Here is a 115,343-nt window from a genome sequence, read left to right as displayed (position 1 = left end):
GTCTTGTTGAATCAGGAGTAATCGGATCTTTAGCAGAATTAATAATAAACGCTACAGAAGGACATATAGTAGCTACTACAATGATAATACTATGGTTATCAGCTATAATTTCAGCATTCCTTGATAATATACCTTTCGTTGCTACACTTATACCACTTATTTTAACTATGCAGGCTAACGGAATAGATGTAACACCATTATGGTGGGCTACTTCTTTAGGTGCTTGTCTTGGTGGGAATGGATCACTTATAGGTGCATCTGCCAACGTTGTATTAGCAGGAGTTAGTGAAAAACATGGTCATCCAATATCTTTTGGTTACTTCTTAAAGATAGGATTCCCTTTAATGATATTATCAGTAGCTATATCAACTGTATATCTACTTATAATTTTCTAATAATATATAGTATTTTATTATTGTGAAAATCTTAATTATTGTTATATAATATTATTAAAGGAGTAGTGATTTATATGGATTTAAATACTTTTGAAGCCGATTCAATTGAGCTTCTACTTAGACAACTTGGAGCAACAGAAATAAAAAAAGTTAGAGGAATTCTTTATTTCATCGAATTTGATATAGACGAAGATCTTCAAGTTTCATACTGTTACAACATAAATAAAAAAGGAAAATATTTCTTACAGAGAATTAATCCTTACCCAATATCAGAAGGTGTATTCGAAACAGAAATAGAAGTAGTTACTTTTATAACTAAAGATTTAAAGAAATTTAAAAATGCTAAAAATAGTAGCAACTTTAAAAAGTTCTTAGAAATAACTAATAAAGTCAATAAAATGACTGATACAATAGAATATCTTTTCTTAAACTATAATGTAGAAGGCGAAGATATGGATACTCTAAACAGAGAATTAGATGACATCAGCACAACTGTTGATGCTATCGAAACAAATGCAAAAGAATTATAAAAAATTAACCCTCCAGCTTAAACTGGAGGGCTTTTTTATTATCTAAAATATTTTATTTTTTATTTATTATCTTAGTGATGGTGTAAACAAGTTTTGTTTATATCAAATAGTATTAATTTACCATCTTTTATTAGATCTAAATTACCTTTTACATTAAGTAGTGAATTTCCCTGATATACGCTTATTCCTGCTTCACCTAACTTCATCATAGCACCTTTTCCTATTCCCGCTACAACTGCTACATCCACTACAGCACCATTAAGAGCTTTTACTGGGTTACACTGACCTTCTGGGTGTTTACCTGTTTCTGGGTCTAAATGTCCGTTTTCAACGGCTTCAAATTCACCAGTTTCTGTATCGCATACTATAAATATTGGTGCAGTACCAAAATGTCCATATAATACACTATCTAATCCTTTATCTTCTTTTACTGGGAAACATATTTTCATATTTATTTTTCTCCTTTTTATATATTTTTCTATTTATTTCATTAATTTATCATATCAAAATTAATAAAATATGTAAATTTATTATTTATATTTTTATGCATAAACTAATCTGTTTAATTAGTGTCTATCGCTAGTAAAAATTATATCAAAATATTGACTAGTAGCAAGGCAATTATTTGATTATTCTGACTATATGTATTTTCTAATTACTTTTCACTTATTTTTTACTTTATAAGTATATATTTTTTCAATTAATATTTCAATCAATATATTATTTAATAAATTTGCTTAAATAAGTAACTGCACTAAGTCCAGCAACCTGTCCTTCTCCTGCTGCCTTCATAAACTGATATGGCTTACCTGTACAATCTCCTGCAGCAAAACATCCAGCTATATTAGTACTCATATCTCTATTTACTTTTATATGTGCTCCTTCTATTTCAAGACCTGGAACTAAAACCCCAGGTGAAACACTGTCTTTAAGTATGAATACACCGTCTACATCTATCTCTCTATCTTTTAAGACTAGTTTGTTTACATGAGTATCCCCTTCTATTTTAACTGCTTTGCTAGATATAACCTCAATATTTTCACTTATATCTCCGGCACCTGCAGTTTTTTCCATATCGTATACTGGAATGTAGTAAGTTTTTTCTGCTATTTCATCTATATAATTTGCTTCTTCTTCTGCATCTGGTGTATGTCCTATTATAGCTACTGTTTTGCCTTTATAAAGAGGTGCATCGCAAGTAGCACAATAACCTACTCCTCTTCCTAAAAACTTCTCTTCACCTTCTATAGCTCTTGAAAATTCTACACCTGTACCAAGTATAACACTAGTTGCCTCAAACATTTCCTGTCCAGACATTAATGCAAAATAATCTCCCATTGCGTATACATTATTTATCTTTTTATTTACTATCTCTATATCCATATCGTCCAGATGTTTTTTAAAGCTTTCCATAAGCTCAATTCCTGTTACATTAGAAAAACCTAAATAGTTATCGACAATTGGAGCCTTAACTAATTTATTACTTAAATTTTTTGATCCAAATACAATTATATTTTTATTTCTTATTTTTGCATTTATCGCAGCTGAAAGAGCTGCTGGGCCACTTCCTATTATCGCTATATCGTATCTCATTTTTATCACCCTTTTTTCTCAAAACCAAACCATTTATTCTTTATTTATATTTTTTATTTGTAGAATTTTTTATCTTTATAGAATTAAAGATAAGTATCATTCCAATTAAATTTAAAAGGAAATCACTTATCTTTATTTTCTCTAATGGTTATTTTTTATGTTTATTTTAGTTAATTACATTATTTATTATAGACTTGCTTTTATTTTGCTTATTAGTCTATCTTTAGGCATGAATCCTACTATCTGATCTACAGGTTTTCCATCTTTGAATACTATCATAGTTGGAACTGAAGATACTCCAAACTGCTGAGCTATTTCTAAACTTTCGTCTATATCTAATTTGTAGAAGTTTGCTTCTTCTTTCATATCTTCTCCTGCTTCTGCAAATACAGGTGCTAACATCTTACAAGGTCCACACCAAGTAGCGAAGAAATCTACTACTGCTACTCCACTTCCATTTTCTACTTTATCTCTAAATTCTGCTGTATTTATAACTTTTGCCATTTTTCTTTCCTCCAAATTTTTTATTAATATTTTTTATTTGTATTTATCTTATTTGATTTACATTATCTATAATACCCCCTTTTTATAGGTTCTAACATTTTTCTTACAAATATTTTATTTATTTCTAATATATTATAAAAATATATAAAAATAGCTACTAACTAAAAGTTATACCTCTAGCTAGTAGCTACAATTTGCTTTTATATTCTCTTTTATTTTATGCTCTTACATTTTTACCTATTTTTATGAAGAAACTGCTTCCTTTTCCATACTCAGATGTTACACCTATCTCAACACCTATATTTTTTGCAGTAACATCTGCTATTGAAAGGCCTATTCCAGAACCATCTATATCCTTATTTCTAACATTATCACTTCTGAAAAATCTATCAAACAGATTTGGTAAATCCTCTTTTGAAATACCTATTCCAGAGTCATTCACAGAAATAATTAATTTATCTTTATCATCTTCATCTTCCCTTACAACCACTCCAATAGAATCTCCAGATTTTGTATATTTAAATGCATTGTCGATAAATATCCTTAAAATCTGTTTAAACTTATTCTTATCAGTATAAACCTCTGTATTTTCTGTCAAAATATCACAAGAAAATTCTTTATCCTGATACTCTGCTATATCGAAGTAATCCTCAGTTATCTCATCTATAAGAGTTTTTAAATCTAAATTTTCTTTATTTAGCTGCACGATTCCATCTTCTTTAGTAAGCGAAAGTAAATCATTTACCATTTTTTTAAGCCTTCTGGTTTCTTTCATAGCTATTGCGACAGTTTCTGCCTCATCTCCTATTGTACTTTCTGGTTTTTTTAAAAGTGACTCTAATTTTGATGAAACTATTGTTATCGGTGTTCTAAGCTCATGAGATGCATCCTGAATAAATTTTGCTTGATTTTTCCAAGCTGTCTCTATAGGAATAAGAGCTTTTTTTGTAAGGTAAAGCGAAATCATATATATAAAAATCAAAGAAATTATACCTAAAAATAGTATAATCGAAATAAGCTTAGAAATTGAAAACATCTCTGAATCTATATTTCTTATGATTTGTATATGATAATCTCCTACAGTTATGTTTAATTCTTTGAAAAAATGTCCATTTTCTCTATATTTAGTAAATACTTGGTCTGTATCACTTTTTCTCTCTGGAAGAATTTTATCAAAGTAATCATTTTCTGTGTAATATTTTATTCTTCCATTTTCATATATATAAACCATGTCCTTTGGATCCAAGAGCTTAATAGGCTCGTATTCGCTATTGTCTAATTGAGTTACAATATGTTTAAACTCCTGACCAATTTCTTTGTCTATATTGCTATAAGTAATATATCTAAAATATACCATTGTAAAAGCCAATAGCATACATAAAAAGCACATAACGACAAGCATATTAATCTTTAAAAGCTTGTTCTTCGTCTTTGCAAAAACATCCTTATTTATCTTCATCTAATATATAACCTACTTTTCTCTTTGTTTTTATATATTTATCATATCCGAATTTGCTAAGTTTTTTTCTCAGATTACTTACATAAACCTCAACAATTTCTATTGTAGCATCTGAGTCTATTCCCCATATTCTGTCGTAAATCTGCTCTTTAAGTAGTATAGCTCCTCTGTTCATTACAAAGTATTCTAAAAGATTGTATTGTTTGTTTTGTAGAGTTATCTCTTCATCTCCTATAAATACTCTCTTTTCTGATGTATCTATGTACATATCTTTAAATTGAAGTCCTGTTTTTTCTGTTAGTTTTCCATTTGTTCTAAGTATTGCATATACCCTAGCAACTAATTCCTCCATATAAAATGGCTTTGTAAGATAGTCATTAGCTCCTGTTTGGAATGCCTCAACCTTGTCATCTAATGCCTCTTTTGCTGTAAGTATTAATACAGGTGTATCTATACCTTTGTTTCTGGCATTTTTTAGTATTTCCATTCCGTTCATACCAGGAAGCATAAGATCTAGTACCACTAGGTCGTATATTCCCTGCTCTATCATGTATAGAGCTTCTTCTCCATCCTCGCATCCCTCAACATCAAAATGCTTAGATAATTCTTCCATTATACTGTCTAAAAGAGTTTTATTGTCCTCTACTGCAAGAATTTTCATAATTTCTCCTCCTTTAGTTATTTAAAATATTTATATACCTTACTCTTATTTAATATTTAGATTTATTATTTGTCAATTTTATTTACATAATAATATTATGTTAATACTTCTATCAATATTTTAGAATAAATTTCTGTGTTCTCTTAAGAAGTCTTTTATTATCTGTGTAAGTACCTCATTTTTCTTGAATCCACAGTTGCTACAAAGCACATCAAAATCTTCCCAAGTCTGTCTGTCTATGTTTAAATAAGCCTTTTTAGTATCTTTTAAATCTGTTTCTTCAATTACAACATCCTTATTTTTAGAATCCTCTTCTGTAGCTGCATTGTAGCTTATTGTATCTTTAACACTTAAATACCAATCGTAAACCTCACAAAGCTTATCCATATCCTCTTGAGTAATATTTATTTTTCTATCCTTTTTAGGAGCAGTTCTCTTTTTTGTAGTTGTAGATTTTGCTTCTTTATTTTTAGTTGTAGCACTTTTACTTGATGAAGCATTACTTTTATTTGTAGAAGCAGTGCTTTTGCTTGATGATGTACTACTTTTAGTTGATTCTTTCTTAACTGTAGTTTTCTTTTCCTCTTTATTATTCGTACTACTAGATTTTCTTCTTGTAGTTTTTTTCTCTTCTTTAGGAGCAGTTTCTTCTATTTCAGCTAGAGATGCAAATGAAACCTGCTGCTCCTTTTCATCTATTTTTTTCTTTCTTGCCATGTTTCTCCCTCTTTCAAATTCTTTTTTATTATAAATTTCATTCCTTTATTATAACTTTACTATTTATACTATTTCTATTTTTTATAATTTTACTTTCTATAATTTTACAGCTTTTCTTTTCATACTTTTTAAAATTTCCTTGTCCTCTTTGCTAACTCTAAGGGATTCTCTTGTCTTTTGTAAAGCCTTATTATATGTAAAATCATCTAGTTTACAATTATTAAAATAATCCATTGTTTTATCTCTAAATTTTACAAAACACATAGATAATATCCATGCAACAGCCATTTTATAATAGTATTCATCGTCTTTTACTGTATCACAAATATTAAAAATTTCATCTAAATACTCTTCAGATAGATAATAGTCCATAAGCATAACGATAGAAAATCTTTTTCTCCATGGATTTTTAGATTTTAAATTATCAATTATAAATGTATGCATTCTGTCCATATTTTTCTTAGTTATTTTAAGAGATGAGCAGAAAGTATCATTTACCGACCAAGAGTCTACTCTTCCTATAAAATCATCTACATAGTCAATAAACTCCTCTATATCACAGTTTTTAACATTTCCTATTACAAGTCCTCTAATAAATTCTTCTTCTATATATCCATTATCATTTTTATAAGATACTTCTAGAAATTTTCTCCAATCTCCTTTTGAAATTTCTGCCGCCTTTTTTCTAAGATCAGGAATTCTTATTCCAATAATTTTTTCTTTGCCTGGATTTAAATTTAAAGTAAAATCTCTGTATTTTTCATCTGCTTTATTTTTTAATTCTTTAATAAGTACGTTATAAGTTTCTTTATCCCAAATCACTTCGCCCATTATTTTTCTCCTTTGGCCATCCTCTATACTTTAGAGTATTTTTAGATTTAAATACTTTTAAATTATTAAAATTTTATTATATATTTCATTATAAATTATCTATATGTATTTATTGTGTATTTTAGTATATACACATTATAACATTCTAAATTTATCGCCACAATGTAATTAGTTATATCTCTAACGTATTTATTAATATATAAAATAATACAATACTAATACCTAAAACTATATAAAAAAACTACGTACCCTAAAAGAGTACGTAGCTTTTCAATATATCCATTAATTTATGGGGGTGAGAACTATCTTATACTTAATGCTTCACTCATTACACATCTTCTGATTCTGCAGAAAGATTTAGCTGAAGTTATACCTTCTCCTGTTGGTCCAGCTATTGTGAATGTAGTGTGTCCTTCTCCGCCTACACCTATTCCTGCGTATGAAGGTGCATTTTTTACGAATATTGTTGCTTCTAATTTTTTAGCCATTTTTGTAAGTTTATCAACATTTTTAGAATGCATTATAGCAGTGTGTCTGTTTCCTGCTTCTGCTTCGTATGCCCAATCTATTGCTGTATCTACATCAGATACACTTACTATTGGAAGTATTGGCATTAACATTTCTTCTGTAACTAGGTGATGGTCTTTATTTGTTCTTGCTATTACAAGTTTTACATCATCATCTACATTTATTCCTACTAATGCAAGTAATTCTTTTGCTGATTTACCTACTAGGCTTGGATTTGGTTTTCCATTTTCTTTAGATACAGCTTTATCTAACTGTTCTAAAACTTCTGGAGAAGTTATTTCGTATGCTCCATTTTTCTTCATGTAGTATATTAACTGATCTACTACTGATTCAACTGCAAATACTTCTTTTTCAGCTATACATGGAACATTGTTGTCAAAGCTTGCTCCTGATACTATATCTTTTGCTGCTTTTTCTATATCAGCTGTTTCATCTACAACTACTGGTGGGTTTCCTGCTCCTGCTCCTATAGCTTTTTTACCTGCAGAAAGTACCTGTTTTACTATTGCTGGTCCACCAGTTGCAACTAATAATCTAACTTTTGGACTTTCCATCATTATTTTACTGTTTTCTATTGATGGTTCTTTTACCATTGTTATTAAGTTTCTTGGTGCTCCAGCTTCTTCTAAAGCTTTATTCATCATTTTTACAAGTTTTATAGATACTTTTTTAGCTCTTGGATGAGGACTGAATACTACTGTATTTCCTCCAGCTATCATAGATATTGAGTTGTTTATTAATGTTTCTGTAGGGTTAGTAGTTGGTGTTATAGATCCTATTACTCCAAATGGACAATATTCTTCTATAGTAAGTCCATCTTCTCCTGTTATAGCTCTTGTTTTTAAGTCTTCTGTACCTGGAGTATTTTCAGCAGCTACTCTATTTTTGATTATTTTATCTTCTACTCTACCTATTTTTGTTTCTTCAACAGCATCATAAGATATCATTTCTAAATTTTCTTTTTTTAGAATTTCAGCTCTTATAGCATCTACAAATTTATCTCTCTGCTGAACAGAGCATTCAAAAAGTTCTTTCTGAGCTTTTTCACTTGCATCTATTGCTTCTACCATGCTATCAAATACACCGTATCCGTATTCTTCCTTAGAAGAAACTTCTACACCTTCTACTTTTATTTCTTCTAGTACCTGTTTTATCATTTCCTGTATTAAATCTAATTCCATTTTCATTCCTCCATTACTTACAGTTAAGCGCTATCCCATATGGTGTTACTAAAAGTGCTTTTTCTGCTTTGATACATTCTACACCTGTTACTTTATTGAAAGTTTCTTCAAAATCATCAAATAGACTTGCTCCTCCAACTACATAAACAGTATCTGTTGGATGATCTTTTAAAAAGCCTTTTACTATTGTAGACATTTTTTCTACTACTGGCACTACTATTGAATATATATCAGATTGATGAGATCTATCTTTTTTCATTTTTTCAGCCTCTGCTTTGTCTACTCCATAATAACCTGCAACAGCAAGTGTCATGTGTGTTCCTCCAGTAGGCTCATCTGCAGTAAATATTACCTCACCATTTTCTAATACACTTATACCAGTTGTACCACCGCCTATATCAACTACTGCTCCATCTTTTATTCCGATTACTGTGGCTGCTGCTGTAGGCTCGTCAACTATGTTAGTTACCTCGAATCCTGCTCCTTCAACTACACTCACGAAACCTTTAGCATTTTTTACAAGTATTCCTGGTGGTATTGCAGTAGCTGCATTGATAAGCTCAGTCCCAAGTCTTTCTTCTAATTCGGCCTTCATTTTCTTTAAGTTCTGTATTGCTCTAACATAGTCAACAACGATTCCGTCTTTTACAACTTTAGATTCATTAACTATCCCAGCTACAGGTTTGCCATCTGCATCTACAACCGCTATAACTATATTTGCAGTCCCTAAATCCACACCACATCTAAGTGGTAATTTATATTCAGCTGTTTTTTCTGATTTTATCAATTCGTCTAATTCATCAAGAATACTGTTTTTATACATAACTACCTCCAGTAACCTACTTTTTAAGTATTGCTATATCATTATTTTTTATGAACGCTGAGTTAGCTTCGTCCATATCTAAGTGCATTTCTAATTTATATTTATCAGAAACTCTAACTAGTACATTAGAAAGAAGCGCCTTTCTAGGTCCCATAAGCTGCACATCTACTAAATCTCCATCTTTTACATCCATTCTTCTTGCATCTTCTGGAGTCATATGTATATGTCTTAATGCAACTATTGTTCCACATTCTAATGTTACTGATCCTTCTGGCCCTATTATTTCTATGCCAGGAGTTCCTTCTAATTGTCCAGATTCTTTTATCATAGGTTTTACTCCTAATCTAAATGAATCTGTTACAGATATTTCTACCTGTGATTTATCTCTAAATGGCCCTAAAATTCTAACCTTTTTAAATTCTCCTTTTGGCCCTTTTATTGTAACAACTTCATTCGCCGCAAACTGTCCTGGCTGTTTAAGGTCTACTTTTTTAGTAAGCACAGTATTTTTCCCGAAAAGAATTTCATAGTGCTCTCTTGACAGATGGACATGTCTATTTGAAACACCGATTGGGATCTTATATGCTTCTAAATCATTTAATTTTTCCACTACTCTCTTGCATATTAAGTTTATTAATTCTTCCTGTTTCATGGTATCCCTCGTTTTCATCGTATTTTTTAACAGTTCTCATACTGTCTTAATTCAGAATTTTCATTCTATTTACTATTCTAAAATCACAATACTCTAATATACAATTCCCTTTTGTTAGAATATTAGATTTATAAGCGCTACTGATATCATTATTACTGTAGCAGGTGGGTCTATGTAAGTATCCCCATTTGTATTTATTATGTTTCCTGCAAAATGCCAAGCAACAGCATTTATAGCACCAACTAAAACTGCTACAAGTATATTACCTGATAATACATAAGCAAGTGCTGATGGGAAAGATATGTGATGTGTTATTGGTATTCCAAATCCAGCCTGTAAGAATATAAGTGATGCTGCACTTATACCGAAGCATACTACTGGATAAGATGCCATAGCTTCAGGAGATATTCCTAAGCTGTTCATAACATATCCAACTGCACCTATTACTAAACCAAATGCAGCTCCAAGTATTAAATCAACAAACACTCCTGATTCAGCTTTAGGTATCCAGTCTCTTTTTTCTTTTAATGAACCTACAGGTCCTGTTTTTCCTATTATTAATCTACATAACATTAATGTACAGAACACTGAAGCTCCTGGTGCATCAGTCTGAAGGAATGATAATTTTGTTGTAAATAGTGTGTAGAATAAGAATCCTACTACAGCAAAAGCTCCTCCAGATAAAAGTGTTGGTATATCTTTTGTTGTATAAAGTGGTGTTAATACATCACCTGATGATTCAACTTTATGTCTTTTTAAAGCTGCTACTGCTGTTGCTGCAGCTGCACCAGTAAATGCTATATGCGGTCCCCAGAATACACCAAATGTTATACTACCTACTGATAATTCTGGAATCCCTGCCATAGCTATAAGACCACCTGCTATAGCAAGTATACCGGTTATTATAAATGCTGGAATCGCTCCAAAAGCTGCTCCTATCACTCCACCACCAAAGGCTGCAATTAATAAATTTAAGTCCATATTGATCTCCTTATTTAGCGACTATGAACCTTACACATTTCTATATTCAGAAATCGTCATACCTTCGTACTTTTTAAAAACTTTGCAGAAATAGCTAAATTCGTTATAACCAACTTCAAAAGATATTTCTGCACCACTTTTTTCGGTCATACATAAGTATTCTTTCGCAAGATTTATTTTCTTTAAATGTATATAATTCATTATCGTCATGTTTAATTCTTTTTTGAAAATTCTACTTAAATAACCCTGGCTTATATTACAGTCTTTTACTATGTCTTTTAAAGAAATGTCTTCACCTATTTTATCATCTATATATTTAAATACATTCTTTAAAATAGCATATTTAGATGAGCTAATCTCAGCAAAAATGTAGTCCATTATTTTAAATATCCATATTGAAAGCATTCTCTTATCAAGTACAGCCTTATCAGATATACTAAACTTATTCTTAATTTCTTCAAAGTCATAATCTCTTTCATGAAATACTGAAATAAAAACTTTATCAGATATTTCTTTAAGAACTGTTCTTAAATCCGCTTCTTTACTTATTTCATATATTTCATCGACTAATTCATCGATTATTTCGTATGCCTTCATAAAATCTTTTTCGTTTATAGTATCGAAAATTCTTTTAGCTAAGCTGTTTTCCTTGTTTCCTTTATCTTCTCTATGATTATTTAAAATTTCTACTATTATCTCTGGATTAACTGGCTTAACAAAATACCGTTTTATTTTGCTATTAATAGCCGATTTAGCCATTTCAAAACTTTGGTAGCTACTGACAATGTATATGTTTGCTTTTGGATTTATTGAAAGGATTTCCCTTGTTGCGTCTATTCCATTCATTACAGGCATCATTATATCCATAAAAATTATATCAACCTGATTGTTTTTACAGATTTCAACTGCTTCTCTTCCATTTTTAGCAATATAATCTACTTGAAAACCATCTACAGATGAAATGATTTTCGTCATAGATATTCTCATTAATTCATCATCATCTACTACAAGTATTTTATACATAATCAAAACCTTCATCAAAGTTTATAGGGTATTTAATGTATACCTTTGTTCCCTCTCCTTTGATCCTTTCAGTGTTTATTCTATACTCTGTGCCAAATGTATCAGTCATAAACTTTTGAACATCTACAATAGATTTTACGATTTCATTTCCTTCATGATTTCCACCGTAAATCTTGTAAACATTTTCCAGTTCTGTTATAGCTTGTCCAGTTCCATTATCTTCTATTAAAATTTCTATATCCTTGCCTACTTTTGATATGCTTATATTTATCATAAGGTCGATATCTTCAGTATTTAAAGTATAATAGATTCCTGCATATACAAATGGCAATATCAAAGAATACGGTATATTTATATCCAATACATCTTTTTCAAATTTTATATTATAATCAAGTCTATCTGAATATCTAATCTTATTAAGCTGTATAAATTTTTCGACCTTTCTTATTTCATCCCTAATAGTTTTATTTCCGTCAAGATCTAATCCACTTTCTATAAAATCTAAATATCTTAGCACTGCTCCATTAGTTTTTGAAGCATCTTCTATAACTGCAAGATTTGATATCATATTAAAAGTATTTCTCATAAAGAACAGATTATTATCTCTTTTTAAGGTATCTACCTTTTCTTTTAATGCGTTGTTTTGATACTCTAGTCTCTTTATCTTATCCTCAAGTTCATTGATTCTAGTTAAATTCTTTTTCTGATTATGTCCAGAAATAAGCTCTTGTTTTGTTAATTGGTTTATTATAAGCTCTACAAGTTTAGCTATTGATACGATTTCTTTATATGAATATATCTTTAAATCGCTAATATCTACATCTTTTGTCTTTTCAGCTCTTATTTCTGTATCTGGTATATTTGCTCCACCAGGAATCATATTCTTACTAAGTCTCATAACTGAATCTGGAGCATCTAGGCATCTTACCTGCCCACCGATAAATCCACCTAAATATTTATCATTAATTATTATAGGTATAGCAACCTCTAAAAGACCACATGGACAAAAGTATATGCTAGTCTGTTTTGTTGTAGCTGCTATTATTGAACCCGATGCATCCGATAACTTGCACAAAGTCCGCTTATTTTTGTCTGTTCTCATTTTTCTACAGAAGTTTGAAAACTTAGTTGGTTCTGATACTGGCTCTCCTCTGTAATCAACAGTTACAAAAGCAAGCCCTGTAACATCAGAAATTATCTTTTGTATCTCATCTAAGTTCTTTCTTCCAAATATAGATATAATATCAAAATTATCTTCTTTTCCTTCCAGATATTTTTCATTTATTGAAATATTTACAGATTTACTATTAGTAGTCATAACGGTCTCCTTTTTTATACCAATAAAAAAATCTTATAGATTATCTAACTATTGGTAATTTTATTATCTTATTATAACTTAATAGATTTTCTCTAGTATTTCAAGTATATCTTTATCCTTGATATTTTTTGGATTTCCTGGAAGACATCTATCATTCATAGCATTTGCTGTCATTACAAATTTTTCAAGTCCCCATTTGCTTAAGTCGATATTTCCACATTGAGAAATATTCTTAGGAAGATTCATTTCTTCCATAATATTTTTTATAAATAACTTTAGTTTATATATTGCATCACAATCGCAATCATTTTTTTCTGCAAGTCCAATTTTTCTAGAGTACTCAGCATATTTTTCTTTCGTTTTAGGATCTTCCGAGTTAAAATCTATTACCTCACAAAGCAGTATTGCATTTGCTAAACCATGAGCTATATGGTATACGCCTCCAAGCTGATGTGCTATAGAATGATTTACACCTAAGCCAGCAATATTAAATGCATTTCCTGCTAAGTTTGATGCCATGTGCATTTTTTCTTTTGCTAATTTATCTCCAGCATTTTTATATGCTGAAAGTAAATACTTAACTACTAATTCTCCTGATTTTTCTGCAAGTGCATCTGAAAAATCATTAGCTCCTTTTGCAACGTATGCTTCTAAAGAATGTGTAAGTACATCCATTCCTGTATTTGCAACTATTGCTGGAGGAAGAGATTCTGTAGTTTTTGGATCAAGTATAGCCACAGTTGGAAGAATTTCATCTGATATAAGTGCATGTTTTACACTACTCTGCTCATCTGTTACAACTGCAACATTTGTAACTTCTGATCCTGTTCCACTTGTTGTCGGAATTGCTATAAATTCTAAATCTTTTTTTAATTTACCTGCCTGTTTTAAGAAATAAATTGTTCCTTTAGCAGTATCTATAGCTGATCCTCCACCAAATCCAATTAAATATTCAGCGTCTATCTGTATCATTTTTGCCATTGCTTTTGATACAACACTTAGAGGAGGATCTGGTTTTATATCGTCAAATACTTCTACCGTATTTGTTTCGTCTAAATTGTCTAGAACCATGTTTATCATTTTATTTTTTACTAAAAATCCATCTGACATAACTAATACCTTTGAATTTTTTATACTTCTCAAAGATTCCATAGCTCCTTCGCCAGAATAAATTTTTGTAGTCTGACTTATTATATTCATAATTGTCTTCCTCGATTTACGCTATCTATTTCTATAATATTGTCAAAGTATCAACTGTTACACATCTTCTTTTTCTTGAAAAGTCTCTAGCTGTAACAGCTCCTTCTCCTGTTATATTTGCTATAGTGAAGCTTGTTCCACCTACTCCACATATTCCTATTCCATCAAGTGAGCAACCATTTTTTATAAATATACTAGTTTTCATCACTCTTTCTGCAAGTCTTAGTCTATCCATTCTATTTGAATGAATTCCTGATGTATGTCTGCATCCCTGCTCTACTTCAGCGGCTATTTCTAGTGCTTCATCAAAATCTTTTGCTCTTACTATGCTAACTAAAGGCATTAATAATTCTTCAGTTACGAAAGGATGAATTTTAACAGTTTCTACAGCTATCAATTTATAGCTTCTATCTGTTTCTATTCCTGCATCTCTTAAAATAACATCTGCATCTTTTCCACCGTATAGTTTGTTAGGTTTCATATCTTCTGTTAGTAAAAGTTTTGAAAGTTTTAACATTGTAGCTATATCCCTTACATAGAATACACCGTTTTTCTTTAACTCTTTTTCTAACTTCTGAGCAACTTCATCTACTACTATTATGTTCTTTTCTGTTATACACATTATATTGTTATCAAATGAAGCTCCTCTAGTTATGCAGTCAGCTGCTCTTTTTATATCGGCAGTTTCATCTACTATAAATGTAGGATTTGCAGGACCTGCTGCTATTACTTTTTTCCCACAAGATATAGCACTTCTTGCATTATCTGAACCACCTGTAGATACTACTAAATCTACATCCGGATGATTCATTATTTCTCTTATATATGCAAGTTTACATTCATCTAGTGTAACTACTACATTTTCTATACCTGTAAGGTCAGAAATTATAGTGTTTATTATGTTTGTTAAGAATTTTGATACATTCATAGCTCTAGGATGAGGGCAGTTTATAACTGTGTTTCCTGCTGCTAAAAGAGCTATTGTATTATTTATCATAGTTTCACATGGGTTTGTACTAGGCTGTATTGCACAAGCTATTCCGTATGGAGTATATTCAAATAATGTAAATCCTCCGTCCCCATGTCTTATTTCGCTCATTAGAATCTCTGTGCCTGGAGTTTCCTCTATAGCCAATTTTATCTTTAATTTCTTGTCTTCTAAGTTTCCCATGCAAGTTTCTTTTAGTGACATTTCTGCTAATAGATCAATATAATCTACGAGTTTTCTTCTGATTTCTCTTATTACTTCCTCTTTATCTCTTAGACTCAGTTTAGAGTATAATTTAAAGGAGCTCGTTGCAGCATATATCGCATCATTTACATTGGAAAATACGCCTTTTTGATTATTCATAATATCTCCTTTATACGACTACATCATCTATTATTCCTATAATAGCTAAGTCTATAGTCGCTCTTTTTCTTTCTTCTTCTACTCTGACAGAAGATCCTGACCCTACTAATACATACTCTCCTATACCAGCTCCAACAAAATCTGCAGCAACCTCTTCAGGCCCTTCTTTTTTTAGTGCTGAATTTACAGGCTGAACTATCATAAGCTTTGAGCCCATTAGAGTATCATTTTTTTTAGTTGCAACTACATTTCCTACTACCTTTGCTATATACATCAGAAACCTCCTGTTTTATTACTTATTTATTACTATTGTTATTTTCGTTTGTCACCTTGTTTGTTGTTGTTTTTCTTCTTCTATTTGAACTTGATTGAGACTTTGTTTCTTTTACTTCTTCTTTTATCTGTTCATTTTCTACTTTTTTATCTTCTTTAGCTTCAGTCTTAACTTCTTCTTTAGTTTCTTTAACTTCCGCTTTTGCTTCTACAGTTTTTTCTACCTTTTCTATAGGTTTTTCAACATTTTCAGAAGCTTTTTCTACTACTTCTTCAACCTTAGGCTCTTCTTTGATTTCTTCTTTTTTAGGTTCTGGCTTTACCTCTTCTTTAATAGGAGCCTCTTGTTTTACTTCTGCTTTTTTTACGTTTGTTGCTTTAGCCTTAGCTTCTTCTTTTACTTCTTCTTTTTTAGGTTCTTCCTTTTTTTCTTCTTCTCTAAAAGAAAGAATTCTTTTTTCTAAATCCATATTAGGTCTAGCTATTACATTAGATGCAACATAAGCACCTGACTGTAAGGCTAAGCTTTTTCCTGCTGATATAGCTGCTTTAACTGCACCAACATCTCCAAATATTTTTACAGTAACATATCCAAATCCTTTTGTTATTTCAAGGTCATTTATTTCTATATTAGCTGTTTTTGCCATAGCATCAGCGACAACAATAGCTGATGATAATCCTACAACTTCAATAGTTCCTAGAGATTTACCCAATTACATCACCGCCCTTATGTCGTCTATCATTTCTATATTAAATTCAAGAATTTCTCTATAATATGCTAGTATTCTCTGTTTATATTTTTCAGGCTCTTTTCCTGTCAACTTTTCTATTCCAAACTTCATAAAATAAATTTTAGCACCTTCTTCAAAACAACGTCTTACAACCTTTGTTGTCGCTGTTTTATCAGTACAAGATGCTATATCTATTATGTCATTTCTTGAAATCACTGGAAATACTACCATTTCATTATCAGACTCTACTTTAAACTCTTTAACTGTTAAAATATCATAGCCTAATTTTAATTCTTGAGCTTTCGTTCTAAATTCATCAACTTTATCTCCAAGGATAAGTATTTTCACATTTTTATTAAGTTTTTTTAATTCTTCAAAAAAAAGATAATATCTATTATCCCATTCTTCATTTACTGCTATGTAAATTTTTTTCTCTTCTTTTAGTGATAAAAGCTGTTGTTCTGAAGATATTTTTTCCTGTTCGATAAGTACTTGTCTGATTATCTTTCTTAATATCGCGTTAAAATCTTTTTCACTTACTGACATTTTATCCTCCAATTATAAGAAAATCCATCTCCGCACAGGGCGGAGATGATCTTCTTACTTTTAGATTATTTGATTTTCTTCAAATTTTTTATTATTCGAAGTGTGGTATTATTCTTTCTGTATCAGTGTGAGGTCTTGGTATTACGTGAGTAGATACTACTTCACCTATAGCTCTTGCAGAAGCTGCACCAGCGTCTACTGCTGCTTTAACTGCACCAACATCTCCTCTTACCATTACTGTTACTAATCCTGATCCTATTTTTTCGTATCCTACTAGGTTAACGTTAGCAGCTTTTACCATAGCATCTGCTGCTTCTATTGCTCCTACTAGTCCTTTAGTTTCAACCATTCCTAATGCATCTGAGTTCATAATTTACCTCCATAAATTTATCTTTTTTCTTTATATTTAAATCTTATTCTCTTTTCTCTTAATTCTTATATATATGGTACTGTGCTTGATTCAGGATGTGCTCCTAAAGCTCCTAATAATTTTATACCAACTTCTCTTGCAGCCTGAACTGCCTGTCTAACTGCTCCAGAGTCTCCTGTGAATGTTAATATAACTTCGTTTGAGAAACTTGTTCCTTTTGCTGGAGAGCTGTATGCAACAACATCTACGTTAGCTGCTTTAACTGCTGTATCTGCAAGTACTGTTCCTATAGCTGCTGGCCCTGCACAAACCATACCGAATGATTTTCCAAGAGGAGTTCCAAAAGCTTTTTCTAAACAGTAGCTTGCTCTTGCTGTATACTGGAATTCTAAGTGTCCAGCTTCATTTCCGTAAACATCTCCAAAGTATTTTGGAAGAGATTCTAAAGCTATTTCTACTGCTCTTCTAGCATCAGAAACATCTTCAGCTCCTATGTATATAAGTGAGCCATGTCCTGCTCCACCTTTTGTATCTCTAGGTAATTCAACAGATATTACTTCAGTATTTGTTGCTTTAACAGCATCATCAACTGCCATTATCTGTGGTCCAGCGCCAGTTCTTCCGCCTATTATACCTATTGATCTAAATTTTCCAAGTCCCATAGCTTCTGTAAGAAGTGGGTCAACACTTGCTATAACAAGACCTATTGTATCTCCTTCAGATACTCCTACGAATTCAGTAACGCTTTCTGCGCAACAATGTTTTTTAGGTTCACATTTTTCTTCGCAAGTATTAGCATTTAATCCTAATTCTTCAGAAACCTGGCCCATTACTTTTTCTAATAATTCTTTATCCATGTTTGCCTCCCGTTATCCACCGATTTTACATTCTAAACCGTAGCTTTCTACAATTTTTTTATATTTTTCAAGTTCTTCATCTTTTACTTTTGGAACACCTTTAAGTTCGTATTCTCTTCCTAATAATTCGTACTTACCTTCTCCATAGTTGTGATATCCTAGAAGATGTAACTCTCTTACATTTGGAAGTGAGCCTGCAAATTGGGCAATCTTTGTGATTTCCTCTTCATTTGCATTGAACCCAGGTATAACTGGTACTCTTATAATCGTATGGGTAATTTCCTGTATAAGCTTAGCTGCTTTCATAATTTTTTCATTGTCTACACCAGTAAACTTTTTATGAGGCTCTGAGCTTATACTCTTTATATCAAGTAGAACTAAATCTATATATGGAACCACATCTCTTATCACATCTTCATTTACAAATCCTTCCGTTTCTATGGCTGTATGCCATCCTTTTGCTTTACAAGCTTTGAAGATTTCCTTTGCAAATGCAGGCTGAGTAAGTGCTTCACCACCTGATAATGTAACACCTCCATTAGATCTGTAGTATTGGATGTCATCTTTTTTAACTTCCTTGATTACTTCCTCTACTGTCATCTCCTTACCCTTCATAGATAATGCTCCAGAAGGGCAAACAAGAGCACATTCACCACATAGTGTACATTTTGTTCTATCTACCCAATATTTATTTTTAGGATCTATAGCCTTTGCCTTGCATGCTGATATACACCGTCCACATTCAATGCAAAGGCCTTTTCTATATAATAGATCCGGTTTGTACGACTGAGATTCAGGGTTTGAACACCACTTACATCTCAACGGACAACCTTTTAGGAAGACGATTGTTCTGATACCAGGTCCATCGTGAATTGAGTATCTCTGTATATCGAATACCACACCTTTGGCACTGTAATTAACAGATTCCATATAATCTAACTCCCTTTAATTATTTCAATTTATATTTTCTAAAATCTATTTCTATCTTTAATAAAATTTTTATTACATATTATGTTCTGTTCTGTTTATTATATCGTCCTGAACTTCTTTAGCTAGAGTAACGAAATGAGCACTGTATCCTGCAACCCTAACTATTAAGTCCTGATGATCTTCAGGATGTTCCTGAGCTTCTATTAATGTTTCTTTATCTACAACGTTAAACTGAACATGGCTTCCTTTGTGGTCAAAGAAACTCTTAACTATTGATACGAAGTTTTTAAGTCCCTGTTCACCTGCAACAGCTGCTGGAGTGAATTTCTGGTTGTAAAGTGTACCATTTGATGCCTGAGCATGGTCAAGTTTAGCAACTGAGTTTGATGCAGCTGTTGGTCCATGAGTATCAACACCCTGTCTTGGAGAAACACCATCTGCTAGAGGTTCATGAGCTAATCTACCATCTGGTAATGCAAGAACGTCTTTACCAAATAATACGTTTGCTGAAACTGGGTATATACCAGCCTGGAACTGTCCACCTCTTGGGTTAGTGTATTTATCTACTTCGTTGCAGTAGATTTTTCCACATCTTCTTGCAAATTCATCAACTTCTTCTATATCATTACCGAAGCTGTCTGTATTCTGAAGTATTTTTCTTATTGTAGTGAATCTACCTGTTGATTCTCCACAGCAAGTTCCAGTTTTGCAAGCTGAAGTGCTTATTTTTTCAGTTAATTTATTTTCTAAAGTAGCCATATCTATTGAACCTGTGCTAGCTAATATTTTCTTAACTGCTTCATATATTTCAGCTTCTGATAAGCTAGCTCCTTCTATTGAAGGTTCTTTGCATCCTGGAGTTATACAATCAGATGCACCGAAGTTAGATTCTAAAGCTTCTTTTAATTCTTTTAATGTTATTTTCTTATCTTCAAATACATGTTTCTGTATAGCGTATAAAGAGTCACCTGAGTCAGCTACACCGAATGCCTGAGGTCCTGTGAAGTTGTATATAGCTCCACCTTCCTGAGCAGTTTTACCAACTTTTATACAATCATCAACCATTGCTGACATGAATGGTAGTGGTGCTCTTTCCATATGAGCGTAGTCAACAGCATTGTCTGCTTCAGCTAGACGTCTTACAAAGTATTCCATCTGTTTCTGATATGCAGCGAATATTTTTTCTATGCTATCTAATTCTTCTAATTCACCAGTTACTGGTCCAAGCTGTTTTCCATTGCATCTACCATTGTTTAAAGTTATTTCAAGAACTTTTGCTATGTTGAAGAATGCAGCATCATGCCATCCTTCTGTTCTGTGTCCAGCCTGTGGTTCAACACAACCTATTATGCAGTAATCTCTAGCATCTTTTAAAGCTACTCCTCTTGCTACTAGTGCAAGTATTATAACTTCGTCATTGTAGAATGCTGGAACACCGTATCCTAATCTTGAAACTTCACAAGCTCTGTATAAGAATTCTAGTGGAGAGTTCTGATGTACACGAACTGAGAATGAAGGAGCTGGTAATTTAACATGTGCAACTGCTTCCATACACATATAAGAAACTTCATTTGTTGCATCTTTTCCTTCTTCGTCCTGTCCACCAACACAAAGGTTCTGGAATACTGCGTATCCTGCAAATGCCTGTGCTGAAACTTCATCTCTAGTTTTGTTTATATCGTTTAATTTAACCCATATACAGTCTATTAATTCCTGAGCGAATTCTCTGCTTATGTTGTCATTTTTTAAGTATGGGTACATATACTGGTCAAATCTACCTGGAGATATTGAATGTCCGTTTGATTCGATCTGTACCATTATCTGTATGAACCAGAATGACTGACAAGCTTCATAGAAGTTTCTTGCACCATATTCTGGAACTCTATCACAGTTTTCAGCTATCTGAACTAATTCAGCTTTTCTAACTGGATTAGATTCTACTGCTGCTAATTCTCTTGCTTTATCAGCATATCTATGAGCAAATTTTATTGCTGCATTGTAAGATATTATAACTGCATTGTAGAACTGACGTCTTTTTATTGTTTCTGGATCGTCTGGATCTAACTGGTTCATAGCAGCTATAGTTTCTTCTAATACTCCTCTGAATCCTTTTTTAAGTATTTTGCCGTAGTCAACATTAACGTGACCAACTCCACCGTAGAAGTAGTTACCTACTGTAAATACTCCATTTGCTATACAATCTTTTGTTTCAGGAGACATGTAAGAATCTGCTAATGAACTAGTAGTTTTTCCATCCCAATATTTGAATGCTTCGTGTAATTCACCCTGAACTTTTTCAGATATTTCAAATGGGTCAGCCATTCTGTTGTGCATTGTTTTGAATTCTTTTTCAACCCAGTCATAAGAGAATTCTGGACATATTTCAGTAGATCTTGGGTTTATTGTTATTGACCCAACTATTAATTCGTTATCTCTTATTGTTACTGGTAATTCGTTGAATATTTTTTCAACTGCTTTTGCTCTTCTTATAACTGTTGGAAGACCTTCAGTTTCTTTGTAAGATTCTGTTACTAAACAAGCTCTTTCTGATTCAACCTGAGGAACTGCATCGATTATAACCTGTCTTAATTTTTCAATTCTCTCAGTTGGTTTGCTAAAACCTTTTTCTAACATAAGTGAACCTCCTAAAATTAAATAAATTTATTAAAGAATAATTTATATTAACAGACAAATATAAAAAGGATTCTTAATTTGTCGTTATTTCTAAACACATCTTTCAACATATACTTTATCAATTTTTTGACAGGTCTAGTTAATACAATACAACCTCCGTTATTGTAATATTAAAATCAAAATAAAAACTTAACACTTAGATAAGCGTTTTCCTAATTAATCGTCTTATTTTGTTAATATATTCATAAGTTTTATTTATTTTATATATATTTTCAACTTATATACCTTCTTTTTTTAATATTTTTATATTTTTATTTAATAGGTTTGAATTTTTCAATTTTATCAATTTGTAAAATTTTACCCTATTATATGTACTGTGCAAACTTTATCCCCCTTTTAATTGATTTGGATTTTACATTTAAAATATAATTATCTTGTATATTTATACTTACTTAAAAGGAGGGATTTTTAGTGGATTTTTCTGTAGGAATACTAGAGTTCCCACACGTAGCTGAAGGATATAAGAATATAGACTATATAATGAAGCATTTTTCTATATCAACCTTAAAACTTCATAGAATTTGTCCTGGTAGATTGCTTTTTATTTTTTCAGCAGATACATCGGATGTAGTAAATATAATGAAAGAATATAAAGATAATAAAAGAAAAATTCTATATAGCTCTGTAACAGGAATAAGTGAAAAATGTATAGAGGCTTTATCTTCAAGAAATAAGGTCGATGATTTTTCTGATTTGGGAATTGTAGAGGTAAAAAACTGTGTAAATACAATAAAAGTAGCAGATTTGATTTTAAAGACCTCATCTTCAGAAATATTAAAAATAGATATGGGACTTGGATTATTTGGAAAAGGACTTGTGTTCTTTATAGGCTCTATATCAAATATAAAGGCTGCAATAGATACTATTAATGATAATTTTTCAAAAGAAGAAATAGTTTCTACTGAAATAATCTCAAATCCAGTAGATGATTTTAAAAAATTATTTTGCTACTAATATATAGAAAGGAGATTCCATGAAAACTATTGATGAAATAATGAAGGAAGTTCACTCTCTTTGGAGACAGGGACGAGAAAAAGAAATGGCTCCTCTATTAGAAGAAGCTATAAATCTTTGCAAGCTTCAAAACAATAATCTTAAACTAATCGAATTATTAAATGAATACGGTGGTTGTTTAAGAAATCTTGGAGAATTTGATAAGGCTATATCAGCTATAAAAGAATCTATAGAAGTATATGAAAAATCAAATCTTTCCAATGAAATAGCTTATGCTACTTCTATTATGAATCTCGCAAACATCTATAGAGAGAAAAAAGATTACTTTAATGCCGAAAAATATTTCAATATTTCAAAATCTATATTTGATAAATTGGGAGATAAATCTTATTCTTATGTCGGCCTTTTAAATAATTTCTCTCTTCTTTATAAAGAGATTGGAGATTATTCTTCAGCAGAAAAGATGCAGCTTGAGTCGATAAGAATTTTAGAAAAGAATTCAAAAATGAATGTCCCACTTGCTATAAGCTACAACAACCTTTACGAAATTCAAAAATTAGCAAAATCTAATAACTCTAGCATAGAAAATTTAAGAAAAGCGGAACAGATTTTACTTAAAGAAACTGGTACAAATCATCCTCTTTATGCATCTGTGCTAAACAATATGGCTGATTATGAGTTTTCTAATAAAAATTATAATGAAGCTCTTTCACTTTACAAAAAGGCTCTTGAGATTGTTAGAACTTGCTACGGTGAAAAAAGTGAAGCATTCTTATCAGTATCTAAAAATATAGATTTTGTAGATGACTTTATAAAAACATTATCTATAAAAGAACCTAGCTGTTCTGATTTAGAAAATAATTTTGAAACAAAGAAAAGTGATTATATCACTTCAAACGGAATTGATTATATTAAATCAGAGGAAATTGATTATAAAAATTCTAATTCTAAAAGATTGACTGGACTTGAAAGAGCTGAAATAGTCACAAAATATACATCTGAATTTATAAAAGTCAAATACCCAGACCTATACTCTAGAATCTGCCTTGCATTGGTTGGTGTAGGCTCTGAATGTTTGGGATTTGACGACGAAATATCAGAAGATCACGACTTTTCATCTCGATGTCAGCTATTTTTAGATGATTCTGATTACAAAACTTATAAATCAGACCTTGAATCATCATTAAAAATCTTCTGCAAAGATTTAGAATCTCTAACATCTAATTTAAAAGATGTAAACATTGAAATAATGCCAATATCTAACTTCTATAAATACTATACACTTTTTGAAAACGGACCTAAAACAGAATCCGAATACAGAAAAGTTCCTATGGATTTGCTTTGTGTAGCTACAAACGGAAAAGTATTTTTAGATAATTTAGGGAAATTCTCTGAGATAAGAAATAGATTATTAAACTTCTATCCAGAAGATATTAGACTAAAGAAAATAGCATTTCAGTTGAATAAAATGGCTCAATCTGGGCAGTACAACTACAGCCGAATGATTAAAAGAGGAGATACTGTAGCAGCTAATATTGCTCAAGGTGAGTTTGTTAAACACTATTTAGAGTTTGTTCATTTATTAAATAAAAAATATATTCCATTTTATAAATGGTCTTATAGAAGTGCTTGCTCTCTTGAAATTTTAGGAAACTTTACTAAGGATAATTTAAAAAAACTTTCTGAAGCATCTATATATGAAAAAGAGTCTATAATAGAAGAAATTTGCTTAACTGTTGTAAATACTCTTAATGAATTAGGTCTTAGCCACTCAAAAATAGACTTTTTAACATATCAAGCTGAGGAAGTAAGAAAGAATATTTTAAATCCATCACTTCGAAATGAAGACAGTTGGATTGAATAAATATATTTTATAAAAGAAAGGAGTTGATAATTTTGAATAAGGAAATATTAATAACCGATGTTGTATCAAATGAATGGGAGATGTTTACAAATACAAATAATATTGGACGGAGATCTAGTTGCCAAGACCAAAAGGGAAACTTCATCGCCTCTAGAGCTGCATATTGGAATATGTTTGATGAGCAAGTTCTTTCATCTTATCTAAAAGATTTATCAAATGCTAAATCTAATAAAATAAACCTAGCTGCTCAAAAATACGGCTACATGATGGAAAGTACTGATCCAGATTATTTTAAAACTATAAAACACCTACTTGTACCAGTTAGTGATAAAAAGCTTAAACTTGTGGATTCTATAATGCTTATATATATGAAATGGGAAGAATCTTTAATTTCTAGCTCTTTGGATAATAAAAATAGAGTCCTTTATAAACAGTACGATTCAAAATACAACACATCAGTAGAAACATATATGAGAGGTGAGCTTACTTCATATTCTGAGGAAACACTTTCTCTTATATTGGCTCAGTTCTTAAAAAATGTTTCTGATGGAGAAAATCCTGTTAAAAATTATCTTCTTACATTAAAAAATTACGAAGAAGGTAGCAAAAGTAGAAGTTGTAGTAAAAATTCTACTTGCTCTGTAGAAAACTCAAATTCTCATGATAAATCATGCAATGATAATTGTAAAAGCACAGAAAGTTGTAAAAACACAGGGAATGGATTTAATTCTAACCTAGCAGCTCATTACTCTAATGGCGATTGTAACAAAAAAAATACTTCTACTTGCAATGTCGAATCTTCAAGTTGTAACGTTGGAAGTTCAGATGAGATATTAAAGAATGTTTCAGCCTCAAAATCTGCTTCTTTGAAGAGAATTTTCTCCTTAAACTTAGATTTAGCTGAGAGATTAGCTGATATTGCAGTTAAAGTTGCTAATAGTATTGATTTAGATGTTGTTATTACAGTTGTCGATGCATCTTCAAACCTTATACTTTTCAAAAGAATGGATAATTCTCTTCTTTGCAGTATAGAGATTTCTCAGGCTAAGGCAAAAACTGCTGTTGAGTTTAAGGCAGATACGTTGTATTTATCTAACAACGAATCTCTTAAGACACTTAATAATTTCTCTAATGGTTCTACAAACTACTGCTTCTTAGGTGGTGGTGTTCCTGTAAAATCATTATGTGGAAAAATTATCGGTGGTTTAGGAATAAGCGGTGGCTCTGTTGAACAGGACTGCCTTGTAGCTGAAAAGACATTAAAAATATTTGAAAATAGCTTAAAATAATTTATCTTTTAAAATCAATTTAAAATAAACAAACAAAAAACGGATAAGAGTAAATTTTTCTCTTATCCGCTTTATATTTATGCTTATGTTTTTATATTTATTTTATATTTATGTTTATATTTTTACTTTATTTATGTCGTATTTGATTAATCTCCTACTCCAAAGTCAGTATTATTATAAAGAACTTCTATATTTGGATTATCATCTAAATACTTAAATGTCTCACAATACCATTTTACAAGCTCCTCATCTCTCTTAACAGGAGTCGTATTATTTACAAATACGTTTATAGTTCCTCTTTCAAAGTAGTTTTCTACTATTTCGATGTCTCTTTTAATCATTTCCTTAGTCTGACCTTTCATACCAACAAGTAGACAAGGTGAATTGAAATATTTTCTAACATCTTCATAAGTCTTGAAATTAGCACATTTGTTAAGGTATCCATTTCTAAATTCATTGTCAAATGTTTCAACACCTATTTTGAATTTTACCTCTACTCCTTTAAAGAATTCCTTCATTTCCTCTAGTCTGTTTTTATAGCACCAATGACTCTCAAACCAAAGAGTTTTTATATTTTTTTCTAATACTATTTCTCTTATTTTTTCTAGAGTTTTTTTAGGAATTTCAAAGCAGCTACCAGAGTTTATAACCTCTAATACCCCAAATTCTCCTGTTATATTTTCAAGAACTTCAAAGTTTGTTTCGTTCATTTCTTCTTCGTTCTGTGAGTTGTCATCTATATAATCGCAGAAAAGACATTTTCCCCATACACAAGGAAATGCTTTAAGCAATACTATTTCTCTAGGATTTTTTTCAGTTATTTTACTGTATCTATCCATTATTTCTTCCTCCGTCTGGACTTCTCCTTATCTTTTTGAAAAGGAAGCCACAAATTTTTTAGGCATTGCATTTAGACCTAAGCTCACTAGCGCAACTGCTGTAAACTTGTCTGCATAGTCAGTAACTATCTGAACTAAGAATGCTGCCATTACTTTATTCATACCTATTCCACTTAGGAACTGTAATATATATGAAGATCCTGATGATGTTATACCGTCAAATAATACAACTGTTATTATTGCACTAACTATTGATGTAGGAACTGCGAATAATAGAACACCTAGAGGAGTTTTCATCCCTTTTAGAAGTCCTCTTTCTGCAACTATTCCTGCTAGTAAACCTGTTGATATCTGAACCGGAGCATAGTATAAAGAGTACACATCAAATGTTCCACTTATTAAACTTCCGCAAACCCCTGTCATCACAGCGTATTTAGGTCCAAGTAATATTGCAACCATTATTGTCCCTATTGAATCCATATATATAGGTAATCTAAGTGTTAATGCTATAAAAGCACCGATTATATTTAAAGCTATACCAAATGCCATAAGTGTAAGTGTTTTTGTATTAAATTCTTTTTTCTTTTCCATTATAAATTTCCTCCCATTGCTTCAATTAATTCCTCATTTCCAGGGAATATTCTGTTCATAAACATTTTCATAGTTTTTTCTGAGTCTACTTCAGTTAGTACTAAAGCATTTTTTTCTTTTTTATAGAAGTCGAATTCGTCTACTATTGTCATTCCAATAGCTTTTCCTACTTCCTCTACTTCAACAAAATACTCTTTTCCGCTACAAATACTCTTATCTATGAAATAAGCAATTGCAAGAGGATCGTTTATAACGCATCCTATGATTCCCTCCTGATTCCAGTGGAAATCTATATAAAATCTTGTTATTTCTTTTATAAATTTGTACATTTTTTCGTTGCCTAGTCTGCTCATAAGCTCTAGTCTATTTGGTGTTAATACAATTTCTCTTGTAACATCAAGGCCTATCATCTGAACTTTTACGGGCATATTTTTGTAGACATAGTCTGCTGCATGTGGGTCAACCCAGTAGTTAAACTCTGCAACTGGTGAGCAATTTCCATTAGATTTGAAATTTCCTCCCATTGTAACAAATTCGTCTATGTTCGCAAAAGCTTCTTTGTCCACCTGTAGTGCTTTTGCTATATTTGTAAGTGGTGCAAGTGCTATTATTGACACATTTTCTTTGTTTTTAAGCGTGTCTACTATAAACTGTACTCCACCTTCTTTAGGCTCAACACCTTCTACATCTGAGTAGTTGTTTTCACCTAGTCCATCCTCTCCGTGAGTGTCCTGTGCTGTAACAAGCTCTCTCACTAGAGGTAATTCTTCACCAATGTATACTGGTATGTCTGTTCTTTCGCATATTTCCAGTACTTTGATTGCATTTTTTGCACCCATTTTTGCGGGTACATTTCCACTGCATACTGTTATTCCCAGAATTTCTAATTCTTCAGATTTTATCGCAAGCATTAGAGCTAATGCGTCGTCGATTCCTGGGTCGCAGTCGATTATTACTTTTCTTCTTTCCATTTTATATCCCTCCTTTTATTATTGCAAAGGAGAACTATACGACTTTTTTGCAACAAAAAAAGCCATATCAAAGGATACAACTTTATATACTGCCACTATATAAGATCCTTAGTTTTTTATACTTGGAGTTCTCGAACAAGTCCCAACATGTCTTGTATTTTAAGAGATGTTGGATTTTAAAGGTTTTATATTGTTTTTGCTGAAAATCTGTGTTTTGATTTTCAACGTACTTTATTTATTATATAATTTTTGATTTATTTTTTCAAGATTCTTTGAGAATACATTTTTTTATATTTTTGTTATAATGAAATTATAATAATTATAAAGGAGGCAAAAAATGAAAGATATTTATCCAGATATACCAACAGAAAATCCTTTTGAAAAAGATTTTTTTAAAAGAGAAAAAATAGCTAAAAATTTTTTAGGTATTTTTGATAATTTTTCAGAAAATGGTTTTGTTCTTGCAATAGATTCTGAATGGGGTACAGGAAAAACAACTTTTGTTAAAATGTGGGAAACTTTATTAAAAACAAAAGAATATAGTAACAAATATTATCCTATTTACTATAATGCTTGGGAAAACGACTTTTTATCAAATCCTTTTTTATCATTGTTTTCCGAAATATCTGAGTTTGAAAATTTAGATTCTCAATTTAATGATTTTATAAAAAATAATTTTAATGCTTTATCGAAATCAATAATTAATTCATTTAATATAAATATTCCTGACCTCAAGACAAGTGATTTTTTGAACAATATAAGAAATCAAAAGAATATCGTTTCTAAATTTAAAAAAATTTTATTCGATATTTCAGAAAATAAAAAAATAATATTTTTTATTGATGAATTAGATAGATGTCGTCCTAATTTTGCAATAGAACTTCTAGAAACAATAAAACATTTCTTTTCAGTTAAAAATATAATATTTGTAATTGTATTAGATAAATCCCAATTATCTAACTCTATAAAAGTTATTTATGGAGAAAATATTGATACAGATTCATATTTGAGGCGATTTTTTGATTTAGTTTATAAATTACCACCTCCAAGTATAGAATTTTATTTTTATAATATAACACATGATTTATTTTTTTATAATAATAATTCAGATATAAAATCTAAATTCCCTTTATTACAGTATTTTTTATATGTAATTATAGATTCTCCTTTTTATGGATTTTCATTAAGAGATTTAGATAAATTAAAAATACGTTTAGTTTTAATTTATAATAACTTACCAACATCTTTTACAAATATTATAGAAAATATTTGCGTTAATTTTTTAATTGCTTTTCTTTTATGTTTATCAATCAAAGATGATTCTTTATTTAAAAAAATTTTATTTGGATCTTATGATACTAGCGAACTGCACAACATTCTATCAAAATATATTGAATGTTTAAATTTTGATAAAGAACCTCTTTATGTAAATAATTTACTTTCTTCAGTTAAAGGATTTGGATATGCTAAAAACTTAGCAGACATTATATATCAATTTTTATCATTTTTCTTAAAATCTAATATAAATATATTAAATAATAATCTTTCTGCTAATTATATCGAATTTAAATATCAAAATTCTCTTTCTTATTTTGATGCTCCATCATTTGATATATCAAAGATATTATTTTCAGAAAATAGTATACTTGATATATTTAGTTTTACTTCTAATTTTGAACTTTAATATTTTAACAAAAAAAGATTTCATTATAATATTATAATGAAATCTTTTTTTAATTACATTTTATCTACAATTATTTTAGATGCTTTTTTAATATATTTAAATTTATTATTTTTCTCAAATCTATCTTTTATTATACTTTTATCAATACCTAATTCCATTAAAATTAATATTTGGACTATATAATTCAAGTATTTACCTATATAAAATATTGAATCTGTATCATTTAATAATTCGCTAGTTTCCTTTCTATCATAATGAGTATAATAATTTCTCGTATTACAAATTCTTTTTATAATTTCATCTATATTATCGTCTGTTAATAAATTAAATAAAAAATCACATTCTTTTAATAAATCTTTTAATCTATGCTTTAAACAAGGTTCTCCTTTTTTATTATATGATTTATCATCTTCTTTTATTTTTTTTGCATGTTCATTTCTAAATCTTCTTGAATATACTTCTAAAGCCTGAGTAATTCTTAAGAATGAAACTTCATCAAAGAATTTATCCTCTCCTAATCTTATAAAGTTACTTACTACTGGTATTAATTCCTCTTTCTTTTTAATCCAATTATCTATAATAGATTCAAATTTATCTTTTATATCAATATACCTTATCAATATATCTTTTTTTCTAATTTCATTGTTATTTTTTCTTATCATATTAGTAAAAATATCAGTTTCTAAAGATTCTTCTTTTAAAAATATTCTTTCAATTTTTATATTTTCACCAATGAGTATCGTTAGAATATTAGAAAAATCGTTCGCATACTCTAATGCATCATCAAGATCACACTTGTTAGTAAAATCAAACTTAACAAATGAATCATAGTCAATTCCAAATTTAGTTTCATGATATTTTTTCTTTACATTAAATAATATATTCATTTTATAATTTTTACAGTTTATCTCTACTTTAGGAAAATCCTTAAATTTTATTTCAGAAATTTCATTGTTATTATATTTTAATTCATCTATAATTCCTAAATACAATATCCAAGAAGATAAACAAGAATATTTTATATTTATACTATCAAATTTCAAATCTTCTTTTTCAAAATATTTTCCTATTATTACAGTTTCACAGTCATACTCAGCTAAAGTTGGCTTACCACTTCCAAACGATAAGTAATTTACACTTGCATTTAATATAGTTACTTCTCTTCCATCAAGTAAGCGTCCTTCTATAAATTTAATTTCATCGTCTAATCTCTCTAAATTTCTTTTCAATTCTGATTCAATATATAATATCCATTTTTCCTCATTTCTTCTTAATTCACCTATTACTATTTCTTCAGAACCATCTATTCGCCATCTTCCTATATAACTCTCCATAATTTATCCTCCTATAAAATCTTTTAATAAAATAAGGAGCTTTTTAGCTCCTTATTTTATTTATTAACATATCTATATATCACACTTGCCAAATGATGAATCATAAAACTCTTCAAGTTCCTATCTCTCAACATATTCATAGCAAAACCAGAATTCTTTTTCTTAATAGAGAAAAATGCCTTGTTGAAATATCTATCTTCAAAAACTTTCTCCCAATCTTCAAAACTATTCGCTTTTGCTATATCTACTATATCTGGATCATTTTTAAGTTCATCTTCACACTCATTAAGAGCTATTCTATCATCTTCTGTCAAATCTTTTCCGTATATCTCATTCACTTTTTTAATTATATCGTCCAAATACTCTTCCTGCTTTTCAGATACACTAGATCCATCTCTTTCAGATAAACCTCTAAGCTCTCCCTCTCCACTATGAAGAGAAATATCCTCGCCTGTTACATCATCTTTTCCCATTTTTTTAATTTTATAATAGTCTAGTGTCAACATATCATCTAAATCTAATCTCTCAGAGTGTTTTTTAGGAAGCTTCTTAATAAGTGCTGATAAATAAGTCCGTAATCTCAAGAAGTTTAAATTTTTCATAGGGTATACTTGAATCAAGAAATTATACATACTCACAAATTTTCTACTCTTTTTCTTGAATCCATCTGCTTCCTCTTCATTTTCTTCTTCAAGCTCACAGTATTTATAAACCCCTGAATCAATAATATTATTCATCATAATATCCTGTTCTGAACTTCTATTATCTGTATAATAAAGGTCTGCAAACTTATTTACATCAGTTTCATCAAATATTCCGTATTCTCTAAGCTGCCAGAATAATTCTACTATCAAATTAGTATCTGTAACCTCATCAATATTAGTCATCTCAAAATATGGCTTATATGCTTCCTGTATATCCTCAACACTATTCTGGAAATCTAATATAAATGTTCTCTTATTTGGATAAGTTCTATTCAATCTCGATAAAGTCTGAACAGTTTTAACACCATCTAATTTTTTATCAACATACATTGCACAAAGCTTTGGTTGGTCAAATCCTGTCTGATACTTATCCGCAACAATTAAAATTTTAAACTCATCTCTATCAAAAATACTTGGTAAATTTGACTCATTTATATCTTTTGCAGCATCTGAGTTCATACCAACTTCTGTATATTCTACATCATCATCATTTACTGTTCCAGAGAAAGCTACCAAAGCCTTAAAATCATAACCTTTTTCCTTTATATATTGATCTACAGCTAATTTATACCTAACTGCATGAAGTCTACTAGATGTAACTATCATAGCCTTTGCTTTTCCACCAATCCACATAGACCTATTTTCTGCAAAATCATCTACAATAGTTTCTACTTTTTTTCTTATATTATAATCATTCAAGTTTACAAATCTTCCAACAGCTTTTTTACCTTCAGATTTATCTAACTCTGGATTATCCGCTATGCTCTTACCTACTTTATAATATACTTTTGCTGTCATAAAATTCTTTAAAACATCTAGTATAAATCCTTCTTCTATAGCCTGTTTCATAGAATATAGATGGAACTCGTGTGGTTTTCCATCAGCTCCAATTCTGCCAAATACTTGCATAGTTTTATTCTTTGGAGTTGCTGTAAATGCGAAAAAGCTAATTTTATCAGTATTGGTTCTTTTTTCTATAAGCTCAGTCATTTTGTCTAAGCTACTTTTTTCTTTGCGCTCCTCTTCCTCAGAAATTTTTTCTGCTTCCTCCAAACTTTTCCCCGCTAAAGTTTCCTTAAGTGCATTCATATTTTCTCCAGAAGTAGAAGAATGAGCCTCATCTATGATTACAGCATATTTTCTTTTTTCTAAAGAATCTATTTTTTCAAGTGCATACTTAAACTTCTGAATAGTTGTTATTATTATTTTACTTCTATTCATTATTGCTTCAGCTAAGTCCGATGAATTCTTGTTATCATCTATTTTTACAACCAAACCATGTTTATGCTCTAATTGATAAACCGCATCTTGTAGCTGCTTATCAAGAACCTTTCTATCTGTTACTACGATTACCGAATCAAAAATAGCTTCATTATTTTCATCGTGTAAACTCGATAATCTGTGCGCAGTCCAAGCTATTGTATTAGTCTTGCCACTACCAGCACTGTGCTGAATCAAATAATTTTTTCCTACTTTATTTTTTTTCACATCTTCTACAATTTTTCTAACCGCATCTAACTGATGAAATCTAGGAAAAATTGCTTTATTCTGTTTATATTTTTCTATAAAGTAGAATCTTTTTAATATATCAAGTAAACTATCTTTAGCTAAAATATCTTCCCATAGGTATGATGTTTTTAACTTACCTTCAATTTCTGGATTCCCTTTTCCCCTGTTGTTCCCTCTATTAAAAGGTAAGAAAAATGTACTATTTCCCTTTAACCGTGTTGTCATGTATACCTCATCTGTATCTAAAGCAAAATATACCAACACCCTTCTATTAAATTTAAACATTTCTTCTTTAGGATCTCTATCTTTTTTAAACTGTTCAATAGCATTGAATACATTTTGACCTGTAAATTGATTTTTTAGCTCCATAGCTATTACAGGAAATCCATTCAAAGAAATCACCATATCTAAAGTATTATTATGCTTTGGACTATATTTTAGCTGTCTAGTTACTTTAAATATATTTTGTGTGTATTTTTCGTAATCTGATTTATTATCTGTTGTATTAGGTTTATTGAAAAATAGCTCAAATTTGCCATTCATCATACAATCTTCGTAGCCATTTCTCAATACATCTATTAATCCTCTTCTATCTATATCACTATTTAAACCATTTATAAATTCTTTTTTCCAGTTATTCCCTCTATTTAGTTTAAATTCGTCTATTTTTTCCTTTTGAGTATTTTCTAAAAATCTAAATAAATCATCTAAAAACAGATTATTTTGTAAATCAAATTCGCTTGAATTGCCTTTTTCGTAGTCTGATGAAAGTAGCGACATTTCTATAAGTTCTTCAAATTCTTTTTCTTTCGGCAACATAATAATCATCCCCTTCCTTTTAGTTTATTGATTGATTTTAATTTAGTATTTCCTGTATAATTTATTCGTTATATGTATATAATAACATAATTAATGAGTTTATTTGTATGATTTCCGTTTTAAATTAATCTTTATTGATAAATTTAAAGCTGGATAAATTTTGAATTCATCCAGCTTATTTTTTAGTCTAATATTTCTATTTTTCCAGTAACTGCTTCACTGATTAAAGCTTGTTTTGCTTCTTTTAATTTTTCTATTTGATATTTTAATTTATCAATTGATAAATTAATTCCACCTACTTTTAATTCTAAAGCATTATATGTTTCAACTTGTTCATTGTAACTTGGTAAAGCTACAGAAAGGTTATTTAGTAAGTTTTGAGACAATGATGCTCTTGTTACCAAATTCATTTCCTTTACAAAGAATTTCCTATTTAACTCACATCTGAAATAATATTTTGAGAATCCTTTATATAAAATATTTGTATTATTAGGTCTAAATCTTATTAAAAATCCGGCAAATGTTGCATTTTCTATTGTGTTCATACATGTTGAAGCAAAGCCTATTTCCTCAACAGTTTCAGAGGTTCTTGTAAATAGTACATCCCCTTCTTTTACTGAGTAAATTCTTCTATCATCTTCTGTTGAATTTACTAATCCTTCTATCTCTACTGGCAACTCTATATTTTTATATGCATTGCTATAGCTTACAAACGGATAACCATATCCAAATTCATCACTACTTTTACTTATTCCATTTTGCATCTTTCCTAAAAATCTAAGTCTTTTAATTTTCCAATCTTTTGGAATTTTTCCTATCCACTCTACTCCGCTATCTTTCATTTCAAAGTCATCTCTTTTAACTATCTCGAAATCTTCCCCATTTTTAACTACTTTAACTTTTCCTGTAACAACTTCACTTATAAGACTTTTCTTAGCTTCTTCTAATTTTTCTATTAATTTTTCTTTTTTAGAAATTATATTATTAAAATAAGAAGTTTTTTCATCAAGAAAATTAGCTATTTTATTCTGTATATTTATATTTTTAGATAACGAAACTTTATAATCTACTAAATCATCTATATTAAATCCTGGCTGAGCTGATTTTTGATATGCAGTTATTTCCATTTGTTTTAGAAATGATTTGCTTTGAAAATAATATGCTACATACTTATAATTAATTCTATTATGATCAACGGTAACTTTTCCAACTGAGGATGTTGTATTTGCTTCTTTTATATTTTCTGGTATTATGGCTGTTTTTCCTATAGTTGCTCCCGTTTTTGCTATTAAAATATCTTTCGGTCTTAAAATACTTTTTTTATTTTCTTCATTTACTATTTTGCTTATATAAACCATACCTTTAAAATCCAATTCATTTCCCCAAGTTAAATTTTGCACTCTAATATAAGGAATTCCCTCATTTTGATACATTTCAGGTTTTATAGAACCATGATCTCCATCTCCTATTGGATAATATTCATTTTTATTAGTAAGATATTTAACGGGTATTACTTCCCAATCCTTAGGAATTTTACCTATCCACTCAACTCCACTATCCTTCATTTCTTCATCAGATCTATATCTATATTTCATTAGCTCAACACCTTCTTTATCTCGCAGGCTATCTCTATCTCAAGTTCTTCCACTTCTTTCATTATTTCACTAAAAGGTCTAAGCTCCTCGTATTTATAGAAATGTCTAGTAAACGGAATCTCATAACCGATATTATCTAAGCTACTTTCATCTATATAGGCATCGCTTACGTGTGGTTTTACTTCTCTATCAAAATATTCCCAAACATCTTCTTTTAAAGGTATTGTTTCTGTATCTCTTAAACTTGAATTACTTTCTATATTTCCTTTAGAATCTCTGCATATCTCTGCATCATCGCTATTTACTCCAATCACTCCTACAATTCCCTTTATTACAGTAGCTGAGACAGTTGCATCTTTTTCTTTTAATCTTTTCTTTAATTCTTTAACAAATTTATCTCTACTTAGATAAATTTCTCCACCTACAAAACTTTCAAGTACTTCTATTACTTTTTTCTGTTTCTCTAACCCTTCTTTTTCCTCAACTTCTTTTATTGCCGCATCCTTTTTCTTAGATACTGCTAAATTTTTAAATGTAGTCACATCTTTTACACTTTCTATATTTTCTTCATTTACTTCAAATTTTAATTTAAGAGGTCTTTCTATCGTTACTTTTCTGTATCCAAATTCTTCATTATCGAATATTTTACAGTTTTCACTTTCTTCAAATTTGCTGTAAATTTCTTTTATTTCTTTTATTTGCTCTGGAAGTATTTCTTTTCTCTTATTTCCTAAGCTTTTTCTCATAAGGCTGTAGTATTCTGTAGCGTTCACTAGCTGAATTTTACCTTTTCTTTTTTCTTCTTTTCTATTTGTTATAACCCATATATATGTTGCTATCCCTGTATTGTAGAACATATCTGTCGGTAGTGCAATTATTCCTTCTAATAAATCATTTTCTATTATGTATTTTCTTATATTACTTTCTCCGCTTCCTGCATCACCAGTAAATAATGGAGAGCCATTGAATATTATAGCTATTCTACTTCCTTCTTCATCATCGTACATTTTACTAATCATATTCTGTAAGAATAGTAAAGAGCCATCGCTAACTCTAGGAGTTCCCGCACCAAATCTTCCTTCAAATCCTTTACTCGCTTCGTCTTTTACTTTTTTCTCTTCATCTTTCCAAGTAACACCAAATGGTGGATTTGATATTAAGAATCTCATCTTTTCATTTTTAAATTTATCTTCAGTTAGTGTATTTCCTAGTCTTATATTGTCTGGATTTTGCCCTTTCATAAGCATATCTGCCTGACATATCGCAAAAGATTCATCTAATATTTCCTGACCATAAACATCAACTATAGCATTAGGATTTATTTTTTCTATATATTCTTCTCCTATAGAAAGCATTCCACCTGTTCCACAACAGAAATCTGCTATTGATATTCTTTTTCCTTTTTCTGATAACAAGTGTTCTTTTCCTTCAAAAAGCATCTCCATACAAAGCCTTATAACCTCTCTCGGAGTATACTGCTCTCCTGCTGCTGAATTTTCAGTAAATCTTCTTAGTATTTCTTCATATATGTATCCCATTTTATTATTAGATACTGCATCTATATGTAAATCAACATCTCCCATTTTTTTTACTATTGCATATAATTTATCTTTTTTACTAAGAAATTCTATTTCATCTTTAAATTTAAATTTCCCTATTATACTTCTTACATTTTCAGAAAATCCGTTTATATATTCCTTTAAATTTGATTCTATATTTTCTGAATCATCTAATAGTTTCTTCCAAGTAAAGTTGCTAGTATTATAAAACGGAAAATCAATTTCATAGTTTTCTTTTAAATCATCTAGTATTATTCCTTCTCTTTCCTCTTTATCTTCTATTACTTCATAACTTTCGCAGACTTCTTTTATTACTTCTCTGTTATATTTTTCTAATAGACAGTCAAATCTTCTCAAAACTATCATAGGAATCATTACTTTTCTGTAATCTTCTTCTTTGTACGTTCCTCTTAAACTTTCGGCTATGTTCCATAAAAATGCAACATGATTAAAATTTTCAGTGCTCATTGTCAATTCCCCTTTTTAAAAAAATTAATCCTACAACATAGTTTATCATTAATTTATTCTAAAATAAACTATGTTGTAAGTAATTATATTTTCACTTATTTAAAAGTTTATTTTATAGTACATCAAACGCGTCCATTATTCCCATACTTTTGTATAGTTCTAGTGTAGATTCTTTTGATTTTTCTTCTATTTCTTTAATTTTATTTTTTAGCATATCCTGCTCTTCATCGTATTTTTCTACTATTTTGTTCTGTTCTTCTAAATCCTTTAATATTATAGGCAACGTTTTCAAATCTTTTGTATTTATTGTTACTACAGCGGTACCTGCTTGTATATCTGATATAAGGTACTGACCTAGTGGACTTTCTAAGAAATATTTTACATACTCAGGATTATTATTTGATTTTAATCTTACACCTATAAAGTTCTGAGATATTAATATTTCCTCGTTATGCTTTGGTATAATACATATTTTTATACTAGTTCCTTTATTTGATATTAATATATCTCCTTCTTTTACTTTATATGCTTCTGTTCTGGCATTATTTTTTATAGAGTATCTTTTTAGAGAATCTATGTTTATTTTACCATCATTCACATCAGATAAATTTATTATCTTATATTCTCCCTCATTATTTTCTTCTATATTTTTGCCTGTTACGTTTATTCCTCTGTAAAAATCAGCTATCTCTTCTAATTTAGTACTTTTATTATTTACATTTTCTATTTTACTTTTGCTAAATTTAATTTTACCTAATATTTCATTGTCCATTTCTCTAACTTTAACTATGCTGCTAGCTAATATATTTCCATTTTCTAATTCTTCTAAATTTAATATTTCACTTATCTGATCCACTTCTTTTTTATTTCTATATATATCTACTATTTCTTCTATTTCAACATCTGTAAGTATTTTTTGGAATCTTTCTGATTTATACATTGATGTAGCATTTATGAATAGAACTTTATTTTTTAAGTTTTTATCTTTATTTTTATTTATAACCAATATGTTTACAGGAACTTTTGTGTTTTTTAATACTCCTGAAAGTGAAATAACAGCTTCAATAATATCCTGTCTTATTATATTTTTTCTTATTTCTTCTTCCCTACCACCTCTGAATAATGCACCAGATGGAAGTATAAACACACCTTTTTCCTCTAGTAATTCTATTCCCTCCGATACAAATAACCATTCCGCACTTGATACAGGTGGTTTTCCATATCTAAAAAGATTGTTTTTGTCAGCTTCTATTTCTAATTTATCCGCTCTCCAGTCCATTCCCATTGGTGGATTCATCATTATATTAGTAAATTTTTTTAGTTTACCATTTTCTATAAATTTAGGCTCTGTTAGACTATTTCCAACTTCTACCTTTGCATCGTCAATTCCCATCATAGATAATCTTATTTTGCAAATTTCAGCAAAGTCTCTATTTATATCTTGGCAGAAGATTTTCACTTCATCGCCTTTTTTATCGGCATAATCTTTAATCTCTCCTGCTATTGAACCTGAACCACAAGTTAAGTCTGCAAAGCTTCCACCATTAGGGTCTATTATAGCTACTCCAAGTTTTGATATATAGCTTGGTGTTACTGTTGAATATACTGTTGTCTTATTGTTTAAATTTATTAATTCGTCAACTGCAAATTTCCATTCTTCTTTTGAGATATGTAGTTCATCTATTTTAGAGAACATACTGCATAATGTTTCACTTTTTATTTCTAAAAATAGTCTGCTATTTGTAAAAAATGCTTTAGATATTCCTTTTTTATCTTCTATTTCTTCAAGTATTTTTTCTATTTCTACCTTATCACCTAAACTTTTTAAAACTCTTTCTGAATATCCATTGTAGCTTATTAATGCTGACATTAAACAGATTTTTTGTTTATCCTCTTCTCTGAATAATTTATAGTTACTTTCTAATACTAATGCTATTTCTGATATATTTTTGTTCATTTATAATACCTCCAGATTTTTATTTTGTTAGTAATTGCCTTACTAACTTTTCTTTAATTACATTCTACAACTTTTTAAGTTATAAGTCAACAACTATTTTTTAGTAATTCGATTACTATATTTTAATATTAATTTTATTCCTTGTTTTTATAATTAAGATTATTTATTATCCATCGCTTGAAGATAAATTTACACAGAAAAGGACTTTTGAATTGCAATCGGTCATCTTTTTGCATTGCATAACAAAGAAATCGAACTCGACAATGCAACTTGATTGCCTGGAGAGGAGATTCTTTGTTATGCAATGCATTAAAAAAGAGACCTTTGCAATTCAAAAGTCTCTTTTCTCTTTAATTAACTAAAATTCTATTCCTAAAATATCAAGTGCATCCTCTACACACTCTATCTCAAGAGGGAATGCTGGTCCCTTTTCTCCGTCAATATCAGTGCCTAAATCATCATCACACTTAATTGTTACCTTCTTAGTCTTGAAATACAATATTTCGTTATCAGTTTCAAAGTCTAAATGTTCCCCTTTTAACACACCTATCAAAACAGGAATAATCTTAGGAATTGGCATACCTTTGAATATTATAACATCCAAATATCCATCATCTACCTCAGCCTTATACGCTAAATGTATATTTCCTGCTGTTTTACCATTAAAAACAAGCATTAAATACATATTCCCAGAATAACTAGATTCTTCAGATTCCACATCTATATAGAATTCCCTCATAGATCTAGCCTCTTCTATTCCTTTTATATAGTATGTAATTCTACCAAAAGAGTTTTTAATATCATTGTTTATCTTTTGAGATACATCTGTAAACATACCTGCACTAGCTACATTCACAAAATATCTGTTATTAACTTTACCTAAATCTATTTTTCTAGGTTTAGAAGCTATAATTTTTTTAACAGCCTCCTCTGGATCATGTTCTAAACAAAGAGCATTTGCAAAATCATTCGCTGTCCCTGAAGGAATTATTCCAACTGGAATATCTATGTTTTTTCTCTTTAGCTCATTTACCAATAAATCTATCGTTCCGTCTCCACCGCAGAATACAACATGGTCGTAGCTATTGTCTAAATCTTCAAGGCATGCCCCTGCTGGTATATCATAATCTAATCTATATGGGATTACTGTATATCCATTTTTTTGATAGATTCTTATTATATCATCTAATCTAGCAGCAAGTTTCTTCTCTCCGGAGTTTGGATTGTATATAAATTTTACCTTTTTCATTTTTTCCACTCAGATACATTAATATCCTAAGCTTTCGTTAAGGAATATTACATGTATTCTGCCTTTCTGAACAGGTCTTTTTATAGTAACATAATTTGCACAAATTCTTTCAGGGCTTGAACAGTTTGCACACATTCCTGTAGTTGCACAAGGAGTTTTTCTATTTAATCTCTTTGTATTTGCTGGAGCTGCTATAGATTTTACTCTTGCAATAGCTTCTTCTTCATTTTTAACTATTTTATTAGCCCCTGCTATTACTATAACCTTATCAGGACCATATATCATAGCAGCAACTCTATTTCCATTTCCGTCTACGTTATAAAGTTCGCCTTCTTCTGTTATAGCATTTGTACTTGCGAAGTAAGCATCTGCAAAGAATGATTTTCTATATATTTCTGTTATATCATCTTTGCTAAGTCCTGCTTCATATCTATCTAGGAATTTATATCTTCCTTCTCTTAAATAGTCTATTATACCTGTTTCAAATAAAGTCATAGAACCCCCACAAGAAACAACAGCATCTTTATCTACTATTTTTTCTATAGTTTCTATAAGTTCTTCTTTATTTTTTACAAAGTATCCATTCATATTATTTTCTTCAAGAGCTTTTATTGTTTTTTCTATTCTTTTTTCATTTAACCATTCTACATTCTTATCCACTTCAAACACTTCCTCTTAACAAAATTTTTGATTCATATATATAATATCATATTTGTCAGAAAATTACTGAATTTTATCTTCATAAATTTTCATTATTTTATTAAAAGAGTCTTCCACTTTGTTTATATCTTCAGAGCTAAAACTTCCATCCATACCTAATTTTATATCATCTTCTATTGTATTTAATACTTCATTCATACCATCTAAAGCTGTAGGCACTTTTGTAGCTTCTTTTTCCATTTTTTCTTTTAACTCAGGATCTTCACCAGTTTCCGCAAATTCATCGTATTTATACTCTAAATACTGCTTTATTTCCTTTTCATCTATACTATTTAACTCATCTCTTTTTTCGTTTACTTCTTTAATTATTGATTCTAATTCTGATTTAGACATTTTCCAATTACTTTCTTTTATAGGTGTTATAAAGTCATTGTACCATTCTATCTCAGATTCCAATCTTAAATCTGTAAATGTATCATTTGTTTCTGTTATTGTTTTTATTCTTTCTTCTGTAAGTGCTTCTGATTCATTATTTTCCTTCTCTTTGTTTCCACAACCCGATAACACTAGTGCCATCATCGCAAAAACTAATAATATTCTTTTCATTGTAGCACTCCCTTCTAAATTTTATTATCTTAAAACTTCTACAACTTCACCATTTAATGAGAATGATCTAGGCTGAGTTATTTTAACATTTACTAATTTACCAACTAAATTCTCTTCTTCACTATCAAAGTTTACAGTTTTGTTCTGTCTAGTTTTTCCAGTGTATCTGTTTTTATCCTTAGCACTTTTTCCTTCTACTAGTACTTCAACAATTTTATCCTGATAGCTGTAGTTTATATCGTTTACTATTCTATTTACATGTTCTAATACTTCATCAAATCTTCTGTGTTTTTCATCTTCTGGAATCTGGTCTTCCATTTTAGCTGCAGGAGTTCCTTCTCTCTTAGAATAAATAAATGTAAATGCTGAATCATATTTAGTTTCTTCAATTACATCTATAGTATCCTGAACATCTTCAAGTGTTTCTCCTGGGAATCCAACCATTATATCTGTACTGAATGCTATATCAGGTATCTCTTTTCTAACTTTTCTTACTATATTAAGATAATCTTCTTTAGAGTAATGTCTATTCATTTTCTTTAAAAGACTTGTGCTTCCACACTGAACTGGCAAGTGCAGGAATTCACATATTTTGTCACAATCTCTCATTGCATATATAACCTCATCAGATAAATCTTTTGGATGAGATGTCATAAATCTTATTCTTTCTAATCCTTCTATTTTGTTGACTTCTCTTAGAAGCTCAGCAAATGTCATAGGATTTTCTAATGTTTTTCCATATGAGTTTACATTCTGACCAAGTAGAGTAACTTCTTTTGTTCCATGAGCCACTAAATCTTTTATCTCGTCTAATATATCCTGAGGCTCTCTACTTCTTTCTCTACCTCTTGTGTAAGGAACTATGCAGTATGTACAGAAGTTGTTGCATCCGTACATTATATTTACAAATGCTTTTAATTCGAATTTCCTGTTGCTGCTTAATCCTTCTATTACTTCCCCATCTGTATCCCAAACTTCTACTATATTTTTTCCAGTCGTTATCTGTTTGTACATAAGTTCTGGGAATCTGTATAGGTTGTGTGTTCCAAACATTAGGTTTACGTGTTTGTGATTTTTTTTGATTTCTTCTACAACATGAGGCTGCTGCATCATACATCCACAAAGAGCTATTTTTACATCTGGATTTTTTCTTTTTGTAAATTTTAGCTGTCCTAAGTTTCCATATACTTTCATTTCCGCATTTTCTCTTACCGCACAAGTGTTGTATATTATTAGGTCTGCTTTGTATATTTGTTCAGTTTTTTCGTATCCCATTCTTTCAAGCATGTATGCTAGTTCTTCTGAGTCGTGTTCATTCATCTGACACCCGAATGTACATAACCCCATGACAGGGCGGCGACCTTTCTCTTTTGCCCATTTATCATTTAAATCTCTGACTTTATCCATATAAGTTTCCTGTACTTCTAACTTATGTGGGTCCATTACTTTCTGTCTTGGTTTCTTTACTTCTTTGTTTATGTTAATTGTTTCCATTTTTTTCTCCTTTTCTATTTATAACTATCCTTTTTATTTTATCATATAAAAAAAATAGGGTATAGTCCCTATTTTTTTCTATAAATTGAATGTAATATCATTCACATCTACATGAGTTATATTTATAAAATCCAATGCTTCTATATTATTTTCTATATCTTCCTCGTATACATTAAAATATGCATTTATATATGATGTTACTTCGCCTATATTTCCGTCTTGATAAATAAATTCTTCATCATCATTGTAATAACATGATTCATATTCAGGATTCTTCAAAATTTTAGTATATTCAATTTTGTTAGATACCCTTAATAAAATTACTCCTTCTTTGGGATTAAAGAAATCTATATCTATCTTTTCTTTTTTACTATCATCAACAGAATCTAAAATTATATTTGCTTCATAAGGTAAATTTTCATCAAATGTAACAAATATATCTTCAGCAGTATTTTTTATATAAGCTTTTATATTTACTTTTCTCATTATCATACTCTCAATATTGATATTATGTATATTTTCTTCTAACTCCCGAAGTTTATTTTCAATTTTCTCATCTTGTATCCGTTTTTTTATATATTCATCTTTTATTTTAAGATCGTCTATTTTTTTGTATAAAGTTATATTTCTACTATTATTTTTTAAATTGACAAAATCTTTTTCATTTTCTGTAATAAATATTATAGAATCTTCTTCTTCTAGCTTATCATAAAATTTAAAAATAGAATATAAAATAATTGCATCTCTAAATGAATCTTTACTATTATTAAATGGTGGTTTCTCTAATACTAAATCTTTCATTATTTCTTTTATATACTCACCATCCTCTCTATATTCTATTATACTTATTCCTTTATTTTTTAGTATCATATCTAATTTCTTTTCATACTTTAAATATAAGTCTTCTCTATATATTTTTTTCAACTCTTTATCTTCTAAAAAATGCAATGTTTTATTACATTTTATTATTTCATTATATTTTTTTAAAATAGGTTTAACTTCATCTAGATATTTTTTTATAATCTCGTCTTTTATGATTTCTGGAATACAAATTTCAATTTCATCAAATCTGTTTAAACTTGCTAACTCTACTAATTCCCTTTCAAAAAAATAATCCTTTTTTGATACAACTATATTGGTATCAAAAATAATGTATTTCATAAATATTCACATCCTTTCTATATTGAATTATACCATAAATACAAAAAAGAGGAGAACACTGCTGCTCTCCCCTTCCCTGTTATAATATATAGATATGAGAAATTTTTTTAATTTAAACACTATATAATGGATTTGCTACCACTATATATAGATTTATTATTTTTTAGATTATTTTATCTCTTATATTTGTACATATTGCAACTATAATAATTTAGCTGCATTTTTGAATGTCTGGAATCTATTCGCATCTTCTGCTTTACCGCCTATCTGAACAACTTCTTTTGCTTTCAGACCACTTATTTTGAAGTCAGATTCCTTCATCATAGGGCACTTATGCTTCTGAGCTACAACAATAGCTGCAAATACATCTGCATCCCCATGATATAATACGATTTTATCAACCATATCCTCACCTCCTTTCTCATCTACTTTTATTCCAAGATGCTTAAGGATCCCTTGAGCAATCTCTTTACCATTACGTTTTCTTTCTGCTAATGTATCAGCTATCTCTACATCTTTCTTATTATCAAGGAAGCATATTTCAACTATATTAGCTGGCATATTAGTTCTTCTTATAACTGCATAGTAGTCAGTTTTTCCAGACTTATTAAGTCTTTTATACTCTTTTACTTCAGTCTGTCCCATATCGACCTTCATCTCTTTTGCAATTTTATGTGCCATCTGTAGACCGTTCCCCTCAGCCTTTGAGTAAATTACTTCTCCTCTATCTCCACCACCGCTATTATGGTGAATAGATACAAAATAATCACATCCATTCTGATTAGCTATTTCACATCTTCTTTCAAGGCTTAAAAACTTGTCTGTAGTTCTCGTCATTACTACTTTTACTCCATATCTTTGAAGTTCATCTCTACACGAAAGAGCTGTATCAAGGTTATATGTTTTTTCAACGTGTTTTCCTGTTACTGCTCCACTATCTGAGCCACCATGTCCAGGGTCTATACATACTTTATATGCCATTATTTATTCACCTTCTTAGTATCTTTTATTCCAGGAGTATTTGGATTAACAAATATTCCTACAACTGCTAATACTGCACTTCCTAGCATATATGGGTTCTTTAAAACTTCCATTATTGCATCTTTTAATGCTCCCCATGTAGTTAATGTAGTTGCATCTATTCCTAATGTAGTTCCAACTACACCAACTATTCCAAGCCAAAACCAAATATTTTTGAATCTATTTTTATCCATAATTTTCCTCCTTAATACTCAACTATAAGTTCATCTCTGCCTTCTAATAAAAGACCTGCATCTACATCTGATTTATATTGTAATAATTTTTCATTATCGAACATCTTGCTATAAAGATTTCTACCTGCTTCTATTCCATCTGTATTTGCTCTATCTAATACTTCATCTATTATTTTCTGTACTATTAATATGCTCATCTATTCCACCTCATTTAATATTTCTATAACCTTATCTACCTTAGCTTTTAACTCTAAATATAATTCTTTATAGTTTTCACTCTCTTCATCTGAATGATCATTACGCACTCCAATTATAATTTCCTCTAATCTTCGTGCTAAATCTACAACTTTATCTCCCCAATCTTTTTTACTACACCATTTCATTCCAATGCTCCAAATATCTTTTTTGCCATTACAGTATCTCCAATCTGCACTATCATCTTTTTCTAAATACTGCTTGCCTATTCTGTGTGCTGCATAATTGATACATTCCTCTTTACTATCGAAATATCTACCATACTGAGATGTTCCTTTTAACGAATCCCTAGCATCTACACCAAACAAGTTATTTTTACGGACTGCCAAATCAGACAGTCCATAACTTGACTCTAAGCAAGCAATAGCTAGTAATATCAGTGCATTTACATTGTAATCATCTTGAGCTTTTAAAAAGTATTCTCCTAAGCCAACAAGACCATTATCTTTTTTTAATTTATTTACTGCTACTTCAAGCTCATCAGCTGATGCATCTGTATGTATTGTTATATTATCTGAATTAAATAGCACTCTATCACCTCTAACATTTTTTTCTGCAATCTTTACAGTTTGTTTTTATTTCCTCAACATCTCTAAGTAATGTTTTTATTTTTTCGTCGTGCGCTGCTATTTTTTCTTTTATCAAGTTTCTAGCCTTTACACTATCTTCTAACTTAGTATCTAACTTAGTTAATAGCTCTTCATGATGCTTTAACATTGTTATTATTACCGCATTGCTTTCTCCTTTGTCCTGTGCTTCTTTTAAAGCTTTCCTATATCCAGCATAAATACCAACAACACCTGTTAATATACTAAGAAGAATATTTATATCTATTAGCTCCACAAACATCACCTCCTAAAAAATTTTAAAAAGGGGCATAAAAAAAGAGCCCCTTTTAGCTCTCTGGAATATAAATCAATCTTCCACCAACTGTTGCACTTGTAGCTTCATTTCTTAAACAGAATACTCCAGCAGTCGGAATTTCTATTTTTAAAGTAGAATCTACTTTTAAATCTTTATATGATCCTCCATAAGTAAATGAACTGCCAGCTTTTATATTTGTAGAATCTGAATATAGAGTAGTATAATAAACACTTCTATCTTCATTATAAATATCCATATTAGCAAATTCTTTTGCTATAAATCCTAATTTAGAATCAGCATGAACCTTAACGATATACTGATTTCCATTAGAAAATGCAACATTATCAAATTTCTCATACCCTTCTCCAGTATCATTGAATATATCATTTTTAGATATAGAAATTGAATTTATACCATTTGAAGTAGATGCAAATATACCATCAACTAATGTTGCAGTATTTCCCCATAAGTTTTCAATACCTAAGAATTTCATTGCCTTATTCTTATCATATGTATATCCGTATGTCATTCCAAATTTATCTAGTTGACCTGTATTTAATAGTGCTGTATTTCCTACATTTCCATATCCAATACCATTCGTCCACTGACAATTAAGATATGGATACATTATTAACTGTAGTGCTTCTAATAATAAAGCTGAATAATAGTTAAATGAATTATATCCTTTACCTCTTTCCTGACACTTAGCTCTAAAATTAGTTAAAGTCATATTTGTTATAGGTTTCTTTCCGCTCTGGCTTCTTATTTTTCCAGTAGCATCTTGTGATGCTTCATATGCAGCTATATAAATATTATTTACTTCTTTTGTTCCAACTGTATGAGCAGGACATATATATTTTTCATTTATTTTTCTATTAGAGATTTTAACTTCATACTCTTCAAAATTAACTTTTTCTACACATATGTATAACTTAGGAAATTCAATCATTACATCAATATCATCTGTAATGTTGCTTCCATTTATATATTTAGAAAAATCTTCTTTTTCTATGTATTCAACTATTTTCCCATCTTTAAGAGCAACAGGTCTTATCAATGAGTATGGATAAATCCATTCATAGTCTCCATTATTCATTGTATAATAATGCTCCACTTTATCTACATATTCGATTCTAGTCTTTGGTTTATCCTCTTCAAGTTCTGGTATCGTCATAGGAGTATCTTCTGTTACTAAAGTATCTCCATTTTTATCCATTTCAACAATGCCTTCATTAAGTTCTTCTAATGTCTGTGGTATATCTTTATTGTTAGATCCTTCTACAGTGCCTTCATCTAATTCTGGAATAGTCATAGGAATTTCTTCAATTGGAACTTCTATTGCTTCCTTTACTATTCTTGTATGCTCTATTCTTTGTGGTTGTTCTATATTAGTAGAATCTTCTATTAAAGTTACTGCTTGCTCTGCAAATCTTACTGTTTCGTTTACTCTTACTCCAAATACCTTAGATTCTGGATTAGGTGGAATATAAACTAATCTCGAATTTACTTTAATATTCATATCTTTTTTTGTATTTAAACTCAAATTAAAGATACCAGCATTATTCCAATATAATTTATCATTCTCACCTTTCATGGCTACACTATTTGCTTCAACCCTAAATGTGTCACAGTAATATTCAGGAACTCCAAACTTATTTACACCTATAGTTCCACTTGGTAAAAATAATGTGTCTCTAAATCCAAATACATTCGCTATCTTGTTTGGAGTACTAATATAATTAGTTTTACTAACAACTGAATTTTTTACCTTTATGCAATTTTCATTTATTCCATATGGTTTAAATAAATCATTTTTCATATTTATAATCCAATTTCCATAATCATCTGTACATAATCCCGATAACCATGTAGCTGTATTACCATATAGATTTTCTATTCCTAAAAATTTAATTGGTTCCTTATCAGCTCCATTATCATCAGTAATTTGGCCAGAATCATCTTTTATGTACTCTAGTTTTTTTCCATAGACCATACCTTTATTATCACAACTTCCAGTATTTTTTATATCAAAAGCATTCCCATGCCCTAAAACTGATTGCGAATCTGTATTTTTATATGCAGTTAAATAAAGTATTTGTATTGCTAAATCAGAGAAATAATTGTACTGATGATATCCTTCACCATTTCTAGTACAATATTCTTCCCCCTCTTCAAATGTAACCTTACTTGGAGTTTGTCCACTAACACTTCTCATCTTTTTATCTATCAAACTTCCTTCATAAGCTCCTACATAAATATAGTCACTCTCGTAATCTCCGCTTGTATGAGCTGGACAATCCCAATAATCACTATATCTCCACCGTGATATATCTATACGAATATGACTATCATCTATTCTTTCTGTATTCCAATAAAATTTTGGTATCTCAATCATTACATCAACATCTTCTGTAACTGGAGTCTCATCTTCATATTTTGTATAATCATTAGGATTTATATATTTAACAACCTCTCCATTTTTTAATCCACATGGTCTTGTACTATTAAATGGATAAATATTTTCCCAACCACCATAAGATGTATGTGTTGCAACTGGAATATCTACAGAATCATTTGCATAGGTACATCTTGTACTAGGGTTTGGGTCTGTTTCATCTATTATCACACTATAAATAGGATATTTTTCTGTTTTAACTGCTAGAGTTTTAGAATAAACTTCATACCCATTATTATTATTATTATTAATTTTAATTTGAACACCATATTCGATTTCTGGTTCTAAGTTAGCTACAGTTAATTCAAAGTGTCCGTTACCAACTTTTCCATCAGCTCCAAGCTCTTTTCCATTAAGTACTAGATTATGGGTACAATCTGTTTCTGCACCTCTTACATCATAGCTTACAAAAAAACAAGTTTTTCCAACCTCATCAACTTGGAAATTTATTATTTCACCATAACTACTTCCTCCACCGACACCACTCATGCCTATAATTCCAGCCATTTAATCACCTCTTACAATAACAATAATATTAATGTCTATTTCTGGCTTTATGCCATATGCTATTAGTTTTATTAATCCTTCACTTTGTTCTCCGCATATAATCTGTGCTCTTCCAAATGCATTTAATTCTTCTTTTGTCATCAAAGGATCTATAGAATTAGTAATTTCCCAGTTCTTATTTGCATCCATTCCTTCTATGCTAATTTCATAGCTATAAGGAGCTGTATCACCAACCCAATTTACTGCTTGTAATACTACTTGCTGCTTAGTTGATTTATCAGATTTATTAGATTTTATAGAATTTATATCACTATTATGTTTTTCTAGTTTTGTTTTATCTTCCTTAGACATTCGTCCATCTGAAGAAGTTGTTGCTAATGGAATATCATCAACTGTTATAGATACTCCATCTTTACCAGGGTCACCTTTATCCCCTTTAGGTCCTTGAACACCCTGGATACCTTGGTCACCTTTAGGTCCTTGTGGTCCAACTGCACCAGTATCTCCCTTATCACCTTTGAGACCAGTATCTCCTTTTTCTCCTTTATCACCTTTTAAACCTTGTGGTCCTTGAATACCTTGCTCTCCTTGTGGTCCTTCAAATCCTCCTGTATTTAGCCATCCATTTTCAGACCAAACATACAAGTCTTTACCTACTACATAAGCATCTCCGAATTGATTTCCATCTGGTGGTAAAGCTGATTCATTTTCTACTTTATCTATTATTTTTATAGTATTTCCATCTTTACCAGGGTCACCTTTATCACCCTTAGGTCCTTGTTCTCCAGTATCTCCTTTAAGACCTGTATCACCCTTTGCTCCAGTTTCACCTTTATCACCCTTAGGTCCTTGTTCTCCAGTATCTCCTTTAAGACCTGTATCACCCTTTGCTCCAGTTTCACCTTTGTCACCCTTAGGTCCTTGAACACCTTGTATTCCTTGGTCACCCTTGTCACCTTTTTCTCCAGGAATCCCCTGAATACCTTGCTCTCCAGTATCTCCCTTTGGTCCTTGTAGTTTTCCAAAGTTTTCAAACTTACTGCCAGTCCATATCCATACATCTTTTGTATCTTGAGCTTGGTATGCATCATTTTGTTGTGCTGTAGGTGGTAGAGATGTAGATGTATCAACTTGTCCTTTAAATATTAGAGAAGTCCCTGGGTCACCTTTGAATTGTTCTGGGTTAGCTATCCATTCTTCTACTACTTCATTATTAGCTATCCTCTTATTCTCATTTTCTATCCTCTTATTTTCATTAGTAATTCTCTCTTCTTCTCTATCTATCGTACCTTTTACAAGTTCATATTTAGAGTCAAAGTTAGTTTTTTTCTCTGTAATATCAGTCTGAATATCAGTTACATTCGATTCTATTTCACTCATATTGTTCAAACCTTCTGTAACTGCTGCATTGATATTATTTAATCCCTCTGTAGATTTTTGTTCTATATTACTTAATCCACTTTCTACAGCTTGATTAATATCATTTAAACCTTCTTGACTAACTGATTTTAACTCATTCATCTTCTCCTCATAATGAAGTGAAAACTCGTGAACTTTATCATAATCGATAAATAGCTCTCCATTATCAGTTTCTCTTTCTAGCAGAGATCTATTTACATCTCTTTTAAATACCGCTGAAAGAAGTGTTTCTTTAGCTTCTTTATCGAAGAGAGCAAACTGTACATCTACAGTCTGATTTTTTCTAAATACCTCATTTGGAACTATAAACTTATACTTACCACCATCTAAAAAAGCACCCTTTGATTCATAGATACCTTTTCCATCCTCTTCTCTTATAAGAAGCCTTATATCTATAGTTTCATCATTGAGTGCTAGTCCATCATCAGTTATAACTGTAGCTATAAATCCTCTTGTATTTACATCTCCAGTCATTCCTATAAATCCTTTTTCAATTTCTTTTTCTGTAAATCTTATAGTTATATTATTTTTACCGAAATTATAGAGCATTCGTTGAACCATCTCCTTTCAGTTTTTCAATTTCTTCTTTTAAAGATTTATTCTCTTTTTCTAATAAATCTAATTTATTTATAATCTTTTCTAATGCTAAAGATTGAGTTTCTGTTATAAAATTCGTGTCTTGAAATACTATCTCTGGATTATCATCAGCAATTTGATATGCATCAGAAAATTGATTTGCTGTTTCTGAAAGCATCATCCTATCTTCACTTTCGATTTTTGAAAGGTAAATTTCTTTTGAGTTTGTAGAAAAATTCTTAAAGAAATCATATGAAATATCTTTTTTCTCTTCTTGCAGTTTATTTGGAAGACTAAATTCACCTATATTTAAACTTCTTCCGTAATACTTTCTAGCATAAAAGCTATCAAAATAACGGTTAGAAGAACTTTTCCCACATGTAAGAGCATTCCCTGGAGTATTCTTAGGAATTAAACTTAAATCTGTAATTTGCAATTCTTCATATGTTGTGTTTAAGTTGAACACAGCATCACCATTATAATAATATCTAAATCCTCCATCAAAAACTAATATGTAGGTGTACTGGTCTTTTTTTAACCTTATACCTTCATTATTAACATCTATACTCATTGAATTTACATCTCCAGCAGTTTTACCCCTTTCTAAAACTATTCTGTTATTTGCTCCAGGATATAACATATCAGTAGTTATAGCTCCAGCTTCTATCTCACTACTTTTTATTTTAGGACAAGTTACATTTCCACTTCCATCTACAATAAACTGCCTACCAGGTTTATTCCCAAGTGTTAATCTTCCGTCTGTATCTAAATGGAATGTAACATCTGGAGACCAATATCCAACCAATCCACTTAAGTATCGTCCACCTGATTGTACTACATTATTACCAAAAAATACTCCTCTGTTAGAACTTCCTACATACATTCTAGGAGTTAAAATATAATCTCCATTTATAGTAGTTGTTGATTGATTCCAATCATGCCACCATTGTGGAAGAGTTGCATCTGTTCCAGGTTCTCCCGGCTCTCCTGGTGGACCTTGTTCACCTTTTAATTCTTCTTTTAACTCTTGTGTCATATTATCTTTTCCCAAAGATTGAGAGCCAAATATAAGAGATTCACCATCAAATTTAAGTTTAAAATCTTCAGCATTGTTTCCAATAATAAACTCGCCAGTTTCAAGATTCCATTTAACTTTACCACCTTTTAATACTCCAGCTACTATTGTGTCAGCTACAAATCCATCACCAGTACCGAATGTAGTCCATCTCCAACTACCATCAGCTTTTTTACTATTTGCTATAGCTATCTTACCAGCACCCATATAAATTACTTTACTAGGATTCTGATTTATAGGTTTATCAAACGAATAGTACCCTGCAGGAAGATTCCATTCATTATCAACTTTTAACTCATAGTTGTATCCATCATCATTGTAGTAGCTCTGTTCTAACCCTTCTTGAAGTAATTTTAAAAAGTCCTCATCAGTTTGATGGGACTTATCCATAAAATCATTCAGAGCATCATTAATTTTATCTAATCTATCTTTATAATCTTTATTTTTCTTTTCTGCTGATGTTGGAATATAATCACCTAAAGATATTTTAGTTAAGCTATCATCTAGTAGATTTCTTTCGATTTGAAATACTCTAGCAGTATAATATAATCCTATATCTTTTCTGATTATATTAACTGAATCACCTAAATTAGTAGTACCTATTCTATTTACTTCTGTAGTTAGCTCTACTTTAGGTCTAGCTGCATCAACTAATTCTGCATAAGTAAGTTTTAAAAGCTCCTCTTTATTATCGCAATCACTAAATTCTGTAATTCTAATTCTAGGACTTCCATCAGAATATCCATATAAAGCAGTTGCTTCTTTTAACTCAACATACTCTTGTCCTAAAGGTTTGTCTACAGGATCACCATTTTCTTTTTTCCATTCAACATCTTTAAAATCTATTCTTCTACCATATCCTCCAGTAGATTCTCCAGATTCATCTGTTTTCTCTTCACCTTTCCCTCTACCTATAAGAGCTGTGTAGATATTACTCTTAATTTCTTCAGCTTTTATATCTATAGCATTACTACCATAGACTAACCTTCTGCCTGTATCTTCTCCCATCTCGTCATAAAGGTCTACATATCTTCCTATAATCTTCTGACCATTAAATGCGATTCTATAATCTATCTCTACATTCCAAACACTTAAAAAATCAGATAGAGCATCTAGTCTTGATTTATCATACCAATTAGTAGACCCCTTATTTTCAGTGAATACTTTTCCAACTTCCCAACGTGTACCAGCTAATATAGTTCCAAGAGCATCACTTGCACTTAAATTGTTTGGTCTCTTGTCTCTTATATATCCATTAGCTTTCAATTCGTCGAATAGAATATGGATGCCTTTTATACTACTAGAATTTTGTAATATATTGTTAGTTATTCTATACATTAGAAACTTTTCTTTATTCTGATAATCAAAGTGTCCTATATACTCAGCATTAGATATGTCAGAGTATTTTACAGATGCTAAATCAACATCTATAGTCATTATATTGTTTAATTTTTCTGTTGATATAGCTGTTTCAATCTGTTCCCTAGGTATTATCTTTATAAGATTTTCATTTTTATCAAACAAATAAAGCATCCTATAGTCTCCTTTCTCTGAATTTTATAGTACAAGAGTCTGATGAAGAACCTACTACTACAATCTCATCATCAAAATTCATTGTAAAATCTTCAAAATCACTAAGTAGATTGAGCATATTTAAATTATTTCTTCGGTTATAAACTACATTACTATTTTTAATATCAACTAGTATATTATCTCCATTTTTAAATCTTCCATTTAAGATAATACTTTTTCCATTAGTTGTATTTGTAATTTTTACAATATCACAATCTCCTTTTAAATCTACTTCTATAGAATCTGGTATAGTTTCATGTAAAAATAGATATGGGAAATTAGTCTTTCTATCAAATTTAATAGAATATATATCACTATATTTAAAAGGATCTAAACACACAATATCAAATTTACTGTATATCCAATTAGTAGTATCGTTTATTTCTTTAAATTCAGACACTACTCCAAAATAATGGAATTTTTCATCATTTACTACTATGTCAAGATTATCTCCTTCTAATATCTTGTTCAGCTTCTCAAAACTTTTTATGAGAGCCTTATTATCTTTTGCTTTTATCCAATACTCGACTGTTAGCTTTCTTGTTTTGTATCTATTGGAACTCATAAAGCCACCATTATCAGTGCCCTCAGTTATATTTACTTTCTTATGAGCTACTGTTCTACCAAATACATTAAGAGTATTGAAACCCTCTATTGCATCATCTAAGCATATTCCATTTACATATAATTTAAGAGGGTAGCCTTTACTCTCTTTTTCTAAAAAAGATACTTCTTCTTTCATATTTGCCACCCTCCTATATTCCATATTCTTCTATAAGCTCTATCTCTGTATCCTGAGCTCTAGTTATATCTTTTACAAATCCTTTGAATTTTCTATTTCCAAATCTAAAGTTTATATACATTGGTTGTGGAGTAGTATCTTCACTCATTATATTATCTGTACCAGGATTAAACTTCTGATAATTCATCGCACCACTATAGTCTATATCAGATACTGATGCTATAGCTGGCTCTATTCCTATACCAGTCATTTCTCTAACTGCACTTTTTAAACTATCTATATTAGCGGTAATACCTACAGCCATACCACTTGGAATGAATCTACCAACTTCTTGTGCCATAACCTTAGAAGGAGAATGTATTCCAAGAAATTTCTTAGCTGCATTTAATGCACTTTTAGCTACATTTGCAGCTGCATTAATTACTGCACTCGCTCCAGATTTTATACCATTCGCTATACCATTTACGATATTTCTACCAACACTTGCAAACCGTCCAACCATGTTACTTATAGCACTCTTGGCTTGATTCATTATATTTACCATAGTGCTTTTTACATTGTTCATTCCTGTTTTAACAGCATTTTTTATAGCATTTAATATATTAGTGAATGTTGATTTTATTCCATTAAGTATACTAGTTATACTACTTTTAATACTGTTCCAAATTGATGTAGTAGTTGATTTTACATTGTTCCATATATTTGAAATAACTGTTTTGATTGCATTAAATACACTTGTTGCAACAGATTTTAGTCCATTCCACATACTAGTTAATCCACTTTTCAAGTTGTTCCATGTGTTTATTGTAATTGTTTTTACATTATTCCATATATTTGAAATAACTGTTTTGATATTATTAAATATATTAGTAGCAGTTGATTTTAAATTGTTCCATACATTTGTAATAGTTGTTTTTATACTATTCCAAATTTGTATCGTAGACCGTTTAATACTATTCCAAGCTATTTTAATGTTTTGCCACAATTCAAGAGCTTTCCGTTTAATAGTATCCCAATTAGCATATAAAAGTGCTCCTATAGCTATAACAGCACCTATTACCGCTATAACTTTTACAAATACTAGAGCCATTGCTCCTACTGTTGTTCCTAGTACTCCAGCTACAACTGTCGCTGATGCAAATCCAGTCATCAACTGACCAACAACCATTAGTACTGGTCCAAGTACTAACATTAAGCCACCTATAGCACCAGCTACACCCAATATACCAGCCATAAGCTGAGGATGTTCATTAGCAAAGTTTCCAACTGCTTCAACTATCTCATTCATTTTCTGTATAAATGGTTCCAAATATGGAAGCAATTTTTCACCTATTGCCCCTGCTGTTTCCATTATTTTTTCTTTTAATAATTTCATCTGCATACCGAAAGACTGAGCTTCCTGTTTAGCTAGTCCTTGAGCTGAACTAGACTGTCTAACTATCTCATTGTAAACTGCCATCATCTTTTCATTATCTGATAACTGATTCCAAGATTTTCCTAACCCTTTGACAAACTCACTATTTTCAAGTGACCGTGCTGATACATTTATCCCGAAGGCATCTAAGGCTTCATAGTTACCCATTAAACCACTCTTAAATCTATCCATAGCTTCATCAAATGGCATATCAGTTATTGCTGCTAGATCCGCAACAAGATTCATACTTTCAGCAGATAATCTTGAAGTTTCTTGAGTAGTCATACCCATATTTTTATAATATGTAGCTATGCTTGTAGCAGAATTTTTATACTGTTGCTCTGTAAGTCCTATAGAGTTAGCGTGCCGACTTTCACTCGTTATAGTCTTTTGTATAGCAGTATCCAAGTTATTATATAAGAACTGCTGACCTGCTACCTCAGCCGACCATTTAGAACCTGCCATAACCATAGCACCAACTGCTCCTGTTACCGCAACTCCAGCTTTAGATAATGTCTTACCCATATCAGTAAATCTATCTCCCCAACGCCGAGCAGATGATGCAGTACCTTCTCCTTTTTTATCTAAATCTTCTAAACTATCAGCTACTTCATTTATAGTTTCACTAAATCCATCAGCTAATGCAGATATTTTTACTTTTATATCACCTAACGAACTCAGAAGTATTACCTCCTTCCTTCATATATCTGTCTAACCCAATCCTTTGAGCCATTCTTTTCAATTTCTTCAATTTCAGCAAATTGTTGTTTTACTTTACTAATATTCACTTTTTTATTCTTAGTTTTTTTCCATAAAGGAATAGGCTTCTTGCCTTTCTTTCTATTTGCATTTGCATAAGCATTAAAGAATGCATTAGCCATTAACTGAGTATCTAATACTTTCTTATCCTCCCAAGCTTTCATAGCAAATATTCTTTCCCTTATCGTTAAAGCTTCAAAATCTCGCTTAGTGTAACCAAAATTGACGATAAAAAAAGCAAGTGCCTTATCCTCAGAATATTCACTTGCTTCATCATCTTCTATTTTGTTTTCATCTTTACCAAGATATTCAAATTCAACTAAGCGTTTCGGAATAAAAAAGCACAGTCCTCAGAGATTTTATTGACGCACTCTCTAAAACATTCTAATAATCCTCTTTCTTGTATAAACTTTTCAGCCATTTCTGAACCAGTTTTGCTTGATACTTTATTTCCATGCTCATTCCAAAGAGCCATTCCTATCATCATTTTTAATCTAGTTAGAGTAGGAACACTCTGTATCATATCTACTATAGACATTCCTACTGTATTTTCTAACTGTTCAACAGTTTTCATATCATATCTTAATTCGTATATTCTACCTTCAATTTCAAACATTCTATGCCATTCCTCCTTCTCCAGGCATTGCTGGAGCTTCTTCTGATTTAGTTAAGTCTGTAAGCTTGCCACAACCTTCTAATGTCATCTCAAATGTCATAGAATCATCATATGGAGCTTCTAAGTTAAATTCTTTTATTAATGCCAATCCTCCAAATAAAGGTTTCTTTCTCTTGTTATCTACTATCTTGCAACAAACATACTCATCCTCTTCATATGCCTGTGCTAGTAGCTGATGCGATTCTAAAGTAGGAGAATACATCCCATCAGATTCTATTGACCAATCTTTAGGTCCTGCTGCTTTAGTCTTCCATCCTCCATCTATTGTTTTAGAATTTATTTCTATTATCTCTTTTTCTCTATTCAAAGTTAGAGACTGCTGTCCGTCTATCGCTAGTAACTTATCCCCCGTAGCATTAAATATACATAAAAGAATATCTTTACCAGCTATTGCATTAGTAGCCTGAGTTGTAACATCACAGTATAATTTATCTTCAAATTCTTTTAATGCTGCCATTTTTTCCTCCTAAATTTTACATTTAAATCCATAACAGATATTAAATGAATATTCTAGTATTGCTCTTTTTTCAAATGTTTCTGTTTCTGTAATTATCTGAACTATTCCCTCTTCAACTTGGTTTACTAAATTATATTCGCTAGGCAACTCAATATCTTCTGTAAGAGCCTCCTCGACCTTGTTTATTACATCATAAATTTTTGTGGAAGAATCCCCTTCAGCAAAACAGTGAATATAAAACATAAACTTTTCGATAAACATAGTTTTTGTGGAAGAATCTTCTTTGCCCACACATTGCAAAGATAAAAAAGGAGCTTTGACATCTTCTGGTACAACATCATAAGCTCTTAAATCTGTTTTCTCTTCAAGTTTATTCTTTATCGCTTCATGGAGATCTATTAGGTTTATTTTCTTTATCATTTTGCTAATCTCCGCATTGCTTCTTCACAATCTTTTTTGAAAATTTTAGCTTGTGCTTCTGCATTAGGTTTTAGATATGGATTTGCTGGATGGAACTTTCCATTACACAATCTATGACCATATTCAACGTATGGAGCATACTCTTTATTAAAACCAAATATACCTTCTAAATCTCCATTCATTCTTTGGTAAGCTGATTTTTTTAATTCACTTGTATCTTCTGGTGTAAGTTGTTCACTTCTATTTTTCATATCAGCAAGAGATTTTACAATGCAACTTCTTATCATAGGTCGATACTTTACAAGTCCTTTTATTTTAGCTTGTACATCCCCGACACCATTCACATCTATACTGAATTTTGCCATATTCCCCACTCCTCTATTACAGCAACTCTAAACCTTCCATAATCCTCTTCTTTAACTACCTTGTACATAGTATCTTCAATCTGTATTGCTTTATTACTTAAAGACACTTTGTTTGGAGTAATTAACTTTCTAGAAGAATTAGTTAAGTCCCTTCCGTAAATATTTACATCTTCGGAAGTCCACCGAGTTAACCTAGCTTTTATATTTCTTTCTAGTTCAGTTTTTTTAATTTCATTACCAAGTCTATCCGTTGTATCTGCTAATATTCTTAACAGTTTACACTCAATCCATTTCATAGAAATCTCACTACTTTCTTCTGCGTGACATCTTCTTTTTTCTTTCTCTCTAAATATGCACTAAATTCACTGTCATATTCCTCTAATAAGTCAGATACGAAACTAGTCTGCATTGTATCAGCACTTTCAGATTCAATACCTTCATAATAGATTCTTCTATATGCCTTTACAACTACCTCAACACATATTGACTCGAATATAGAAGGGAGCTCATCAGCTCCCAATCTTAAACATATTCTATCTGTTGCAGTAGTTATAAGCTCATTCAAAAGAGTATCGTCTTGTTCCTCTGGAAGTCGGACTTTTATCCTATCGAGTAAACCCAATTAAATCACCTCTTAAGCTTTTGCAGCTGCAGCAGCTTCTGTTATAGTAGCTTTAACTATACCATCTAGCCTTTCAGCAAATAATACTGTCGCTGATGCAGTTACTGTTTCAGCTGTTAGTCTCTGTTTATTTACATCATGAGTAACTCCTATTATTCCAGTTTCATCTGTAGTAAAATCAAATGCTTTAGCTATTTCACTTCCTGCCATATTAGCCTGAGCTAAACATAAGTTATCTGATGCTGTTGCATATAATGTTTTAGCTGGTACTGATGTAGACATTATAGCAACATCTACTCCTAGGAAGTTTTCGACATATCTAAGACCGAATGCAGTCTGAACTGTTATCTGTGCAGTTGCTAAATAATCAGCTACATCAGTTGGATTGACGAATGCTATAGTTGTAACGTCATCATCTTCAAATTTACCAGCAACTCCTCCCCAAGCTTTAGCCATAGCTCCCTGAAGTCCTACTCCAGAAACTGATGTAGTTCCTTTTGCTAACTGAGCAAAGAAGTTTTTCTTTATTTCTTTCTGTAATTCTCTTAATAATTCTGTATCTGTTTTAGAAACTGCCTGTTCAAATCCATATGCCTGTATATCTTCTATAGCTACTGCTTTTCTTTTTTTATCCCAAGCTAATTCTATTGGGTCACCTTCAGTTGTCTCAACTTTAGAAAGTGGTATTATATCACCTTTAGCTACTTTAGTTCCATCTAATGTTACTTTAGAGCTATAAGTTTTTATAGTAGCTCCAACTGGTAAAGTCATTCTTCTTTCTATTTTTAGCATTTCTAATAATTTTTTTATACTTTTACCAAACTGCTCAACGAAATCTATTGACTGAGCTTTTGCAAATTTTTCTGTTAAATTGTTTTCTGCTGCCATTTATATTCCTCCCTTAATTAAATAGCTCTATATTTTCAGCTATTTTTCTCTGTCTTTCTGTTCTGTCTTTAATGTTTAATATATCCTCTTTTGTAAGAGTTTTATTAGAGCCTTTCTTCGGTGGATTTCCTTTAAGTTTTTCATTTACAGCCTTTTCAACTGCCTTATCAAACATCTCAGCAAAGCCTTCTACATTCTTCTTAGTAGTATCAGCTTCTTTAGTTACTAGCATGCTTAGTAATTCGTCTGATATGTCTATATTTCTTTCTTTAAGGATTCCCCTTGCAGTTTTGCTCATTTCAGAGATAGTATTAGCATTTCTTAACTCTTCAAGTTCCTTTTTTAACTGATTTCTTTCATACTCTACTTTTTCCTGAGCAGTCATATCAGCTAATTTTTTCGCCTCATCCATCTCTTTTTCTTTCTGCTTAGTCCATTTTTCAAATTTCTTGTTGATGATCTCATTGACTTCATCATCAGTGTATTTCTTTTCATTATGTTTTTTATCATCAGAATTATTGTTTTCAGTTTCTTTCTGTTCTGAATTGTCAGTTGGAGCATTGTCTCCACTATTATCATCAGCTAGTAACTGAAGTTTCATTTTTAATGGTGTATCTTTCATTTATTTCCTCCTGTTTTTAAGTTGTCAGCCAACTATATTCCATAAAGTTTATAGTCTTTAATGCTTGGACTATCTAAAAAAGAGCATAAAAAAAGCAACCTTTTTCAGATTGCTAAAACTTACCTATTAATGCACTTAATGCTATTTCAAATCCACTACCTAACATTTCTTTTACTTTAGCCATTGTGCTATTGTTTGTAATATATTCTCTTCCTTTTTTAGTTATGGAAAAATTACCAATCTCAAGTATTCCCTCCATATCTTTAGCTTCTACATACTTAATACCAGAAACTAAACCATCATCTATCATTTCTTTTAAGACAATAATCCAATATTCTCTAGTGATATCAAATAACTTACATCTCCAAGCAACTTCTTCTAGTGATGTTTTATGTCCTGCTTTCAAACTCGAATATAAATAAGAGAGTATTTTATATATTATAACTTCCATATCATCTTTAGCCATAATTATATTACCTCTTCTGGATGTGTTTCATCATACCATTCTATTATCTTGTCATACAGAGTCTGTACATAAACACCTTTTTCTGTATATATGTAATCATCATCCATACAATCTTCGCTAATTAAATATATATACATAGCATCTTGTACTTCTATATAATTTTTACTTTCTATAGCTATCTTTAATTCTTCATTACTTTGTTTTAAATATTCAAGTTCCTTTTTATTTAGTCCAAACATAAAATTATCTCCCTCTCAATGGATTACATTGAATAACCATCCCAGTCTCAGGATTTACAGTCACACCACATCTATTACTTACATATAACCAACTTATTTCGATTTCATTTGTATCTTTATTTCTTCTTTGACTTTCTTTTGTTTTTTTACCACTTTTTATACATTCAATAATATCTTCTATATCTACATTTTTATGATTTAATCTTTCTTTCATAATCTCCTTCGAATTATTCTTATTTGCCCAATTATGGGTTCCTATAATTCTAGCTACTAGATGATAAGATATATCTTTTATTTCTATATAATCTGTTGTCTTTAATTTAACTAACTTATCTTTATATATAGTATACATTTTTTTATAATTACTATATTTTATAAGAGGTGAAATTTGTCCTTTTTTTACAATTTTGTTGTAATTTGACATCATATCCCACTCTTCATTGTCATTATACTTTATTTTAGTGAACTCTTCAATATTATCAATAGTATCTACACCTGATTTTTTTAATTCTTCAAAATCATTTATATCCTTTTGTTTCTTAACGGCTCTATCCATCCAATCATCTGGAATAACTATATTAAAAGAGCTCCTACAGTTTGGATGCATTGGAGGAAAGTTTTTACCAGCTTTTCTTTCACTTACCTTATATATCTCTCCATCTAACCTTCTACATAATTTAGATGTTTTTGAATCCAATATAGCATTGAATGTATATTCTTCAAAATCTTTCTCAAATACAGCCATACTCGATTCATTCAGCATATAAGAAGCCTCTGTAGTTACTAATCTTTTAGCACTACTCTTACTTACTTCTTCAAATTTATTCATAAGATTTTTAACAAGCCTTGAATAAGAATCTCCTCTCTTAACTCCATCAGCAAAGTCTGTCTTAATCCATTCAGCTACTTTCCTTCGATTATTATATATTCTTTTAGAGAAGCTTTTTCCACCAACCCAAGCCTTATTTACAAACTTCTTAGCAGTTTCTGTATCTATTGAATTGAAGTTGCTACCAAATCCAAGCTCTTTCTGAGCATAATCATAACCATTTTTATAAATATCAATTAAAAAGGCTTCAACCTCTTTAACTTCTTTTTCACCTAGCTCTAACAATTGCAACTCAGCTGATACTTTTAAACCTTCAAGTCTATCTAATTTATAAATACTAGTTCTTATATTTTTTAAATGTTTATGATGAGGATATTTTTTTATAAACTCATCTATATCCTCAATTAATAGTTTTCGTTCACTATCAGATAACTTTTTTAAAAGATCTCTATACTCTATGACATTATCTTTGCCATATTTAGTATAGTATTCAGCTATCAACTTATTAAGCCTCTCTGCTTCTACCTTATAATATTTAACTAGCTTTTTAATAAGTTTTTCTTCATCTGGCTCTATATTCTTAAAAAGCATTTCAGCTCTTTCATTCCAATATTTTTCATCCTTCATTGCAGCAATAAAATCAGCTTTACTGTTCATCAATATCACCTAAATCATTGTAGTCATATATCCGAGCTTTCTTATCAACTTCAGCTTCTTTTCTTTCAATCTCATCTTTAACATTTTCAACTAAAGATAATGCTTTAAGCTGCGTTTCTTCTGATACTATTCCAGCTAAATTCTGTGCTATCTGAGTCTCTTCTAGTACATTGGCTGGAAGGTTTCTTGTAAACTGATAATCTATCCCCATCCAATCATCTTTACTCATTTTAGAGTTAGGAAGATTAGATATAAGTTTCCAACGTCTATTCATTCCAGATACAAACTTTCTCTCTTTTACATTTGCTAAATTAAGCATAGATTGAAGTTTGTATTTTAAACTTATTCCAGAGGCATTACCAAAATTCTCATCATTTATGTTTGCAACCATACTTATCTGGAATATTAATTTTTCTAATCTATTTATTAAATTCTCCTGAGTGGTATCTGATGAAGGTTTCGCTAAAAAGTCTATTGATACATCATCTCCATTTGGTGAAGATATATTAATTATTCTGCTATCTCTAAGTGTCTGAAGAGTTTCCTCTTCCAACTCAGCACCTAATACTTTTAAATATGCATCTGCATAGTAATCAACATCATTTGCTTTTTCTGATATAGCTTTATCATATGCATTTATAAGAGTATCAACATTATCAAATGCCCCTTGTCTCTCTTCATTTTCAAGATATTCGACAAGTGGTATATCTCCAAAATAATTTTGTTCTTCATCAACTATTCTCAATCCATCTTCTATCTCAAAATGATATATTTTATTTTTATCTGAGTAGCTACCTTCTATTTTTTCGTCGCTATTTGTAAAATATCTAACTCCATAAAGTGGCTCTCTAGCTACACTATCATCAAAGATAATAAAAGCTTCTTCTGGAGATAGATATGTAATACCAACCTGAGCATTTTCATCTAAGTATAGTAATTCATAAGCATGACCATAAATTGAACATAATTTGCTTAGCTCTGCATTGTTATCGTCCTGATCATTATACTTCTGTATAAATTCTATATAATCACTAACACTTGAATTGTCGTGTACTGTCTTTACTGGTATACCTATAAAGAATCCATTTAATGTGTCTACTATATACTTAGCAAAGTTAACAACTAATCTATTATCTGGTTTAAATGCTTCCTTTGGGTCCCGACTTAATATGTCATGCTGACCTTTATACATATCCATTTTCTTTCTTAATTTAATAGCCTCTGCTTTATGCTGATTTATATATTCTTCAAGCAGCTTTGTAGTTAGTTCCGTTTCTGAATCCATTATAAACAATATCTCACCTCCTAAATTCCACCCTGGAATAGTTTTACTTTCACTTTGTTGTTTACACACTGCAAGCTATATCTCAATGCATCCATCAAGTGATTGTTCTTATCCTCTGGAATATTTGTAAATTTACCAGATACCTTATCAAATTTATAAGCATAGCTGTAAAACTCCTCTTTGGTATTAACTAAAGAAGTATCACAAACTATTCTTAATGATTGCAGCTTATCAATCCCTTGATTGACACTATCTTTCCCCTTCACAGATTCTTTTATATTTCTTAATCCATGCTCTGTTCTTAATTCAGATATTAGTCTTTTCTCAGCACTATCTGCTATGATAGTTGACTTACTATATCCTTTTTTTCTAATCATTTGAGCTATCTCTTTGGTATGCATACCAGTTTGATAATGCTCATCTATAATATATAAAGTTTCATTCTCTATATCTAACCAACTAACTACTAGAGCTGTAGGGTCATGAGTAAAACCAAAGTCTAAACCAACTAACAGAGTATAACCTTGTTTTGCAAGTTCATCTTTGTCTAGCGGTCTAAACTCTACATTCTCATATACAAGTCCTTCTGCAACTCCCCACTCACCATCACAAACAATTCTCGCTCTTCTAGGGTTAGTTTTATATAGTTTTTCATATCTCTTTATAGTTTGCTTATCTAAAAATTCATTTACTTTGTATGTAGTAGTTAGAGCAAATACATCTTCATCATAGTTATCAAAGAACTCACTCTTTAACCAATGATTCTCTGACCAGGGATTGAACGTAAGTATTACTTGTCTGTATGCCTCAGGGTCATCTAATTCCCCTCTCATACCTTCTACTACTGTATCTAATTTATCTTTACTCTCAAGCTCATAGGCTTCCTCAAGCCATAAGTGAGTTATATGTCCTTTTTCTAACTGAATAGAAGTAAGTTTCAGAGCATCATCAAATCCCCTAAAAAGAATTTTTTGCCCAGTTGGAAGATAGGTCCGTTCCATAGGTGACACTGTAAACTTCCATAAGTGTGACACTCCTAATCTATTAGCAGCACTTTTGAGACCAACAAATACACTATCTCTTAATGTATTTCCGTATCTTCTCATCCGCAGAACATTCATCCACGGATTCTTCATCATTTTATAAATCATTTCAAGCTGAGTTGTAACTGATTTCTTAGATCCTCTGCTTCCCTTTACAACTTTATAGAATTTCTTAGTATGCCAAAATTTATTGTATCCTTTCCCAATCAGTTTACTTATAGATGTATTTGCCATTAATCTTCCTCTGGTACATCATCTATAAATACAGGAAGCTCTATGCTAACATCTTGCTTGTCAGTCCACATACCATATCTTTTACCAATTAATTCTGCTGCTCTTATTCGTTCCTTAGCTGAAACTTCTACATCAAAGGTTTCTGCTCTTGTCATACCTTCACCTAATCCAATTGTTATAAGCTGTTCTTGTTTCTCATTTCCTCTCATAACACTTGTTAGATATTCCATTACTTCCTTCTGGTCAGCTATTTTCTGACTATCTATTTCAGCCATTCTTTCTTCTATATACGTTTTAATTTCAAGTTTTGTAAGGTTTTCTGAACCTATACTCCTAGCAGTTTTCTTAGAATAACCTGCCTTTATCCGTGCCTCAGTAGCATTACCAGAAATGATATACTCGTCGGCAAACTTCTTTTGTTTGATTGTTAGCCCATATATATCACTCCTTTCTGGGCACATAAAAAGAGACAACCTTTTACAGTTGCCTCTCATATGGTTACACATTTGCTATACATAAAATCCTTTAACGTCTGTATAGCAATTTATTAAGTTTTTATATTATTATAATACCACGTTTATTTTTATAAATCTGCGGAAAAACCACGGTTTCTTTTATCATAACTAATATTATAATTAAAGGTTATATTCTTTTTAATAAATCATCCTCATCTGATATATCATATCCAAACAATGCATAAGATAATGATTTAATTGCTTCTTTCTTTTTCTCTCTCAATTGAGTTTCACTATACTTTAACTTATCGCATATATAAACCCAACTCTGCTTATCTATCATGGTGTATTCTATTACTTGTCTATGAATTAAATCTAAATTGTTCAATCCTCTATCAACTGCTTTTATTAAAGCCTCATTCTCTTCTATTTTCTTCTCTATCATTTTCTTTTGCTCTATTATTTCTAAAGCACTATCTTCAGTAGGACTTCCAGACAGCGACATCTGAACTCTTTCAGAACATCCTACTGCTGGCAAACTTATAATATCCTCATCTATCAACTCAAGCTGCTCTCTTAGAGTTTTCAATCCTAGCTTAATATATTTATACTCTTTTAATATTTCCTCTGTCACCTTTATACAGTCTTTATCTTTTAATCTAGTTATCAATGTCGCCATCCAATCCCTCCTAAAATCTATTTAATATAATACTTGTTATCATCATTGTTACTAATAAAAATATAATTGCTGCTAAAATGATATCACCCCTTTCTTTGCATCTCTTCTTTTTTTCTTCAATCTATCATATTCAATCCAACCTTGTTCATTGCCATACTTCTTATTTTTAGCTACCCATACCAAAGGCTCTTTGTACTTGTAGTCATACATCTTCCTTTTTAAGTTACCTTGCTGAGTTTCCATTCCTTTTACATCTATCCTTGTCAGATTTCCTTTATCATCCAGTACTGTAAAGTCTACTGTATAAGTTATAGCTCTATTAGTTTTTCCATTTTTCTTGAAACCTTCCTGGAGAACTAACTTTTCTTGAAGTATTATCTCTTTTATTTTCCCCTGCTCTTTTAGATCCTTGAGATACAAATAAAATTCTCCTTCTGCTTTACTGTCAAATACTATTCCATCTATCTCTATTTTCTTACTACCATACTTACTTTTAATAGAACTCACCTTCTTTTATTCTTTTAGTCATTCTATTAGCTTTCATATTTATGTACCAAGCTACATCTTTATCAGCTACACCATAAACATCCATAACCCAACTTAAAGCTATTATCACATCTGCCATTTCCTCACATAAATTATCTTTAAACTTTTTATTTCTAAGTCTTTCTATCATAGATAATTTATTGTTTATATCTCTATCTTCTTCTTTGCTGCGTGGTATTCTTTTCATTTGTTTTTCCCAATACATTGCGGCTCTATTCATTTTGCTTATTGCCTGTATTAACTCTGCAAGCTCTTCCTGAGCTATCTGTATAACTACTCTTTTATCCATCTCAATTGGTTTTCTTATATCGTTTCTTCTTTTTCTGAACATATCTAATATTTTCTGCATTTTATCCTCCTTCAACCTTAAAGGGTAGAATAAATCTACCCTAACATTTCCTTAAATATTTTTTCCATCTGGTCAGCTAATTTCATTATGCATTTATTTCTTATCCTTTTATTTTGCTTAGAAGAATTATAAACTTTTCCTCTAAGTAATCTAAAATCATTCATACTTGAACATGTTGCATGTGCCATTACAGATTCGTATTTTTCCAATTTTTTTCTGTATCTTAATGCCTCTTCATTGTACGCATAAGCTAAACTATCTCTATACTCATATGCACTATGTACTTCCTCATAATCTTTTTCTAATTTTTCTATTCTGTCATATAGCTTTCCGATTTTCTTATTAGCAGCATCTATCTTTTCTTCTCTATCCTTAATAATAATTTCTGAATCTTTAACATCTAATTCTAATAATCTAACTTTATCCTCTAGATCTCTAACCTTCTTATTCTTACCTTCCATTATTGATTTAAGACCTTCACTCCTAGCTTTTAAACTTCTATATTCATGCTCTAACTGTTCATGATTTTTTATTGTTGTATTATAAAGCTTTAATACTCCTTCTTTATCTTCTTTTAATCTTTCATTCTCCTGCTCTAACTCAGCTATTCTCTTTTTCCCAAACAAATCCATGATATTTTCCTCCTAACATTGTTCCCCACATATATTACTTACAACTTTATCTATAGCCTCTACATCTGGCTCATCATTATCTTTTCTATTGCTTTTTACTATCTCGTAAGCTATATCTACAACCTCATTATCACCTAAGTGTCTAAATGCTGATTTTAGCTTTCTAGCATTTCTTAGAACTATTTTTTCTTCGTTCATAACTCCCTCCTAAAATGGCACATCATCATCGTCAACTGTGTTATAACCTATATCATCCCCAAATCCTTCTGGTGGATTATACTGTGGCTCTTCTGGAATTGATGGTGTACTATTTGCACTCTCTAAAAATTCCACATTAGTAGCTATTACTTTTGTAAAACTCTTCCATTCTCCACTTTTATCATCTTTCCAATTATCTATCTGTAACCTACCATCTACCGCACATCTATTACCCTTTCTTAGATAGTTAGCAGCTGCTTCAGCAGGTTTCCCTAATACTTGTACCTGTATAAAATCTGAATCGTATTTACCTTCTCTGTTTTTAAAATTTCTTCTCACAGCTATCTGAAAATTTGTTGATGCTGTTTCTGTTCCTGGTAGGTATCTCATATCAGGATCTTTTGTTAATCGTCCTATTAAATGTATTGCATTCATTATTCTTCTCTCCTTTTCATTAATTCTTTCCAATAACATCCAGCACATAGCTTTTTATATTCCCATTCACCATTTTCTTTTTCATATGGTAACTTTTCACTGTCTATTTCATATTCTTTTTTTCCACAAGCTTCACAATTAAAATATTCAACTTCATTTGCATAAAGTTCTAAAACTACTTCAGCATATATTTGTACTTCTTTTTCGCAATGAGGACACATATCTATAAATTCCTCATTACCTGCAATATCGCAAGTTTCTATTCTAAATTCTTTCCCACAATAAGGGCACATTACTTCGTCCATTTATTTTCCCTCCAATCCGTGTTACTTTTATTATTTTTCCTTTTCTATAACTTCTGGTTTAATGTACCCAACTGTCTCAATTTCTTCTGTTCGTCTATCCATTTTTTCTATTCTCGCTATTCCTGTTTCTACATTGAAAAATACCTCTGTATTAGCTCCAAATGTATTAAATATTTCGGCATCTAAATATATAGAATATCCATGCCCTGAATAGATAAGAGCTTTTAATCTATTTCCGTCCTCTGTTGTACATCCTATACGTTGCATATATGCCTCTATTCCAGCTTCTAACATATTTTCTATAATAATATCTCCGTTTTTAGTGTTAAATGCTTCAGGATTTAGATACATATGTTCTTTTTTTATCTTGTACAAAACTCTTAAATTAGCTATATAATAGAACTTCTCATCTTTATTTATTTCAACTTTTTCTAAATTTTTAATCCATCTTAAAAGATATCTTAGTTTCTTATCGTTCATCTACAACACTCCTTCTATGCATCTATATGCTTCTATTAATTCTGCCTCGTCCCAGTCTTCACATCCATTATCACCAGGAACCTCTCTCCCTCTAGGACACTTAAGACTCATCAAGCAATCATCACAATTTCTTATATAGCAATACTGACTTATTGCTTCTTTCATCTCTTCAAAATCCTTTTCGCTTAATCCAATACCTAATAACTTGTTTATCTCTTCTCTGGTATATAGTTTTTCTTCTTGATCCTCTTCCATTACTATCTTGTAAGCCTCTTCTATCTTCTTAACATCGTCCTCATCTGAATAATCAAACTCTATATCCTGTATCTGGTTGTTATTACATAAATCCTCTAAAGGACATCTACCTTCTAAGCAATCACAGTTCTCCATATCTCTACAGAACTCCCAAACTACAACTGATTTCCCTCTTATCTCTAAATCTTTATCTGTCATCTCTTATCACCTCATAAGCCTTTTCTACATCTTTAAAATCCCAAAGAAATGAGCCATTACCTTGATATTCACTACATATATTTTCTATTCTGCACTTACCACTCCTACAATGATTTTTTGCACAATATTGTTCTAGCAAATACATTTTTTCGTATATGCTCTTATCCTCTTCTTTCTGAGCCATAAGGAATATATAAATATGACCATTACTTGCTACTTCGTGATTAAACTGTACAATTTCAAAGTTATCTTTTTCTAATCCTTTTATTACCTCATTTACTTTTGCCATATCAATTGCTAATATCTTAGTTTTCTTCATCTTCTGCTACCTCCTCAGCTTTAATCCATAACTGTATTATCAAATCTCTCGTTACTTCTAAATAATCAGCTCTTTTTCTCTTGTCCATCTTTATAAAATTCTTATCAGCTATAACCTTAACTTCTCCAGTTAGTTCTGATATAACTACTTTTAAAAAGTCTATTCCTTCCATACTATCTCCTTGATCATTCAGTTCAGGTAGAGGCTAACCCCTACCCAAACTTTTTACTTTGACTTTGTCTTATCTTTTCTTCCAGTTCATCAGGACTATACTTAGTAACAGTTTCATCAAAGTTTTTAAACTTGTTCCTGCTGCTACTTCCTTTAACTTCGCTCTTACCATAACTTCTATAATCATCCTCTATAGCTTTAAGAAGATATTTCACTGGATACTTAATATCTCTTATGTGCTGCATTATCTCTAATTTTTCTCTTAGATAATTTACATCTCTATTTTTAGCAGCTAATGCTTTATTAATATCCTCTATATCACCTAGAGAAATATTAGTTAGGTATTCATATAAAACCTTACTCACATCAGTTTCTTGTTCAACATCATCATCAATCCTTACTGATTGTTTTTGTTTTTCTTTTTCTTTTTTTGTTTCTTTTTGTTTTTGTTTTTCTTTTTCCCCATAGTCTATCGATACGGTATCTATAGGGTATGTATAGGGTATATCTTCTGTGTTATATCCATATTTTTTACAAATTTCTATCAATATACTTCTAAATTCATCAGATTTTATATTTGATACTTCTTTTATGATGCAAGCCTCAACTTTTATTGATTTAGTGTAATTGTGTTTATGCCAGTTCATAATAAGAATTTCTTTGGTATCTCGGTCATACTTTATCTTTCCATAATCTTCAAAACGTTTAAGAAGCTTTTCTACTGTTTCTCTGTTGTATCCTGTCTGCATCTCCATAACTCTATATGGTAGCTCATAGCAACCACACTGAGCTGATTTACTATTAGTTAGGATATAGATAAAGAAGTATTTCTCTTCTGGTGTTAAGTCCACTACAAAAGCATCATCCCAAAATGAAGTTTGTAAAGCTCTGTACTTTGCCATTACTCTTCACCCTCTGTAACTACTTCTTCAAATTCACCTTCTATGTATTCATCCTCCTCAACTAAGCTCATATCATCACTTATTTCAGACTTAGATGTCTCATCAACTGTCATAGCTTTTTGCATTTCTATACTTACTGGTGCATATTTTAGAAGTTTCTTAATAACTGTTTTCTTCGCCATCTCATCAAAGTCTGTCTGCCAAGGTCCATTATTAAAAGTCTTACTTTTCTTTTTAGCGAACTCTAATATCTCATCCTTAGTCATAAAGATAAAACTATTGCCTCCAGTATCAAGATGATAAACCGCATAGTATCCTATAACTTCTCCTCTATTTCCTTTTAAATCTGGTTTATGTACTAGTTTCTGTTCTAATCCATAATCTATGTCAAATTCATCATTTGCTCTAACAGTATGAGCATATATAGATTTTATTTTTCCACTTCTCTGTGCTAATTCTAATAACCCTTTGTAACCTATCTGGAACTGTACTTGTTTACCATAAGGTATTAAATAAGCCTGTCCCAATGGTGTATTAGGCTCTAACCCTAACTGAGCTGACTGCATCATTGCAGCTATAAAACTCATTGGTTCACACTGCTGAAGTTTCACGTTGTTGCTAAATGCTGTAAGTGCTACTCTCTGGAATCTCTCACTACTAACCATACTTGGTAGAGCCTTCTGTATCTGACCTGCCATTTTATTAAGTAACTGTTCCATACCTTTACTTGGACTAGCTTTTTTAACTGCTGTACCATTTGCTTTTTTCTCTAATGCTCCTTTTAAATTTTCTGATGCCATTTTCTTTACCTCCAACTAAATTATTTTATTTTGAAAACTCTATAACTAGATTTTTTACTATATTTTTCTGCTATCTCAGGAAGTTCTTCTTTTAACTTCTTGGAATCTATACTTACTCTTTCCTGTGCCTTCCAAGTTACTACTCTGTCGCCCACAGTGCCTCTCTGAGCCTCTTTAAGTTCTTCCTTGAATATTTGTTCAATTATGTTTTTCTCTTTCTCTAAATCCTTTATATCGCTTTTTATTTCCTCATATCTATTAAGCAAATTATCTGAGTCTTTCACATAAGAAAGATTGACTGTATCGTCATTTACATTCTTATACTTCTCATCTAAAAACTTTCCACATACATAAGAGCCATCTGGATCAGGAAGAACATCTTTTAAAACATTCTCTTCCCAGAACTCTTTTTCTATTGCCATCAACTGATTTATAGTTTCTTCATCTCTCTCAATTTTATGTATTACAAAATCTTGATTACCTATAAGAGCTGCTATGTAACAATGTTCAGCTCCTGTTACTGCCATGTAGTGATAACACTGTATCTCATAGTTGATTGGAATTTTTCCATCCTCCCAATCTTTAGCAGCATAACTATTAGTTGTCTTACATTCCAGGAAGGCTTTTTCTCCTACTATTGCTCTATCTATGTTAGCTGTTGCAAATGGATACTTAGGATTTCTAAGAAGTCCATTAACATTTCTAGTTTTAAGACCTTTTTGCTCTGTAAATATATCAGCTACTGTCTGTTCTAATTTGTTTCCTAGTTCCATGCGGAAACTATGTATCTCTTTTGGATTTTCTTCTTTCTTGTCTATGTAGACTTGCATAGCTGACTTCCAAGGATTTAATCCAGCAACTGCACTTGCATCACTTCCTCCTATTCCCATCTGTCTAGCTTTAAGCCAATCCTCTCTACTCATATCTTTTGTGCTTACTATTACTTCAGCTTCTAAGTATTTTCTTGTATTTTCGCTCATTTTCTGTTATCCTTTCTATGATGTTTGTAGTTAAGCTCAGAGTATTTACTTGCCAGGTATCTTTTCTCTGAGCTTTATTTTTATTTAAGTGCATCCATTATTTTTCCCATCAGCCAGTTATAACCTTCCTCATCTATGTAGCCTTTCATATATTTGTACTTAATTTGTTGAAGAACTTTTAATATCAATTCGAATAAACTCATCTACTTCACCTCTATTCATAGTCATGGTTCTGTCTGTCAAACTCTTCAAACTCTAAATCAAGTAATCTTTTAAACATTAAAGCCTGTGCTCTATCTCTTAACTTTATTGTGAATTTATAACATTCTTCCTCTACAAGTATTTCATCCATATCCATTTTTAAAAGGTCTTCAAGATATTCATCAACTATCATCCCTTTATGCTGCTGGAAGTAGTCAAACTCTCCATTTAAATCTACTGTTAGGTATCTTCCTTCTGTTGTTATCATCTATCTCACTACCTTTCTCTTTTTGCTATAAAGTTTCTTTTCTGCTTTTCTAACAAGACATATATTGTCGACTAACACATCTACTGGGAATGTAACCATGAAGAATATAAAGCTAAATAAAACCATATTTACTTCTATTCCCACCATTTCTGCTACACTTAGAACTCCTAAAACTAAATAACTCATTCTAAAACCTTTTAAAAACATATCTGCCTTTTTCATCTTATTCACCTCTCAAATATTTAGCTGCTCTATCTTTTATTACTTTCAAACTATCTTTCTTTATTGCTCTAGTGCTTCTATCATTTGCATACTGATCAATAATCTCTATTCTTTCCACACCTACCTGATGACTTGTTTTTGTGTACTTACTCTGACTTCTATAATCGTTCATTTTTTGCTCCTTTATCAGATTTACCAAACAACTCCTCTTTTATCCTGTTCAGCTCATCCCAATCAATTGGTGCTACCATTGGAGTTATATTTATTCTTGGTACTTCTCTATATGCTTTCATAGCCTCTTCCTTTGTATATATTCCATGCTTATTTAACTGCTTCCAAATACGTTTCATTCTTTCTTCGTTTGATACTTCTGGCATCTCTTAATCCTCCTTTGGGTTTAAAAACTTATTCACGAAATATGTCTGCCCTTTACCAGTAATCTTTGGTGTCTTGTTTATCCTTACTGTTCCGTCTGGATTATTTATAACTGTTTCCTTAATCTCCATAATCCCTAGCTCCATACTTCTCTGAGTTGGCATATTGTAATCTGAGCCTTTTCTCTTTATCAAATAACCATTCTCTCTCAAGTACTCAAACAATCTCTTCTGACCTGTATTAATTCCATTCTGCTTTAACAGTTTTGCCAGCTCTCCAACTAGAATTGACTGTTCACTAGATGCTACTGCATCAGCAAAAATTGCTTTAGGCTTCATTGCCTTATTTTCAATCTCTAGTCTGTTTATATTGTTCTTAGCTATTAGTAAAGCTCTCTCCATAATTTTCTCTGGACTATTCCATGCTTTTTCAACTTGAATAAGATACTGTCTTATTCTTTTTCCTTCTGGTGTTCTCTGAATCATTGCAATCTCTTTTGCCATATCCAACTTTAGTAGGTGGTCTGTTTGAGTTGTTTCGTTGCCTTGAGCTGTTACTCTTTTTTGAGTAATAGCTATGAAATCTACATTTTCAGTAAATCCATAATCTACCATTCTTGAAAACCAATCATTATATCTTGTTTTTACTTTTAAACTTTCGTGTAACTCTCTACCGCTTATTAATGTTTCTCCATTTTCATCTGTTCTTATGTTAAGTTCTTCTCCTAATGAAACTAACTCAACATCATTTGCAACTTTTACTTCTGCTATTGGCTCTAAATTTGTTATTGTCATTACTTTTTACCTCCTTTGATTTTTTCTTTTTCTAATGCTATTTTCAGATTGATAATATCTGTCATTGTTTCATTCAACTTGCTTATAGCTTCATCTAACATATTTATCTCATCTGGTGTTACCTCACCATCTGAAAGTATCTCTAATATGTTTTCTTTTGCTTGCTCTGCCTCTTTCAAAGATTTAATAAACATTACTGTCGCTTTATATGCATCTCCCTTATTCTCAACATACTTACAACCAAACTTTTGCCCAATCTTGCAAATGTGATTGCAGTAGTGTTCAACTAAGTATGGTGCATCATAAGCCTCAGCCATTATCAAAAGCTCATCTGTATATGGCTCTCTCTTTCCTGTCTCGATTTCTTCAAGCCGTCTTCTACTGATGTATATATTCTCAGCAGTATCTCGTCTATTTTTGAAATCATCTTTATTAGAGGCTATCCTTGCTTTATAAAAAGGATTATTCTTTCCAAGGATTGATTCTCTAGTCATTTCTTTCACCTCCAATATGTGTGTTTAAAGGCTTTAAACTACATTTTTTAAATTTAAGAGTTAATAAATATATGAGAAAATCAAATAAAATAGTTTATGTTTTGTTTATGTGAACTTATTAATTAAAAAAAAGTTCATCTAATGTTTTTCCAAATAACTTACTTAATATTCTCATTTCATTTTCGGTAAATTCTCTTTTACCATTTTCTTTTAAATTGTATGTTGTTTTAGAAATATTAAGCTTTGACGCTACATATTCCTGATTATAGCCAAACCTTACTCTTTCAGCTTTTATATTTCTATTTGGCATATTATCACCTCTCTTTCAAAACTTAGTTTTGTTTGTGTGAACTAAGTTTATAATTCAATTATATTCACATAAACAAAACTTGTCAAGTTTAAAGTTTACTTTTTTTGAAACTTTTTATTAATTTCCTTGTCTAAAGTTTACGTAAACGAAAACTTGAATTATATTTTAATTATAAGGAGGTATTATTTATGACAACTTTTGGAATGCGTTTTAAAGAATTAAGAAATGAAAAAGATATGACACAGGATACACTTGTTCAAATATTTAATGATAAATATCATACTACTTTTAATAAATCTACTATTTCACAGTATGAAAATGACAAAAGAAAACCTGAGGTTAATATTTTAGAAAATTGGGCTGAATTTTTCGGTGTCTCTATAGACTACCTACTAGGAAGAACTAACATAAGAAACTATGAAGAAAATACAATAGCAGCACATACTGATGACCGCACTCAGCAACTTTCTGAGGAAGGTAGAAAAAGACTTGATGATTTCATTGACTATTTAATTTTTGAAGAAATGAAAAAGAAAAATGACTAAGTTTGAGCAACTTCTTGACTTAGCTGAAAAAGAAAATATTATTGTTAAATTCGTTGATGAAATCCCAGAATATCGTTCTGAAGCTCTATATGTTGCTAGACATGGTATTAGAATGATTCTTCTTGCTAATTTCCTTAAGGATAATATAATCCATATGACAGAGGTATTAGCTGAAGAACTTGGACATCATTTTACTTCTGCTGGCAACAACATTAATCCTACCAACTACTTTGATAAGCTGACTATTGCCAAATGTGAAAACAAGGCTTTAAGGTGGGCGTGCAACTTCTTAGTTCCTATAGACGAACTGATGGTAGCTCTAAAGAAAAACTTGTCAAATATTCATGAACTATCTGATGAGCTATCTGTAAGCGAGGACATCCTTCTACAGAGCTTCTACTATCTATCGCTTAACCATGACTATCTACACATAACGGATAATCGTTATCTCATTTTGAGTAACTATCCCAATGTGTATATATATAATAAATTTTAAAATGAGGTGATTATATTATGAAAAGAAATGTTATATCTTTCCTAAATATGAAAGGTGGGGTTTGCAAAACTACTCTTTGCAAAGAAATAGCCTATACTATTTCAGAAGCTAAAAATAAAAAAGTACTTGTTATAGATATGGATCCCCAATCAAATTGTACACAATCATTTTTTGAAAAATTTCAAGTTTTAGATGGTTCAATGCTATCTGATAATCCTACTTATCCTTCTATACAGGAATTATATAAAAAATCAAGAATAGCTGAAATCAATTTGGAGAATTTAATTCTAACTCTTAATAAAAATTTAGATATAATACCTGGAGCTTTATCTAATATTTTTATGGAAAGAGATAATAATAGTACTAATGAGCAAAAATTATATAATATTTTAGATGAGCACAATTTAAGGAAAAACTATGATTATATTTTTATAGATTGTCCTCCAACATATTCTTTTTATACGGTTTCATCACTTTTAGCAAGTGATTTTTATTTTATACCTGTAACTCCAGATGCTTATTCTCTTTTAGGTGTCAATCTTCTTCAAGCTGTAATTGAACAAATAAAAGATTCCTATAGAAGTTTATTTAAAGCAAAACCATTAGATTCTTTAGGGATTATATTCACAAAGATTTTAAAATCTGGCAATAAAAAAGAAGAAGATTCAAAAAATAAGACACAAGAAAAAAATATTTTAGACATAAAATCTAGTATAAAAGATATTGACTTTTTTAAAAATATGTTTTACTTTTATCCTAAGTTATCCGGTGCAAAATTAGAAACATTTATTTATGATAGAAACGATACTAAAATCATAAATAATTTAGAGTCTATTGTTAATGAATTTATAAAGAAAGTCGAGGGTTTTAATAGTCATGAGTAAAGGTGAAATGTTAATGTGGCAAAAAAAATTAAAAACAATTTTAAATATAGATGAAATCGAAATTAAGAGGATGGAATTGTATTCTCTTCTAGTAAGTGTAGTTCTTTCTAAATCTATTTTCAAATCTAATAAAGAACTTAATTTTTTATTTGATTCTTTAAATATTAAAGTTAAACCATATCTTTTAAAAAGTAGAACTATTTCGTTGGGTAAACTTATTAGGGTATTAGAAAAAAGTAATTCTGATGAAATAGATATTTTTATTGATTGTTTTGCAAAATTGCTAGATTATAAAATACCAACAAGTAGTCCTAAATCTAATTCATCTAAAAACTACATGGAGGAATTACTAAAAAAATATGGTAGATAATGCGTACAAATATTTTTTAGGGAAAAATTTTCCATATATAAAATATACTAGGAATTATGATAAAATTTTTGATTGCCTAGAAAAAATAGATTTTTCTATGTATACTATCATTAAAATTTCTAATAATAAAAATTTAAATGATTTTTCTATTATATTAGGTCATTTAAGAAATACATTATATCGAATCCTTTTATACTTACCATTAAAAGATTCTATTTGTATTGATACTTGCTTAAGAATGTCCTCAGAATTATTCTTAAAGCTAGTTTATTATTTTCTAAAAAAAGATGAAAAAAGTTTAGATAAGGTTAGTAGTACAAGTTTTAGATTTTTAAAAGAGGAAATTATTAAAAGTATATATTATATAAAATTCAAAAATGAATTTGATTTTTTCTTTAATATTTATGCTAGTAATTCAAACAAAATACATTTAAAAGAACCTATAATAAATAATAATTTTGATTATCTAAGTGATATTTTATATTCTAACGAAACTAATCTACTTAATAACCTAAGTAAAAAATTAAATAATTTTTTAATCTATTCTTTAAGGATTATATTAACAATTCTAGATATACATGATTATGATTTTAAATCATCAGATATAATTACTTTAAGAAAAAAATTTAATATTAATTCTGATAGTATTATTGATTTTTTTAAATAAAAATAATCTCATATTATGCCTCTATTGATGAATATAAAAAATTATCAATAGAGGCATTTAGTTTTTCTAAATCGTATAATTTTAATAATAAATTATTACTTATATCATAATGTTCAAAGTCTATTTTTTTAATACATCTTTTACTCTTTTTATGCTCTTAATTCTAACACCACTTTTTAGTGGTTTATCTTCTACCAAACATATGTTTTAATATTTCCATGGAGGTGGTATATATGAATTTCAAAATACTACAATGGAAAATATTACTATTAAAAATAAAAATATGTGGAAAATTTCTTAATACACTCAAGCAAATACTATTAAAGCATGACATACGATTTATAAGACTTCTCTACTCTGCTGCTTGTAAAAAGTTACTAGATATATATGATGAGGTACTTGAGAAAGATGAAAGCAGCTCTCTATATTAGAGTTAGTACTACTTATCAGATTGATAAGGACTCACTACCAGTACAACGTCAAGACCTTATAAACTATGCAAAATATGCTTTTAATATAGATGATTATGAAATCTTTGAAGATGCAGGATTTAGTGGTAAAAACACAAATAGACCTGCCTTCCAGGAGATGATGGAACGTATTAGAAATAAAGAGTTCTCTCATCTGTTCGTATGGAAAATAGATAGAGTTAGCAGAAACTTACTAGACTTCTGCGATATGTACGAAGAACTAAAAAAATATGATTGTACATTTATATCTAAAAATGAACAGTTTGATACTAGTTCTGCTATGGGCGAGGCAATGCTTAAAATAATACTTGTATTTGCGGAGCTTGAAAGGAAACTTACTTCTGAGAGGGTTACTTCAATAATGCTTGCAAGAGCTGAGAGAGGTATGTGGAATGGTGCAAATGTTCCTTTGGGTTATGACTATGATGAAGAAACTAAGTATCCTGTAATCAACGAGTCTGAAGCTAAAACAATTCATCTCATATTTGATATGTATGAAGATGTAAAATCAACTGTAAAAATATCAAACTTTCTAAATGATAATAACATAGCTACCAAACGTGGTGGAACATGGACCAGTAAAACAGTTGGCGATATACTCCACAATCCTTTTTATTATGGTACTTTAAGATATAACTATCGTGAATCTGGTAGAGGGAAAAAGAAATCAAAAGATGAATGGGTTATAAAAGAAGATAATCATATAGGTATAATATCAAAGGATCAGTGGAATAGATGTAACAAAATAATAGAATTTAACTCTAAAAGAAATTCTGCACGCTGGAGACAGAAAAACTATGTTCAGCATATATTTGGTGGGTTATTGGTTTGTAAAGATTGTGGTCGCAAATTTGAAGCTTGTCTTGATAGAGCTAGAAGTGATGGTTACAGACCTACTAGATATGTTTGTGGTGCTAGAACAAAAGGTGGAGCTTGTCACAACAAGATGTCTGTATCAGATGTATCTATTGGTGATTTTGTTCTGCATTATGTTCTTAACTTTATAAAAAGTTTCAATGTAGTTTGTATAAGTTCTGAGGCTCTTGAATCATTACTACTTTCTGGAGATTTGTTTGAGGATGTTCTACTAACTGAAGATTCTATCAGAGATACATTTATAGCTATAAATTACTTCCAGAAAACAAAACAAGATATAACTTATGAATACAATAATGAAAAAGAGGATAATGTAAACAATACTTTTATAAAACATGAACACGAAAAAATAACATCATCTTTAAACAACCTTGAAAGAGCTAAAGAGAGATTGATTAACCTATACCTATACTCTGACCATGACATGGATGAGAATATGTACTACGAAAAAAAGAATGATATTGATAAAAAAATAAAAGAATTAAAAAACAAGCTAGAAACTTTAGAGATAAAAAATAACCTAAACTGCGATACTGATTTTTTATTTATTGATAATATGAATGATTTTTTATTCAACTTGAATATAAATTTAGATAATAATACTGTAAGAGAATTGACTCTTGATGGTGGTAGAAAAATATTAAAAGACTTCTTCTCTAACATAATAGATAGAATTATTATCTCAAATGCTAGAGTTGACTCAATAGTATTTAAAAATGGATTAACACATACTTTTATATATAAAAAATAAAAAAATAACCTAGTAAACAACGTGAAAGCGTTGATATTACTAGGTTATTTCTTCATTGTGTACCAGTTCATCTGACACCCAAATGTTCCTAGCCCAACAGTTGGTTTTCTTCTTTTTTTCTTAGCCCATTTTTCGTTTATGGCTCTAACCTTGTCCATGTACTGTTCCTGTATCTCTAGTTTTGTAGGATCAAGTGTTTTCTGTCTTGGTTTTTTTGTTTCTTTGTTTATGTTAATTGTTTCCATTTTTTTCTCCTTTTCTATTTATAACTATCCTTTTTATTTTATCATAATGCAAAAAATAAAAAAAGAGGAGAGTAATTCTACTCATCCTCTTTCTTACATTCCTAATTAAAATAAAGCTCTATAAATCTCCATCATTTCTTCAACACTAAACTTAACATAACTCTGATTTAACAAACGCTGCTGACTTTTTTCAACACTAACAGCAAAACTTTCTATCTCTTCCTCTTTCATACCATACTCATGAAGTGGTTTCTTAGCAATTACACTGTCTAAAAGCTTCTCAATCTCAGGATAAACATCATCCGGATTACATTCAAGTATATCTCCTAAAAATTCATTAAGCTCAGTAATAAATCCTGTTGGGTTAGCTGCTTGATAATGTTTAAATACCTCTGTTAAGAACTGATAGTTTGCTTCACCATGTGTAACATGATAGACACCGCTTAAAGGATAACTCATTGCATGCACCGCACCTGTTCCTGCATTTGCAAATGAGATTCCAGCTAAATTTGAAGCCACTAAAAATTCTTCTAATAAATTAAATCTATACTCTGGCCCATTTTCTGATATAAGTCTAAATCCTTTAATAAGTATTTCCATAGCCTTACATGCAAACATTCTTGTGTATAAATTGGCTTTTGGTGAAACATAGCTCTCAATTGCATGGATTAATGCATCTATTGCGCTCGTTGCAAAAAAGTCATATGATAGCTCTGTTAAAAGTTCTGGAATTATAATAGCATAATCTGGGAATAATGAAGGATCTGCAAGACCAATCTTTGTCCCCATATCTACAAATTCAGCTATTGTAACACTACTAACCTCGCTACCTGCACCACATGTAGTTGGTACAGCTATTATAGGAAGCTCTTTTTTAAGCTCAACCTTTTTCTGATAATAATCTGCTGCATCTCCATTTCCTGCTAAAACAAGAATTTTGGCCATATCTATAACTGCTCCCCCACCTATTGCAATTACACGACTACACCCAGATTTTCTAAAATCTTCTAAAAGTGCATTTACCATTCTATCAGTAGGCTCACCTTTTCCATAATCACTTTTGAAAAATACTTTTGCTTTAAGCCCTTTTTCTGCAAAATATTTATTGTAAATTGTCTTTGTAGCAATAATAAAATCACTTTCTCCTATTTCAAATTCTTTGATAAATTCGTCACAATTATTGTACTGATGTACCTGTGTTATATTTTGAAACATTTTCATAATTACCCTATCTCCTTATATATCTACTTAATTTAATATTTTTTAATTTAATACTTTTTAATTTAATACTTTTTAATTTAATACTTTTTAATTTAATACTTTTATATCTAAATATCCATTTCATCTAGTATTCTTTTTAATTCTTTTAATTCGTCTACAGATAGTGTTACTCCTTTTCCCATTTTTTCATGTCCTGGAGCCCAATCTCTTATATCGTATTTTGGAGCTCTATCATTCCAACTTATAAGATTTATCTCTTTAGTCCACCCTGAGCTATTTTCAGAAACAACTCCAACTTCTTTAACTATATCGTATTTTATACCTGCCATATAAGTTCATCCTTTCAAGTTTATTTGCTATATATTCATTATACTATTTATTCTCAGTTTTATAAAATATTATGATAAAATTCTATCTTACTTCCTTTTTCAACATCAAATATTTTAATTCCACCGCCCAAAATCTCACATAACTGCTTTGAAATGTATAAACCTAATCCAGAGTGTACACCTTGTCTGGCTTTATCACCTCGATAAAATTTATCAAAAGCTTTATCTATATCTTCCTTATCAAATCCTATTCCATCATCAATTACAGAATAAATTATTTTATCATTTTCAAAACGAGCACCTATTTCTACTTTTCCTCCAAAATCTATATACAGTAGACTATTTAATACTACATTATCCAATATTCTCTCTAGCTTTTCTATATCTACTGTAATTATTTCTGGTACTTCTTTACTTACATGCAAATCAACGCTTGCCTTCTTTTGTTTTGCTTTTAATCTATATTCTTCTATTTTTTCTTCTAAAAATTCTCTTATATTTATTTCTAATTTTTTTACCTCTAATTTAGAATTATCTATTTCCGAAGTATACTGCATTTGCTGTACTAGAGACACACTCTTATCTATGTTTTTTTCTATGACCTCAACATACTCTTTTGTATCCTTATTTATATTGTTATCATCCAATATCGCTTCAGAATAAATTTTTATAATAGACAGTGGAGATTTTAAATCATGAGCCAATGAAGATACCATTTCTACTCTATCCTGTTCAAGCTGCCATTGCTTTGATAAAGAATCCTTTAACTCATCCTTCATGTCTGAAAATGCCCTACACAAATCTCCAAGCTCATCATCTTCGTCGTAATCAAGCTCAAAATCTAAATTCTTTTCTTTTATCTTATTTGTCCCATCCACCAAAATATTTATTGGCCTTGAAATTTTCTTGGCAATTTTTTTAGATAGGATAATAGTGAATAAAATAATGTATAAAAATGGAACTAATATTATAAATATACTAATAAGTCTTAGAAGAATTTTATTGCTATTAGCTGCAATCAAGCTAATTTTATACATTATCAAAACTGCACCTTCTAAATTACCTTCTTTATCAAATATAGGAATACTATTTACATAATAGTTATTTTTTGAAATTGTCTTATTAATTGATTTCTGAAATTCACTCTTATCATTAAACACTTTCTTATCAAAATTTGTATATTTTTCTTCATTATTTATATCTACAACTTGATAGAAAAAATCGTATCCTTTTACAATATTTTTTAATTCCGTTTCGCTATCTCTTTTTAAAATATCCATTCCCTTCGATTCTACATATTTCTCAATGGCTGGAATCTTATTTTCATAATAATTAGCTGGATTTATTTTTTCTGAATTAAGAGCAAAATTAAATAATAACATAGATAATAAATATGTGATTATTGTTGAAATTAAGCTAAATACTACTATAAGAACAAATGAATGCCTAAATGTAACTGCTAATGATTTTCTCTTTTTTGTTGAATTATCTAATGCACTATTTATCATATTTTTCACCTTTTATTCCATTTATATCCTATTCCCCACACTGTAGATATATACTGCTCTGTATCATCTACGTTAGAGAATTTTCTTCTTATCTTTTTTATCATCTCAACAACTGTTGTATTATCTCCGTCCTTATCATATCCCCAAACTTTTTCATAAATCTGCTCTTTTGTGAACACTTGTCCCGCATTTAATGCCAATAGCTCTACAATTTCATACTCTGTCTTTGTAAGAGGAATATTTTTTCCACAAACTTCAACTACCCTATCTTTTATATCTAAAGATAAATTTCCAAAGTATAGCTTTCTTCTTTTATTTTCTTCATTCAAATATTGAGATCTTTTTTCCCTTCTTAAATTTGCCTCTATTTTTGCTAATAGTTCTCTAAGTCCAAATGGTTTTGTAATATAATCATCTCCACCTAGATTAAATCCCCTTATCTTGTCTGTTTCGCTTTGTCTTGCACTCAAAAATATAATTGGACAAACAACATTATCTCTTATTTTCTGACATACCTCAAATCCGTCTATCTTTGGCATCATTATATCTAAAAGAATTAAATCTGGATTTAACTTTGATTTTTCTATGCCTTCTTCTCCATCAAATGCTACAAGTACTTCATGACCATTTTCTTTTATCTTTTTTTCCAATAATTTAACTAAATCTTTTTCATCATCTATAATTAAAATTGTACTCAATTTAGTCACCTCGATTATCTCTTATTTCACAATTATTATACCAAATAACACCGACTATTAAGAATATTGCACCTAAAATTATACTCAATAAAAATAATAAATTTATTTGACTCTGTATTTGTGCTAATAGTTCCGTACTATTCATTTGTAATATATAAGGAATCATACTCATTTTTACAGGATAAGACCAGGGTATAAACATCCAAATATTATCTCCTATAGCTGTTGTTCCAATGAAAGTTGCTACTAAAAAGCCACATATTCCAGCTCCAATAGATGCTCCCATCCCAAATATAAAGCTTATTATTAAATGTATTGCCATAATTGGCAGAGTTCCTATAATGCTGAATAGACTTGCTTTTAAAAATAAAGTTATATCTAAATTATTAGAATTTAATACATTCATTCCCAAGCATAGTATAATTACAGCTAAAAATGTACACACAGCCTGTGCAATAATTGAAAATAAAAATTTCGCCAAGTAAAATTTTTTTCTATTTATCCCATTGCTAAGTATTATATTAAAACTATTAGCTAAATTTTCTTCATATATTAAATATCCAGTAATAATACCTACTCCAATCGGAATTATACATGCAGACCATATAGAAAAGAAACTTTGATAGATAGTATAGTTTGAAATATCTTTTCTGTATATTAAATATGATACTGCACATCCAGAGATAATTATCGGAGTTAAAAATACAATCCACCTTATCAAACTTCTTCTTGTTTTTAACCATTCAACCTCTAAAAAACTAATCATTTTTTCTCTCCTTTTGTACCTTATCTAAATTCCTTTTTCTCAAATAATTTTCCAGTTATAAATAATAATATAGAAAAACTTCCTATAGAAAGGATAATACCTATTCCAATTACATCACCATTCAATAACGGATCACCTTGATTTAATACTATTCCATTTGGATGAACTCCTATCAATGGACACATAAGTCTAGTTGCCCATGAGTAAGGATTAAGTATCCAATACTTTTCAGGAGCCATTAATACACCACTTAACATTCCAACAAATCCAACAGCTAAATTGATAATCATTCCAAAATTTGTAGCAAAGAATAATTGTATTGGTAAAATTGATATTGATACTAAAAAACAAGCTATTGTAGCAACTAATATTTTTATAAACGAAATATTTCCTACAGCACTCATCGAACCTGCTATTACTTCAACTACTATAAATACTATTGTTGCAATTAGCATATACACTACCATTCCCATTATTTTATAAAACCAAATTTTTGAAGGTCTAATCTCATGGCAACAAAGTGCTCTGTAATTTCCTACTTTTTTCTCTTGATTTGCAACCAATCCTGCCAAAAGAGCTGATATCATAGGAATAAATATAAAAGACCAAAAGTTAAATGATAATGTTAAAAACATCTTCCAACTCTCTTTTGAAGCCATATCCACTTTAATTCCTGGATTTTCAGAAATTATTATCTGCACCGCCATAGAAAAAACTGCGAAAAATACAGGTATAATCAATATTAGTTTTGACATCATAGTTTTTTTATACTTTAATAGTTCTGCTTCTATTCTATTCATAATAAATCTCCTTTATTTATATATTTTTATTTTTTATTATTGTATTTGTAAAGAACTCTTCTAAATTCTCATCCTTATCTGGCATTCCTTCAAAAAGTAACTTTCCTTCATTTATTATCGCTATTTTATCCACAACTTGAGATACTTCAGAAAGTATATGACTTGATAATATAACTGTTATCCCTTTTTTAGGAAAAGAAGATATAAGATTTCTAAGTTCCTGAATTCCAAATGGATCCAGACCATTTGTTGGCTCATCTAAGATTAATAATTTTGGATTATTTAAAAGAGCTATTGCTATCCCTAATCGCTGCTTCATTCCCATTGAAAATTGAGAAGCTCTTTTTTTACCTGTATTTTTCAAATCTACAATATCTAAAACTTCTTTTATTCTAGTTTTAGGTATACCGAGTAGTTTTGTATATACCATAAGATTCTCTTCTGCTGTCAAATTTCCGTAAAGTGCTGGCGATTCTATCAATGAGCCTATATATTTTAAATCTTTTCTTTCCAATATATTTCCATTAAAAATTATTTCTCCATCTGTAGGCTTTAATAAACCAACAATCATTTTTAAAATTGTAGACTTCCCTGCCCCATTTGGTCCCAATAAACCGTATATTGTATTTCTTTCTATGTTTAGCGAAACTTTGTCTACTGCCTTTTGATTTTTATATTCTTTTGATAAATTTTTTGTTTCTAATATTAAGTCTTTCATATATATCATCCTTTCAAAATTTTATATCTTTTATTTGATTAGATAATATCAATAAAAAATAACCAAATTATAACAAAATAAAAAAATACTGCTGCAAAACCTAAAATGTTTATACAACAGTATTTCCATATCTTAAAGTTTTATAAAATTTTTTTAATCATTTTGCATCCATGATGATATATAGATATTCTATGTTTCCTTCCTATATCCATAAAATACCCTTCCCCTGTAGTTTTATCTACTGCGACAACTATATAATTTTCCCGCAGATGAGGATTTAGAACATTTTCATGTACGATATACTTTTTACCAATATCCTTGACATCTTGTAAATCTCTGTCAGTTAATCCATCTAAACATGCAAATAAACAAAGACAGCTTGTTCTTTCTTTTTTATAAATTTTTTTAAACGCATTTACCTCTCTTTTTGCACATCCACTTACTGTTTTTGTATCTACAAATCTAAAATAATATGTAATAGAGTCCTTTAAAAAGCTAAACTTCTTTATTTTATAATATCCGTTATATGGTTCAAATTTTTTATTTATTAATTTTTCTTCTAATTCATTTTTATTTATAGAACTTATTTTATATAATTCCTTTTGGTCGTATTCTTTCCATACTCTATCGCTTTCATACAATAAAATTAGAGGAAATGCTTTTATCATTATAATTACAGAAGCTACACCAAATCCTAAAAATCCAACAATCCCAATTATATCGCTATTTTTTACATTCTTGTCTTGAACTATTGCAGCCCAAAGTATAAATCCAAATGCTATTAAAAAGCAAATTATCGCTATTATAAATAGTCTTTTTCCTTTTTTAGCTTCATCTGCTAAATCATTTTCTTTAAATTCATTATATTTATTCATAAAAATCCCCCAGATTTGTATATTTCTGCACAATAAATAAATTTTTCCTCATATTGTACATTTATCGCTATATCGATATTTTAGTTATCCATATTTTACTTATCTATATTTTAGTTATCCAAAATTCTTTTTATCCACTTGCATCCATGAGAATAAAGTGATGATTTATGCTTTTTACCAATATCTAAAAAATATCCTTCATTTGTCTTTCTATCAATAACTACAATCACATAACTGTCCTGAGTAAATGGATTTATCACAGTTTCATAAACAATATCTGCCTTTCCCAATTCCTTAGCATCATCTAAACTTTCCTCTGTGATATGATCCACATAAACAAATAGGCACAGACAAGAATTCCCTTCTCTTTCCATAAGCTCAAACTCTTTTATATATCTTTCCACACTTCCAAAAACCTTGTTTGTATCAACCATTCTAAAATAATATGTTATCGAATCTTTTAAATAAGAAAACTTCTTCTTTTTTAAATATTCATTTTCCTCATAAAATCCAGCATTAAGCAGCTTTGACTTAACCTCATACTTACATACAGAGTTTAATCTATATAATTCCTGTTTTTCATATTCCTTTTCCATCTTCAAACTTTCGTATGCCATCATATCAGAGTATGATTTATACATTAAAAAGAAGGATATTGTCATACTGAATATTGCTCCAATAACAGCTAGTGGCGTTCCATATTTTGTATTTTGCACAAATATTCCAACTATAAGTAATATAATTCCAAGAACTCCAAGAACTATTGATAAAGCAAATAAACTTCTGCCAATTTTATATTCTTTTCCTTCTGTTTTTTCATCTATATTATATTTTTTCATAATTATCACCACCTATTTTTGTTAAATTTCTATAAATTCGTTGTAATATCCTTCTTTTTAATCCCTTTATTTTGTTAGCTTTATTGTTTAGTAATTGTTTAATAATTTTTTCAAGTATATAATAAAATCATTAATAAAGTAATAAACGCATTATAAAAATAAATAGAAAAGGACAAGAAAATAACTACTCTTGTCCTAATTTTATTTATTTTTTAATTATATGTATTAAACATTTCTTTAGAATAGTATTTTATATCACCAGGATTAATCATTGAGTATCTATCTTTTACACTGACAAAATATTCTCCTATTGATTCTTTACTTATAATATTTTGTGATTTTTTATTTTGTGGTATATTTCCTCTAGCTACTAACCATGGTTTTTCTGTATGTGTAAATTCTTCTAAAATTTTTCCACTGTAACATCCAAAGTTTTTTATAACACTATCTAATATTGATATTTCTAATGAAGTAAATAGTAGTTCATCCAAATTTTCTTCACTTTCTATCTGATTATATCTATAATCTTTAAATCTATCGTATACATCTTTATAAACTGGTCCATGTATCCACGCTTCACAATCTTCATCAAATAAAAATAAATTAAAAAATGCATAGTAAAATCCCTGCACATAATAAAGCATCTTTTGAAGTGATAATGGAGTTACATCCCCACATTTTTTTATTATATATTTAGAAAATAAAAGTATCTTTTTTTCGTTTTCGGCTTTAATCAAACTCATAACAGCTTCTTTACTCTTTAAATACTCACTACTTTTTAACTTCTCTTTATTTTCCTCTAAAATTTTTAAATATTCATCTGGATTTTTTAATATTTTTTCTAAAGTTTTAGAGTATCTCTTTGATGGTGTTTTGCCATCATAATATCTCGTAAATGTTGCTTCTCCCCAACCTAACATAAGAGATAATTTTTTCTTACTTATTTGATACTTTTGTGGAATTAATTTTATTTCTTCTTTGTCTAATATCCCATTCTTTTCTCTATATTCAGAGTACAATTTTTCCATATTTCCATCGAGTACCTCTGGTACATAAACCTCTGCTCCACATTCATTGCAAGTTGCTATTTCTCCATTATAAGTATAAAAGCTTCCCTTTAAGTATTCTGTAATTTCCTTACGTTCAATTTTATACTCTACCATTTTTCTACATTCTTCACAAAAGCTAAAGCTCATAACATCCTCCCCTTTACTTATTTTTACAAGACGCTAATATCATAGGTCTTCTTGCTTCATGAAAAGATACAACTACTACTAAGTTATCATTATCTTTTATGATATTAAATTTTATATATACTTGTACTTTTTTTGATTTTCCTTCTTCATTTTTGAGATTTAAAATAGGTCCAAATATATGTAATTTTTCATTTTCATATCCTTCCTTATAATTATTAACACTTTTTTCATAGTCATTTTCTGTTAAATTTAATATTATTTGCCTTTGATCTTTGCTATTTAATTCATATTTATTCCTAAAAGCTATATTTTCTCCCCTATTTTTATTTAACGATATAAAGTATTTTCCCTCTGATACACTTTCTTTAATAGTAGATAATATTTCACTAACTGAATCATATTCCCTCATTTTATCTCTCCCTATATTTATAATTATATCCTTTTAATATTACTTTTTCTACTTTTAGATACTATTATTTATTTTTTTAGTATCATTTTTATATATTTAATAAAAATATATTTTCATTTTTATTATCTACTTTTTATAAGATTAATATTCTTATTTTACAAAAACTATTTTAATGATATAATTTTTATAAAATTTCTTGTTGTAACAATTAACGGACATTTATAATTTAAAATCTCTAACAAATGGACTCTATAAAATAAGTTTAAAAGATATTTTTATTAATATAATAAATAATGGTTGTATGCAATATTTTGCAGAGATTATTCTTTAATGAATTTTAAAATAAATACCCATCTCAATTTGACAACCTACAGACGCCTCGTAACATTTAAATGTGTTAGTTTAATGGACGAGGCGTCGAAGCCTGGAGAGCGAGAGGGGTATTATTTTAAATTAGACGAAAAAAAGCTGCTGCAAAATATGCAACAGCCATTATTTTCTTTATTTACTTAACTGAGCCACTACTTCATCGTATTCTGGAGCACCTAAGAAGTTCTGTATAAGAACTAACTGTGCATTTGGATTACTATGAGCAGCTCTTTCTCCTAACTCATTATGAGTAACTACCATATCTGCATCTGCTGGTATTGAAGAAACTGGAGCATGAACAACTTCTATATCTTCTATTCCCGCTTCTTTTAATTTTTTACGAAGAACTGTTGCACCCATTGCACTTGATCCCATACCTGCATCACAAGCGAAAACTATTTTATGTACTTCTGAAGCTGATTTAACTTCTGATTTTTCTGCATTTACTGATATACCTTTACTTTCTGATTTCATATCACTTACTTTTTTCTGTGATTCTTCTAAATCTGCATCTTTACCTGCGAATTTTAATATTGGTAATGCAACTGCAAATGATACTATTGTAGCTGCTGCAACACCTGCTAATACTGGAAGGTATCCACCTTTTGGACACATTGCAAGTATAGCTATTATACTACCTGGAGATGCTGGAGCTGTTAATCCTGCACCTAACATACTATTTACGAATACACCTGTTGCTCCACCAGCTATTGCTGCTAATATTAAAACTGGATTCATTAATATATATGGGAAGTATATTTCATGTATACCACCTAAGAAGTGTATAACTACTGCACCTGGTGCTGAACTTTTTGCTGATCCTTTACCTGCTAAGCAGTATGCAAGAAGTATTCCAAGACCTGGTCCTGGGTTTGCTTCAAGTAGGAAGAATATTGATTTACCAACTTCTTCAACCTGCTGTATTCCCATTGGAGAGAATATACCATGATTTATTGCATTGTTTAAGAATAATACTTTTGCTGGTTCTATAAGTATACTTGCTAATGGAAGAAGTCCTCTCTGTACGAAGAAATTAACCCCTGCTTCCATTGCTGAGTTTAACATTTCAACAAGTGGAGTTACACCTAATAATGCAACTGCTGCTAATATTGCACCTAATATACCTAAAGAGAAGTTATTTACAAGCATTTCAAATCCTGCTTTAACTTTTCCTTCTATTGCCTGGTCAAATTTTTTCATTATCCAAGCTGATAAAGGTCCCATTATCATTGCACCCATAAACATTGGAATATCAGCACCTACTATAACACCCATAGTAGCTATTGCACCTATTACTCCACCTCTTTCACCGTGTACCATTTTACCACCAGTATATGCTATTAATAGTGGAAGTAAGAATGTAGACATTGGAGATACCAATGCTGCTAGTCTTTCATTTGGAGCCCATCCAGTTTCTATGAATAAGGCTGTTATAAGTCCCCATGCGATGAACGCTCCTATTACTGGCATTACCATTCCACTAAGGAAACGTCCCATTACTTGAATTTTTTCTTTCATAAAATCATACCACCCTTCGATTTCTCATTTTTTAGTATTTATTATTTCGATTTTATATGTAGTATGATTGGCCAATCACTTTTTCTTTTCTTGATTTTATTATAATTTGTTATGATAGCGTTTTCAATTCAAACTAATGACACATTTGGCATTATGCACTAGTGACATTTTATAACTTTTCTGTTTTTCCAATACTTTCGTCTTTTTTCATTTATTAAATATGACATCGTTTGTCATGATTTAAATGTTATAATTAATTGTAGTAATAATAAGTTTTAGATTATTTTTTTAATTTATTATATATTTTTTAATTTGGAGGAGTTTATATGGGCAAAACTTTTATAAATTTAACGATAAATAATATAGATAGTGAACATATTTGCTGTGCAATTTCAGATAAAAAACATCAAAATGGAGTATCTTGTAAAAAGGAATGGTTAAAAAATCAGTTTAACAGCTCTCATATTTTTAGGAAATTAAATGAGAGAGGTAAAGTTTTTATAGAGTATTGTGATATTGAAGATGCGTGGGTTCCTGTTTTAGGAGAAAATTTTGTATATATTCACTGTCTTTGGGTTGCTGGATCTTTTAAAGGCAATGGATCTGCAAATGAGCTTTTAAATTATTGTATAGAAGACGCTAAGAATAGAGGAAAATCTGGTATATGTGTTCTTAGCTCAAAGAAAAAGAAACCTTACTTATCTGACAAGAAATTTTTTGCTAAGTATGGATTTAAGGTTTTAGATTCTATAAACAAGGAGTATGAACTTTTAGGCTTAACTTTTGATAATACTGATATTCTTGATAAAAATACACCTCATTTTTCTGATTCTGCTAAAAAAATGAGTATAGATGATGATGTCTTAACTATATACTATTCTCATCAATGTCCGTTTGTTGTGAACTCTATTGAGGAAGTAGATAGTTATTGCTCTGAAAACAATATTGATGTAAATATTGTTTTAGTTGATTCACTTGAAAAAGCTAAAAATATTCCTTGTGTTTTTAATAACTGGGCTGTATTTTTAAACGGTAAGTTTGAATCGTTTAGCTTATTAAATAAAAATTCATTAAAAAAATTATTAGATAAAAAAGATAAAAAATAATTTTTAATATACAGTTTTGTAATAATTAATTTTTTATATTGAAAATGTAAAATTATTAATATTGAAGAGGTAAAATTATGAGTGATAGTAGACTTTTTAAAATTTTATATTATCTTCTAAAAAATGGAACAACACCTGTAAAAGATCTTGTAAGATATTATGTAGATTTAAAATAAATCAAAAGAATAGCTAAAATATTATAACAACTCTCCTTAGGCTTGTTTAAATCAAAATTTTATGGGGATAATAGCTAACTTGGTAGATTGAAGGGCATAGACAAAACGAACTCGACAATGCAACTTGATTGCCTGGAGAGGAGTTTGTCTATGGCTTCAATCCCCTAGAGATATTAACATATAAATTTTGATTTATCTTTTTTTATAAAACTTCTTAGGATAGTAATCCTTCTCTATCTTCATAACAAAATAGACCATAAGCCAAATTGTTTCAAAAATAGTCCCAATAATAGTAATAAATATCAAAAGCATATTCTTATAGAAAATACTCGGTATCAGAGGTATCCCTATCAAAATAAACACTACTCCATAAGTGATAAACAATCTTCCAACTGCCTTATTAAATCCTATAACATCTTCAACTTCTGGAACATCAAAATTTGCCCAGAATCCTACCTGTTTCTTAGATTTATAATCGTAAATTCCTATCCCTACAAACAACAATCCACAGATTACCCAAATAACAAAGCCCATTATTTCCATATCTATCACCCCTTATGTTTAAATATTATTTACTCCATATCATCTTTATTTCTACTTCATCAGTGTTTTCATCTATATTTTTCTCACCGATTTCAAATCCTTCTCTTTTATAAAAATTCATAGCTCTAGTATTTTTTTCGTAAACACTAAGCTCTAATGAATCTTTTTTATCTTTTACAAAATCAAGTAGTTTTTTTCCTATTCCCCTAGATTTATTATTTCCATCAACAAAAATTCCTGCTATGTAATTCTCCATAACACCTACAAATCCCTTGATTTCACTATCTTCCTCAAATACATATAGCTCTGCACTTGGCATCATTTCTTTCACCATACCAAAGTTGTCTCTCCAATATTTCTCATCTATAAAATCGTGAGCCTCTATATTTGTATTTAACCATATTTCCATTATTCTATCTAAATCTTTTGATTCAAATCTTCTTATATTTTCAGACTTCATTTTATTTTTCTCCCTTTTATCCTTTAAAAATTATTATTCACAAAATAGTAATATGCTAATTATTAATTTAATTATATCATCTAAAATATATATTAACTATGAAATATTCGTGTTTTAACTCTAAAAAAAGCCTACAGGTATGAATTATTCCTGTAGACCTTTAATTGTTTTATTGAAATTTATTTCCTTAAATTCTTAAAAATTACCTTTAGAAATTATTTTATAACACTTTTTTTAAATTAAATTATAAAATTCAATATTCCATAAGTTACAAATGATGCAATCCAAGCTAATAAGCACTGCCATAAAACAACACCTACAGCCCACTTTAGACCTAATTCTCTTTTTATAGATGCAACTGCTGCAACACATGGAGTGTATAATAGGCAGAATACTAATAGTGATCCAGCACCAGCAGTAGTTAAAGTTTTTAGCAATACATTTGTACTTCCGAAAAGAACTGTTAATGATGATACAACACTTTCCTTAGCTAGGAATCCAGATATTAGAGATGTAGTTATTCTCCAATCTCCAAATCCTACTGGTGTAAATATTGGAGCCATTATTCCTGCTATATGAGCAAGTATACTCTGCTGTGAGTCAGCTACCATATTGAAGTTGTAGTCAAAATTCTGTAAGAACCATATAACCATTGTAGCTAGGAATATTACTGTAAATGCTCTCTGTAGGAAATCTTTAGATTTATCCCATAGTAGGTGCACTATATTTTTAGCTGCAGGCAGTCTGTAATTTGGAAGCTCCATAACAAACGGAACTGCCTCACCTTTAAACATTGTCTTTTTCATAAGCAATGCCATAACTATTCCAAGTGCCATTCCAAGTACATAAAGACCTATCATTACAAGAGCTGCATTGTCTGGGAAGAATAGCTCTGTAAAGAATGCATATATAGGTAATTTCGCTGTACAACTCATAAATGGTGTTAATAGTATAGTTACTTTTCTATCTCTTTCTGAAGGCAATGTACGGCTCGCCATTACTCCAGGAACAGTACATCCAAATCCTATAAGCATTGGAACTATACTTCTTCCTGAAAGTCCCAATTTTCTAAGAAGCTTATCCATTATAAATGCAACCCTTGCCATATATCCACTATCTTCTAATATTGATAAGAAGAAGAATAGAGTTACTATTATCGGTAAGAAACTAAGCACCCCGCCTACACCATTGAATATACCTTCTATTATAAGTGAATGTAGTGTTTCATTTACATTTGAATTTATTAAAAATTGGTCTACTAGACCAGTTACATATACTATTCCACTTTCCAACAATCCCTGTAAAAAGCTTCCTATTACATTGAATGTTAGCCAGAATATGATTCCCATTATCCCTATAAAAATAGGTATTCCTGTATATTTACCTGTTAGAAGCTTATCCATTTCCTTACTTCTAACTCTTTCTTTACTTTCTTTTGGCTTTATTACAGTCGCATCACACACAGATAATATAAATTCAAATCTCATCTTTGCAATTGAAGCAGATGCATCTAAGCCTGTTTCCTCTTCAATCTGTTTTACTATATCTTTTAAAATTCTTTTTTCTGTATCTGAAAGCTCAAGCTCATTTAATATCATTTTATCGCCCTCGACAATTTTTGTCGCAGCGAATCTAACTGGTATATCTTTTTCTTCTGCATGATCCTCTATAAGGTGCATAACAGCGTGTAATCCTCTGTGTAACTCCCCTTTTGGAGTACAGAAGTCATGTCTTAGAGGTTGCTCTTGATATTTTGCAACATGAACTGCATGTCTAGTTAATTCGTCTATACCCTCATTTTTAGCTGCTGAAATAGGTACAACCGGTACTCCAAGCAATTCCTCTAAATCACTAACTAACACAGAACCATCATTTTTCTTTAATTCATCCATCATGTTAAGAGCTACAACCATTGGTATATCTAACTCTAATAACTGCATTGTTAAGTATAAATTTCTTTCTATATTTGTAGCATCTAATATATTTATTATTCCTTTAGGTTTATCATTTAATAAAAATTCTCTTGTTACTATTTCTTCGCTACTATAAGGAGACATTGAATATATTCCAGGTAAATCTGTTATTAGAGTATTGCTATACCCTCTTATAACACCATCTTTTCTATCAACTGTAACTCCTGGGAAGTTACCAACATGCTGATTTGAACCAGTTAACTGATTAAACAATGTAGTTTTACCACAGTTTTGATTCCCTACTAGAGCAAATGTAAGAACTTCCTCATCTGGAAGAGGGTTTTCTGTTTTTTTATCGTGGTATTTCCCTTCCTCTCCATATCCTGGATGGTCTTTTTCTATATTAAGAAATTTCTTTATCTTCATATCTTCTAAGTTTTCTTCTTTCTTAGCTCTGTTATGACGATTTTCTACAATTTCTATTTTTTCAGCATCTGCTAGTCTTATTGTCAGCTCATATCCGTGAATTTTTAACTCTATAGGGTCTCCCATTGGAGCGTATTTCACGACACTAACCTCTACTCCTGGAATTAATCCCATATCAAGAAAGTGTTGTCTTAGCTGTCCTTCTCCACCAACTGACACTATTTGGGCACTTTTCCCAATTGGTAAATCTTTTAATGTCATACTTTCTATTCCTTTCTAAATCTTTAACTTTTTTTGAGTCTCTACTGCTATAATATATACCTTTTGAGAATTTTTTTCAACAAAAAAATCACACCTATTACAGTGTGATTTTTAATCGGCAAGTGTGTATCCTTATTTTATTAGTCTTTTCTTCATGGTTTTAGTGCTTTTCTATTTTTTTATTTTTATTATTTTACAAGGTCTAAGCTTATATCTCCGTCCACTGTGTATATATCTAATGAATGTTTAGGGTCTTTAGCTTTCCATACATAAGAACTATTGCTAGAATATTCGTCTTCTGATGTACTTCCACCTAAATTCTGTTTAACAACACCTGCAGTAGTATCTGCATTTATACTCATCTTATCTAAATCTGCTTTTATAAATTTAGCATTTATATCCCCTGTTGATGATTCTAAAACAGTTTTTCCTTCAAATTTACTTTCTGTTGTAGTTATATTTCCATCTGATACTTCTACCCCAGAATCTTTTATTAAACATCTATTTAAATCTACATCTCCTGAAGATAATTTCACTCTTAATTCTTTAGAATGTAAGTCTTCAACTGTTATCTTACCTGAAAGTAGGTCTACTTTTGTTTTCTTTAATTCTGCTCCTTCTGGAACATATATTGTTATATTATTTTTAACTTCTTTTTTATCTTTTGATTCTTCTTTATTTGTGTCAGCGTCTTTTTTGTCTTTATCTGTTTTTTCTGTTTTATTGTCTTTCTTTTCGAAGTCCCCTTCTTTATTTGGATCGTCTCTTCTCTTGTCTTTTATAACTAATTTATCTCCGTTGTCGCCTTCTGTTTTATAAACAAGTGGATCCTTTCCATTTTCCCCTTCGAAATTGTAAGACATATAGAACTTATTGTCTTCTGATTTCTTTATGTTTATATTTGCATCTAGTACATCAGCTTTGATTTCTTTTAAATCATTTAAGGCTATGTGGTCATCAGAGTATTCTTTTAAATCCTCAGTTTTTTCTTCTTTTTTAACACTAGGTTCTTCTGAATGGTCTTTTCCGAATTTGTCTCTCATACCGTATCCTACAGCCCCTATAATACATATTGCACAAACTATTGCTACAGCTTTTTTATTCATAACTATCATCCCTTTTCAGTATAATTTTATGTTTGTTAGTTTAATACCCCTGTTTTAAAGCTATACAAGTTATTGTATTTCATATAGAAACTTTTCTTCACAAGCTGCCGACACATTGAATATAACGCTCGATATATCCAGAGTCAACAAGGTTTTACCTTTCCTCATTCAATTCTCAAATACAATACATACTAAATTCTAATAGCATAATATATATAGTATTTATACTTTTTTTAAATATTTAAAATAAATTTTCTATTTTCTATTTATTTTTAAAAGTATTATTTTTAATAAAAAGAAAAGCATCCTATTTTAAGAAAATAAATTCTTCTAGGATGCCTTTTGTAGATATATTTTATTTTTTATTTTTATAATACTTTTACTAGTTTATCTCCTAATTCTTTTAATTCTTTTTCTGCATCTGCTGTAGGAGCTTCATTGCTTATTACTGTTCCTAAAACTTCAGCTCCTGCATTTGTCATTCTTTCAGACCAAGTTTCCATCCATTCTCCTGAGCCCCATCCATAAGAGCCAAATAAAGCAACTTTTTTACCAGATAATCCACCTTCTAAAGATTCAACAAAAGGTTCCATTTCCCCTTCTTCTAATTCTTCATTACCCATAGATGGGCAACCTAATGCAAATACTGCATCTTCTAATAATGTATCTTTATCTATATCTGAAACGTTAAATAACGCTGCTTCATTACCTGCTTCTTTTATCCCCTCAGCTAGCATATTAGCCATACTTTCTGTATTTCCTGTTCCACTCCAATAAACAACTTTAACCATTTCTAGTTCCTCCTAAAAGTTAATAAATTTTTTACCTGCATCTAAATTATTCTTTAATCTATGCAGCTTTTGCGGCAAATTCCCTACATTCAGAACAAATCTGATATATTTGCTTGCCATTTTCAATTTGTTCTACAAAATATTTCTTTATATCTTTATATGTTTTAAATAACCGAATTTTTTCTTCGGCATTTTTGTAGACTTTCCAATAACCAGAGTATAGATAGTTCTTTCCATTATTTTCTATAAACCCTGAAACATCTTCCAAAGGATAACCAAGAACTATACCCATTTCATGAGGAAATTCAGCTCTTCCTTCCTTAAATTCAGTATATCTCATAGCTAATCTTTCAATAACTTCATCGATACTAAAAATCTCATATCCATACTGTTCTATAAACTCTCTGTTTTCAATATCTGAAAGAGTTTCTTCCAGTTTTTTTCGATTGAAAATAATTGATACAGATTCTTTTGTTCCAGTATATAATTTCATATATTCAGTTCCAGTATTTCTTAATTCTTCTGAAATACATCCTTCACAATGATTGTTATATATTAATAGATTTGAAGGTTTTATACCTGACAAAACTAAAGAACACTGTAACCCTATATTTCCTTTTATACTGCATCTTAGACATGATATATTCATTTTATTATTCTCCTCTCTGCATCAATTATTTATATCTTTTTCTTACTTTAAATTTTTATATTTGCTTCATTTATTGATATTGATTATCGTTATTGTTCTCTATGTTTATTATATTACTACACGAGTAAATATAAATCAAGCTTTTATTTGATAATTAATATCATTTATTTATCATTTTCTTTATTCTTTTATCAATAACTCTTGTATCTGTTGTTTTTACTAGCTTCTGCTTATCTTATAAATCCATTTTTTATTATAAATTTATTAGAATTACATAAAAAATTGCATAAAAAAGACACCTACCCTTTAGATAAGTGTCTATTACTTTTATAATTTAAATTATTTTGTTTTTAAATCATTTTTTACAAATTGTCTTTTTATTAAAGTGTTGTGTCTAGGTTTTGCCCATATAAATGATTTTATTGTCTCATTGAAAAGATATGGCTTGTTTAAATAAGGCTTTAAATCAATCTCATTTTTTGAATATGTACAAAGCCTCATCATACCATCCGCAGTTACATTTATTTTATCGCATTTATTACAAAAAGAGCATTTTAATGGTGTCATTACACCTATTCTACCTTTAGATCCCTTTACTTTATAATAACTTGCAATACTGCCTTTATCCTTATTTTCAATCATTCTTATACCAGGAAGAGATTCTATCGTCTCTTTTATGTCATAATGACCTCTATCGTATATCGCCTTTGCTTCTCCAAACGGCATAAGCTCTATAAATCTCACATCAACTGGTATCCTTCTAGATATTTGTATAAAGTCTATAAGCTCATTATCATTAAAATCATTTATAGCTACACAATTTATCTTTACCTTCATACCAAGATGTAAACACGAATCTATCCCTGTTAATACTTCATTTAGGTTTCCATTTCGTGTAACAGCTCTGTATTTATACTGCTTTAAAGAATCTATACTTACATTTACACTTGTAAGTCCTGCTTCTTTTAATACAATTGCATTTCTAGCTAAAGTTGTTCCATTTGTAGTCAGAGAAATATCCCTTATCCCACAGTCTTTTGCGCATTTTATAAATTCAGGCAAATTAGGATGAAGTGTGGGCTCTCCTCCACCTCCTACAAATTTTATCTTTCTTATACCATTTTCTGCAAATGCCTTTATTAAAAATTTAATGTCTTCTGGCTTTAGTTTATCGTTTATGTAATCAGGTCTGTATTTTGTATCTGATGATTTACAGTATACACATTGTAAATTGCATCTATCAGTTATAGCTATTCTAAGGTAATCTATTACTCTACCGTATCTATCCAACATACTTTTTTATCCTAAAATTGAATTGTCTATTTTCTGATACTCTTCAAAATATATGCAATTTTTATGGTACAATACAACAAATCTATTTATTTTCATTTTTACTCTCCTGATTACTTTATCGCTTTTTATTTATATTAATTTATATTATATTTTGTTATTATATTTATATTATTTTTAAATTTTATTTATTTTGTCACTTTTTTAATTATATCATATAATTCTATTCAAGAATATCTCTTAATTTTTCACTAAATAACGATTCAAATTCCCCTATACCATTTTCAAATTCCTCGCAGCTATCATAATTTTCACATATATAAATAACTGTATCATCTGTAGTGGCTGCTATTTTTTCAAGGTTCTGTTTATAAAGTATCTCTATTCCTGTAACCTCTTCAAAGAAATCGCCTATTACATCGTATATATCATCTATTATTTTGTTTCCTTCTTCTCTTCCAAATTTTTCTTTTAATTGACTTCTTGACTCACTTCCTAAAACAGTATCTCTTATATAGTAGATAAAGTTTTCAAAGTCTCCTGTATTACTACATGGCTCTATTTCAAATAATATTCTAAAGAATAAATTCCATGGGAACTCTGTATTAAGTCTTTTTCTAAACATTGCACCAAGTCTTTCACCAAATGCTCTTCTAAAAACAGGCTCTCTTTCAAATTCTATCTCAGAATTAAAATCTATATCCTTAGTCACTATCTGGCCAAACATACTAAATTCACTTAGCATATATTCTGGAATTTTTTCCTCAGATTCTACTTTATCCAGAGAATAGCTTATTATAGTTTCACAAGGCTTTTTAAAGTCAACTATAAACCCTATACTCTGTAACATCTTTTGTGAGAATATATCGTATACAAATTTTGCAAATAATTTTTCTATCTCACTTCTACTTATATCCCGGTTAAATACATGTGGTGTATGGAATGTTTTATAAAGACTAAGTAGCTGCTTATCTATCATTGTAAGATTTTGTTTTATAGTTTTCATCATATCTTTTATAAATCCATCCTGAAGAAGATATGTATTATTTTTGTATATTACCTTATGCTCGATTTCTCCCCAGAATACATTTACCATTGATTTTATTTGAAGCTCGAAGTTTATATTTCTATTTAATATTTTATATATACCATCTATTTTATAAATTTCAAACCCATTCTTTTGTCTGCTAGGCTGTTTTTCAGACATTTTAAGCTGTATATTCTTATTTGCTTTATTGTAGTAGTATATTTTATCGTCTGTCTTATTAAAATGTCTTCTAAGAGCTCTATAGACCTTATTTTCTTCTTCAATAAATCTACACTCTATTCTTATCCCTATCAAGTCTGGTAAAAAATCCATCATTTCTGATGCTTCATCAAATCTAACTAAGTATCTATTTCTTATTATTTTTTCTCTTAAGCTAGACTCAGATTTTACCCTAGAAGACATACTTATATATTCTTGCTCCTTTTCTTGCAGAACTTTTTCAAAATATGTTTCTATCTCATCGGCTATATCCACAAGCATAGGAGTCATCCCATCTAATATATCCACAGCTTTATCAATAAATTCAAATTCTTTTAGTCCCATTTTATATTCCTTTCAATACTTATCAATTTCTAATATTTTTATAAGTTTACTTTCTTGATTCTTTATTTTTCATATAATCTAATTATAATACTTTATAACATTTAAATCTATGTAAAAAAATATTGCACCCAAACTATTTTAGCTGGATGCAATATTTTCTATCAACAACTTTTAAAAAGTATTATATTTATTAATTTATTTTGTGCCAAGCCATTCTACAATATCCTGCATAACTTCATCTCTGTTAATTTCATTCAATATTTCATGTCTAGCATCTTTATAGAGTTTCATAGAAACATCTTTTAGTCCGTATTTTATATATCTGTCGTATAGGTTTTTTACACCTTTTCCATTTTTTCCAACTGGATCTTTTTCTCCAGATATTATTAAAACAGGAACATGATTAGTCAATTTTAATAAGTTTCTTTTATTTTCAATATACTTTAGACCTTTTATAAAATCTCTGTAGAATCCAGTCGTACATATAAAACCACACTTGTCGTCTGCTATATATTTGTCTACTTCTTTTTCATCTCTTGAAAGCCAATCAAAATCTGTTCTAGGATTTTTAAATTGTCTATTATTTCCACCAAAAATCAACTTATCCAAAAATTTACTTCTATGTCTATCCCCATGTACTAATTCTACACATGAGATAACAGGTGTTGCTAATTTCAAGACAGATCCAAAGTCTCCACAAGATCCAGAAAGAATTATTGCATTTACAGAATCTGCATAATCTATAAGATATTTCTGTGATGCAAATGAACCCATACTATGTCCGAAAAGATAAACAGGAATCCCTTGATTTTCACTTTTTATAATATCCGTAAGAATCTTCATATCTTTTACAAGTACATCAAATCCGTCATTTTCAGCAAGATAACCTAAGTCCTCAAGGCATTTTTCACTTTCACCATGACCTCTATGGTCATTTATATACACTATATATCCAGATTTTGTAAGCTTTTCCGCAAAACGTTCATATCTTCTTGCATTCTCAGCCATTCCATGAGAAATTTGGACAATTCCTTTTATCTTGTATTCGTCCTCATTTTCCCATCTAATAGCAGATATTTCTTTCCCATCTGCTCCTTCGAATCTGAACTCTCTACATTTCACTCTTATACACCTTCTTAACAGTCTAATCCTTTTATTTTACTTCAGCTTGTTCTACAAGTTCTTCTACATGTTTTACATACTTTTCATCAAGTATTTTCTGTTTTATTTCTTCTTTACATTTTTCTAGTGCTTTTATTTCAGATTTTATATCGTTTATCTTAACTATTTCGTATCCTTTGTTAGTATGTATTAACTTAGATACATCACCTTTTTTAAGTTTAAATACTTCTCTTGTGAATAGTGCATCTTTTGCATCTTTAGTGAAGAATCCTAATGCTCCACCTTTTTCACCAGTTTTTTTGTCATCTGAGTATTTTTTAGCAAGTTCTGCAAAATCTTCTCCTGATGCTGCTTTTGTCTGAACTTCTTCTGCTTTCTTTTTAATTTCTTCTTTTTTATCATCTGATACAGCATTTAAATTTCTATCTACTGTAGCAAATAATATATGTGATGCATCTACCATGTCTTCTTTAAATTCTTCTCTGTGTTTTTCATAGTAAGACCGTATTTCTGCATCTGATACAGTCTGTTTTTCATCGAAAGCATCTCTGTATGCGTTTATAACATTATCTTTTGCTATAAAGTTTTCTAAAGCTTCCTGTGTAACACCTTTATCTTCTAAATCTTTTTTAAATGTTGGGTTTTCTTCTAATGCAGCTTTTAACTCTGATGTTCTACTGTCATTATCTTCAGCTTTTACAGTTATTCCATCTGCTATTGCTTTCTGATAAACTACTTCACTATCTACAAGGAAAGTCGCTGCTATGCTTTCTAATTCTTTCTGTTCGTCCTTAGACATGTCTTCTGCACTTTTTCCTGTTTTATATTCGTTAACAGAAGATAATATAGCTTCTGCTACTCTTAAATCTTCTGATGTTATTTCTGTGTCATTTACTTTAGCCACAGTTCCCTTTGAACAAGCTGTCAGAGAAAGAACTGCCACCATACTTAAAGCTATTGCTAATTTCTTTTTAAACATATTTCTTCCTCCTTAGTTTAAACTTAGATTCTGTAACCAGAAGTTTCTAGGTTTTTCATTCTGTCCTACTGCTGCAAATTCGTATCCATTATCAGCATAATATTTTACTAATGCATCAAATGCTTCTATTGTCTGTGGTTTTTCATGCATTAATATTATTACATTATGTCCATTTCCATAAGTTTTTACTACGTTCATTATCCGTGCTGAATTTCCTCTCCAGTCATTAGTATCGACATTCCAGTCCCATATTTTGTATCCAGCTGCCACCATATTATCATATGAAGCTTTTGTAGTATAAGGTTTACTACCAAATGGTATTCTTATTACTTTTGATTTTTTACCAGTTATATCTGTATAAGTCTTAGAACACTGGTCAAATTCTTTTTTAGCCGCATCTGGAGCTTTATATAGCTGTTTTACATCGTGTGTAACACTGTGGAATCCAGCTGTACTTGTGCTATTTGCTACATTTTTAACCTGCTGTGGATATGCTTTCATATTTCCATCTATCATGAAGAATGTAGCTTTTGCATTATACTTTTCAAGTATTTTTAACATCTGATCAGTATATTTTGATGGTCCATCATCTATTGTTATATATACTGTCTTTCCTGATGTTTTTTCAGGTCCTTTTTCTGCTTCTTTTGAAGTATTTTCAACCATTTCTGTAATTGTTGTTGCAGTTAAATCCGCATTTCTTGGATTTGATTTGTCATAAGCTTTATTACCAGCAAGTACATTGAATAGTACCGCACAAACTGCAACTATTAAAACAACTGCTCCTATTATTATAATTCTCTGCTGTTGTTTCTTTTTTCTTCTTTTTGCTACTTTTGCAGCTGACTTCTTTTTATTCTGTGAAGTCGATTTTTTTGTTTCTTTATTATCAGTCATTTTAGTCCTCCTTTAAAAATATACCAATAAATATTACTCAATCACACAACTTATTATATTATACTACAAAATCATCTACATATGTATTAAACAAAAGATTTTTCACCAATTTGTAACTCTCTCAGTTGAAAATAGATAATTTAGTTATAGAAATTAACTTTTTTTTGTAGTATAATTAACTTACATTATAAATATAGGGGATGATTTTATGTATCAGTATGACGATTATATTAATTTAGAAAATTCGTTGGATTTACCTACCGAAATAAGAGGCAAGTGTGTCCGTGTTGTAAGTGTTTTAGAAAATCTCGAAGATATTGTAATTGTGCATAAATTCAAACTTTACGTTGTAAATGAAAAATATATTGTAGGAATAAATTCAGATTTAAAATAGATACACTCGGATTCATTTTATGCTACGTATTAATATGCATACAATAATAGACAAAATAAAATCATTTAAAATTAAATAGACTTTTTCAAAGTACCATTTTTTGATGGTACTTTTTTTATTTTTTCTTTACTTTTTATTCTCAATTAAAAATAATTTATTTATCAAAAATATTTTTCTAAAAAATTTTTTTGTCAATAAAATATATTATTCTTTATAAATAAATTCTTTTTCCTTTTTTCAGACAACCAAATTTCTTTAAATAAAGTATTCATTGCTATAGATTTATTTTAATAAAATGTTTAGCATTATAGACATATCTTTATAATGTTGACTATTTTTTATATAATACCTATACTATCTTTGTAAACGTTTTTATAATTTTCCATAAATTAATAATTTTAGAAACGTTTCAACATTTTAAATAGGGATTTTTATTATTAAGGAGGAAAAGTTATGACTAACTACAGTAAAGTTCCAGTATTTGAAAACGGAATGGCTCATCCTGTATTTCCTTTCACAGACGGGAAAACAGGAGAAAATTACGATCCAACTACTTCAGAAATAGTGAGATACTGTGTGTACGTTGAATCAGATTACGATATGGATGGAGACGGAAAAAGAGACCTTATAAAAACTTTTATACAGGTCCCAAGAAGTGCTGTTGAAGGAAACTACAAAGCAGCATCTTTATTTGAAGCTAGTCCATACTGTACAGGTATAAACACAGACGCATACGACCATATGAAAGAAGTTGCTGAAAAAGAATATAGAAAATTTGACTTTGAAGATCTTAAAAAAGAAGTTCCTGCACGTATACCTACAGGCTCTATAAGTGCTATGGATCTTGCTCTAAAATCAAATGCATCTGATTGGTACTATGAAGATAAGGGAAGTAAAGGCAAGATGGGATATTCTAACCTTGAAAACTTCAACTACTACCTTGTTCGCGGTTTTGCTGTAATAACAAGTGGTGGATTTGGATCTCTTGGTTCTGATGGATTCAACTTTGTTGGTTCAGAATTTGAAAGAGATGCTTTCAAATCTATCATTGAATGGCTTCATGGAGACCGTGTTGCTTATGCAGATAGAGAAGGTACAATAGAAACAAAAGCCGATTGGACAAATGGAAATGTAGCAATGACAGGAATATCTTATACAGGAACTATGCCTTTTGCTGTTGCAACAACAGGTGTTGAAGGGCTTAAAACAATAGTTCCAGTTGCTGGTATAGCTGACTGGTATAGCCAGCAGAATATGCAGGGTTCTCAGCGTTATTGGCCACAGGAAGCATTAAATAGTTTCCTTGCTTATTATTGCTCAAGTAGATATCATGATGAAACTTTATCTGAAAAAGAATTAGATGATATAGCTGCATTCCACCACGAGCTTAGCCTTCAGCAGTTAAGTTGTGGTTCTGACTATAACGAAGAATTCTGGGGTGCTGGAAACTATCGCCTAAATTACGATAAAATAAAATGTAGTGCATTAATAGTTCAAGGTTTAAGAGACGAAAATGTCTTTACAAAACATTTTGAAATGATGTACAAAGCATATAAAAAATCTGGCCAGACTGTAAAAACAATACTTCATCAGGGACCACATATAACTCCTACTCTACCAAGTAGAAAATATGGAATACTTATAGACGGAAACTTTTATGATGATATAGTAAATAAATGGATAACTCACTATCTATATGATATAGATAATTCTGTTGAAGAAATGCCAGAAGTTTTGGCTCAGACAAACTACGACCAGAACAAATGGGAAACTTGCGATTCTTGGGAAACTGCATTCTCTATGAAACTAGAAAGTACTGAATCAGGTGTATCTGTAATAGATTCTGACTGGGAAAAAGCAGATATATGTGCTAAAAACTTTGACGAATCTATGAGTTCAAAATCTTCAAATATGAATAAACGTTTTGTAACAGCTCCTCTTGATAAAGAATTTACTCTACAGGGAACTGTTCACTTAAATCTAAAAGCTGCATTAAAAGATGGAGACATAGAAAATGACTTCAATCCAGAAAATGTAAACAATGCAGACTCTTTAACTATGAAACTTGGAAATTCTAAAGTTACTGGAAGAATGGACGATGTTAAGTTAGTTGCTATGTTATACGATATATGCGATGAAAAATTCGATTCTATCCAGGCTGTAGATCCAGAAAGAAATGTAATACCTGTTGTAACTGTTAAAGAAGGTGGAGTAATAAATGGTGGAGATTTACCAGCATTTAATCTTTGCGAATATGAAACTTCAAATAAAAACTACTGTATAGTAGGTCGTGCATATGCTGACCTTTGCAATCCAGAAGCTGGGTATGAACCAGAAACTGCGGTAAATAGTATAGAACTTAAAAAAGGTGAATACCATGAGTACAATATATATATAACTCCAAATAGATATACTTTCAAACCTGGTCATAGACTTGCACTTGTTATAACAACAGAAGACCCTGTAAACTGCTTAATACACAAAACTTATTCAGTTGAAATAGACAATGCTTCTGTAAATGCAACACTTCCTGTAACAGAAGAAATAAACAACATAAAAGTAACTATAGAATAAGACATAATAAAAAACCAGTACATAATGTACTGGTTTTTTTGTAATATACAAGTTCTATCAATCTATTTTCTATTCAAATAATAAAACAATATTACCCTACTCAGTTATCTTCCAGTTAGTCACCTTCGATTCTCTGACCTAAGTAATCCTATTCTTTTTCTGCTTAAATTTACTTTATTCAGTTTTCCAAAACATAAAACCTAGTTCTACACCTTGAGTCAATTTTTTAATATTTATATTTCTTTAATAAAAGTAAACTATTTTCTTTTTTTCTTATATATTCTCTTTTTATAGTTTTCAGTTATTGTTGTTAATACTTTTTCATATACTTCTTTTTCTTCTTCACTTACACCTTCGTATATGATTTCGTATATTTTGTCCATTATTTCATAGTATTCATTTTTGTATTTGCATCCTTCTTCTGTTGGATAGAATAATACATTCTGAATATCTGTTCCCTGAGCTACTCTATATATAAGCCCTTGTTCTTCCATATTTGAAAGCATTATTGAAACTGTTGATTTTGCAAGATCTGTTTCCTGGCATATTCCACTGAAAACGATTCCTTCTTCTTTATTCTTCCATAATACTTCAAGAACTCTGAATTTAGATATAGATATATTTTTTATTCCTTTTTCTCTTAAAAAAGCATTAAATAATCTCTCCTGAGAGAAGTGGATTCCTGCTGAATATCTTATAACATCTTCTTTTTTTAACATAGTTCTCTCCTTCCTTATCGAAAAACTTTTAATCAATTTAAGTCAGTTATAGTCAAAGTGATGTAACCATATATCCCTAAATTTAGCTTACCTTAAAATTAAAAAAAAGTAAAGATTTTGTAACAATTTTTGTATTTATTTTTTTAAATTTTTAACCAATTAACAATATTTATTATTTGATGATTTTATTACAATTATCTCCTTTTCTATTATAGTTCTTTTGTAGCAAAAGTTAAAGCTCTCTAAATAAAATTTTCAAAAAAATACAGTGGCCAAATGTCTAGCCACTGTATTTTTTATGATATTAAATTTTTATCAATTTCATATGTATATACTAAATAATTATTTTGAATGTTTTTCTTTTAAATATTTATCTATAGAAGCTGCTGCTGTTTTTCCAGCACCCATAGCAGATATTACTGTCGCAGCACCTGTTACAGCATCTCCTCCTGCATATACACCTTCTTTAGAAGTCTGTTCGTCTTCATTAACTACTATACATTTCTTTCTATTTACATCTAGTCCTTTAGTTGTTGAAGATATTAATGGATTTGGTCTTGTTCCAAGCGCCATTATAACTGTATCTGCTTCCATTTCAAACTCAGAACCTGGTATTTCTATAGGTCTTCTTCTTCCTGATTCATCAGGTTCACCTAGTTCCATCTTAACGCATATCATACCTCTTATAGAACCATCTTCATTTACTAATATTTCTTTTGGATTAGTTAATGTATGGAAGATTATTCCTTCTTCTTTAGCATGATGTACTTCTTCTGCTCTTGCTGGAAGTTCTTTATCACTTCTTCTATATACTATAGAAGCTTCTGAGCCTAATCTAAGTGCAGTTCTAGCCGCATCCATTGCAACGTTTCCTCCACCAACTATAGCAGCTTTCTTTCCTATATTTATAGGAGTGTCATAAGAATCGTCATAAGCTTTCATTAAGTTTACTCTTGTTAAGTATTCATTTGCAGAAAGAACACCATTTGCATTTTCTCCTGGTATTCCCATAAATGTTGGAAGTCCTGCTCCTGAACCTATGAATATAGCTTCAAATCCTTCATTTTCTATTAATTCATCTACTGTTATAGTTCTACCTATAACAACGTTAGTTTCTATTTTAACACCTAATTTTTTGATATTGTTTATTTCTGACTGAACAACTTTCTGTTTTGGAAGTCTGAATTCTGGTATTCCATAAGTTAAAACTCCACCAGCTTCATGGAATGCTTCAAATATTGTAACATCGTATCCTTTTTTAGCTAAGTCTCCAGCACAAGCAAGACCTGAAGGTCCACTACCTACTACTGCAACTTTTATTCCGTTTGATTCTTCTTCTACACCAAAGCTAACTCCATTTTCTCTAGACCAGTCACCAACAAATCTTTCTAGTTTACCTATTGCTAATGGGTCATTTTTTATACCAACTATACACTGACCTTCACACTGGCTTTCCTGTGGACATACACGACCACAAACAGATGGAAGTGAGCTTGATATAGATATTACTTTTGCAGCACCTTCTATATCTCCGTCTTTAACTTTAGATATAAATGCTGGTATGTTTATTTTTACTGGACATCCCTTAACACATCTAGGATTCTTACAGTTTAGACATCTCTCAGCTTCTCTCATTGCTTCTTCTTTATTATATCCTAAACAAACTTCTTCAAAGTTTTTAGCTCTTTCTTTTGGATCCTGTTCTCTTACTGGAACTCTTATTGATTTTTTCTTATCTTCCTGACATCCACATCCACCATGGCTGTGAGTATCTCCTTCTTCTATTTTTAATATAGCTCTACCTTCAGGAGTTTTGAACATTGTCTGTCTTCTCATAGCTTCATCGAAATCTACAAGATGTCCGTCAAATTCTGGTCCATCACAGCAAGCAAATTTAACTTCATCACCAACAGTAACACGACATGCACCACACATACCTGTACCATCAACCATTATAGTATTTAAACTTACTGTAGTTGGTATATTAAGTTCTTTAGTAAGCATACACATAAATTTCATCATTATCATTGGACCGATAACTATTGCTCTAGTGTATTTTTTACCTTTATTATCTATTAAATCTTTTAAACAATCTGTAACTCTTCCGTTAAATCCATAAGAGCCATCGTCAGTAGACACATAAACATCTCTAGCTATTTTTTTCATTTCATCTTCTAATATTATAAGGTCTTTAGATCTAGCACCTATGATAACATCACAGTCTATACCATGTTCTTTTAACCATTTAACCTGTGGATAAACTGGAGCAGCTCCTACACCACCGGCTACGAATATGATATTTTCTTTTTTAAGTTCTTCTATATCTTCATAAATAAATTCACTTGGATTTCCTAGAGGACCAACAAAGTCATTGACGAAATCGTTTTCCTCAATCTCAGCAAGTTTTATTGTTGATGCACCAACAGTCTGCAGTACTATTTTAACTGTACCTTTTTCTTTATCATAGTCAGCTATTGTTAGAGGAACACGTTCACCCTTTTCATCTATTTTGATGATTATAAACTGACCAGGGTTAGCTGCCTTGGCAACTCTAGGAGCTTCAATTTCCATTGCAAAAATTTTGTCTGTTAAGCGTTCTTTTTTTACTATTCTAAAACTCATATCACATTCTCCTATCTTTATTAAAAGAGTAAAATTTATACTTTTTCATAAAATTTCTAAAATTTCATGAATTATAAATCTTCTAATTCTTATTTTTAATTATACTATATTTTTGTTCATAATGATAGTAATTATATCTTAACAATCTTTTAAATATTTATTTTTTTATATGTATTTATGCGTTTTTTTAACAATCTATTGTCCATACTTTTTTGATATTTTCACTTTTAAATTTTATAAAACAGTTGGAATTTAGGCATTTTTACCCTACAATTCATCTATTTATTTTGTTAATTTTTTATTTTTATTTCCATTTTATTATTATATTTTTTTATCATTATTGCTATTTATTATAAGAAACTTTTTTGATAATTTATTATAAAAAAATATTTTTCTGAATATTTTTAAATTTATAAATATGCTAAAACCTTGTAATAGCCTAATTTCAATATATTTTTAACATTCTGTATTGTATTCTGTACTTGTTAGCACAAAAAATAAAAAACGGTTTAAAGCTTTGATAATTTTAAAACTTCAAACCGTTTCATAAGTTTACAAAATGTATTATAATCTTAAAAATTATTCATCTATTCTAAGAAAATTCTTTTTAGAGTATTCTTTTATAGGTGCTTTTCTCATAATTAACCAGTAAATAGTATACATCAATAGAGTAAATATAACTGTTAATATAACTTCATAATTTTCTAAAGCAATTTCAATATAGTATAATATTTTATACCCCAGTGCCTGTATAAAACTACTTGGACTTACACCAAATAGTACTATTATTGATGCTAATACAGTAATTCCTATTATCATTTTTAGTCCACCAAATCTATAGAATAATGCTCCTAAAACAAGTCCTACAGAAGACTGAATTATTATCAATCCTAAATACTCCATAATATCCAATCTTTTATATACTAAAGGTATTGGGCTTATTGCTTGCATTAAGTTTTCAGCTCCTATTAGAAGTATTGAGAATATTATCATACTGATAATTGTAAATTCTATTAAAGATATTGTTGATGCAATTATTATAGATTTTCTATCTGCCCTCATATTCATCATTGTACTAAATTCTACAGTAGAAAGTAGTATTCCATATACCATGGCTACACCAGACATACTACCATACATAGAGCTAAATGACATTCCACCAGCTTTTGTAGCTGCTCCACCCTGAACTGAATCTAAGTATATATAACTCATAACAAATCCAATTCCTAGTATTAATAACATTACAGTTGTTACTACTAAAAAATATGTCTTCATATTTATTTTTAAGTAATTTAAGTAAGGTTTTAATGCTGTCATCTTAATTCACCTCTTTCGTAATTGTTACGAATGCATCTTCAAATTCTGCCTTCCCAACTTCTATACTCTTTTCTTTTATTGTTTCTAAATCATCACCTGAGATATTTCCATAGTAGAAAATTGTCTTTGTAGATCCAAACTGTTTAAATTCCTTTGAATCTCCGTAGAATGATAATTTCTTTAAATCTTCTTCTTTACCAGATAATAAGTTTGATTTACTTTTGAAATTATCCACATCTTCATATGCACCAATTTTATTTTTGTCTATTATTATCAACTTTTCTATTATTCTTTCTATTTCTCCAACTTGATGAGTTATTATTATGTATGTCCCCATATCTTCTGAGTATTTTTCCATTAACTCTTCATAGAATATTTT

The 115,343-nt window shown here is 30.0% G+C and carries 125 protein-coding genes and 1 riboswitch (2 of these 126 only partly in view); of the genes, 15 read left to right on the top strand and 110 right to left on the bottom strand.

Annotated elements, in window-relative coordinates; all coding sequences use genetic code 11:
• Both ACK2WO_RS07105 and ACK2WO_RS07100 read left to right on the top strand, forming a co-directional pair.
• Positions 1 to 395 carry the end of an SLC13 family permease gene (locus tag ACK2WO_RS07105; protein WP_414697216.1) on the top strand. It extends 871 nt beyond the left edge of the window, so 395 of the gene's 1,266 nt are visible here — the last part of the coding sequence; its start codon lies off the left edge, out of view; the stop codon is at positions 393 to 395.
• Positions 396 to 469: 74 nt separating this feature from the next.
• On the top strand, positions 470 to 925 hold the full coding sequence (locus ACK2WO_RS07100; protein ID WP_414697215.1) for a hypothetical protein: 456 nt from the start codon (positions 470 to 472) through the stop codon (positions 923 to 925).
• A 71-nt stretch (positions 926 to 996) separates the two neighbouring features.
• Here the strand turns inward: ACK2WO_RS07100 and ACK2WO_RS07095 are convergent, their stop codons facing one another.
• The 22 genes from ACK2WO_RS07095 to ACK2WO_RS06990 form a co-directional block, all read right to left on the bottom strand.
• Entirely contained in the window at positions 997 to 1,374 is a 378-nt protein-coding gene (locus ACK2WO_RS07095) for a NifB/NifX family molybdenum-iron cluster-binding protein (RefSeq protein WP_414697214.1), read from the bottom strand.
• A gap of 271 nt (positions 1,375 to 1,645) precedes the next feature.
• Positions 1,646 to 2,518, bottom strand: coding sequence for an NAD(P)/FAD-dependent oxidoreductase (locus tag ACK2WO_RS07090; RefSeq protein ID WP_414697213.1), 873 nt, complete (start codon positions 2,516 to 2,518; stop codon positions 1,646 to 1,648).
• Positions 2,519 to 2,704: 186 nt separating this feature from the next.
• Positions 2,705 to 3,022 carry a thioredoxin gene (trxA, locus tag ACK2WO_RS07085; RefSeq protein WP_178411715.1) on the bottom strand — a complete coding sequence of 106 codons (318 nt, stop codon included), beginning with the start codon at positions 3,020 to 3,022 and terminating at the stop codon, positions 2,705 to 2,707.
• Positions 3,023 to 3,239: 217 nt separating this feature from the next.
• Positions 3,240 to 4,481, bottom strand: coding sequence for a sensor histidine kinase (locus ACK2WO_RS07080; protein ID WP_414697212.1), 1,242 nt, complete (start codon positions 4,479 to 4,481; stop codon positions 3,240 to 3,242).
• Positions 4,468 to 5,142: a response regulator transcription factor gene (locus ACK2WO_RS07075; RefSeq protein ID WP_414697211.1), complete on the bottom strand. Its 675-nt coding sequence runs from the start codon at positions 5,140 to 5,142 to the stop codon at positions 4,468 to 4,470. Before ACK2WO_RS07075 ends, ACK2WO_RS07080 begins: the two co-directional genes overlap by 14 nt.
• Before the next feature lie 120 nt (positions 5,143 to 5,262).
• The gene (locus tag ACK2WO_RS07070) at positions 5,263 to 5,859 is read right to left on the bottom strand and encodes a DNA-binding protein (protein ID WP_414697210.1); all 597 of its coding nucleotides are present in this window, start codon (positions 5,857 to 5,859) and stop codon (positions 5,263 to 5,265) included.
• 96 nt (positions 5,860 to 5,955) lie between these two features.
• Positions 5,956 to 6,690: a DNA alkylation repair protein gene (locus ACK2WO_RS07065; RefSeq protein WP_414697209.1), complete on the bottom strand. Its 735-nt coding sequence runs from the start codon at positions 6,688 to 6,690 to the stop codon at positions 5,956 to 5,958.
• Between the two features lie 302 nt (positions 6,691 to 6,992).
• The gene (locus ACK2WO_RS07060; protein WP_414697208.1) at positions 6,993 to 8,405 is read right to left on the bottom strand and encodes an aldehyde dehydrogenase family protein; all 1,413 of its coding nucleotides are present in this window, start codon (positions 8,403 to 8,405) and stop codon (positions 6,993 to 6,995) included.
• A gap of 7 nt (positions 8,406 to 8,412) precedes the next feature.
• Positions 8,413 to 9,222: an ethanolamine utilization protein EutJ gene (eutJ, locus tag ACK2WO_RS07055; protein ID WP_414697207.1), complete on the bottom strand. Its 810-nt coding sequence runs from the start codon at positions 9,220 to 9,222 to the stop codon at positions 8,413 to 8,415.
• Positions 9,223 to 9,238: 16 nt separating this feature from the next.
• On the bottom strand, positions 9,239 to 9,874 hold the full coding sequence (locus ACK2WO_RS07050) for a phosphate propanoyltransferase (RefSeq protein WP_118548998.1): 636 nt from the start codon (positions 9,872 to 9,874) through the stop codon (positions 9,239 to 9,241).
• A gap of 114 nt (positions 9,875 to 9,988) precedes the next feature.
• Positions 9,989 to 10,855 (bottom strand): hypothetical protein, encoded by an 867-nt coding sequence (locus tag ACK2WO_RS07045; protein ID WP_414697206.1) that lies wholly within the window; start codon positions 10,853 to 10,855, stop codon positions 9,989 to 9,991.
• A gap of 30 nt (positions 10,856 to 10,885) precedes the next feature.
• Positions 10,886 to 11,878 carry a response regulator gene (locus ACK2WO_RS07040; protein WP_414697205.1) on the bottom strand — a complete coding sequence of 331 codons (993 nt, stop codon included), beginning with the start codon at positions 11,876 to 11,878 and terminating at the stop codon, positions 10,886 to 10,888.
• Positions 11,871 to 13,196 (bottom strand): PocR ligand-binding domain-containing protein, encoded by a 1,326-nt coding sequence (locus tag ACK2WO_RS07035; protein WP_414697204.1) that lies wholly within the window; start codon positions 13,194 to 13,196, stop codon positions 11,871 to 11,873. Before ACK2WO_RS07035 ends, ACK2WO_RS07040 begins: the two co-directional genes overlap by 8 nt.
• 78 nt (positions 13,197 to 13,274) lie before the next feature.
• Positions 13,275 to 14,396 (bottom strand): 1-propanol dehydrogenase PduQ, encoded by a 1,122-nt coding sequence (locus ACK2WO_RS07030; protein WP_414697203.1) that lies wholly within the window; start codon positions 14,394 to 14,396, stop codon positions 13,275 to 13,277.
• 31 nt (positions 14,397 to 14,427) lie between these two features.
• Entirely contained in the window at positions 14,428 to 15,747 is a 1,320-nt protein-coding gene (locus tag ACK2WO_RS07025; RefSeq protein ID WP_414697202.1) for an aldehyde dehydrogenase, read from the bottom strand.
• A 10-nt stretch (positions 15,748 to 15,757) separates the two neighbouring features.
• Positions 15,758 to 16,021 (bottom strand): EutN/CcmL family microcompartment protein, encoded by a 264-nt coding sequence (locus ACK2WO_RS07020; RefSeq protein WP_178411498.1) that lies wholly within the window; start codon positions 16,019 to 16,021, stop codon positions 15,758 to 15,760.
• 22 nt (positions 16,022 to 16,043) lie between these two features.
• Positions 16,044 to 16,733: a BMC domain-containing protein gene (locus ACK2WO_RS07015; protein WP_414697201.1), complete on the bottom strand. Its 690-nt coding sequence runs from the start codon at positions 16,731 to 16,733 to the stop codon at positions 16,044 to 16,046.
• The gene (locus tag ACK2WO_RS07010) at positions 16,734 to 17,297 is read right to left on the bottom strand and encodes a hypothetical protein (protein ID WP_006439326.1); all 564 of its coding nucleotides are present in this window, start codon (positions 17,295 to 17,297) and stop codon (positions 16,734 to 16,736) included.
• Positions 17,298 to 17,388: 91 nt separating this feature from the next.
• Positions 17,389 to 17,667: a BMC domain-containing protein gene (locus ACK2WO_RS07005; RefSeq protein ID WP_006439325.1), complete on the bottom strand. Its 279-nt coding sequence runs from the start codon at positions 17,665 to 17,667 to the stop codon at positions 17,389 to 17,391.
• 65 nt (positions 17,668 to 17,732) lie between these two features.
• Positions 17,733 to 18,524 (bottom strand): propanediol utilization microcompartment protein PduB, encoded by a 792-nt coding sequence (gene pduB / locus ACK2WO_RS07000; RefSeq protein ID WP_118548991.1) that lies wholly within the window; start codon positions 18,522 to 18,524, stop codon positions 17,733 to 17,735.
• A 12-nt stretch (positions 18,525 to 18,536) separates the two neighbouring features.
• Positions 18,537 to 19,454, bottom strand: coding sequence for a glycyl-radical enzyme activating protein (locus tag ACK2WO_RS06995; RefSeq protein ID WP_006439323.1), 918 nt, complete (start codon positions 19,452 to 19,454; stop codon positions 18,537 to 18,539).
• 72 nt (positions 19,455 to 19,526) lie between these two features.
• Entirely contained in the window at positions 19,527 to 22,088 is a 2,562-nt protein-coding gene (locus ACK2WO_RS06990) for a glycyl radical protein (RefSeq protein WP_178411497.1), read from the bottom strand.
• Positions 22,089 to 22,559: 471 nt separating this feature from the next.
• Between ACK2WO_RS06990 and ACK2WO_RS06985 the strand changes: the two genes are divergently transcribed.
• Genes ACK2WO_RS06985 through ACK2WO_RS06975 form a run of 3 tightly spaced genes read left to right on the top strand, consistent with a single transcriptional unit; the run spans position 22,560 to position 26,255 of the window.
• Positions 22,560 to 23,102, top strand: coding sequence for a BMC domain-containing protein (locus ACK2WO_RS06985; protein WP_414697200.1), 543 nt, complete (start codon positions 22,560 to 22,562; stop codon positions 23,100 to 23,102).
• A 19-nt stretch (positions 23,103 to 23,121) separates the two neighbouring features.
• Positions 23,122 to 24,966, top strand: coding sequence for a DUF4037 domain-containing protein (locus ACK2WO_RS06980; protein WP_414697199.1), 1,845 nt, complete (start codon positions 23,122 to 23,124; stop codon positions 24,964 to 24,966).
• Between the two features lie 32 nt (positions 24,967 to 24,998).
• Entirely contained in the window at positions 24,999 to 26,255 is a 1,257-nt protein-coding gene (locus tag ACK2WO_RS06975; protein ID WP_414697198.1) for a DUF4125 family protein, read from the top strand.
• Between the two features lie 146 nt (positions 26,256 to 26,401).
• Here the strand turns inward: ACK2WO_RS06975 and ACK2WO_RS06970 are convergent, their stop codons facing one another.
• The 3 genes from ACK2WO_RS06970 to ACK2WO_RS06960 are packed head-to-tail and all read right to left on the bottom strand — an operon-like array spanning position 26,402 to position 28,656.
• Positions 26,402 to 27,094 carry a radical SAM protein gene (locus ACK2WO_RS06970; RefSeq protein ID WP_414697197.1) on the bottom strand — a complete coding sequence of 231 codons (693 nt, stop codon included), beginning with the start codon at positions 27,092 to 27,094 and terminating at the stop codon, positions 26,402 to 26,404.
• Positions 27,095 to 27,121: 27 nt separating this feature from the next.
• Positions 27,122 to 27,685 (bottom strand): ECF transporter S component, encoded by a 564-nt coding sequence (locus ACK2WO_RS06965; RefSeq protein WP_414697196.1) that lies wholly within the window; start codon positions 27,683 to 27,685, stop codon positions 27,122 to 27,124.
• Positions 27,685 to 28,656, bottom strand: coding sequence for a nucleoside hydrolase (locus ACK2WO_RS06960; RefSeq protein ID WP_178412358.1), 972 nt, complete (start codon positions 28,654 to 28,656; stop codon positions 27,685 to 27,687). Before ACK2WO_RS06960 ends, ACK2WO_RS06965 begins: the two co-directional genes overlap by 1 nt.
• Before the next feature lie 102 nt (positions 28,657 to 28,758).
• Positions 28,759 to 28,802, bottom strand: a riboswitch (PreQ1 riboswitch).
• A gap of 191 nt (positions 28,803 to 28,993) precedes the next feature.
• Between ACK2WO_RS06960 and ACK2WO_RS06955 the strand changes: the two genes are divergently transcribed.
• Complete coding sequence (locus tag ACK2WO_RS06955; RefSeq protein WP_414697195.1) at positions 28,994 to 30,340, top strand: P-loop NTPase fold protein; 1,347 nt, start codon at positions 28,994 to 28,996, stop codon at positions 30,338 to 30,340.
• Positions 30,341 to 30,393: 53 nt separating this feature from the next.
• Here the strand turns inward: ACK2WO_RS06955 and ACK2WO_RS06950 are convergent, their stop codons facing one another.
• The 57 genes from ACK2WO_RS06950 to ACK2WO_RS06670 all read right to left on the bottom strand — a co-directional run bounded on the left by ACK2WO_RS06950 (position 30,394) and on the right by ACK2WO_RS06670 (position 77,478).
• Positions 30,394 to 31,674 carry a HEPN domain-containing protein gene (locus ACK2WO_RS06950; RefSeq protein ID WP_414697194.1) on the bottom strand — a complete coding sequence of 427 codons (1,281 nt, stop codon included), beginning with the start codon at positions 31,672 to 31,674 and terminating at the stop codon, positions 30,394 to 30,396.
• A 56-nt stretch (positions 31,675 to 31,730) separates the two neighbouring features.
• Positions 31,731 to 34,706, bottom strand: coding sequence for a type I restriction endonuclease subunit R (locus ACK2WO_RS06945; RefSeq protein ID WP_414697193.1), 2,976 nt, complete (start codon positions 34,704 to 34,706; stop codon positions 31,731 to 31,733).
• 182 nt (positions 34,707 to 34,888) lie between these two features.
• Positions 34,889 to 36,301, bottom strand: a complete 1,413-nt coding sequence (locus ACK2WO_RS06940) for a hypothetical protein (RefSeq protein WP_414697192.1) — start codon at positions 36,299 to 36,301, stop codon at positions 34,889 to 34,891.
• Positions 36,301 to 38,328, bottom strand: a complete 2,028-nt coding sequence (locus ACK2WO_RS06935; protein ID WP_414697191.1) for a type I restriction-modification system subunit M — start codon at positions 38,326 to 38,328, stop codon at positions 36,301 to 36,303. Before ACK2WO_RS06935 ends, ACK2WO_RS06940 begins: the two co-directional genes overlap by 1 nt.
• 112 nt (positions 38,329 to 38,440) lie before the next feature.
• Positions 38,441 to 40,285, bottom strand: a complete 1,845-nt coding sequence (locus ACK2WO_RS06930; RefSeq protein WP_414697190.1) for an N-6 DNA methylase — start codon at positions 40,283 to 40,285, stop codon at positions 38,441 to 38,443.
• 358 nt (positions 40,286 to 40,643) lie between these two features.
• Positions 40,644 to 41,534 (bottom strand): YegS/Rv2252/BmrU family lipid kinase, encoded by an 891-nt coding sequence (locus ACK2WO_RS06925; protein ID WP_414697189.1) that lies wholly within the window; start codon positions 41,532 to 41,534, stop codon positions 40,644 to 40,646.
• A gap of 18 nt (positions 41,535 to 41,552) precedes the next feature.
• A complete protein-coding gene (locus ACK2WO_RS06920) occupies positions 41,553 to 42,194 on the bottom strand; it encodes an LUD domain-containing protein (protein WP_178411512.1) in 642 nt (213 codons plus the stop codon).
• Between the two features lie 63 nt (positions 42,195 to 42,257).
• Positions 42,258 to 42,800 carry a hypothetical protein gene (locus ACK2WO_RS06915; RefSeq protein WP_414697188.1) on the bottom strand — a complete coding sequence of 181 codons (543 nt, stop codon included), beginning with the start codon at positions 42,798 to 42,800 and terminating at the stop codon, positions 42,258 to 42,260.
• 24 nt (positions 42,801 to 42,824) lie between these two features.
• Positions 42,825 to 44,294, bottom strand: a complete 1,470-nt coding sequence (miaB, locus tag ACK2WO_RS06910; protein WP_414697187.1) for a tRNA (N6-isopentenyl adenosine(37)-C2)-methylthiotransferase MiaB — start codon at positions 44,292 to 44,294, stop codon at positions 42,825 to 42,827.
• 78 nt (positions 44,295 to 44,372) lie between these two features.
• Positions 44,373 to 45,455 (bottom strand): PIN domain-containing protein, encoded by a 1,083-nt coding sequence (locus ACK2WO_RS06905; RefSeq protein ID WP_414697186.1) that lies wholly within the window; start codon positions 45,453 to 45,455, stop codon positions 44,373 to 44,375.
• Between the two features lie 201 nt (positions 45,456 to 45,656).
• Entirely contained in the window at positions 45,657 to 46,436 is a 780-nt protein-coding gene (locus ACK2WO_RS06900) for an N-acetylmuramoyl-L-alanine amidase (protein ID WP_414697185.1), read from the bottom strand.
• Positions 46,436 to 46,669, bottom strand: coding sequence for a phage holin (locus tag ACK2WO_RS06895; RefSeq protein ID WP_201417100.1), 234 nt, complete (start codon positions 46,667 to 46,669; stop codon positions 46,436 to 46,438). The genes ACK2WO_RS06900 and ACK2WO_RS06895 overlap by 1 nt, the downstream gene beginning before the upstream one ends.
• An 11-nt stretch (positions 46,670 to 46,680) precedes the next feature.
• On the bottom strand, positions 46,681 to 46,866 hold the full coding sequence (locus ACK2WO_RS06890) for a hypothetical protein (protein ID WP_329981296.1): 186 nt from the start codon (positions 46,864 to 46,866) through the stop codon (positions 46,681 to 46,683).
• The gene (locus ACK2WO_RS06885) at positions 46,867 to 47,454 is read right to left on the bottom strand and encodes a glucosaminidase domain-containing protein (protein WP_414697184.1); all 588 of its coding nucleotides are present in this window, start codon (positions 47,452 to 47,454) and stop codon (positions 46,867 to 46,869) included. It lies immediately after the preceding gene.
• Positions 47,455 to 47,464: 10 nt separating this feature from the next.
• On the bottom strand, positions 47,465 to 47,767 hold the full coding sequence (locus tag ACK2WO_RS06880; RefSeq protein ID WP_414697183.1) for a hypothetical protein: 303 nt from the start codon (positions 47,765 to 47,767) through the stop codon (positions 47,465 to 47,467).
• A 52-nt stretch (positions 47,768 to 47,819) separates the two neighbouring features.
• On the bottom strand, positions 47,820 to 50,750 hold the full coding sequence (locus ACK2WO_RS06875; protein ID WP_414697182.1) for a hypothetical protein: 2,931 nt from the start codon (positions 50,748 to 50,750) through the stop codon (positions 47,820 to 47,822).
• Positions 50,751 to 52,718, bottom strand: coding sequence for a hypothetical protein (locus ACK2WO_RS06870; RefSeq protein ID WP_414697181.1), 1,968 nt, complete (start codon positions 52,716 to 52,718; stop codon positions 50,751 to 50,753).
• The gene (locus tag ACK2WO_RS06865; RefSeq protein WP_414697180.1) at positions 52,708 to 55,353 is read right to left on the bottom strand and encodes a phage tail spike protein; all 2,646 of its coding nucleotides are present in this window, start codon (positions 55,351 to 55,353) and stop codon (positions 52,708 to 52,710) included. Before ACK2WO_RS06865 ends, ACK2WO_RS06870 begins: the two co-directional genes overlap by 11 nt.
• Position 55,354: 1 nt before the next feature.
• A complete protein-coding gene (locus ACK2WO_RS06860) occupies positions 55,355 to 56,134 on the bottom strand; it encodes a distal tail protein Dit (RefSeq protein WP_414697179.1) in 780 nt (259 codons plus the stop codon).
• A gap of 13 nt (positions 56,135 to 56,147) precedes the next feature.
• Positions 56,148 to 58,073 carry a phage tail tape measure protein gene (locus ACK2WO_RS06855; RefSeq protein ID WP_414697178.1) on the bottom strand — a complete coding sequence of 642 codons (1,926 nt, stop codon included), beginning with the start codon at positions 58,071 to 58,073 and terminating at the stop codon, positions 56,148 to 56,150.
• A gap of 161 nt (positions 58,074 to 58,234) precedes the next feature.
• Positions 58,235 to 58,471: a hypothetical protein gene (locus tag ACK2WO_RS06850; protein WP_178411349.1), complete on the bottom strand. Its 237-nt coding sequence runs from the start codon at positions 58,469 to 58,471 to the stop codon at positions 58,235 to 58,237.
• Positions 58,472 to 58,626: 155 nt separating this feature from the next.
• Entirely contained in the window at positions 58,627 to 58,923 is a 297-nt protein-coding gene (locus tag ACK2WO_RS06845) for a hypothetical protein (RefSeq protein WP_178411348.1), read from the bottom strand.
• Position 58,924: 1 nt separating this feature from the next.
• A complete protein-coding gene (locus tag ACK2WO_RS06840) occupies positions 58,925 to 59,440 on the bottom strand; it encodes a phage major tail protein, TP901-1 family (protein WP_178411347.1) in 516 nt (171 codons plus the stop codon).
• 9 nt (positions 59,441 to 59,449) lie between these two features.
• Positions 59,450 to 59,860 (bottom strand): tail completion protein gp17, encoded by a 411-nt coding sequence (gene gp17 / locus ACK2WO_RS06835; RefSeq protein ID WP_329999076.1) that lies wholly within the window; start codon positions 59,858 to 59,860, stop codon positions 59,450 to 59,452.
• Positions 59,857 to 60,225, bottom strand: a complete 369-nt coding sequence (locus ACK2WO_RS06830; protein ID WP_414697177.1) for a hypothetical protein — start codon at positions 60,223 to 60,225, stop codon at positions 59,857 to 59,859. Before ACK2WO_RS06830 ends, gp17 begins: the two co-directional genes overlap by 4 nt.
• Positions 60,207 to 60,521, bottom strand: a complete 315-nt coding sequence (locus tag ACK2WO_RS06825; RefSeq protein ID WP_178411344.1) for a hypothetical protein — start codon at positions 60,519 to 60,521, stop codon at positions 60,207 to 60,209. The genes ACK2WO_RS06830 and ACK2WO_RS06825 overlap by 19 nt, the downstream gene beginning before the upstream one ends.
• Entirely contained in the window at positions 60,518 to 60,847 is a 330-nt protein-coding gene (locus tag ACK2WO_RS06820) for a phage head-tail connector protein (protein WP_300452295.1), read from the bottom strand. Before ACK2WO_RS06820 ends, ACK2WO_RS06825 begins: the two co-directional genes overlap by 4 nt.
• A gap of 12 nt (positions 60,848 to 60,859) precedes the next feature.
• Positions 60,860 to 61,735, bottom strand: coding sequence for a hypothetical protein (locus tag ACK2WO_RS06815; protein WP_329999069.1), 876 nt, complete (start codon positions 61,733 to 61,735; stop codon positions 60,860 to 60,862).
• Between the two features lie 13 nt (positions 61,736 to 61,748).
• Positions 61,749 to 62,357: a DUF4355 domain-containing protein gene (locus tag ACK2WO_RS06810; protein WP_414697176.1), complete on the bottom strand. Its 609-nt coding sequence runs from the start codon at positions 62,355 to 62,357 to the stop codon at positions 61,749 to 61,751.
• 112 nt (positions 62,358 to 62,469) lie between these two features.
• Entirely contained in the window at positions 62,470 to 62,823 is a 354-nt protein-coding gene (locus tag ACK2WO_RS06805; RefSeq protein ID WP_300530245.1) for a YjcQ family protein, read from the bottom strand.
• Between the two features lie 2 nt (positions 62,824 to 62,825).
• Entirely contained in the window at positions 62,826 to 63,062 is a 237-nt protein-coding gene (locus ACK2WO_RS06800) for a hypothetical protein (protein WP_300529005.1), read from the bottom strand.
• Between the two features lie 4 nt (positions 63,063 to 63,066).
• Positions 63,067 to 64,548: a minor capsid protein gene (locus tag ACK2WO_RS06795; protein ID WP_414697175.1), complete on the bottom strand. Its 1,482-nt coding sequence runs from the start codon at positions 64,546 to 64,548 to the stop codon at positions 63,067 to 63,069.
• Positions 64,538 to 65,833: a phage portal protein gene (locus ACK2WO_RS06790; RefSeq protein WP_414698741.1), complete on the bottom strand. Its 1,296-nt coding sequence runs from the start codon at positions 65,831 to 65,833 to the stop codon at positions 64,538 to 64,540. Before ACK2WO_RS06790 ends, ACK2WO_RS06795 begins: the two co-directional genes overlap by 11 nt.
• Before the next feature lie 20 nt (positions 65,834 to 65,853).
• On the bottom strand, positions 65,854 to 67,110 hold the full coding sequence (locus ACK2WO_RS06785) for a PBSX family phage terminase large subunit (protein WP_414697174.1): 1,257 nt from the start codon (positions 67,108 to 67,110) through the stop codon (positions 65,854 to 65,856).
• The gene (locus ACK2WO_RS06780; RefSeq protein WP_414697173.1) at positions 67,110 to 67,571 is read right to left on the bottom strand and encodes a terminase small subunit; all 462 of its coding nucleotides are present in this window, start codon (positions 67,569 to 67,571) and stop codon (positions 67,110 to 67,112) included. Before ACK2WO_RS06780 ends, ACK2WO_RS06785 begins: the two co-directional genes overlap by 1 nt.
• 181 nt (positions 67,572 to 67,752) lie before the next feature.
• Entirely contained in the window at positions 67,753 to 68,244 is a 492-nt protein-coding gene (locus tag ACK2WO_RS06775) for a DUF1492 domain-containing protein (protein ID WP_414697172.1), read from the bottom strand.
• Between the two features lie 72 nt (positions 68,245 to 68,316).
• The gene (locus ACK2WO_RS06770) at positions 68,317 to 68,751 is read right to left on the bottom strand and encodes a DUF1064 domain-containing protein (protein WP_414697171.1); all 435 of its coding nucleotides are present in this window, start codon (positions 68,749 to 68,751) and stop codon (positions 68,317 to 68,319) included.
• Positions 68,738 to 69,139 carry a hypothetical protein gene (locus ACK2WO_RS06765; RefSeq protein WP_178411335.1) on the bottom strand — a complete coding sequence of 134 codons (402 nt, stop codon included), beginning with the start codon at positions 69,137 to 69,139 and terminating at the stop codon, positions 68,738 to 68,740. Before ACK2WO_RS06765 ends, ACK2WO_RS06770 begins: the two co-directional genes overlap by 14 nt.
• Before the next feature lie 35 nt (positions 69,140 to 69,174).
• On the bottom strand, positions 69,175 to 69,771 hold the full coding sequence (locus ACK2WO_RS06760; protein ID WP_414697170.1) for a hypothetical protein: 597 nt from the start codon (positions 69,769 to 69,771) through the stop codon (positions 69,175 to 69,177).
• A gap of 12 nt (positions 69,772 to 69,783) precedes the next feature.
• Entirely contained in the window at positions 69,784 to 69,969 is a 186-nt protein-coding gene (locus ACK2WO_RS06755; RefSeq protein ID WP_414697169.1) for a hypothetical protein, read from the bottom strand.
• A 9-nt stretch (positions 69,970 to 69,978) separates the two neighbouring features.
• Entirely contained in the window at positions 69,979 to 70,404 is a 426-nt protein-coding gene (locus ACK2WO_RS06750) for a single-stranded DNA-binding protein (protein ID WP_414697168.1), read from the bottom strand.
• Positions 70,404 to 70,709: a hypothetical protein gene (locus ACK2WO_RS06745; protein ID WP_414697167.1), complete on the bottom strand. Its 306-nt coding sequence runs from the start codon at positions 70,707 to 70,709 to the stop codon at positions 70,404 to 70,406. Before ACK2WO_RS06745 ends, ACK2WO_RS06750 begins: the two co-directional genes overlap by 1 nt.
• 30 nt (positions 70,710 to 70,739) lie before the next feature.
• A complete protein-coding gene (locus tag ACK2WO_RS06740) occupies positions 70,740 to 71,189 on the bottom strand; it encodes a hypothetical protein (protein ID WP_414697166.1) in 450 nt (149 codons plus the stop codon).
• The gene (locus tag ACK2WO_RS06735; RefSeq protein WP_414697165.1) at positions 71,190 to 71,642 is read right to left on the bottom strand and encodes a hypothetical protein; all 453 of its coding nucleotides are present in this window, start codon (positions 71,640 to 71,642) and stop codon (positions 71,190 to 71,192) included.
• Positions 71,632 to 71,961, bottom strand: a complete 330-nt coding sequence (locus ACK2WO_RS06730; RefSeq protein WP_414697164.1) for a hypothetical protein — start codon at positions 71,959 to 71,961, stop codon at positions 71,632 to 71,634. The genes ACK2WO_RS06735 and ACK2WO_RS06730 overlap by 11 nt, the downstream gene beginning before the upstream one ends.
• Positions 71,948 to 72,133, bottom strand: a complete 186-nt coding sequence (locus ACK2WO_RS06725) for a hypothetical protein (protein ID WP_414697163.1) — start codon at positions 72,131 to 72,133, stop codon at positions 71,948 to 71,950. The genes ACK2WO_RS06730 and ACK2WO_RS06725 overlap by 14 nt, the downstream gene beginning before the upstream one ends.
• 40 nt (positions 72,134 to 72,173) lie before the next feature.
• Positions 72,174 to 73,034, bottom strand: a complete 861-nt coding sequence (locus ACK2WO_RS06720) for a hypothetical protein (RefSeq protein ID WP_414697162.1) — start codon at positions 73,032 to 73,034, stop codon at positions 72,174 to 72,176.
• On the bottom strand, positions 73,034 to 73,834 hold the full coding sequence (gene recT / locus ACK2WO_RS06715; RefSeq protein WP_414697161.1) for a recombination protein RecT: 801 nt from the start codon (positions 73,832 to 73,834) through the stop codon (positions 73,034 to 73,036). The genes ACK2WO_RS06720 and recT overlap by 1 nt, the downstream gene beginning before the upstream one ends.
• A gap of 20 nt (positions 73,835 to 73,854) precedes the next feature.
• Positions 73,855 to 74,814, bottom strand: a complete 960-nt coding sequence (locus tag ACK2WO_RS06710; protein ID WP_414697160.1) for a YqaJ viral recombinase family protein — start codon at positions 74,812 to 74,814, stop codon at positions 73,855 to 73,857.
• 80 nt (positions 74,815 to 74,894) lie between these two features.
• The gene (locus ACK2WO_RS06705; protein WP_414697159.1) at positions 74,895 to 75,017 is read right to left on the bottom strand and encodes a hypothetical protein; all 123 of its coding nucleotides are present in this window, start codon (positions 75,015 to 75,017) and stop codon (positions 74,895 to 74,897) included.
• An 11-nt stretch (positions 75,018 to 75,028) separates the two neighbouring features.
• Entirely contained in the window at positions 75,029 to 75,283 is a 255-nt protein-coding gene (locus ACK2WO_RS06700) for a hypothetical protein (protein ID WP_201417056.1), read from the bottom strand.
• Complete coding sequence (locus ACK2WO_RS06695; RefSeq protein ID WP_414697158.1) at positions 75,284 to 75,505, bottom strand: hypothetical protein; 222 nt, start codon at positions 75,503 to 75,505, stop codon at positions 75,284 to 75,286.
• Position 75,506: 1 nt separating this feature from the next.
• Complete coding sequence (locus tag ACK2WO_RS06690; RefSeq protein WP_201417053.1) at positions 75,507 to 75,677, bottom strand: hypothetical protein; 171 nt, start codon at positions 75,675 to 75,677, stop codon at positions 75,507 to 75,509.
• Entirely contained in the window at positions 75,664 to 75,882 is a 219-nt protein-coding gene (locus tag ACK2WO_RS06685) for a hypothetical protein (RefSeq protein WP_414697157.1), read from the bottom strand. The genes ACK2WO_RS06690 and ACK2WO_RS06685 overlap by 14 nt, the downstream gene beginning before the upstream one ends.
• Before the next feature lie 3 nt (positions 75,883 to 75,885).
• On the bottom strand, positions 75,886 to 76,674 hold the full coding sequence (locus tag ACK2WO_RS06680) for a phage antirepressor KilAC domain-containing protein (RefSeq protein ID WP_414697156.1): 789 nt from the start codon (positions 76,672 to 76,674) through the stop codon (positions 75,886 to 75,888).
• The gene (locus ACK2WO_RS06675; protein ID WP_329999772.1) at positions 76,674 to 77,168 is read right to left on the bottom strand and encodes a hypothetical protein; all 495 of its coding nucleotides are present in this window, start codon (positions 77,166 to 77,168) and stop codon (positions 76,674 to 76,676) included. The genes ACK2WO_RS06680 and ACK2WO_RS06675 overlap by 1 nt, the downstream gene beginning before the upstream one ends.
• Positions 77,169 to 77,286: 118 nt before the next feature.
• Positions 77,287 to 77,478 carry a helix-turn-helix transcriptional regulator gene (locus ACK2WO_RS06670; RefSeq protein ID WP_414697155.1) on the bottom strand — a complete coding sequence of 64 codons (192 nt, stop codon included), beginning with the start codon at positions 77,476 to 77,478 and terminating at the stop codon, positions 77,287 to 77,289.
• A gap of 188 nt (positions 77,479 to 77,666) precedes the next feature.
• Here ACK2WO_RS06670 and ACK2WO_RS06665 point away from each other — a divergent pair, with 188 nt between their 5' ends.
• From ACK2WO_RS06665 to ACK2WO_RS06640, 6 genes are all read left to right on the top strand, one after another.
• On the top strand, positions 77,667 to 78,023 hold the full coding sequence (locus ACK2WO_RS06665; RefSeq protein ID WP_414697154.1) for a helix-turn-helix domain-containing protein: 357 nt from the start codon (positions 77,667 to 77,669) through the stop codon (positions 78,021 to 78,023).
• A complete protein-coding gene (locus ACK2WO_RS06660) occupies positions 78,016 to 78,519 on the top strand; it encodes an ImmA/IrrE family metallo-endopeptidase (protein WP_414697153.1) in 504 nt (167 codons plus the stop codon). The genes ACK2WO_RS06665 and ACK2WO_RS06660 overlap by 8 nt, the downstream gene beginning before the upstream one ends.
• A gap of 17 nt (positions 78,520 to 78,536) precedes the next feature.
• A complete protein-coding gene (locus tag ACK2WO_RS06655; RefSeq protein WP_414697152.1) occupies positions 78,537 to 79,403 on the top strand; it encodes a ParA family protein in 867 nt (288 codons plus the stop codon).
• Positions 79,396 to 79,773: a hypothetical protein gene (locus ACK2WO_RS06650; RefSeq protein ID WP_414697151.1), complete on the top strand. Its 378-nt coding sequence runs from the start codon at positions 79,396 to 79,398 to the stop codon at positions 79,771 to 79,773. Before ACK2WO_RS06655 ends, ACK2WO_RS06650 begins: the two co-directional genes overlap by 8 nt.
• Entirely contained in the window at positions 79,763 to 80,440 is a 678-nt protein-coding gene (locus ACK2WO_RS06645; protein ID WP_414697150.1) for a hypothetical protein, read from the top strand. Before ACK2WO_RS06650 ends, ACK2WO_RS06645 begins: the two co-directional genes overlap by 11 nt.
• A 408-nt stretch (positions 80,441 to 80,848) precedes the next feature.
• Positions 80,849 to 82,537: a recombinase family protein gene (locus tag ACK2WO_RS06640; RefSeq protein WP_414697149.1), complete on the top strand. Its 1,689-nt coding sequence runs from the start codon at positions 80,849 to 80,851 to the stop codon at positions 82,535 to 82,537.
• 44 nt (positions 82,538 to 82,581) lie between these two features.
• Here the strand turns inward: ACK2WO_RS06640 and ACK2WO_RS06635 are convergent, their stop codons facing one another.
• From ACK2WO_RS06635 to ACK2WO_RS06575, 13 genes are all read right to left on the bottom strand, one after another.
• Entirely contained in the window at positions 82,582 to 82,782 is a 201-nt protein-coding gene (locus ACK2WO_RS06635; protein WP_414697148.1) for a hypothetical protein, read from the bottom strand.
• Positions 82,783 to 82,887: 105 nt separating this feature from the next.
• A complete protein-coding gene (locus tag ACK2WO_RS06630; protein WP_414697147.1) occupies positions 82,888 to 84,003 on the bottom strand; it encodes a 4-hydroxybutyrate dehydrogenase in 1,116 nt (371 codons plus the stop codon).
• Between the two features lie 107 nt (positions 84,004 to 84,110).
• Entirely contained in the window at positions 84,111 to 84,332 is a 222-nt protein-coding gene (locus ACK2WO_RS06625; RefSeq protein ID WP_414697146.1) for a YdbC family protein, read from the bottom strand.
• Positions 84,333 to 84,391: 59 nt separating this feature from the next.
• Positions 84,392 to 85,840, bottom strand: a complete 1,449-nt coding sequence (locus tag ACK2WO_RS06620; RefSeq protein ID WP_414697145.1) for an ATP-binding protein — start codon at positions 85,838 to 85,840, stop codon at positions 84,392 to 84,394.
• 5 nt (positions 85,841 to 85,845) lie between these two features.
• Positions 85,846 to 86,538 carry a response regulator transcription factor gene (locus ACK2WO_RS06615; RefSeq protein ID WP_414697144.1) on the bottom strand — a complete coding sequence of 231 codons (693 nt, stop codon included), beginning with the start codon at positions 86,536 to 86,538 and terminating at the stop codon, positions 85,846 to 85,848.
• A gap of 1 nt (position 86,539) precedes the next feature.
• The gene (locus ACK2WO_RS06610) at positions 86,540 to 87,304 is read right to left on the bottom strand and encodes a lantibiotic immunity ABC transporter MutG family permease subunit (protein ID WP_414697143.1); all 765 of its coding nucleotides are present in this window, start codon (positions 87,302 to 87,304) and stop codon (positions 86,540 to 86,542) included.
• A 20-nt stretch (positions 87,305 to 87,324) separates the two neighbouring features.
• Positions 87,325 to 88,104 carry a lantibiotic immunity ABC transporter MutE/EpiE family permease subunit gene (locus tag ACK2WO_RS06605; protein WP_414697142.1) on the bottom strand — a complete coding sequence of 260 codons (780 nt, stop codon included), beginning with the start codon at positions 88,102 to 88,104 and terminating at the stop codon, positions 87,325 to 87,327.
• A gap of 16 nt (positions 88,105 to 88,120) precedes the next feature.
• On the bottom strand, positions 88,121 to 88,822 hold the full coding sequence (locus ACK2WO_RS06600; protein WP_414697141.1) for a lantibiotic protection ABC transporter ATP-binding protein: 702 nt from the start codon (positions 88,820 to 88,822) through the stop codon (positions 88,121 to 88,123).
• Positions 88,823 to 88,962: 140 nt separating this feature from the next.
• Positions 88,963 to 89,697, bottom strand: a complete 735-nt coding sequence (locus ACK2WO_RS06595; RefSeq protein ID WP_414697140.1) for a hypothetical protein — start codon at positions 89,695 to 89,697, stop codon at positions 88,963 to 88,965.
• Between the two features lie 110 nt (positions 89,698 to 89,807).
• Complete coding sequence (locus ACK2WO_RS06590) at positions 89,808 to 90,536, bottom strand: hypothetical protein (RefSeq protein WP_414697139.1); 729 nt, start codon at positions 90,534 to 90,536, stop codon at positions 89,808 to 89,810.
• A gap of 212 nt (positions 90,537 to 90,748) precedes the next feature.
• Positions 90,749 to 91,732: a type II TA system antitoxin MqsA family protein gene (locus ACK2WO_RS06585; RefSeq protein WP_414697138.1), complete on the bottom strand. Its 984-nt coding sequence runs from the start codon at positions 91,730 to 91,732 to the stop codon at positions 90,749 to 90,751.
• A gap of 13 nt (positions 91,733 to 91,745) precedes the next feature.
• Complete coding sequence (locus ACK2WO_RS06580) at positions 91,746 to 92,141, bottom strand: hypothetical protein (protein WP_414697137.1); 396 nt, start codon at positions 92,139 to 92,141, stop codon at positions 91,746 to 91,748.
• Between the two features lie 501 nt (positions 92,142 to 92,642).
• On the bottom strand, positions 92,643 to 94,028 hold the full coding sequence (locus tag ACK2WO_RS06575) for a PTS mannitol transporter subunit IICB (RefSeq protein ID WP_414697136.1): 1,386 nt from the start codon (positions 94,026 to 94,028) through the stop codon (positions 92,643 to 92,645).
• Between the two features lie 326 nt (positions 94,029 to 94,354).
• On the opposite strand from ACK2WO_RS06575, the gene ACK2WO_RS06570 reads away from it, so the two are divergent.
• Positions 94,355 to 95,134, top strand: coding sequence for a GNAT family N-acetyltransferase (locus tag ACK2WO_RS06570; protein WP_414697135.1), 780 nt, complete (start codon positions 94,355 to 94,357; stop codon positions 95,132 to 95,134).
• Positions 95,135 to 95,502: 368 nt separating this feature from the next.
• Here the strand turns inward: ACK2WO_RS06570 and ACK2WO_RS06565 are convergent, their stop codons facing one another.
• From ACK2WO_RS06565 to ACK2WO_RS06515, 11 genes are all read right to left on the bottom strand, one after another.
• The gene (locus ACK2WO_RS06565; protein WP_414697134.1) at positions 95,503 to 95,853 is read right to left on the bottom strand and encodes a hypothetical protein; all 351 of its coding nucleotides are present in this window, start codon (positions 95,851 to 95,853) and stop codon (positions 95,503 to 95,505) included.
• A gap of 25 nt (positions 95,854 to 95,878) precedes the next feature.
• Entirely contained in the window at positions 95,879 to 96,313 is a 435-nt protein-coding gene (locus ACK2WO_RS06560; RefSeq protein ID WP_414697133.1) for an N-acetyltransferase, read from the bottom strand.
• 239 nt (positions 96,314 to 96,552) lie between these two features.
• A complete protein-coding gene (gene feoB, locus ACK2WO_RS06555) occupies positions 96,553 to 98,913 on the bottom strand; it encodes a ferrous iron transport protein B (RefSeq protein WP_414697132.1) in 2,361 nt (786 codons plus the stop codon).
• A gap of 188 nt (positions 98,914 to 99,101) precedes the next feature.
• On the bottom strand, positions 99,102 to 100,019 hold the full coding sequence (locus tag ACK2WO_RS06550) for a DUF4097 family beta strand repeat-containing protein (protein WP_414697131.1): 918 nt from the start codon (positions 100,017 to 100,019) through the stop codon (positions 99,102 to 99,104).
• Positions 100,020 to 100,387: 368 nt separating this feature from the next.
• Positions 100,388 to 100,810 (bottom strand): flavodoxin, encoded by a 423-nt coding sequence (locus tag ACK2WO_RS06545; RefSeq protein WP_414697130.1) that lies wholly within the window; start codon positions 100,808 to 100,810, stop codon positions 100,388 to 100,390.
• A 58-nt stretch (positions 100,811 to 100,868) separates the two neighbouring features.
• On the bottom strand, positions 100,869 to 101,459 hold the full coding sequence (locus ACK2WO_RS06540; protein WP_414697129.1) for a DUF3793 family protein: 591 nt from the start codon (positions 101,457 to 101,459) through the stop codon (positions 100,869 to 100,871).
• Between the two features lie 339 nt (positions 101,460 to 101,798).
• The gene (gene moaA, locus ACK2WO_RS06535; RefSeq protein WP_414697128.1) at positions 101,799 to 102,752 is read right to left on the bottom strand and encodes a GTP 3',8-cyclase MoaA; all 954 of its coding nucleotides are present in this window, start codon (positions 102,750 to 102,752) and stop codon (positions 101,799 to 101,801) included.
• 220 nt (positions 102,753 to 102,972) lie between these two features.
• Positions 102,973 to 104,340, bottom strand: a complete 1,368-nt coding sequence (locus tag ACK2WO_RS06530; protein WP_414697127.1) for a GTP pyrophosphokinase — start codon at positions 104,338 to 104,340, stop codon at positions 102,973 to 102,975.
• Between the two features lie 195 nt (positions 104,341 to 104,535).
• A complete protein-coding gene (locus ACK2WO_RS06525; protein ID WP_414697126.1) occupies positions 104,536 to 105,462 on the bottom strand; it encodes a lysophospholipase in 927 nt (308 codons plus the stop codon).
• Positions 105,463 to 105,493: 31 nt separating this feature from the next.
• The gene (locus ACK2WO_RS06520; protein WP_414697125.1) at positions 105,494 to 106,441 is read right to left on the bottom strand and encodes a peptidylprolyl isomerase; all 948 of its coding nucleotides are present in this window, start codon (positions 106,439 to 106,441) and stop codon (positions 105,494 to 105,496) included.
• A 12-nt stretch (positions 106,442 to 106,453) separates the two neighbouring features.
• Positions 106,454 to 107,338 (bottom strand): polysaccharide deacetylase family protein, encoded by an 885-nt coding sequence (locus ACK2WO_RS06515; protein WP_178411440.1) that lies wholly within the window; start codon positions 107,336 to 107,338, stop codon positions 106,454 to 106,456.
• Positions 107,339 to 107,546: 208 nt separating this feature from the next.
• Here ACK2WO_RS06515 and ACK2WO_RS06510 point away from each other — a divergent pair, with 208 nt between their 5' ends.
• Positions 107,547 to 107,732 carry a hypothetical protein gene (locus tag ACK2WO_RS06510; RefSeq protein WP_178411439.1) on the top strand — a complete coding sequence of 62 codons (186 nt, stop codon included), beginning with the start codon at positions 107,547 to 107,549 and terminating at the stop codon, positions 107,730 to 107,732.
• A 453-nt stretch (positions 107,733 to 108,185) separates the two neighbouring features.
• Complete coding sequence (locus tag ACK2WO_RS06505) at positions 108,186 to 110,306, top strand: CocE/NonD family hydrolase (protein WP_414697124.1); 2,121 nt, start codon at positions 108,186 to 108,188, stop codon at positions 110,304 to 110,306.
• 257 nt (positions 110,307 to 110,563) lie between these two features.
• Here ACK2WO_RS06505 and ACK2WO_RS06500 read toward each other — a convergent pair whose 3' ends face one another.
• From ACK2WO_RS06500 to ACK2WO_RS06485, 4 genes are all read right to left on the bottom strand, one after another.
• Complete coding sequence (locus tag ACK2WO_RS06500) at positions 110,564 to 111,025, bottom strand: MarR family winged helix-turn-helix transcriptional regulator (RefSeq protein ID WP_006440213.1); 462 nt, start codon at positions 111,023 to 111,025, stop codon at positions 110,564 to 110,566.
• A 342-nt stretch (positions 111,026 to 111,367) separates the two neighbouring features.
• Complete coding sequence (locus tag ACK2WO_RS06495) at positions 111,368 to 113,647, bottom strand: bifunctional dihydroorotate dehydrogenase B NAD binding subunit/NADPH-dependent glutamate synthase (protein WP_178411665.1); 2,280 nt, start codon at positions 113,645 to 113,647, stop codon at positions 111,368 to 111,370.
• A gap of 579 nt (positions 113,648 to 114,226) precedes the next feature.
• Positions 114,227 to 114,964 carry a hypothetical protein gene (locus ACK2WO_RS06490; protein WP_414697123.1) on the bottom strand — a complete coding sequence of 246 codons (738 nt, stop codon included), beginning with the start codon at positions 114,962 to 114,964 and terminating at the stop codon, positions 114,227 to 114,229.
• Between the two features lies 1 nt (position 114,965).
• Positions 114,966 to 115,343 carry the 3' end of an ATP-binding cassette domain-containing protein gene (locus ACK2WO_RS06485; RefSeq protein WP_414697122.1) on the bottom strand. Its footprint extends 495 nt past the window's final position, so 378 of the gene's 873 nt are visible here — the last part of the coding sequence; its start codon lies beyond the right edge, outside the window — the gene reads right to left on this strand; its stop codon occupies positions 114,966 to 114,968.

The organism is Peptacetobacter sp. AB845 (genome assembly GCF_047528295.1).
Lineage (GTDB): Bacteria > Bacillota > Clostridia > Peptostreptococcales > Peptostreptococcaceae > Peptacetobacter.
Note: the sequence above shows the minus strand (reverse complement) of the source record. Positions and strands in the feature narration are given on the sequence as shown.

What these genes read in the sequence shown, in the direction of transcription:
- ACK2WO_RS07100 (WP_414697215.1), top strand. Translation starts at nt 470, where the DNA reads ATGGATTTAAATACTTTTGAAGCCGATTCAATTGAGCTTCTACTTAGA.
- ACK2WO_RS07095 (WP_414697214.1), bottom strand. Translation starts at nt 1,374, where the DNA reads ATGAAAATATGTTTCCCAGTAAAAGAAGATAAAGGATTAGATAGTGTA.
- ACK2WO_RS07090 (WP_414697213.1), bottom strand. Translation starts at nt 2,518, where the DNA reads ATGAGATACGATATAGCGATAATAGGAAGTGGCCCAGCAGCTCTTTCA.
- trxA (WP_178411715.1), bottom strand. Translation starts at nt 3,022, where the DNA reads ATGGCAAAAGTTATAAATACAGCAGAATTTAGAGATAAAGTAGAAAAT.
- ACK2WO_RS07080 (WP_414697212.1), bottom strand. Translation starts at nt 4,481, where the DNA reads ATGAAGATAAATAAGGATGTTTTTGCAAAGACGAAGAACAAGCTTTTA.
- ACK2WO_RS07075 (WP_414697211.1), bottom strand. Translation starts at nt 5,142, where the DNA reads ATGAAAATTCTTGCAGTAGAGGACAATAAAACTCTTTTAGACAGTATA.
- ACK2WO_RS07070 (WP_414697210.1), bottom strand. Translation starts at nt 5,859, where the DNA reads ATGGCAAGAAAGAAAAAAATAGATGAAAAGGAGCAGCAGGTTTCATTT.
- ACK2WO_RS07065 (WP_414697209.1), bottom strand. Translation starts at nt 6,690, where the DNA reads ATGGGCGAAGTGATTTGGGATAAAGAAACTTATAACGTACTTATTAAA.
- ACK2WO_RS07060 (WP_414697208.1), bottom strand. Translation starts at nt 8,405, where the DNA reads ATGAAAATGGAATTAGATTTAATACAGGAAATGATAAAACAGGTACTA.
- eutJ (WP_414697207.1), bottom strand. Translation starts at nt 9,222, where the DNA reads ATGTATAAAAACAGTATTCTTGATGAATTAGACGAATTGATAAAATCA.
- ACK2WO_RS07050 (WP_118548998.1), bottom strand. Translation starts at nt 9,874, where the DNA reads ATGAAACAGGAAGAATTAATAAACTTAATATGCAAGAGAGTAGTGGAA.
- ACK2WO_RS07045 (WP_414697206.1), bottom strand. Translation starts at nt 10,855, where the DNA reads ATGGACTTAAATTTATTAATTGCAGCCTTTGGTGGTGGAGTGATAGGA.
- ACK2WO_RS07040 (WP_414697205.1), bottom strand. Translation starts at nt 11,878, where the DNA reads ATGTATAAAATACTTGTAGTAGATGATGATGAATTAATGAGAATATCT.
- ACK2WO_RS07035 (WP_414697204.1), bottom strand. Translation starts at nt 13,196, where the DNA reads ATGACTACTAATAGTAAATCTGTAAATATTTCAATAAATGAAAAATAT.
- ACK2WO_RS07030 (WP_414697203.1), bottom strand. Translation starts at nt 14,396, where the DNA reads ATGAATATAATAAGTCAGACTACAAAAATTTATTCTGGCGAAGGAGCT.
- ACK2WO_RS07025 (WP_414697202.1), bottom strand. Translation starts at nt 15,747, where the DNA reads ATGAATAATCAAAAAGGCGTATTTTCCAATGTAAATGATGCGATATAT.
- ACK2WO_RS07020 (WP_178411498.1), bottom strand. Translation starts at nt 16,021, where the DNA reads ATGTATATAGCAAAGGTAGTAGGAAATGTAGTTGCAACTAAAAAAAAT.
- ACK2WO_RS07010 (WP_006439326.1), bottom strand. Translation starts at nt 17,297, where the DNA reads ATGTCAGTAAGTGAAAAAGATTTTAACGCGATATTAAGAAAGATAATC.
- ACK2WO_RS07005 (WP_006439325.1), bottom strand. Translation starts at nt 17,667, where the DNA reads ATGAACTCAGATGCATTAGGAATGGTTGAAACTAAAGGACTAGTAGGA.
- pduB (WP_118548991.1), bottom strand. Translation starts at nt 18,524, where the DNA reads ATGGATAAAGAATTATTAGAAAAAGTAATGGGCCAGGTTTCTGAAGAA.
- ACK2WO_RS06995 (WP_006439323.1), bottom strand. Translation starts at nt 19,454, where the DNA reads ATGGAATCTGTTAATTACAGTGCCAAAGGTGTGGTATTCGATATACAG.
- ACK2WO_RS06990 (WP_178411497.1), bottom strand. Translation starts at nt 22,088, where the DNA reads ATGTTAGAAAAAGGTTTTAGCAAACCAACTGAGAGAATTGAAAAATTA.
- ACK2WO_RS06980 (WP_414697199.1), top strand. Translation starts at nt 23,122, where the DNA reads ATGAAAACTATTGATGAAATAATGAAGGAAGTTCACTCTCTTTGGAGA.
- ACK2WO_RS06970 (WP_414697197.1), bottom strand. Translation starts at nt 27,094, where the DNA reads ATGGATAGATACAGTAAAATAACTGAAAAAAATCCTAGAGAAATAGTA.
- ACK2WO_RS06965 (WP_414697196.1), bottom strand. Translation starts at nt 27,685, where the DNA reads ATGGAAAAGAAAAAAGAATTTAATACAAAAACACTTACACTTATGGCA.
- ACK2WO_RS06960 (WP_178412358.1), bottom strand. Translation starts at nt 28,656, where the DNA reads ATGGAAAGAAGAAAAGTAATAATCGACTGCGACCCAGGAATCGACGAC.
- ACK2WO_RS06955 (WP_414697195.1), top strand. Translation starts at nt 28,994, where the DNA reads ATGAAAGATATTTATCCAGATATACCAACAGAAAATCCTTTTGAAAAA.
- ACK2WO_RS06950 (WP_414697194.1), bottom strand. Translation starts at nt 31,674, where the DNA reads ATGGAGAGTTATATAGGAAGATGGCGAATAGATGGTTCTGAAGAAATA.
- ACK2WO_RS06945 (WP_414697193.1), bottom strand. Translation starts at nt 34,706, where the DNA reads ATGTTGCCGAAAGAAAAAGAATTTGAAGAACTTATAGAAATGTCGCTA.
- ACK2WO_RS06940 (WP_414697192.1), bottom strand. Translation starts at nt 36,301, where the DNA reads ATGAAATATAGATATAGATCTGATGAAGAAATGAAGGATAGTGGAGTT.
- ACK2WO_RS06935 (WP_414697191.1), bottom strand. Translation starts at nt 38,328, where the DNA reads ATGAGCACTGAAAATTTTAATCATGTTGCATTTTTATGGAACATAGCC.
- ACK2WO_RS06930 (WP_414697190.1), bottom strand. Translation starts at nt 40,285, where the DNA reads ATGAACAAAAATATATCAGAAATAGCATTAGTATTAGAAAGTAACTAT.
- ACK2WO_RS06925 (WP_414697189.1), bottom strand. Translation starts at nt 41,534, where the DNA reads ATGAAAAAGGTAAAATTTATATACAATCCAAACTCCGGAGAGAAGAAA.
- ACK2WO_RS06915 (WP_414697188.1), bottom strand. Translation starts at nt 42,800, where the DNA reads ATGAAAAGAATATTATTAGTTTTTGCGATGATGGCACTAGTGTTATCG.
- miaB (WP_414697187.1), bottom strand. Translation starts at nt 44,294, where the DNA reads ATGGAAACAATTAACATAAACAAAGAAGTAAAGAAACCAAGACAGAAA.
- ACK2WO_RS06905 (WP_414697186.1), bottom strand. Translation starts at nt 45,455, where the DNA reads ATGAAATACATTATTTTTGATACCAATATAGTTGTATCAAAAAAGGAT.
- ACK2WO_RS06900 (WP_414697185.1), bottom strand. Translation starts at nt 46,436, where the DNA reads ATGGCATATAAAGTATGTATAGACCCTGGACATGGTGGCTCAGATAGT.
- ACK2WO_RS06895 (WP_201417100.1), bottom strand. Translation starts at nt 46,669, where the DNA reads ATGGATAAAAATAGATTCAAAAATATTTGGTTTTGGCTTGGAATAGTT.
- ACK2WO_RS06890 (WP_329981296.1), bottom strand. Translation starts at nt 46,866, where the DNA reads ATGAGCATATTAATAGTACAGAAAATAATAGATGAAGTATTAGATAGA.
- ACK2WO_RS06875 (WP_414697182.1), bottom strand. Translation starts at nt 50,750, where the DNA reads ATGGCTGGAATTATAGGCATGAGTGGTGTCGGTGGAGGAAGTAGTTAT.
- ACK2WO_RS06870 (WP_414697181.1), bottom strand. Translation starts at nt 52,718, where the DNA reads ATGCTCTATAATTTCGGTAAAAATAATATAACTATAAGATTTACAGAA.
- ACK2WO_RS06865 (WP_414697180.1), bottom strand. Translation starts at nt 55,353, where the DNA reads ATGCTTTATTTGTTTGATAAAAATGAAAATCTTATAAAGATAATACCT.
- ACK2WO_RS06860 (WP_414697179.1), bottom strand. Translation starts at nt 56,134, where the DNA reads ATGAAAGAAGAAGTATCTTTTTTAGAAAAAGAGAGTAAAGGCTACCCT.
- ACK2WO_RS06855 (WP_414697178.1), bottom strand. Translation starts at nt 58,073, where the DNA reads ATGGGTAAGACATTATCTAAAGCTGGAGTTGCGGTAACAGGAGCAGTT.
- ACK2WO_RS06850 (WP_178411349.1), bottom strand. Translation starts at nt 58,471, where the DNA reads ATGAAAGCTTGGGAGGATAAGAAAGTATTAGATACTCAGTTAATGGCT.
- ACK2WO_RS06845 (WP_178411348.1), bottom strand. Translation starts at nt 58,923, where the DNA reads ATGTTTGAAATTGAAGGTAGAATATACGAATTAAGATATGATATGAAA.
- ACK2WO_RS06840 (WP_178411347.1), bottom strand. Translation starts at nt 59,440, where the DNA reads ATGGCAGCATTAAAAGAATTTGAAGATAAATTATACTGTGATGTTACA.
- gp17 (WP_329999076.1), bottom strand. Translation starts at nt 59,860, where the DNA reads ATGATAAAGAAAATAAACCTAATAGATCTCCATGAAGCGATAAAGAAT.
- ACK2WO_RS06830 (WP_414697177.1), bottom strand. Translation starts at nt 60,225, where the DNA reads ATGGCAAAATTCAGTATAGATGTGAATGGTGTCGGGGATGTACAAGCT.
- ACK2WO_RS06825 (WP_178411344.1), bottom strand. Translation starts at nt 60,521, where the DNA reads ATGAAATGGATTGAGTGTAAACTGTTAAGAATATTAGCAGATACAACG.
- ACK2WO_RS06815 (WP_329999069.1), bottom strand. Translation starts at nt 61,735, where the DNA reads ATGGCAGCAGAAAACAATTTAACAGAAAAATTTGCAAAAGCTCAGTCA.
- ACK2WO_RS06810 (WP_414697176.1), bottom strand. Translation starts at nt 62,357, where the DNA reads ATGAAAGATACACCATTAAAAATGAAACTTCAGTTACTAGCTGATGAT.
- ACK2WO_RS06805 (WP_300530245.1), bottom strand. Translation starts at nt 62,823, where the DNA reads ATGGCTAAAGATGATATGGAAGTTATAATATATAAAATACTCTCTTAT.
- ACK2WO_RS06800 (WP_300529005.1), bottom strand. Translation starts at nt 63,062, where the DNA reads ATGTTTGGACTAAATAAAAAGGAACTTGAATATTTAAAACAAAGTAAT.
- ACK2WO_RS06795 (WP_414697175.1), bottom strand. Translation starts at nt 64,548, where the DNA reads ATGAACAGTAAAGCTGATTTTATTGCTGCAATGAAGGATGAAAAATAT.
- ACK2WO_RS06790 (WP_414698741.1), bottom strand. Translation starts at nt 65,833, where the DNA reads ATGGATTCAGAAACGGAACTAACTACAAAGCTGCTTGAAGAATATATA.
- ACK2WO_RS06785 (WP_414697174.1), bottom strand. Translation starts at nt 67,110, where the DNA reads ATGGCAAATACATCTATAAGTAAACTGATTGGGAAAGGATACAATAAA.
- ACK2WO_RS06780 (WP_414697173.1), bottom strand. Translation starts at nt 67,571, where the DNA reads ATGTGCCCAGAAAGGAGTGATATATATGGGCTAACAATCAAACAAAAG.
- ACK2WO_RS06775 (WP_414697172.1), bottom strand. Translation starts at nt 68,244, where the DNA reads ATGGCGACATTGATAACTAGATTAAAAGATAAAGACTGTATAAAGGTG.
- ACK2WO_RS06765 (WP_178411335.1), bottom strand. Translation starts at nt 69,139, where the DNA reads ATGCAGAAAATATTAGATATGTTCAGAAAAAGAAGAAACGATATAAGA.
- ACK2WO_RS06760 (WP_414697170.1), bottom strand. Translation starts at nt 69,771, where the DNA reads ATGGATTTGTTTGGGAAAAAGAGAATAGCTGAGTTAGAGCAGGAGAAT.
- ACK2WO_RS06755 (WP_414697169.1), bottom strand. Translation starts at nt 69,969, where the DNA reads ATGAACGAAGAAAAAATAGTTCTAAGAAATGCTAGAAAGCTAAAATCA.
- ACK2WO_RS06750 (WP_414697168.1), bottom strand. Translation starts at nt 70,404, where the DNA reads ATGAATGCAATACATTTAATAGGACGATTAACAAAAGATCCTGATATG.
- ACK2WO_RS06745 (WP_414697167.1), bottom strand. Translation starts at nt 70,709, where the DNA reads ATGGACGAAGTAATGTGCCCTTATTGTGGGAAAGAATTTAGAATAGAA.
- ACK2WO_RS06740 (WP_414697166.1), bottom strand. Translation starts at nt 71,189, where the DNA reads ATGAACGATAAGAAACTAAGATATCTTTTAAGATGGATTAAAAATTTA.
- ACK2WO_RS06735 (WP_414697165.1), bottom strand. Translation starts at nt 71,642, where the DNA reads ATGACAGATAAAGATTTAGAGATAAGAGGGAAATCAGTTGTAGTTTGG.
- ACK2WO_RS06730 (WP_414697164.1), bottom strand. Translation starts at nt 71,961, where the DNA reads ATGAAGAAAACTAAGATATTAGCAATTGATATGGCAAAAGTAAATGAG.
- ACK2WO_RS06725 (WP_414697163.1), bottom strand. Translation starts at nt 72,133, where the DNA reads ATGGAAGGAATAGACTTTTTAAAAGTAGTTATATCAGAACTAACTGGA.
- ACK2WO_RS06720 (WP_414697162.1), bottom strand. Translation starts at nt 73,034, where the DNA reads ATGGCAAAGTACAGAGCTTTACAAACTTCATTTTGGGATGATGCTTTT.
- recT (WP_414697161.1), bottom strand. Translation starts at nt 73,834, where the DNA reads ATGGCATCAGAAAATTTAAAAGGAGCATTAGAGAAAAAAGCAAATGGT.
- ACK2WO_RS06710 (WP_414697160.1), bottom strand. Translation starts at nt 74,814, where the DNA reads ATGAGCGAAAATACAAGAAAATACTTAGAAGCTGAAGTAATAGTAAGC.
- ACK2WO_RS06705 (WP_414697159.1), bottom strand. Translation starts at nt 75,017, where the DNA reads ATGAGTTTATTCGAATTGATATTAAAAGTTCTTCAACAAATTAAGTAC.
- ACK2WO_RS06700 (WP_201417056.1), bottom strand. Translation starts at nt 75,283, where the DNA reads ATGATAACAACAGAAGGAAGATACCTAACAGTAGATTTAAATGGAGAG.
- ACK2WO_RS06695 (WP_414697158.1), bottom strand. Translation starts at nt 75,505, where the DNA reads ATGAAAAAGGCAGATATGTTTTTAAAAGGTTTTAGAATGAGTTATTTA.
- ACK2WO_RS06690 (WP_201417053.1), bottom strand. Translation starts at nt 75,677, where the DNA reads ATGAACGATTATAGAAGTCAGAGTAAGTACACAAAAACAAGTCATCAG.
- ACK2WO_RS06685 (WP_414697157.1), bottom strand. Translation starts at nt 75,882, where the DNA reads ATGCCAGAAGTATCAAACGAAGAAAGAATGAAACGTATTTGGAAGCAG.
- ACK2WO_RS06680 (WP_414697156.1), bottom strand. Translation starts at nt 76,674, where the DNA reads ATGACAATAACAAATTTAGAGCCAATAGCAGAAGTAAAAGTTGCAAAT.
- ACK2WO_RS06675 (WP_329999772.1), bottom strand. Translation starts at nt 77,168, where the DNA reads ATGACTAGAGAATCAATCCTTGGAAAGAATAATCCTTTTTATAAAGCA.
- ACK2WO_RS06670 (WP_414697155.1), bottom strand. Translation starts at nt 77,478, where the DNA reads ATGCCAAATAGAAATATAAAAGCTGAAAGAGTAAGGTTTGGCTATAAT.
- ACK2WO_RS06665 (WP_414697154.1), top strand. Translation starts at nt 77,667, where the DNA reads ATGACAACTTTTGGAATGCGTTTTAAAGAATTAAGAAATGAAAAAGAT.
- ACK2WO_RS06660 (WP_414697153.1), top strand. Translation starts at nt 78,016, where the DNA reads ATGACTAAGTTTGAGCAACTTCTTGACTTAGCTGAAAAAGAAAATATT.
- ACK2WO_RS06655 (WP_414697152.1), top strand. Translation starts at nt 78,537, where the DNA reads ATGAAAAGAAATGTTATATCTTTCCTAAATATGAAAGGTGGGGTTTGC.
- ACK2WO_RS06650 (WP_414697151.1), top strand. Translation starts at nt 79,396, where the DNA reads ATGAGTAAAGGTGAAATGTTAATGTGGCAAAAAAAATTAAAAACAATT.
- ACK2WO_RS06645 (WP_414697150.1), top strand. Translation starts at nt 79,763, where the DNA reads ATGGTAGATAATGCGTACAAATATTTTTTAGGGAAAAATTTTCCATAT.
- ACK2WO_RS06640 (WP_414697149.1), top strand. Translation starts at nt 80,849, where the DNA reads ATGAAAGCAGCTCTCTATATTAGAGTTAGTACTACTTATCAGATTGAT.
- ACK2WO_RS06635 (WP_414697148.1), bottom strand. Translation starts at nt 82,782, where the DNA reads ATGGAAACAATTAACATAAACAAAGAAACAAAAAAACCAAGACAGAAA.
- ACK2WO_RS06630 (WP_414697147.1), bottom strand. Translation starts at nt 84,003, where the DNA reads ATGAAAATGTTTCAAAATATAACACAGGTACATCAGTACAATAATTGT.
- ACK2WO_RS06625 (WP_414697146.1), bottom strand. Translation starts at nt 84,332, where the DNA reads ATGGCAGGTATAAAATACGATATAGTTAAAGAAGTTGGAGTTGTTTCT.
- ACK2WO_RS06620 (WP_414697145.1), bottom strand. Translation starts at nt 85,840, where the DNA reads ATGATAAATAGTGCATTAGATAATTCAACAAAAAAGAGAAAATCATTA.
- ACK2WO_RS06610 (WP_414697143.1), bottom strand. Translation starts at nt 87,304, where the DNA reads ATGATTAGTTTTTTAGAGGTTGAATGGTTAAAAACAAGAAGAAGTTTG.
- ACK2WO_RS06605 (WP_414697142.1), bottom strand. Translation starts at nt 88,104, where the DNA reads ATGAATAGAATAGAAGCAGAACTATTAAAGTATAAAAAAACTATGATG.
- ACK2WO_RS06600 (WP_414697141.1), bottom strand. Translation starts at nt 88,822, where the DNA reads ATGAAAGACTTAATATTAGAAACAAAAAATTTATCAAAAGAATATAAA.
- ACK2WO_RS06595 (WP_414697140.1), bottom strand. Translation starts at nt 89,697, where the DNA reads ATGAATAAATATAATGAATTTAAAGAAAATGATTTAGCAGATGAAGCT.
- ACK2WO_RS06590 (WP_414697139.1), bottom strand. Translation starts at nt 90,536, where the DNA reads ATGAAAAAATATAATATAGATGAAAAAACAGAAGGAAAAGAATATAAA.
- ACK2WO_RS06585 (WP_414697138.1), bottom strand. Translation starts at nt 91,732, where the DNA reads ATGAGCTTTAGCTTTTGTGAAGAATGTAGAAAAATGGTAGAGTATAAA.
- ACK2WO_RS06580 (WP_414697137.1), bottom strand. Translation starts at nt 92,141, where the DNA reads ATGAGGGAATATGATTCAGTTAGTGAAATATTATCTACTATTAAAGAA.
- ACK2WO_RS06575 (WP_414697136.1), bottom strand. Translation starts at nt 94,028, where the DNA reads ATGAAAGAAAAAATTCAAGTAATGGGACGTTTCCTTAGTGGAATGGTA.
- ACK2WO_RS06570 (WP_414697135.1), top strand. Translation starts at nt 94,355, where the DNA reads ATGGGCAAAACTTTTATAAATTTAACGATAAATAATATAGATAGTGAA.
- ACK2WO_RS06565 (WP_414697134.1), bottom strand. Translation starts at nt 95,853, where the DNA reads ATGGAAATAATGGGCTTTGTTATTTGGGTAATCTGTGGATTGTTGTTT.
- ACK2WO_RS06560 (WP_414697133.1), bottom strand. Translation starts at nt 96,313, where the DNA reads ATGAAGTCTGAAAATATAAGAAGATTTGAATCAAAAGATTTAGATAGA.
- feoB (WP_414697132.1), bottom strand. Translation starts at nt 98,913, where the DNA reads ATGACATTAAAAGATTTACCAATTGGGAAAAGTGCCCAAATAGTGTCA.
- ACK2WO_RS06550 (WP_414697131.1), bottom strand. Translation starts at nt 100,019, where the DNA reads ATGAATAAAAAAGCTGTAGCAATAGTTTGTGCAATATGTATTATAGGG.
- ACK2WO_RS06545 (WP_414697130.1), bottom strand. Translation starts at nt 100,810, where the DNA reads ATGGTTAAAGTTGTTTATTGGAGTGGAACAGGAAATACAGAAAGTATG.
- ACK2WO_RS06540 (WP_414697129.1), bottom strand. Translation starts at nt 101,459, where the DNA reads ATGAATATATCATGTCTAAGATGCAGTATAAAAGGAAATATAGGGTTA.
- moaA (WP_414697128.1), bottom strand. Translation starts at nt 102,752, where the DNA reads ATGTTGGATAGATACGGTAGAGTAATAGATTACCTTAGAATAGCTATA.
- ACK2WO_RS06530 (WP_414697127.1), bottom strand. Translation starts at nt 104,340, where the DNA reads ATGGGACTAAAAGAATTTGAATTTATTGATAAAGCTGTGGATATATTA.
- ACK2WO_RS06520 (WP_414697125.1), bottom strand. Translation starts at nt 106,441, where the DNA reads ATGTTTAAAAAGAAATTAGCAATAGCTTTAAGTATGGTGGCAGTTCTT.
- ACK2WO_RS06515 (WP_178411440.1), bottom strand. Translation starts at nt 107,338, where the DNA reads ATGACTGATAATAAAGAAACAAAAAAATCGACTTCACAGAATAAAAAG.
- ACK2WO_RS06510 (WP_178411439.1), top strand. Translation starts at nt 107,547, where the DNA reads ATGTATCAGTATGACGATTATATTAATTTAGAAAATTCGTTGGATTTA.
- ACK2WO_RS06505 (WP_414697124.1), top strand. Translation starts at nt 108,186, where the DNA reads ATGACTAACTACAGTAAAGTTCCAGTATTTGAAAACGGAATGGCTCAT.
- ACK2WO_RS06500 (WP_006440213.1), bottom strand. Translation starts at nt 111,025, where the DNA reads ATGTTAAAAAAAGAAGATGTTATAAGATATTCAGCAGGAATCCACTTC.
- ACK2WO_RS06495 (WP_178411665.1), bottom strand. Translation starts at nt 113,647, where the DNA reads ATGAGTTTTAGAATAGTAAAAAAAGAACGCTTAACAGACAAAATTTTT.
- ACK2WO_RS06490 (WP_414697123.1), bottom strand. Translation starts at nt 114,964, where the DNA reads ATGACAGCATTAAAACCTTACTTAAATTACTTAAAAATAAATATGAAG.